Annotated in this window: 109 protein-coding genes and 2 pseudogenes (1 of these 111 only partly in view); 77 read left to right on the top strand and 34 right to left on the bottom strand. The window is 68.1% G+C overall.

The window, feature by feature from the left end:
• Positions 1-312, top strand: partial view of a hypothetical protein gene (locus ASF80_RS16265; protein ID WP_056313014.1) — the 3' portion only. The gene continues 147 nt to the left of window position 1, outside the view; 312 of the gene's 459 nt are visible here — the last part of the coding sequence; its start codon lies off the left edge, out of view; its stop codon occupies positions 310-312.
• A 27-nt stretch (positions 313-339) separates the two neighbouring features.
• On the opposite strand, the gene ASF80_RS16260 is transcribed toward ASF80_RS16265, so the two are convergent.
• From ASF80_RS16260 to ASF80_RS16235, 6 genes are all read right to left on the bottom strand, one after another.
• Positions 340-1,062: a glutamine amidotransferase-related protein gene (locus ASF80_RS16260; RefSeq protein WP_056313012.1), complete on the bottom strand. Its 723-nt coding sequence runs from the start codon at positions 1,060-1,062 to the stop codon at positions 340-342.
• Between the two features lie 88 nt (positions 1,063-1,150).
• Positions 1,151-1,891 carry a LysR substrate-binding domain-containing protein gene (locus ASF80_RS16255; protein ID WP_056313666.1) on the bottom strand — a complete coding sequence of 247 codons (741 nt, stop codon included), beginning with the start codon at positions 1,889-1,891 and terminating at the stop codon, positions 1,151-1,153.
• A gap of 81 nt (positions 1,892-1,972) precedes the next feature.
• Positions 1,973-2,380, bottom strand: a complete 408-nt coding sequence (locus ASF80_RS16250; RefSeq protein WP_056313010.1) for a DapH/DapD/GlmU-related protein — start codon at positions 2,378-2,380, stop codon at positions 1,973-1,975.
• A gap of 104 nt (positions 2,381-2,484) precedes the next feature.
• On the bottom strand, positions 2,485-3,258 hold the full coding sequence (locus ASF80_RS16245) for a DNA-formamidopyrimidine glycosylase family protein (protein ID WP_056313007.1): 774 nt from the start codon (positions 3,256-3,258) through the stop codon (positions 2,485-2,487).
• Positions 3,258-4,139 carry an EI24 domain-containing protein gene (locus ASF80_RS19530; protein WP_268776038.1) on the bottom strand — a complete coding sequence of 294 codons (882 nt, stop codon included), beginning with the start codon at positions 4,137-4,139 and terminating at the stop codon, positions 3,258-3,260. The genes ASF80_RS16245 and ASF80_RS19530 overlap by 1 nt, the downstream gene beginning before the upstream one ends.
• Before the next feature lie 34 nt (positions 4,140-4,173).
• Positions 4,174-8,796, bottom strand: a complete 4,623-nt coding sequence (locus tag ASF80_RS16235) for an ATP-dependent helicase (RefSeq protein ID WP_056313005.1) — start codon at positions 8,794-8,796, stop codon at positions 4,174-4,176.
• 69 nt (positions 8,797-8,865) lie between these two features.
• Between ASF80_RS16235 and ASF80_RS16230 the strand changes: the two genes are divergently transcribed.
• From ASF80_RS16230 to ASF80_RS16215, 4 genes are all read left to right on the top strand, one after another.
• Positions 8,866-9,276 carry a DUF6157 family protein gene (locus tag ASF80_RS16230; protein ID WP_056313003.1) on the top strand — a complete coding sequence of 137 codons (411 nt, stop codon included), beginning with the start codon at positions 8,866-8,868 and terminating at the stop codon, positions 9,274-9,276.
• A 154-nt stretch (positions 9,277-9,430) separates the two neighbouring features.
• Entirely contained in the window at positions 9,431-10,186 is a 756-nt protein-coding gene (locus ASF80_RS16225; protein WP_157521105.1) for a DUF998 domain-containing protein, read from the top strand.
• A gap of 26 nt (positions 10,187-10,212) precedes the next feature.
• Positions 10,213-11,484 (top strand): sensor histidine kinase, encoded by a 1,272-nt coding sequence (locus ASF80_RS16220; RefSeq protein WP_056313002.1) that lies wholly within the window; start codon positions 10,213-10,215, stop codon positions 11,482-11,484.
• Positions 11,481-12,140 carry a response regulator gene (locus tag ASF80_RS16215; protein WP_056313001.1) on the top strand — a complete coding sequence of 220 codons (660 nt, stop codon included), beginning with the start codon at positions 11,481-11,483 and terminating at the stop codon, positions 12,138-12,140. The genes ASF80_RS16220 and ASF80_RS16215 overlap by 4 nt, the downstream gene beginning before the upstream one ends.
• Before the next feature lie 10 nt (positions 12,141-12,150).
• Here ASF80_RS16215 and ASF80_RS16210 read toward each other — a convergent pair whose 3' ends face one another.
• Positions 12,151-13,857 carry an ABC-F family ATP-binding cassette domain-containing protein gene (locus ASF80_RS16210; protein ID WP_056312999.1) on the bottom strand — a complete coding sequence of 569 codons (1,707 nt, stop codon included), beginning with the start codon at positions 13,855-13,857 and terminating at the stop codon, positions 12,151-12,153.
• Between the two features lie 347 nt (positions 13,858-14,204).
• Positions 14,205-14,870: an alpha/beta hydrolase gene (locus tag ASF80_RS16205; protein ID WP_056312997.1), complete on the bottom strand. Its 666-nt coding sequence runs from the start codon at positions 14,868-14,870 to the stop codon at positions 14,205-14,207.
• 105 nt (positions 14,871-14,975) lie between these two features.
• On the opposite strand from ASF80_RS16205, the gene ASF80_RS16200 reads away from it, so the two are divergent.
• Positions 14,976-15,578, top strand: a complete 603-nt coding sequence (locus ASF80_RS16200; protein WP_056312995.1) for a DUF4916 domain-containing protein — start codon at positions 14,976-14,978, stop codon at positions 15,576-15,578.
• A gap of 89 nt (positions 15,579-15,667) precedes the next feature.
• Here ASF80_RS16200 and ASF80_RS16195 read toward each other — a convergent pair whose 3' ends face one another.
• Positions 15,668-16,735 (bottom strand): threonine aldolase family protein, encoded by a 1,068-nt coding sequence (locus ASF80_RS16195; RefSeq protein WP_056312993.1) that lies wholly within the window; start codon positions 16,733-16,735, stop codon positions 15,668-15,670.
• A 150-nt stretch (positions 16,736-16,885) separates the two neighbouring features.
• Here ASF80_RS16195 and ASF80_RS16190 point away from each other — a divergent pair, with 150 nt between their 5' ends.
• The gene (locus ASF80_RS16190) at positions 16,886-18,376 is read left to right on the top strand and encodes an MFS transporter (RefSeq protein WP_056312991.1); all 1,491 of its coding nucleotides are present in this window, start codon (positions 16,886-16,888) and stop codon (positions 18,374-18,376) included.
• 79 nt (positions 18,377-18,455) lie between these two features.
• Here ASF80_RS16190 and ASF80_RS16185 read toward each other — a convergent pair whose 3' ends face one another.
• The gene (locus ASF80_RS16185) at positions 18,456-19,097 is read right to left on the bottom strand and encodes an SDR family NAD(P)-dependent oxidoreductase (RefSeq protein WP_056312989.1); all 642 of its coding nucleotides are present in this window, start codon (positions 19,095-19,097) and stop codon (positions 18,456-18,458) included.
• Between the two features lie 111 nt (positions 19,098-19,208).
• Complete coding sequence (locus ASF80_RS16180) at positions 19,209-20,648, bottom strand: DUF6421 family protein (protein WP_056312986.1); 1,440 nt, start codon at positions 20,646-20,648, stop codon at positions 19,209-19,211.
• Between the two features lie 72 nt (positions 20,649-20,720).
• Here ASF80_RS16180 and ASF80_RS16175 point away from each other — a divergent pair, with 72 nt between their 5' ends.
• From ASF80_RS16175 to ASF80_RS16160, 4 genes are all read left to right on the top strand, one after another.
• Positions 20,721-21,191: an Lrp/AsnC family transcriptional regulator gene (locus ASF80_RS16175; protein ID WP_056312984.1), complete on the top strand. Its 471-nt coding sequence runs from the start codon at positions 20,721-20,723 to the stop codon at positions 21,189-21,191.
• A 95-nt stretch (positions 21,192-21,286) separates the two neighbouring features.
• Positions 21,287-21,577, top strand: coding sequence for a DUF4287 domain-containing protein (locus ASF80_RS16170; RefSeq protein WP_056312982.1), 291 nt, complete (start codon positions 21,287-21,289; stop codon positions 21,575-21,577).
• Positions 21,578-21,622: 45 nt separating this feature from the next.
• Positions 21,623-22,270 (top strand): dihydrofolate reductase family protein, encoded by a 648-nt coding sequence (locus ASF80_RS16165; protein ID WP_200934832.1) that lies wholly within the window; start codon positions 21,623-21,625, stop codon positions 22,268-22,270.
• Between the two features lie 74 nt (positions 22,271-22,344).
• Positions 22,345-23,322 carry a 1,4-dihydroxy-2-naphthoate polyprenyltransferase gene (locus ASF80_RS16160; RefSeq protein WP_056312978.1) on the top strand — a complete coding sequence of 326 codons (978 nt, stop codon included), beginning with the start codon at positions 22,345-22,347 and terminating at the stop codon, positions 23,320-23,322.
• 1 nt (position 23,323) lies between these two features.
• Here the strand turns inward: ASF80_RS16160 and ASF80_RS16155 are convergent, their stop codons facing one another.
• Positions 23,324-23,632: a DUF4229 domain-containing protein gene (locus ASF80_RS16155; protein ID WP_056312976.1), complete on the bottom strand. Its 309-nt coding sequence runs from the start codon at positions 23,630-23,632 to the stop codon at positions 23,324-23,326.
• Positions 23,633-23,669: 37 nt separating this feature from the next.
• Positions 23,670-24,581: a hypothetical protein gene (locus tag ASF80_RS16150; protein ID WP_056312974.1), complete on the bottom strand. Its 912-nt coding sequence runs from the start codon at positions 24,579-24,581 to the stop codon at positions 23,670-23,672.
• A 155-nt stretch (positions 24,582-24,736) separates the two neighbouring features.
• Here ASF80_RS16150 and ASF80_RS16145 point away from each other — a divergent pair, with 155 nt between their 5' ends.
• The 5 genes from ASF80_RS16145 to ASF80_RS16125 all read left to right on the top strand — a co-directional run bounded on the left by ASF80_RS16145 (position 24,737) and on the right by ASF80_RS16125 (position 30,773).
• Positions 24,737-25,717 (top strand): glycosyltransferase family 2 protein, encoded by a 981-nt coding sequence (locus tag ASF80_RS16145; protein ID WP_200934821.1) that lies wholly within the window; start codon positions 24,737-24,739, stop codon positions 25,715-25,717.
• Positions 25,714-27,072, top strand: coding sequence for a polysialyltransferase family glycosyltransferase (locus ASF80_RS16140; protein ID WP_056312970.1), 1,359 nt, complete (start codon positions 25,714-25,716; stop codon positions 27,070-27,072). The genes ASF80_RS16145 and ASF80_RS16140 overlap by 4 nt, the downstream gene beginning before the upstream one ends.
• 11 nt (positions 27,073-27,083) lie before the next feature.
• On the top strand, positions 27,084-28,313 hold the full coding sequence (locus tag ASF80_RS16135) for an acylneuraminate cytidylyltransferase (RefSeq protein WP_082488467.1): 1,230 nt from the start codon (positions 27,084-27,086) through the stop codon (positions 28,311-28,313).
• Between the two features lie 85 nt (positions 28,314-28,398).
• On the top strand, positions 28,399-29,271 hold the full coding sequence (locus tag ASF80_RS16130; RefSeq protein ID WP_056312969.1) for an N-acetylneuraminate synthase family protein: 873 nt from the start codon (positions 28,399-28,401) through the stop codon (positions 29,269-29,271).
• An 86-nt stretch (positions 29,272-29,357) separates the two neighbouring features.
• Positions 29,358-30,773 (top strand): DUF6716 putative glycosyltransferase, encoded by a 1,416-nt coding sequence (locus ASF80_RS16125; RefSeq protein ID WP_056312967.1) that lies wholly within the window; start codon positions 29,358-29,360, stop codon positions 30,771-30,773.
• A 9-nt stretch (positions 30,774-30,782) separates the two neighbouring features.
• Here ASF80_RS16125 and ASF80_RS16120 read toward each other — a convergent pair whose 3' ends face one another.
• Positions 30,783-31,385: a TetR/AcrR family transcriptional regulator gene (locus ASF80_RS16120; protein WP_056312965.1), complete on the bottom strand. Its 603-nt coding sequence runs from the start codon at positions 31,383-31,385 to the stop codon at positions 30,783-30,785.
• A 121-nt stretch (positions 31,386-31,506) separates the two neighbouring features.
• On the opposite strand from ASF80_RS16120, the gene ASF80_RS16115 reads away from it, so the two are divergent.
• Positions 31,507-32,220, top strand: coding sequence for an SDR family oxidoreductase (locus tag ASF80_RS16115; RefSeq protein ID WP_056312963.1), 714 nt, complete (start codon positions 31,507-31,509; stop codon positions 32,218-32,220).
• 31 nt (positions 32,221-32,251) lie between these two features.
• Positions 32,252-33,250: an NADP-dependent oxidoreductase gene (locus ASF80_RS16110; RefSeq protein WP_056312961.1), complete on the top strand. Its 999-nt coding sequence runs from the start codon at positions 32,252-32,254 to the stop codon at positions 33,248-33,250.
• A 15-nt stretch (positions 33,251-33,265) separates the two neighbouring features.
• On the opposite strand, the gene ASF80_RS16105 is transcribed toward ASF80_RS16110, so the two are convergent.
• Positions 33,266-34,201, bottom strand: a complete 936-nt coding sequence (locus tag ASF80_RS16105; protein WP_157521104.1) for a hypothetical protein — start codon at positions 34,199-34,201, stop codon at positions 33,266-33,268.
• A 135-nt stretch (positions 34,202-34,336) separates the two neighbouring features.
• Between ASF80_RS16105 and ASF80_RS18970 the strand changes: the two are divergent.
• Positions 34,337-34,412 (top strand): annotated as a pseudogene (locus ASF80_RS18970).
• Positions 34,413-34,924: 512 nt separating this feature from the next.
• On the opposite strand, the gene ASF80_RS18805 reads toward ASF80_RS18970, so the two are convergent.
• The 10 genes from ASF80_RS18805 to ASF80_RS16045 all read right to left on the bottom strand — a co-directional run bounded on the left by ASF80_RS18805 (position 34,925) and on the right by ASF80_RS16045 (position 50,020).
• Positions 34,925-39,022 carry a helix-turn-helix domain-containing protein gene (locus tag ASF80_RS18805; RefSeq protein WP_162239140.1) on the bottom strand — a complete coding sequence of 1,366 codons (4,098 nt, stop codon included), beginning with the start codon at positions 39,020-39,022 and terminating at the stop codon, positions 34,925-34,927.
• 335 nt (positions 39,023-39,357) lie between these two features.
• Complete coding sequence (locus ASF80_RS16085) at positions 39,358-40,551, bottom strand: low temperature requirement protein A (RefSeq protein ID WP_056312950.1); 1,194 nt, start codon at positions 40,549-40,551, stop codon at positions 39,358-39,360.
• A 74-nt stretch (positions 40,552-40,625) separates the two neighbouring features.
• A complete protein-coding gene (locus ASF80_RS16080) occupies positions 40,626-42,380 on the bottom strand; it encodes an ABC transporter ATP-binding protein (protein ID WP_056312949.1) in 1,755 nt (584 codons plus the stop codon).
• A complete protein-coding gene (locus ASF80_RS16075) occupies positions 42,373-44,016 on the bottom strand; it encodes an ABC transporter transmembrane domain-containing protein (protein ID WP_056312946.1) in 1,644 nt (547 codons plus the stop codon). Before ASF80_RS16075 ends, ASF80_RS16080 begins: the two co-directional genes overlap by 8 nt.
• Positions 44,013-44,801: an ABC transporter ATP-binding protein gene (locus ASF80_RS16070; protein ID WP_056312944.1), complete on the bottom strand. Its 789-nt coding sequence runs from the start codon at positions 44,799-44,801 to the stop codon at positions 44,013-44,015. The genes ASF80_RS16075 and ASF80_RS16070 overlap by 4 nt, the downstream gene beginning before the upstream one ends.
• A gap of 11 nt (positions 44,802-44,812) precedes the next feature.
• On the bottom strand, positions 44,813-45,916 hold the full coding sequence (locus ASF80_RS16065) for a FecCD family ABC transporter permease (protein WP_082488418.1): 1,104 nt from the start codon (positions 45,914-45,916) through the stop codon (positions 44,813-44,815).
• Complete coding sequence (locus ASF80_RS16060; protein WP_056313660.1) at positions 45,913-46,986, bottom strand: FecCD family ABC transporter permease; 1,074 nt, start codon at positions 46,984-46,986, stop codon at positions 45,913-45,915. Before ASF80_RS16060 ends, ASF80_RS16065 begins: the two co-directional genes overlap by 4 nt.
• An 8-nt stretch (positions 46,987-46,994) precedes the next feature.
• The gene (locus ASF80_RS16055; RefSeq protein WP_056312942.1) at positions 46,995-48,062 is read right to left on the bottom strand and encodes an ABC transporter substrate-binding protein; all 1,068 of its coding nucleotides are present in this window, start codon (positions 48,060-48,062) and stop codon (positions 46,995-46,997) included.
• Positions 48,063-48,227: 165 nt separating this feature from the next.
• Positions 48,228-49,070, bottom strand: coding sequence for a helix-turn-helix transcriptional regulator (locus ASF80_RS16050; RefSeq protein WP_056313657.1), 843 nt, complete (start codon positions 49,068-49,070; stop codon positions 48,228-48,230).
• Positions 49,067-50,020: a LacI family DNA-binding transcriptional regulator gene (locus ASF80_RS16045; RefSeq protein ID WP_082488417.1), complete on the bottom strand. Its 954-nt coding sequence runs from the start codon at positions 50,018-50,020 to the stop codon at positions 49,067-49,069. The genes ASF80_RS16050 and ASF80_RS16045 overlap by 4 nt, the downstream gene beginning before the upstream one ends.
• A 78-nt stretch (positions 50,021-50,098) precedes the next feature.
• On the opposite strand from ASF80_RS16045, the gene ASF80_RS16040 reads away from it, so the two are divergent.
• Together ASF80_RS16040 and ASF80_RS16035 are read left to right on the top strand one after the other, a co-directional pair.
• Positions 50,099-51,118: a zinc-dependent alcohol dehydrogenase gene (locus tag ASF80_RS16040; protein ID WP_056312938.1), complete on the top strand. Its 1,020-nt coding sequence runs from the start codon at positions 50,099-50,101 to the stop codon at positions 51,116-51,118.
• 20 nt (positions 51,119-51,138) lie between these two features.
• Complete coding sequence (locus tag ASF80_RS16035) at positions 51,139-51,687, top strand: isochorismatase family protein (RefSeq protein WP_056312936.1); 549 nt, start codon at positions 51,139-51,141, stop codon at positions 51,685-51,687.
• A gap of 12 nt (positions 51,688-51,699) precedes the next feature.
• Here the strand turns inward: ASF80_RS16035 and ASF80_RS16030 are convergent, their stop codons facing one another.
• On the bottom strand, positions 51,700-52,314 hold the full coding sequence (locus tag ASF80_RS16030) for a TetR/AcrR family transcriptional regulator (RefSeq protein WP_056312934.1): 615 nt from the start codon (positions 52,312-52,314) through the stop codon (positions 51,700-51,702).
• A 70-nt stretch (positions 52,315-52,384) separates the two neighbouring features.
• Here ASF80_RS16030 and ASF80_RS16025 point away from each other — a divergent pair, with 70 nt between their 5' ends.
• A complete protein-coding gene (locus ASF80_RS16025) occupies positions 52,385-53,671 on the top strand; it encodes an MFS transporter (RefSeq protein ID WP_235560023.1) in 1,287 nt (428 codons plus the stop codon).
• Positions 53,672-53,695: 24 nt separating this feature from the next.
• Positions 53,696-54,136, top strand: coding sequence for an alternative ribosome rescue aminoacyl-tRNA hydrolase ArfB (arfB, locus tag ASF80_RS16020; RefSeq protein WP_056312929.1), 441 nt, complete (start codon positions 53,696-53,698; stop codon positions 54,134-54,136).
• Positions 54,137-54,161: 25 nt separating this feature from the next.
• On the opposite strand, the gene ASF80_RS16015 is transcribed toward arfB, so the two are convergent.
• The 3 genes from ASF80_RS16015 to ASF80_RS16005 form a co-directional block, all read right to left on the bottom strand.
• Positions 54,162-55,109: a DUF1214 domain-containing protein gene (locus ASF80_RS16015; protein ID WP_056312927.1), complete on the bottom strand. Its 948-nt coding sequence runs from the start codon at positions 55,107-55,109 to the stop codon at positions 54,162-54,164.
• Positions 55,110-55,204: 95 nt separating this feature from the next.
• Positions 55,205-57,280: a bifunctional lysylphosphatidylglycerol flippase/synthetase MprF gene (locus ASF80_RS16010; RefSeq protein WP_056312925.1), complete on the bottom strand. Its 2,076-nt coding sequence runs from the start codon at positions 57,278-57,280 to the stop codon at positions 55,205-55,207.
• Positions 57,281-57,284: 4 nt separating this feature from the next.
• The gene (locus tag ASF80_RS16005; protein WP_157521103.1) at positions 57,285-58,037 is read right to left on the bottom strand and encodes a hypothetical protein; all 753 of its coding nucleotides are present in this window, start codon (positions 58,035-58,037) and stop codon (positions 57,285-57,287) included.
• Positions 58,038-58,138: 101 nt separating this feature from the next.
• On the opposite strand from ASF80_RS16005, the gene ASF80_RS16000 reads away from it, so the two are divergent.
• The gene (locus ASF80_RS16000; protein WP_082488415.1) at positions 58,139-59,191 is read left to right on the top strand and encodes a PQQ-dependent sugar dehydrogenase; all 1,053 of its coding nucleotides are present in this window, start codon (positions 58,139-58,141) and stop codon (positions 59,189-59,191) included.
• A 13-nt stretch (positions 59,192-59,204) separates the two neighbouring features.
• Here ASF80_RS16000 and ASF80_RS15995 read toward each other — a convergent pair whose 3' ends face one another.
• Together ASF80_RS15995 and ASF80_RS15990 are read right to left on the bottom strand one after the other, a co-directional pair.
• A complete protein-coding gene (locus ASF80_RS15995; protein ID WP_056312923.1) occupies positions 59,205-59,873 on the bottom strand; it encodes a DsbA family protein in 669 nt (222 codons plus the stop codon).
• Between the two features lie 81 nt (positions 59,874-59,954).
• Positions 59,955-60,371 (bottom strand): hypothetical protein, encoded by a 417-nt coding sequence (locus ASF80_RS15990; RefSeq protein ID WP_235560022.1) that lies wholly within the window; start codon positions 60,369-60,371, stop codon positions 59,955-59,957.
• 100 nt (positions 60,372-60,471) lie between these two features.
• Here ASF80_RS15990 and ASF80_RS15985 point away from each other — a divergent pair, with 100 nt between their 5' ends.
• Genes ASF80_RS15985 through ASF80_RS15975 form a run of 3 tightly spaced genes read left to right on the top strand, consistent with a single transcriptional unit; the run spans position 60,472 to position 63,373 of the window.
• Positions 60,472-60,825 carry a PLDc N-terminal domain-containing protein gene (locus tag ASF80_RS15985; RefSeq protein WP_056312922.1) on the top strand — a complete coding sequence of 118 codons (354 nt, stop codon included), beginning with the start codon at positions 60,472-60,474 and terminating at the stop codon, positions 60,823-60,825.
• A gap of 14 nt (positions 60,826-60,839) precedes the next feature.
• Positions 60,840-62,486: a 2-succinyl-5-enolpyruvyl-6-hydroxy-3-cyclohexene-1-carboxylic-acid synthase gene (gene menD, locus ASF80_RS15980; RefSeq protein WP_056313649.1), complete on the top strand. Its 1,647-nt coding sequence runs from the start codon at positions 60,840-60,842 to the stop codon at positions 62,484-62,486.
• A gap of 44 nt (positions 62,487-62,530) precedes the next feature.
• Positions 62,531-63,373, top strand: a complete 843-nt coding sequence (locus tag ASF80_RS15975) for a polyphosphate kinase 2 family protein (protein ID WP_056312920.1) — start codon at positions 62,531-62,533, stop codon at positions 63,371-63,373.
• Positions 63,374-63,388: 15 nt separating this feature from the next.
• On the opposite strand, the gene ASF80_RS15970 is transcribed toward ASF80_RS15975, so the two are convergent.
• The gene (locus ASF80_RS15970; RefSeq protein WP_056312918.1) at positions 63,389-64,642 is read right to left on the bottom strand and encodes an isochorismate synthase MenF; all 1,254 of its coding nucleotides are present in this window, start codon (positions 64,640-64,642) and stop codon (positions 63,389-63,391) included.
• 59 nt (positions 64,643-64,701) lie between these two features.
• Here ASF80_RS15970 and ASF80_RS15965 point away from each other — a divergent pair, with 59 nt between their 5' ends.
• The 6 genes from ASF80_RS15965 to ASF80_RS15940 all read left to right on the top strand — a co-directional run bounded on the left by ASF80_RS15965 (position 64,702) and on the right by ASF80_RS15940 (position 70,680).
• Positions 64,702-65,265: a hypothetical protein gene (locus ASF80_RS15965; protein WP_056312916.1), complete on the top strand. Its 564-nt coding sequence runs from the start codon at positions 64,702-64,704 to the stop codon at positions 65,263-65,265.
• 56 nt (positions 65,266-65,321) lie between these two features.
• Entirely contained in the window at positions 65,322-65,981 is a 660-nt protein-coding gene (locus ASF80_RS15960) for a ubiquinone/menaquinone biosynthesis methyltransferase (RefSeq protein WP_235560052.1), read from the top strand.
• Between the two features lie 45 nt (positions 65,982-66,026).
• Positions 66,027-67,088 (top strand): polyprenyl synthetase family protein, encoded by a 1,062-nt coding sequence (locus ASF80_RS15955; protein WP_056312913.1) that lies wholly within the window; start codon positions 66,027-66,029, stop codon positions 67,086-67,088.
• Between the two features lie 58 nt (positions 67,089-67,146).
• Positions 67,147-68,541 carry an FAD-dependent oxidoreductase gene (locus tag ASF80_RS15950; RefSeq protein ID WP_056312910.1) on the top strand — a complete coding sequence of 465 codons (1,395 nt, stop codon included), beginning with the start codon at positions 67,147-67,149 and terminating at the stop codon, positions 68,539-68,541.
• Positions 68,542-68,603: 62 nt separating this feature from the next.
• On the top strand, positions 68,604-69,644 hold the full coding sequence (locus ASF80_RS15945; protein ID WP_056312908.1) for a hypothetical protein: 1,041 nt from the start codon (positions 68,604-68,606) through the stop codon (positions 69,642-69,644).
• A gap of 28 nt (positions 69,645-69,672) precedes the next feature.
• Positions 69,673-70,680 (top strand): alpha/beta hydrolase, encoded by a 1,008-nt coding sequence (locus tag ASF80_RS15940; protein ID WP_056312906.1) that lies wholly within the window; start codon positions 69,673-69,675, stop codon positions 70,678-70,680.
• 31 nt (positions 70,681-70,711) lie between these two features.
• On the opposite strand, the gene ASF80_RS15935 is transcribed toward ASF80_RS15940, so the two are convergent.
• Complete coding sequence (locus ASF80_RS15935; RefSeq protein ID WP_056312903.1) at positions 70,712-71,347, bottom strand: GntR family transcriptional regulator; 636 nt, start codon at positions 71,345-71,347, stop codon at positions 70,712-70,714.
• 434 nt (positions 71,348-71,781) lie between these two features.
• Positions 71,782-72,270, bottom strand: coding sequence for a YajQ family cyclic di-GMP-binding protein (locus tag ASF80_RS15930; protein ID WP_056312901.1), 489 nt, complete (start codon positions 72,268-72,270; stop codon positions 71,782-71,784).
• Positions 72,271-72,456: 186 nt separating this feature from the next.
• On the opposite strand from ASF80_RS15930, the gene ASF80_RS15925 reads away from it, so the two are divergent.
• The 44 genes and pseudogenes from ASF80_RS15925 to rpsK all read left to right on the top strand — a co-directional run.
• A complete protein-coding gene (locus ASF80_RS15925; protein WP_056312899.1) occupies positions 72,457-73,668 on the top strand; it encodes an extracellular solute-binding protein in 1,212 nt (403 codons plus the stop codon).
• A 66-nt stretch (positions 73,669-73,734) separates the two neighbouring features.
• On the top strand, positions 73,735-75,339 hold the full coding sequence (malF, locus tag ASF80_RS15920) for a maltose ABC transporter permease MalF (protein WP_056312897.1): 1,605 nt from the start codon (positions 73,735-73,737) through the stop codon (positions 75,337-75,339).
• A gap of 1 nt (position 75,340) precedes the next feature.
• On the top strand, positions 75,341-76,264 hold the full coding sequence (locus ASF80_RS15915; protein ID WP_056312895.1) for a sugar ABC transporter permease: 924 nt from the start codon (positions 75,341-75,343) through the stop codon (positions 76,262-76,264).
• Between the two features lie 62 nt (positions 76,265-76,326).
• Positions 76,327-76,479: a hypothetical protein gene (locus ASF80_RS19140; RefSeq protein ID WP_164481752.1), complete on the top strand. Its 153-nt coding sequence runs from the start codon at positions 76,327-76,329 to the stop codon at positions 76,477-76,479.
• Between the two features lie 133 nt (positions 76,480-76,612).
• Positions 76,613-77,635, top strand: a complete 1,023-nt coding sequence (locus ASF80_RS15910; protein ID WP_056312893.1) for a hypothetical protein — start codon at positions 76,613-76,615, stop codon at positions 77,633-77,635.
• Positions 77,636-77,643: 8 nt separating this feature from the next.
• A complete protein-coding gene (locus ASF80_RS15905) occupies positions 77,644-78,135 on the top strand; it encodes a hypothetical protein (RefSeq protein ID WP_235560020.1) in 492 nt (163 codons plus the stop codon).
• Between the two features lie 59 nt (positions 78,136-78,194).
• Positions 78,195-78,842, top strand: coding sequence for a hypothetical protein (locus ASF80_RS15900; protein ID WP_056312891.1), 648 nt, complete (start codon positions 78,195-78,197; stop codon positions 78,840-78,842).
• 132 nt (positions 78,843-78,974) lie between these two features.
• On the top strand, positions 78,975-79,451 hold the full coding sequence (locus ASF80_RS15895; protein ID WP_056312890.1) for a DUF2975 domain-containing protein: 477 nt from the start codon (positions 78,975-78,977) through the stop codon (positions 79,449-79,451).
• The gene (locus ASF80_RS15890) at positions 79,451-79,672 is read left to right on the top strand and encodes a helix-turn-helix domain-containing protein (protein WP_056312887.1); all 222 of its coding nucleotides are present in this window, start codon (positions 79,451-79,453) and stop codon (positions 79,670-79,672) included. The genes ASF80_RS15895 and ASF80_RS15890 overlap by 1 nt, the downstream gene beginning before the upstream one ends.
• On the top strand, positions 79,669-83,451 hold the full coding sequence (locus ASF80_RS15885) for an SCO7613 C-terminal domain-containing membrane protein (RefSeq protein ID WP_056312885.1): 3,783 nt from the start codon (positions 79,669-79,671) through the stop codon (positions 83,449-83,451). The genes ASF80_RS15890 and ASF80_RS15885 overlap by 4 nt, the downstream gene beginning before the upstream one ends.
• Positions 83,452-83,672: 221 nt before the next feature.
• Complete coding sequence (gene rpsL / locus ASF80_RS15880) at positions 83,673-84,041, top strand: 30S ribosomal protein S12 (RefSeq protein ID WP_056312883.1); 369 nt, start codon at positions 83,673-83,675, stop codon at positions 84,039-84,041.
• Between the two features lie 5 nt (positions 84,042-84,046).
• Positions 84,047-84,517: a 30S ribosomal protein S7 gene (rpsG, locus tag ASF80_RS15875; protein ID WP_056312881.1), complete on the top strand. Its 471-nt coding sequence runs from the start codon at positions 84,047-84,049 to the stop codon at positions 84,515-84,517.
• Between the two features lie 85 nt (positions 84,518-84,602).
• Positions 84,603-86,720, top strand: coding sequence for an elongation factor G (gene fusA / locus ASF80_RS15870; RefSeq protein WP_056312879.1), 2,118 nt, complete (start codon positions 84,603-84,605; stop codon positions 86,718-86,720).
• Between the two features lie 148 nt (positions 86,721-86,868).
• On the top strand, positions 86,869-88,059 hold the full coding sequence (gene tuf, locus ASF80_RS15865; protein WP_056312877.1) for an elongation factor Tu: 1,191 nt from the start codon (positions 86,869-86,871) through the stop codon (positions 88,057-88,059).
• A 291-nt stretch (positions 88,060-88,350) separates the two neighbouring features.
• Complete coding sequence (locus ASF80_RS15860; protein ID WP_056312876.1) at positions 88,351-97,467, top strand: isopeptide-forming domain-containing fimbrial protein; 9,117 nt, start codon at positions 88,351-88,353, stop codon at positions 97,465-97,467.
• A gap of 125 nt (positions 97,468-97,592) precedes the next feature.
• A complete protein-coding gene (locus ASF80_RS15855) occupies positions 97,593-97,805 on the top strand; it encodes a hypothetical protein (protein ID WP_056312873.1) in 213 nt (70 codons plus the stop codon).
• Between the two features lie 862 nt (positions 97,806-98,667).
• Positions 98,668-98,976, top strand: a complete 309-nt coding sequence (gene rpsJ / locus ASF80_RS15850; RefSeq protein ID WP_017201594.1) for a 30S ribosomal protein S10 — start codon at positions 98,668-98,670, stop codon at positions 98,974-98,976.
• Between the two features lie 8 nt (positions 98,977-98,984).
• Positions 98,985-99,644 carry a 50S ribosomal protein L3 gene (gene rplC / locus ASF80_RS15845; RefSeq protein ID WP_056312872.1) on the top strand — a complete coding sequence of 220 codons (660 nt, stop codon included), beginning with the start codon at positions 98,985-98,987 and terminating at the stop codon, positions 99,642-99,644.
• A 2-nt stretch (positions 99,645-99,646) separates the two neighbouring features.
• Positions 99,647-100,309 carry a 50S ribosomal protein L4 gene (rplD, locus tag ASF80_RS15840; protein ID WP_045253843.1) on the top strand — a complete coding sequence of 221 codons (663 nt, stop codon included), beginning with the start codon at positions 99,647-99,649 and terminating at the stop codon, positions 100,307-100,309.
• The gene (gene rplW / locus ASF80_RS15835; RefSeq protein ID WP_017829206.1) at positions 100,306-100,629 is read left to right on the top strand and encodes a 50S ribosomal protein L23; all 324 of its coding nucleotides are present in this window, start codon (positions 100,306-100,308) and stop codon (positions 100,627-100,629) included. The genes rplD and rplW overlap by 4 nt, the downstream gene beginning before the upstream one ends.
• A gap of 20 nt (positions 100,630-100,649) precedes the next feature.
• Complete coding sequence (rplB, locus tag ASF80_RS15830; protein ID WP_045253842.1) at positions 100,650-101,489, top strand: 50S ribosomal protein L2; 840 nt, start codon at positions 100,650-100,652, stop codon at positions 101,487-101,489.
• 12 nt (positions 101,490-101,501) lie between these two features.
• A complete protein-coding gene (rpsS, locus tag ASF80_RS15825; RefSeq protein ID WP_017829205.1) occupies positions 101,502-101,783 on the top strand; it encodes a 30S ribosomal protein S19 in 282 nt (93 codons plus the stop codon).
• Between the two features lie 25 nt (positions 101,784-101,808).
• On the top strand, positions 101,809-102,207 hold the full coding sequence (rplV, locus tag ASF80_RS15820) for a 50S ribosomal protein L22 (RefSeq protein ID WP_053097482.1): 399 nt from the start codon (positions 101,809-101,811) through the stop codon (positions 102,205-102,207).
• A complete protein-coding gene (rpsC, locus tag ASF80_RS15815) occupies positions 102,207-102,962 on the top strand; it encodes a 30S ribosomal protein S3 (RefSeq protein WP_017201587.1) in 756 nt (251 codons plus the stop codon). Before rplV ends, rpsC begins: the two co-directional genes overlap by 1 nt.
• On the top strand, positions 102,962-103,381 hold the full coding sequence (rplP, locus tag ASF80_RS15810; RefSeq protein WP_056312870.1) for a 50S ribosomal protein L16: 420 nt from the start codon (positions 102,962-102,964) through the stop codon (positions 103,379-103,381). The genes rpsC and rplP overlap by 1 nt, the downstream gene beginning before the upstream one ends.
• Positions 103,381-103,698, top strand: a complete 318-nt coding sequence (gene rpmC, locus ASF80_RS19465; protein ID WP_017829202.1) for a 50S ribosomal protein L29 — start codon at positions 103,381-103,383, stop codon at positions 103,696-103,698. Before rplP ends, rpmC begins: the two co-directional genes overlap by 1 nt.
• Positions 103,698-104,015 carry a 30S ribosomal protein S17 gene (gene rpsQ, locus ASF80_RS15800; protein WP_042538763.1) on the top strand — a complete coding sequence of 106 codons (318 nt, stop codon included), beginning with the start codon at positions 103,698-103,700 and terminating at the stop codon, positions 104,013-104,015. Before rpmC ends, rpsQ begins: the two co-directional genes overlap by 1 nt.
• Complete coding sequence (gene rplN / locus ASF80_RS15795; protein ID WP_053097479.1) at positions 104,012-104,380, top strand: 50S ribosomal protein L14; 369 nt, start codon at positions 104,012-104,014, stop codon at positions 104,378-104,380. The genes rpsQ and rplN overlap by 4 nt, the downstream gene beginning before the upstream one ends.
• A gap of 3 nt (positions 104,381-104,383) precedes the next feature.
• Positions 104,384-104,743, top strand: a complete 360-nt coding sequence (rplX, locus tag ASF80_RS15790; protein WP_056312869.1) for a 50S ribosomal protein L24 — start codon at positions 104,384-104,386, stop codon at positions 104,741-104,743.
• Positions 104,743-105,333: a 50S ribosomal protein L5 gene (rplE, locus tag ASF80_RS15785; protein ID WP_056312866.1), complete on the top strand. Its 591-nt coding sequence runs from the start codon at positions 104,743-104,745 to the stop codon at positions 105,331-105,333. The genes rplX and rplE overlap by 1 nt, the downstream gene beginning before the upstream one ends.
• Before the next feature lie 120 nt (positions 105,334-105,453).
• The gene (gene rpsH, locus ASF80_RS15780) at positions 105,454-105,852 is read left to right on the top strand and encodes a 30S ribosomal protein S8 (protein WP_045253835.1); all 399 of its coding nucleotides are present in this window, start codon (positions 105,454-105,456) and stop codon (positions 105,850-105,852) included.
• A 6-nt stretch (positions 105,853-105,858) separates the two neighbouring features.
• The gene (gene rplF / locus ASF80_RS15775; RefSeq protein ID WP_056312865.1) at positions 105,859-106,395 is read left to right on the top strand and encodes a 50S ribosomal protein L6; all 537 of its coding nucleotides are present in this window, start codon (positions 105,859-105,861) and stop codon (positions 106,393-106,395) included.
• Positions 106,396-106,397: 2 nt separating this feature from the next.
• Entirely contained in the window at positions 106,398-106,757 is a 360-nt protein-coding gene (rplR, locus tag ASF80_RS15770) for a 50S ribosomal protein L18 (protein ID WP_029260926.1), read from the top strand.
• Positions 106,754-107,452 (top strand): 30S ribosomal protein S5, encoded by a 699-nt coding sequence (rpsE, locus tag ASF80_RS15765; RefSeq protein ID WP_056312863.1) that lies wholly within the window; start codon positions 106,754-106,756, stop codon positions 107,450-107,452. Before rplR ends, rpsE begins: the two co-directional genes overlap by 4 nt.
• Positions 107,452-107,637 carry a 50S ribosomal protein L30 gene (gene rpmD, locus ASF80_RS15760; RefSeq protein ID WP_042538783.1) on the top strand — a complete coding sequence of 62 codons (186 nt, stop codon included), beginning with the start codon at positions 107,452-107,454 and terminating at the stop codon, positions 107,635-107,637. The genes rpsE and rpmD overlap by 1 nt, the downstream gene beginning before the upstream one ends.
• Positions 107,637-108,263: a 50S ribosomal protein L15 gene (gene rplO, locus ASF80_RS15755; RefSeq protein ID WP_082478091.1), complete on the top strand. Its 627-nt coding sequence runs from the start codon at positions 107,637-107,639 to the stop codon at positions 108,261-108,263. The genes rpmD and rplO overlap by 1 nt, the downstream gene beginning before the upstream one ends.
• A 102-nt stretch (positions 108,264-108,365) precedes the next feature.
• A complete protein-coding gene (gene secY, locus ASF80_RS15750; protein WP_056312861.1) occupies positions 108,366-109,688 on the top strand; it encodes a preprotein translocase subunit SecY in 1,323 nt (440 codons plus the stop codon).
• Entirely contained in the window at positions 109,685-110,281 is a 597-nt protein-coding gene (locus ASF80_RS15745) for an adenylate kinase (protein ID WP_056312860.1), read from the top strand. Before secY ends, ASF80_RS15745 begins: the two co-directional genes overlap by 4 nt.
• A 10-nt stretch (positions 110,282-110,291) precedes the next feature.
• Positions 110,292-111,140: a type I methionyl aminopeptidase gene (map, locus tag ASF80_RS15740; RefSeq protein WP_056312858.1), complete on the top strand. Its 849-nt coding sequence runs from the start codon at positions 110,292-110,294 to the stop codon at positions 111,138-111,140.
• A 156-nt stretch (positions 111,141-111,296) separates the two neighbouring features.
• Entirely contained in the window at positions 111,297-111,956 is a 660-nt protein-coding gene (locus ASF80_RS15735; RefSeq protein WP_056312856.1) for a DsbA family protein, read from the top strand.
• Between the two features lie 180 nt (positions 111,957-112,136).
• Positions 112,137-112,358 carry a translation initiation factor IF-1 gene (gene infA / locus ASF80_RS15730; RefSeq protein ID WP_017201569.1) on the top strand — a complete coding sequence of 74 codons (222 nt, stop codon included), beginning with the start codon at positions 112,137-112,139 and terminating at the stop codon, positions 112,356-112,358.
• 64 nt (positions 112,359-112,422) lie between these two features.
• Positions 112,423-112,539 carry a 50S ribosomal protein L36 gene (rpmJ, locus tag ASF80_RS15725; RefSeq protein ID WP_033106073.1) on the top strand — a complete coding sequence of 39 codons (117 nt, stop codon included), beginning with the start codon at positions 112,423-112,425 and terminating at the stop codon, positions 112,537-112,539.
• 155 nt (positions 112,540-112,694) lie between these two features.
• Positions 112,695-113,069 (top strand): 30S ribosomal protein S13, encoded by a 375-nt coding sequence (gene rpsM / locus ASF80_RS15720; protein WP_056312854.1) that lies wholly within the window; start codon positions 112,695-112,697, stop codon positions 113,067-113,069.
• Positions 113,070-113,101: 32 nt separating this feature from the next.
• A pseudogene (rpsK, locus tag ASF80_RS15715) lies at positions 113,102-113,445 on the top strand (30S ribosomal protein S11); the annotation flags it as partial.

The following is a 113,445-nucleotide window of genomic DNA, read 5'->3' as shown; positions in this document are numbered from 1 at the left end:
CTCACCGAGACCCATGCGCTCGCGACGGCCGAGGTGCTGCGCGCCGCCGACCCCGGTCGGCGCGGGTACACGGCGGAGTCCGCACGCGAGCGCGCCGCGCGGCGGGCACTCGCGCTGCGCGGAGGCTTCGGTGAGGGCGAGGTCGCGCACATCGGGTGGACGGTGATCGACGTGGATGCCGTCGACGCGGGCGGCGAATCCGGGCCCCTGAAGCTGATCGAGGGCGTGCCGTCGGTGCACTGGAGCACCGCAGGCGGATGGATGCCGTTGGAGGCATACCTGCGCGAGCGGGTGGAGTTGCTGCGCGGCTAGGCCGCGTCCAGGTCGTGAGGCGCCGGGCTAGGCCGTGGCGAACGTCTGCGCGAACCGGCGCAGGAGCGCTGCGCCCTCGGTGACGGATGCCGAGAGCACCTGCCCCTGCACGAGGTCGAACTCGTCGGGGTCGAAGTAGCCGGTGGTGCGGTAGAACGTCATGCGGTCGGCGAAGTCGCGCGGCGTGGGTTCGGGGTGGAACTGCGCCGTGTAGAGGTGTGTCCCCACGCGGTACGCCTGCACGGGGCAGGTGGCGTTCGTGGCGAGCAGCACGGCACCCTCGGGTACGGCGGCAGCGCTCTCCTTGTGTGCCGTGAAGACGGTGAGCGCGGGGGAGCTCGGCCCGAAGACCGGATCGGCGGCGCCCGCAGCGGTCGTCGAGATCACGGTGGCGCTCGCGGACTCGGGGGTTTCGGAGGTGACCTCACCGCCGAGCATCCGCGTCACGACGCCGATGCTGAAGCAGGTGAAGAACGCCGCGATCTCGCCGGCGATCGACCGGCGGGCGATCTGCTCGAGGTCGGCCTCGACCCGCAGCTGCACCGGGGACTTGTGCTCGTCGCTCACGTTGAAGGGCGAGCCGCCGACCACGACGCCGCTGTAGCGCGCGAGGCGTGCAGGATCGAGGCGCTCGGTGAGCAGATCGAGGCGGTCGACGACGTCGACGCCGAGCGCCCGTCGGAACGAGGCGTGCTCGGCATCCGCCGCCCCGAGTTCGGGGCGCACACAGACATAGAGAAGCGAGACCACCACGAGAGTCTAACGACGACGCGACGGGGTCGATGTCGACGGCGTCACGGAGCCGTCACGGTGTCGTGCCGGTGTCGACCCCGCATCGTCACCGAGAAGAGTTCGTGGTGCGGCCGCGGACGATCCCGATGAAGGCCTCGACGTCGGGGGTCGTGTGCTCGCGACGCCAGGCGAGTGCCACGGTCGACACGGGCCCGTCGACGAGCGGGCGTTGACCCACATCCTTGCGATGATGCAGCCGGGCCAGCGACATCGGGACGATCACGACGCCCGTGCCGGCTGCCGCGGTCACGATGGCGTCGGCCACCGGAAGAGGTGCGAAGGTCGGTGCGACGGCGCCGGGGATGTCGAGAGGACCGAGCGGATCGTCGATCGGGGTCATCACGATCTCGCCGGCGAGATCCGCGATGGTCAGCTCGTCAGCTGCGAGCAGGTGCGACTCGATGGACGCCACGACGACGGGCACCTCGTCGTACAGGGTGATCAGGTGCAGCGAGTCGTCCTCGAGAGGCAGACGCACGATCGCGGCGTCGAGGTCACGGATGGCCTCGGACTGGGTTGCGACCTCGATCGGCTCGAGCTCGAGCGGGACGTGCGGCATCCGGCGCTTCCACGCGTCGATCCACTTGCCCGGCGTGGCCCCCGGCACGACGCCGAGACGGAACGTGCGGGGCTCCTCGGGTGCGGCCTCGGGGGCATCGAAGACCACCTTGGCGGTCTTCTTCGGCGGCTTGGGAGGCGGGAACCGCTGCGCCGGTGCTGCCCTGTTGCGGCGCACGGGCGAACCCTTGCCGGCGCGTCCAGCCGGTCGTCGTCCCTGAGTCGCCATGTTCACCAGGGTACCCGCCGGATGCGGCGCGCCAGATGTCGGCGTCACGGCGGGCATGGGTGGTCGGCGACGCCGGCGGGGTCAGGCTGCGAGCCAGAGCCCCTTCTGGTTGGTGGCGACGGTCAGGCCGGCCGCCACCGTCTCGTCGTCGCCGATGCGCGCGCCGCGGACGATGCGTGCTCCGGCTCCGACCTCGGTGCGGACGCCGATGTGCGCGCCGTCACCGACGGCGGCACCCTGCCCGATGTGTGCGTGCGCGTCGACGTGCGCACCCTCGCCGATCACGGCATCCGGTTCGATCCAGGCGCCGCGGGCGATGGTCGCCCCTGCGCCGATGCGCGCGCCGGGTTCGATGTACGCGCCCGCTTCGATGTGCGCCTTCGGATGGACCTTCGCGCCATGCGCGACGAGACCGCGGCCGTTCGCGTGCTTGCGGTACCGCAGCGTCGCGCCCTGGTCGTTCTCGATGTCGACGTAGTTCTTGCCCACGATTCCTCCCCGTGTTCCGGAGTTCTCCGGATATATCAATAACCACAGGACCCCCGGATTCATTCCCGAGCATGGATGCGGGTCTTCCCGAGCATGGATTCGGGTCAGCGCTGGCACACAGGGCACCAGAAAGTGATGCGTTCGCGGGTCGGATCCGCGCCCTGCTCACCGCGGCGGATGACGGTTCCGCACCGCCTGCAGGGGCGCCCGGCACGGCCGTAGACCCACGTCCCCTGGCCGGGGCGGTCGACCCCTGTGAAGGTGCGATGCCGGCGGTCCCGATTGGTGCGGATCGTGCGCACGCCGAGGTCGAGGAGGGCCGCGACGTCTACCTCTGGGGTGGGCGTCGTCGGCAGGATTCCGCGGAGGAACAGGAGCTCCGCCGCGTATTCGTTGCCGAAGCCGGCCACGTTCCGCTGATCGAGCAGGGCGACGTGGATGCTGCGCTCGTCACCGCCCAGGCGTCGCGCCGCCTCGGCAGCATCCCAGTCCGGACCGAGCGGGTCAGGACCCAGATATCCGACGAGGTCGTCTTCGTCGCGGGTCGGTACGACCTCGATCTCGGCGAGGTCGATGCCCACGGCCTCGCGCTCGGCTGTTCCGACGATCGCCCGCACCTTGAACGCCGGATGCCGCCACTTCTCGCCTGCGCGGTAGACGAGCCACGCGCCGTCCATGCGCAGATGGGAATGCAGGGTGCTGTCGCCGATGCGCAGCAGCAGGTGCTTGCCCCGCGCGATCGACGAGACGATCGGCTGCCCGGTCAGATCGAGAGTCGCGAAGCGGGGGACGCGCAGGTCGAAGCGGCTGACCTCGCCGCCGACCAGGGCCTCGTCGAGACGTCTGGCCGCGCGGAAGACGGTGTCGCCCTCGGGCATCAGACGCGTCCTGGCCCAGGAGGCGGCGGAGCCGCCTGCGGCGGGAGAAGCGGTGCGGGGGGTGTGACGGATGCGGGAGGCGGGGGGAGCGGCGCCGAACGGGAGCCCGGCGCGGGAGGCGGGGGAGTCGTGTATCCGACCGCCTGCAGGGGCGTGCGCTGCAGCATGGTGCGGGCGAGCGTCGTCGCTCCGGCCACGGCGGCCGGCATGACCGCCACCGCGCCGCCGGGGATCAGGAAGCACAGCTGCGTCGCGACGCCGAACCCGAGCACCCGCGCCCTGCTGCCGCGGAACAGCGTCGCGCGGTCGGCAGGGGTGAGGTCGCGCGCGTCGAAGGCGCGGCTCGTGAGCTCGCGCGCCAGCATCCGCCCGGAGAGCACGACGCCCGTCACCGCCGCGAGGAATCCGCCGACGAGGGGGACGAGCCCGAGGAGCAGCACGAAGAGCGCGATCAGGATGCCGAGGACCACCAGCCGTAGGCCTTCGCCCACCGCCATCCAGAAGCCGCCGCCGTCCGTGGCGGGGGCGTCGCCGAGATCCGTCTCGACGGCTCGCCAGATGCGCTGATAGAACGGGTCGCCGATCGCCAGGGCGAGGGCACTGAACACGGCGCTCGTGAGCGCGAGCGCCGCGACGAAGACGACGATGCCGACGGCCGCCCGGAGTGCGGAGCGCCAGGCGGGGATCCACCCGTCGGCGAACGGTGTCAGTGCGTCGGCGATCGTGGGGAGCGAGAAGGCGAGAGGCACGAGCGCCGTGAGCAGCACGGCACCGGCGATGACGCCGGGTACGAGGCCCAGTGCCATGAGGCCCGGACGGCGACGCCAGGTGCCGAAGCCGCGCAGCAGAGTGCGGATGCCGTCGAAGAACTCCCGGATCATGCGTCCAGCCTAGGAGCAGCGGTCACGGGCACCGTCAGATCGCCTTGCGGAGCGTGTAGCCGCGCGGGGTCGCGACGAACCCGGCCTCCTGCAGCGCCAGCGCGAGATCGGTGCCGTAGACGCCCTCGCCGTTGACCTTCTCGACCGTGAGGGTGTCGAGGCGTCGTGCACGGGCGGTCGCGGCCAGGTCCGTCGCCGCGGCGCGAAGCACCTCGGTGTCGTCGGTGAAGCACAGCACCGTGCGTCCGCCGCGTTCGAGATAGAGCACGAGGGATCCGTCGACGAGTACGACCAGGCCGCCGGCCTTCCGCCCCGGACGGTGCGACACGTCGTCGCGCTTGGGCCATCCGAGCGCTGCGCCGTAGGGGTTGGCGGGGTCGGTCGCGGCGAGCGTGACGGCCTTGCGGGGCGGCGGGTCGGCGAGGCCCGCGAACGTGCGAAGTCGGTCGACGGTGGCGGATGCCGCGAACTGCGCCGCCCCGAGTCGTTCGATCACATAGCCGCGGCGGCAGTGCCCCGCCTCCTCGAAACCGGCGAGCACGCGGTAGGTCTGGGCGAAGCCGCCGGGCACGCCCTCGGCCTGCACGGCGCCACGCGTGACGACGCCGTAGCGGTCGAGGAGCAGACCGGCGGTGACGGTGGCTCGGCGAGCAGCATCCGTCTCGACGGAGGGGAGCAGCGACCAGCGTCCGCCGATCGAGGACGGGCGCGGTGCCGTTCGGGCGAGCGACATACCCCGGTAGGCGCGCGTGCGCGGGGCCCGCCGCGTGACCCGATGCGCCTGCGAGCCTCCCGCGAGCAGCGACCGGATCGGGGCGAACGTGTCGTTCGTCACGCGTCCTGCCCAGGTGAGCGCCCACAGCGCTTCGAGGACGGACTGCTCGTTCTCGGCAGCGACCATGTCTTTGAGCTGCGCCGCGAAGTAGGCGCCACCGGCCTCGAGCGCCGCGAGCACTCGCGCCTCGAGAGAGTCGGCGGCGATCTCGTCGTCGGGTTCGGGGAGGGTGAAGGGCGCGATATCGGCGGGGTGCAGCGACACCCAGCCGTCGCGACCGGGCAGCGTGCCGTGGCCCGACCAGATGACCTCTCCTGCGGCGGTCAGCTCATCGAGCAGCGCGGGGGAGTAATCGCGCACGCGTGACGGCAGGACCAGGGACTCCCAGGCGCTTGCGGGGATCGGGACACCGGCGAACTGCTCGATCACGGTGAGCACGCCGTCGAGCCCTTCCAAGGGGCGCCCCAGGTGCTGCCAGTCGGGGAGGAAACGCGCATACGCCTCGGGTGAGACGGGCTCGACGCTGCCGCGGATCGCGGCGAGCGACCGCATCCGCAGACGGCGCAGCACCTCGGTGTCGCACCATTCGGTCTCGTTGCCGGAGCCCGAAGCCTCGGGAAGGAAGTAGCCGCTGGTGAGGCGGCCCGAGTGCTCGAGTCGTTGCAGAGTGTGGCGCGCGACGGCGGCGCCGAGCCCGAAGCGCGCAGCGACGGCATCCGTCGTGAACGGGCCGTGCGTGCGGGCGTAGCGCGCGACCAGGTCGCCGAGCGGGTCGGCGAGAGGTTCGAGGAACGCGACCGGGATGCCGGTGGGCAGCGCCGCGCCGAGCGCATCGCGCAGACGGCCGGCGTCTTCGATCGCGGCGACCCTGGTGGTGCCGGCGACCGTGACCGGGATCGCGCGTCGTGCGGCGATCAGCGCGTCGAGATGCTCGGAACCCGAACCCGTCTCGGGGTCGAGACGTGCGTCGATCTCGGCTGCGTCCATGGGGCCGAGCATCCGCAGCAGGTCGGCGACGCCCTCGAGACCGCGTGCCCGGCGCTCGGGGTCGAGCCGTTGCGCCTCGCGCTCGAACTGGGCGATGACGTCGGGGTCGAGGAGCTCGCGCAGCTCGACCGTGCCGAGCAGCTCTCCGAGAAGCGCGGGGTCGACCGACAGCGCGGCGGCACGGCGCTCGGCGAGCGGCGAATCGCCCTCGTACATGAACGCGCCCACGTAGCCGAACAGCAGGTCGCGTGCATAGGGCGAGGGCTGCGACGGCTGGGTCTCGATCAGTCGGATGCGGCGGTCGGCGATGGACACCGCGAGCTTGCGGAGCGACGGGAGGTCGTAGACGTCCTGCAGCACCTCGCGGAGCGTCTCGAGGATCACCGGGAAGGTCGGATGCCGGCGGGCCACCTCGAGCAGCTGCGCCGAACGTTGGCGCTGCTGCCAGAGCGGTGTACGACGGTTGGGGTTCGTGCGCGGCATCAGCAGCGCGCGGGCGGCGCACTCGCGGAAGCGGGAGGCGAACAGCGCGGATCCGCCGACCTCCTGCGTGACCAGCTGTTCGAGCTCGTCGGGGTCGAACACGAACAGCTCGGCGCCGGGCGGCTCGGCCTCGGCATCCGGGATGCGGACGATGATGCCGTCGTCGCTCGCCACGGCCGACCCCTCGACTCCGAGGCGTTCGCGGATGCGCGCGTTGATCGCCAGCGCCCACGGGGCGTGCACCTTCATGCCGTATGGGGAATGCAGGATGACCCGCCAGTCGCCGACCTCGTCGTGGCCGCGCTCGACCGTGAGGGTGCGGTCGGTCGGCAGCGTGCCCGTCGCCTCGCGCTGCTCGGTCAGGTGCGCCATGAGGTTCATCCGCGCCTGCTCGTCGAGTCCTGCCTCGATCAGCCGCTGCGCCGCCTTCTCAGGCGTCGCCGCCGACACCTCGCGCGAGAACCTGCCGAGGGCTTCTCCGAGCTCGAACGGACGGCCGATTCCGTCGCCGTGCCAGAACGGCACTTTGCCCGGCTGCCCGTAGGCGGGGATGACGTTGACCCTGTCGTGCGTGATCTCGGCGATGCGCCAGCTCGTCGTGCCGAGGGTGAAGACGTCGCCGACCCGCGACTCGTAGACCATCTCCTCGTCGAGCTCGCCGACGCGGGCGCCGGTCGATTCGCCGGCCACGAACACCCCGAACAGTCCGCGATCGGGGATCGTGCCACCGCTCGTCACGGCGATGCGCTGTGCGCCGGGGCGTCCGGTGAGCGTGCCCGCATCTCTGTCCCACACGAGACGAGGGCGCAGCTCGGCGAACTCATCGGAGGGGAAGCGCCCCGCGAGCAGGTCGAGGGTCGCTTCGTACGCCGACCGGGGGAGGGACTGGAAGGGTGCGGAGCGCCGCACGGTCTCGAACCACTCCTCGACGCCGATCTCGCCGAGGGCGCTGGCCGCGACGGTCTGTTGGGCGAGGATGTCGAGCGGATTGCGAGGCACCTGGATCGCCTCGATCTTGCCCGCCAGCATCCGCTCGGTGACGATCGCGGTGTGCAGCACGTCGCCGCGGTGCTTGGGGAAGAGCGCCGCGCGGCTGATCTCGCCGACCTGGTGGCCCGCTCGTCCGACGCGCTGCAGTCCGGATGCCGCAGACGGCGGGGCCTCGACCTGGATCACCAGATCGACCGCACCCATGTCGATGCCGAGCTCGAGACTGCTCGTCGCGACGACGCAGCGCAGCACGCCGGATTTGAGTTCCTCCTCGACCAGGGCGCGCTGCTCCTTCGACACCGAGCCGTGGTGGGCCTTGGCGAGCACGGGGTCGGCACCGGCCGTGGCGCCGGCCTGGGCCATCATGGCCGCAGGCACCGAGGCCTCGGGAAGCGCGACGCCGATGCGCTCGGAGTAGATCTCGTTCAGTCGTCCGGTGAGACGCTCGGCGAGGCGGCGCGAGTTCGAGAACACGATGGTCGACTTGTTCTGGAGGATGCGATCGACGATCGCCTCCTCCACGTGCGGCCAGACGGACCCCGTGACCTCCGTGTACTCGGCGTCGGCGGCATCGCCGGCATCCTTCGGTGCGCCGGGAGGCGGCGGCGGGTTCGTCATGTCGTCCATCGGCACCACGACGCCGAGCTCGAACGTCTTCGATGCGGGCGGTGCGACGATCTCGACAGGGGCGGCACCGCCGAGGAAGCGTGCGACCTCATCGATCGGGCGGACCGTCGCCGACAGCCCGATGCGCTGTGCGGCGGCTTCGTGGCCGTGCGAGCGGCGCAGTGCGTCGAGTCGTTCGAGACTCACCGCGAGGTGGGCCCCTCGTTTGGTCGCGGCGACCGCGTGCACCTCGTCGATGATGACCGTGTGCACGTCACGCAGTGTCTCGCCCGCGCGGCTCGTGAGCATCAGGTAGAGCGACTCGGGGGTCGTGATGAGGATGTCGGGAGGATCGGCCACGAGCTTGCGGCGATCGCTCGAGGTCGTGTCTCCCGAGCGCACGCCGACCGTCACCGCCGGGGCCTCGACGCCGAGACGCCGCGCGGACTGCCCGATGCCGATGAGAGGCGACCGCAGGTTGCGCTCGACATCGACGCCGAGTGCCTTCAACGGCGAGATGTAGAGGATGCGGGTGCGGGAGCCGTCTTTCTCGCGGTCGGTCTTCCGATCCTTCTTCCCTGCGGGTTCGTTCTTCCCTGCGCGCTCGATGCTCGCCGTGCGCTCGCGGAAGACGCTGTCGATGGCCCAGAGGAACGCCGAGAGGGTCTTGCCCGACCCCGTGGGGGCGACGACGAGCGCGTGCTTGCCTGCCGAGATGGCGTTCCACGCACCGGCCTGGGCCGGCGTGGGTGCGGGAAAGGCACCCCGGAACCAGTCTTGCGTGGCAGGGGTGAAGCGGTCGAGCACGTCGCTCATCCCTCAATCATCACCCGAGCCACCGACATCGGCGTCGCCATTGTCGGAGGGCGAGGGCATGCTGTAGGCATGGCAGCGCACACCACCAACTACGTGAGCACCTTCATCGAGGTCGCAGAGGACTGCCCCGTCGATCACGCCGAAGAGCCGCCGACGGGCGAGAAGCCGACGATCGCGGCCCTCCACTATCGATTGATCGCCGAGCAGCCGTATACGCACACCTCCGACGACGTGATCTTCACGACCCACGCGCTGCGCAACGGACTCGATCCCGATGACGCGGCAGCCCGAGAGACGTTCTTCTCGAAGGGTCAGCCGTGCCTGCGCTCGTCACCGCTCGGCAAGCGCTACGGCTGGGGCATCGCCCACGACGGCGAAGGGCGGGTCGCACTCGTGCCTCGCGACTCCGAGGACTACGCACTGCTCGCCGCCGACCCCGCGATCGCGCACACTCGGGCGATGAGGAGCCGGCGCGCCTGAGTTCAGACCGCCGCGAGCGACGGTTGTCGCCGGACGCACGAGGAGACCGGCCGACGACCATGCCCTGAGGGGGTCATCCTCAAGTACGACACCGCCCGGAAGGGGGTATCCCAGGCCGACGCGGTGAGTGGGGGCGCGATTTTAGCGTCGCAGTATGTCCTCCACCGATACCTCCAGCCGCTCCGTCCCGTCCACTTTCGTCGTCACCCGAGCGGCCGCCGCGATCGTCGGCAGCGTACTCGTCGGAGTGGCCCTCGGGCTCATCTGGCTCGCCCGTCTGAGCACCGACAGGACTCTGTACGTGAGCGGCCTCGGAGCGGACGGGGAACCCACCGCCGGTGCATTCGAGATCGCGCTGATACTGCTCGCCGTCGGCGGGTTCGCCGTCGCATGGGCGGCTCGCGGACTCCGCTCGACCATCCCGGTGCTCAGCCTGTGGACGCCGGCCCTCTCCATCGCGATCGCCTCGTCGCTGTTCCTCCTCGCCTCCCAGGTGCCGTGCACCTCGGGGTGCCCGCTGCCGGTGGGAGACACCTTCACCTGGCAGGATCTCGTGCACACCACGGCCGCGGTGCTCGCGTTCGCGCTCGCCGCAGTGGCGATGCTCCAGGCGTCCTTCATCGACGGTCGCCCGGTGCTGCGCAGGCTGTCGCTCGGGGCAGGCATCTCCACGGCCGTGATCGCCGGGGCGGGCGGCATCCTCTCGCTGCTCCAGTTCCGCACCGACGTCGGAAGCATTCTCGAGCTCGTCGCCACGACGATCGGGATGGGCTGGCTCATGATCCTCGGATTCGCGACCGCGCATGCGGTCGGACTCGATGCCGCCGACATGTCGACACGCCCTCTCGCGGCGCAGACCGAGGCGATCGGCGCACACGTGGATGAGCGCTCGCTCGTCTCGATGCACTGATCCGGTGGGGTGCGTAGAGTCGTTGCATGGCAGAGTCACCGTCGGGCTCGGAGGCGACCGCCGCCCTCCCACGGCCCGCAGGAGCGGTCCGCCGCTTCTGGAACGGGCATCCCTGGCTCGTCGACTCCGTGGTGGCCGGTGTCTATCTGATCCTCGCGATGTTCGCGGCGGTGCTCACGCCCCTGTCGTCGGGTGTCTGGACACCGAGCGTCGACGTCGTGTTCCCGGCGGCAGCCGCGATCGTCGGCAGCGCCTCGCTGATGTTCCGGCGCCGCCACCCCTGGGCCGCAGTGGCGGTCTTCGGGGCGATCGCGGTCGTCTCGATCATCCTCGGCGTCGTCGCGGAACCCCTGGGGGCGGCGCTCGCGCTCTACGCGGTCTTCGTCTACCGATCGAGTCGCAGCGGCTGGATCGCCTTCAGCATCCTGACGCTCGTCGTCGCACTGCTCGTGCCGTTCGTGGATGGGCTGCTGCGCGACCGTCCTGCCTTCCCGTTCGGTCCGATCGACCTCATCTCCTTCGTCTTCCTGTTGATCGCGGCGTTGATGGGGATCACCGTGGGTGACCGGCGACGGTACATCGGGGCGATCGTCGATCGCGCGAATCAGCTCGCCCGTGAGCGCGATCAGCAGGCGCGGCTCGCGACACTCGCCGAGCGGGCCCGCATCACCCGCGAGATCCACGACGTCGTCGCGCACAGCCTGTCCGTGATGGTGTCGTTGGCGGACGGGGCCGGGGCGCTCGTGGAGAAGGATCCGCAGCGCTCCCGGAGCGCGATCGGCGAGATCGGCGACGTCGGGAGGCAATCCCTCGGAGAGATGCGTCAGCTTCTCGGCGCACTCGGAGATGATCCGCAGCCGGGGGAGGAGACCGATCCGCTCCGTCCGAATCCGGGCCTGCAGGAGATCCCGGCACTGGTCGAGACCTTCCGTTCGGCAGGGCTGCCGGTGTCCGTGCGCACGCTCGGGTCTCCTCCCGTCTCGCCCGCGCTCCAGAACGCGATCCACCGGATCGTGCAGGAGGCGCTCACCAATGCCCTCCGCTATGCGAGAGAGCCGCGCGAGGTCGTCGTCACCCTGGACTTCGCCGGATCCGACGTGGTGATCGACGTGACCGACGACGGGCAGCCCGGCCCCGCAGCGGTGTCGGTCGGTTCCGGCCGAGGGCTCATCGGCATCCGCGAGAGGGTGCGGCTCTACGAGGGCACGGTCGACACGGGGGCGATGCCGGGCGGCGGCTGGCGTGTGCGTGCCGTGATCCCCGAGCAGGGTGGACCCGAACAAGAGGAGCAGCGATGAACCCGCAGCCCATCCGAGTGCTGATCGTCGACGACCACGAGCTGATCCGACGCGGCATGCGCATGGTGTTCGACGCCGAATCCGAGATGCAGGTCGTCGGAGAGGCGGCTTCTGGCGCGGAAGCCGTGCATCTCGCGGCCGAACTGACTCCCGATGTGATCCTGATGGACATCCGGATGCCCGAGATGGACGGCATCGAGGCGACGCGACGCATCGTCCGCAGCTCTCCCGGCAGCCGGGTTCTGGTGCTCACGACATTCGATCTCGACGAGTACGCGTTCGGAAGCCTGCGCGCGGGAGCGAGCGGATTCCTGCTCAAGAACACGCCTCCGGCTCAACTGATGACCGCGATCCGCTCGATAGCCGCGGGGGATGCACTCGTCTCTCCGCGCGTCACCAGAGCGATGCTGGATCTCTTCGCCGCCCAGCTGCCCCGGGAGACGGAGCCGGACGACGAGCGGGTGAGCGTCCTGACCGATCGCGAGCAGGACGTCCTGCTCGCGATCGCGAAAGGGCTCAGTAACGCCGAGATCGGAGAGGCCCTCTTCGTGTCGGAATCGACGGTGAAGACCCACGTCGGCCGCATCCTGCACAAGCTCGATCTGCGCGACCGCGTGCAGGCGGTGATCTTCGCCTACGAGGCGGGGCTGGTCTGAGCCTCGCTCCTCACCCCGCATTCCTCAGTGCGCCCTCGCCGTCGACCTCGAGTGTGAGGTCCAGATCGAGCCTGGCGAGGAACGCGTCGTCGTGACTCACGACGAGCACCGCCCCGCGGTAGGCGCGCAACGCCTCGACGAGCTGATCCACGGTGTCGATGTCGAGGTTGTTCGTCGGCTCGTCGAGCACCACGAGATGCGGTGCCGGATCAGACAGCAGCAGTTTCGCCAGTGCCACCCGGAAGCGCTCGCCGCCGGACAGCGCGGCGACCGGCCTCTCGGCGGTGGCCCCTCTGATCAGGAACCTCGCCAGTCGGTTGCGCAGCTCCTTCTCGGGCACCTGAGGTGCGGCATCCGCGATGTTCTCGAACACCGACCGGTTCTCGTCGAGCCCGTCGACGCGCTGCGGCAGGTAGCCGATGCGATCGGTGAGAGCCGTCGCCGTCAGCTCCGGTCGTTCCGTGCTGGTCGACGGCTGTTCCGGATTCAGCAGGGATTCCTCGAGAGCACCCTCCGCGCCGCCATGCGGGCGGATCGGCGGCATCCGTGCTGAATCGTGAACGCCGCCGGCATCCGCCACGAGCCGTTCGAGCAACGTCGTCTTGCCCGCGCCGTTGCGCCCGATCAGCGCGACACGATCCGGGCCCTGGATGATCCACGACCGCTCGCCGTCGCCGATCGTGGCGATGCGACGACTGCGGGACACCTGCGGATCGGGCAGTTCGATCTTCATCGACGCGTCGGATCGCAGGCGTCGCCCGGCCTCGTCGAGAGCGGTGCGAGCGGCATCCTCCTTCGCGCCGACCTCTGTGCGGAGCTTTCCTGCCGACACCTCGGCCGCCATCTTGCGGCCGTGGGCGATGATCTTCGGCACCCGCTTCTCGATCTCGGCCTTCTTCGCCGTGCGCGAGCGGTGAGCGAGCTTCACCTCCGCCTCGATGCGCTGACGCTTCTCTTTGCGGAACTCCTGCTTCGCGGTGACCTCGGCCTGTCTCGCCGCCTCCTGCTCGGCATCCAACCAGGCCCGCCATTCGGAGTACGGTCCGCCGAAGACGCTCAGTGTCTGGGCGTAGAGCTCGGCGGTGTCATCCATGAGCTCGAGCAGTGTCAGATCATGGCTGACCACGATGAGCGTGCCCTTCCAGGACCTCACCATCGTCGCCAGCTTCGCGCGGGCGTCACGGTCGAGGTTGTTGGTCGGCTCGTCGAGCAGGGTGATCGGCGCGCGCCGAAGACGGATGCCCGCGATCGCGACGAGCACCGCCTCGCCGCCGGACAGTTCGCCGACCCTGCGGTCGAGGAACTCGGGGGCGAGGCCCGCTTCGGCCAGGGACATCTCGGCTCGTGCCTCGATGTCCCAGTCGTCGCCGACCGCATCGAAGTGCGCCTGATCGACATCGCCGGCGCCGATCGCCCTGACGGCGTCCAGGGGCACGGCGACTCCGAGGAGATCGGCGACCCTGCGATCGACGTCGAGCGTGAGCTGCTGCGGCAGATAGGCGACCTCGCCGGTCGCCGCGAGCACCCCCGAGGTCGGGGTAAGCTCGCCCGCCATCAGCCGCAGCAGCGTGGACTTGCCTGCACCGTTGCGGCCGACGAGTCCGGTGCGACCCGTGCCGAAGGATCCGGACACGGCGTCGAGCGCGGGGGTGCCGTCGGGCCAGGTGAACGTGAGACGGTCGAGAGTGACCGCGGAGTGAAGAGTGGGGACTGACATGGTGTCTCCTGTCGAGTGCGAGGGTGCACTGACACCGGTCGCCCGGGGCCCCGTCTGAGCGGGGATGCCGTCGCGAAGGACGGGGGCGATGGTCTGCCGTGGAGTCGGCGATCGTCGGGTCAGCGCGCGGAATAATGAGCGCGGAGGCGACGGATCAGATCAAAGGACTTCCAGACACGGCGGACAGGACTCCACGACGATACCCGGGCGTGTCGGGGTTTCGCAACCCCGGGGCGTGTCGTGGTTCTGATCGCTCCGAGGTGCAGCTCAGGTCTTCGCTTCGCGGCTCAGCTCTTTGCTTTGCGGCTCAGCTCTTCGCTTCGCGGCTCAGCTCTTTGCTTTGCGGCTCAGTTCTTTGCTTTGCGGCTCAGCCACTTCGTGAGGAAGGCGTGCACGTCGCCGAGCTCGTCTTCGGAGATGCTGTGCGTGAGGCCGGTGTAGACGCGCCCCGACAGCTCGGAGTGCGTGGGCAGCCACTGTGCGGTGTGCACGACTCGGGCCTCGGGGATCACCTGGTCGTTCGTGCCCCGACCCCAGAACACATGGGGTTTCCGCTCGGTCAGGGACTCGTCGTTCGGCAGCTCTCCTGAGGCGACGTATCCGCTGAGTGCCACGACGGTGTCGACCCGTTCGGGGGCGAGGCGCATGGCCTGGAGGGCGACGGCAGCGCCCTGCGAGAAGCCGAGGAGAGCCACGGCCGGTGCAGCGTGCGCGGCCTCGTCGAGCCAGTGCAGGAACGCCTCGGCGGCAGCGGTCACCGAGTCCGAGCTGCGTCCGTCGAGTCCCTCGATCGCGTACCAGGATCGGCCGGGCATCGGCCACGGGGGTGAGAGAGGGGCGGCGACGGATGCCACGGCGACGCCGTCCGGCAGATACGGCGTCAGCCCGAAGAGGTCGTGCTCGTCGGCTCCATAGCCGTGCAGCAGCACCAGCAGCGGCATCCCTGCCCGATCCGCGGTGGACCAGCGGGTGAGGGTGCCGTCGATCGTCAGTTCTTCGCTCACCTGCACCATCCTGCCAGCGGGGGCGGACACGCGCCCGGTCGGCCGGAGAATCGTATGCCGGTGAGGGATGTCAAGTCAGTGTCGGGTCGAAGGTGCGGCTGGTAGAAAGGACACATGGCCGTCCGCACACCTGATCCCGACCCCGAGCCCGACGACGGGATCGAGGGCTTCGGCGCCGCTCAGCCCCCTGCTCGAGACACGAACCCGGGCTGGCTGAGCGAGTTCGAGCTCGAAGAAGCGCGTCGTCACCTGCCGATGCTCTACGTCGAGGCGATCCCGGTGCGCACCGACGGATCGGGGCAGGTGACCGAGATCGGCATCCTGCTGCGCTCCACCCCGATGGGCGAGATGACTCGCACGATCGTGTCGGGGCGCGTGCGCTTCGGCGAGACGATCCGTGACGCGCTGTTCCGCCACGTCGAGAACGACCTGGGACCCATGGCGTTCCCGCTGCTGCCGCCGCAGCCGCTGCCGTTCACAGTCGCCGAGTACTTCCCGATCCCCGGCGTCAGCGCCTACCACGACGACCGGCAGCACGCCGTCTCACTCGCGTTCGTGGTGCCGGTGACGGGCACGTGCGAGCCGCGTCAGGACGCGCTCGAGGTCACCTGGTTCTCGGCGGAGGCCGCAGGGTCTGACGCGGTGGCCGCCGAGATGGAGGGCGGGCGCGGCACGCTCATCCGTCTGGCGCTGGCCAACCTCGGGCTGCTGCGTTAGCCGCCGGCCCACCGCATACGCGAGAGACCCACCGTCACGACTGCTGACGGTGGGTCTCTTCGTGTGTCGCGGGCGCCGCGACCGGATTCTCAGCGCGAGGTGAGACGCGCGAGCTCGGCGACGAACTCGTCGACGTCGGACTCCTCGGTGTCGAACCCGCACATCCAGCGGACCTCGTTGCGAGCGGCATCCCAGTCGTAGAAACGGAACGACTCGCGCAGCTGGTCGGCGACTCCCGCGGGCAGCTGCGCGAAGACGCCGTTCGCCTGGGTCGGCTGCGTGAACGAGACGCCGTTGATCGCGCCGTCGGCGATGCCGGTCTCGATGGTGCCGCGCAGACGCTGGGCCATCGCGTTCGCGTGCCGGGCGTTGCGCAGCCACAGGTCGCCCTCGAGCAGCGCGATCAGCTGTGCCGACACGAAGCGCATCTTCGACGACAGCTGCATGTTGAACTTGCGCGAGTACTGCAGGCCGTTCGATGCCTCGGGGTTCAGCACCACGATGGCCTCGCCGAGCATGGCGCCGTTCTTGGTGCCTCCGAAGCTCAGCACGTCGACGCCGGCGTCGCGGGTGAACGCGCGCAGCGGCACGTCGAGGGCGGCTGCCGCGTTCGAGATCCGCGCTCCGTCGAGGTGCAGGGTCATGCCGCGCTCGTGCGCGTGGTCGGCCAGTGCACGGATCTCGTCGACCGAGTACAGGGTGCCGAGCTCGGTCGACTGCGTGATCGAGACCACGAGCGGCTGCGCGCGGTGCTCGTCGCCCCAGCCCCAGGCCTCGCGGTCGACGAGCTCGGGGGTGAGTTTGCCGTCGTCGGTCGGCACGGCGAGGATCTTGAAGCCGCCGATCTTCTCGGGGGCACCGCCCTCGTCGACGTTGATGTGCGCGGAGGATGCCGCGACCACGGCGCCCCACCGGGGCAGCATCGACTGCAGGCCGGTGACGTTGGCACCGGTGCCGTTGAACACCGGGAACGCCTGGACGCCGTCGCCGAAGTGCGCGCGGAAGACCTCCTGCAGGCGCTCGGTGTAGGCATCCTCGCCGTATGCGACCTGATGGCCGCCGTTCGCCGCCGCGATGGCCGCGAGGACCTCGGGGTGGACGCCGGAATAGTTATCGCTGGCGAAGCCCCGGACCGCGGGGTCATGCTGAATAGTCACCGGACAAGCCTACGGGGGCAATGCGGTCCCGATCTGCGGAGCGCGTCCGATCTGCGGACTGCTCCGCCCGTGTCGTCCGCAGTTCGGGGCCGAGTCCGCGGATCGGGACTGCCCTACCGAATGTCGGATGCTCCGCCTACCCTCGAACTCATGGAGCGCACCGCAGCGAAGACCGCCTTCGCGAACGTCCTCGTCAACACGCTCATCGCGAACGTGACGACGAGCTTCCTGTGGTTCGCCCTCACGTTCTGGGTCTACATCGAGACGCAATCGGTGCTCGCGACCGGTGTCATCGGCGGCGCGTACATGCTGTTCATCGCCTTCTTCGCGATGATCTTCGGCACGATCGTCGACCGCAACCGCAAGCACACGGTGATGCTGCTCTCGAGCGTCATCTCGGCCGCCGCGTTCCTGGTCGCCGGAGTGCTCTACGTCTGGCAGCCCGAGGCGGCGCTGCTCGACCTCGGCGGCCCGTGGTTCTGGGTGTTCTCGGCCGTCATCCTGTTCGGCGGCGTCATCGAGCAGCTGCGCAACATCGCGCTCTCGACCACCGTCACCCTTCTCGTGCCCGAAGACCGCCGTGCCAACGCCAACGGCCTCGTCGGCACCGTGCAGGGCCTCGCGTTCCTCGTGACGAGCGTGTTCTCCGGCCTGTCGATCGGGTTCCTCGGCATGGGGTGGACGCTCGCGATCGCCATCGGCGCCATGGTGCTCACATTCGTGCACCTGCTCTTCATCCGCATCCCCGAGGGTGCCCCGAAGCCCGACCCCGATGCCACGAGCGCGCTCGACTTCCGCGGCAGCGTGAAGGCCATCCGGCTCGCGCCGGGGCTCTTCGCGCTCATCATCTTCTCGACCTTCAACAACCTCATCGGCGGCGTCTACATGGCGCTGATGGATCCCTACGGCCTCACCCTGTTCGATGCCCAGATGTGGGGCTTCGCGCTCGCCTTCGCCTCGACGGGCTTCCTGATCGGCGGCGGCCTGGTCGCGAAGTTCGGCCTCGGCGCCAAACCCATGCGCACGCTGCTGCTCGTCGTGATCGCGATGGGGCTTCTCGGGTCGGTGTTCATGCTGCGCGAGTGGTGGCCGCTGTATGTGATCGGCATGTGGATCTACATGGCGCTCGTTCCCCCTGTCGAGGCAGCCGAGCAGACGATCATCCAGAAGGTCGTCCGCTACGACCGACAGGGCCGGGTGTTCGGAGTGGCCGCCGCGATGGAGGCCGCGGCCGCACCGATCACGGCGTTCCTGATCGCGCCGATCGCCGAGTTCCTGATCATCCCGTACATGAGGACCGACGCCGGTCAGCGGCAGTGGGAGTGGCTGCTCGGCGAGGGAGAGGCCAGGGGCATCGCCCTGATCTGCCTGTTCGCCGGAATCATCATGGTGATCGCGGGAACACTGGCGTTCTTCACCAAGTCCTACCGCAAGCTCACACAGCTCTACGCGAATGCGCCGGAGCAGGATCCGAACGGTGAGGATGCAGGCGAGACGGATCCCACGGAACCGGACGAGGATGCGGAGGCGGGCGCCGACGCGGACTCCGATGCCGATGCGCACGACGACGACGGGCGGCTCGTGGAGTCGCCGCCGCCGGTGCGCGGTCTGCCGCCCGAGATCCCGGAGGCGCGACGCTGACCGAGCGTTGACGCTGACCGGGCGTTGACGCTGACCGGGCGTTGACGCTGACCGGTGCTGTCGGTCGTGCCCGAGGGGTTCAGTCGAGCGTGATGATCTGGTCGTTGAGGGCGGCAGCGTCGTCGTCCCACAGTGCCAGGACCCGCGGCACGAGGGAGGCCGGATCGAGAGCCTTCGCACGGAAGACGACGGATGCCGCGCGCAGCGGCTCCCCGGCGTCCCGTGCGGCCTTCGCGAAGCCCTGCGCGACCGCGCGGGTCCACGCCTCGCTCGCCGCTTTCACCGCCGCATAGTTCGCGCCACCCGCGAGAGGGCGACCGACCGCGGTCGACGACACGATCGTGAATCGGCCGGCATCCGAGGCGCGCAGCGCGCTGTCGAACGCCCGGCTGGTCGCTCTGACCGCTTCGAGGGCGGGAAGGAGGGCGGCGAAGTCGGCATCGGTCTGCCCAGCGAGCCCTCCGCCGCCGCGCCATCCGCCGACCAGGGGAATCACGGCGTCGACGGCGCCCAGCCGCGCGGCCAGATCCGTCATCGAGTCGAGGGAGGTGGCATCCGCCACCTCGACCTCGGCGCCGATCGCTCGCAGCGGTTCCAGCCGTTCGGCGGACCGGCCGGTCGCCACCAGCCGAGCGCCCGCCTCGATGAGGGCGCGTGCGAGGGCGAGGCCGGAGTCGCTGGTGGCTCCGGCGAGGACGATCGTGCGATCCGTGACGGTCATGTGCTCAACTCTCGTGAAGAAACAGTTCTGCGGCCACCCCGGGCAGGAATGGCCGCAGACGCTGCGTCCGGTCGCACCACACGACCGGACCCCAGAAATGCGCGATTCGAGTCAGTCGTCGGTGCCCCGGATGCCGACGGTCGACTCGATGACCGTCTTCATCTTCTTGTCGAGGGTCTCGAAGAACATCGACAGCGGGAACTCGTCGTCCATCACGGCATCCGTGTACCCCTTCGGCGCGCCGGCGAGGATCTCGTCGGGCAGGCCCCGGGCCCACTGCGATGCCGGGTGCGGTGTCAGCGTTCCGCGCACGAGCTCGAACGCGGCGAGCCAGTGAGCGACCTTGGGGCGGTCGATCGAGTGCCAGTACAGGTCGTCGATCGCATCGCCCAGGGCCACGACGGCATCCGGCACGTTGTCCCAGTCGAATGCGAGAGCGGTGTCGGTCCAGTGCAGCACTCCACGCTGGTGCAGCCAGGCGAACAGCAGCTGTCCGCCGACGGCGTCGTAGTTGCGCGTGCGGGTGCCGGTGATCGAGAAACGGAAGATCCGGTCGAAGATCACCGCGTACTGCACGAGGTGCGCATAGTCATGCATCTCCTGCTCGGTCTCGGTGAGCTCCTCACCCGCGGCGATACGGGCCGCGAGGGCGCGCTCGATGTTCACCGACTCGCGGAACGCCGTCATGTCGCAGCGCATCTCCTCGAGCGAGTAGAGGAAGAACGGCATCCGCTGCTTGATCATGAACGGGTCGAAGGGCAGGTCGCCGCGCATGTGGGTGCGATCGTGGATGATGTCCCACATGACGAAGGTCTTCTCGGCCACCTGCTGGTCGTCGAGCATCGCGCTCGCGCGCTCCGGCAGGTCGAGGTTGGTGATCGCGGCGGCGGCACGGGTGACCCGGCGGTAGCGGGCGGCCTCGCGGTCCTGGAAGATCGCGCCCCACGTGAACGACGGGATCTCGCGCATCGCGACGGTCTCGGGGAACAGCACGGCCGAGTTGGTGTCGTAGCCGGGCGTGAAGTCGACCAGGCGCAGCGAGACGAACAGCTTGTTGCCGTAGTCGCCGGCCTCGAGGGCGGCGATGAACTCCGGCCAGATCGTCTCGACGATGAGCGCCTCGACGAGTCGGTCGCTCGAGCCGTTCTGCGTGTACATCGGGAAGACGACCAGATGACGGATGCCGTCGACACGGTGCTGCTGCGGCTGGAAGGCCATGAGCGAATCGAGGAAGTCCGGCACGCCGAAGCCCTCTGAGACCCAGCGGTCGAAGTCGACCACTGAGGCGGCGAGGTACTCGGCGTCGTGCGGGAAGGCGGGGGCGAGAGCGCGAATGCCGGCGGTGATCGCGGCGACGAGCTCACGGGCGGCGGCGTGGTGCGCGGCATCCGGGATGGAGCCGTCCTTGATCTGCATCTCGCGGATCGCGATGGCGGCGTCCTTGAGCTGCGCCCAGGCGGCGCTCTGCTCGGCGATCGATGCGTCCTCGACGACCTCGGGTTCGCCGACGATGGCCTGAACAGCGGTGCTGTGGGCGGAAATGATGGACATCGGGACCTCCGATCGGAGAGTTTGACGGAAAGATTCCGGCATATACGGAATCCTGACGATAATCTTACATCCATGGATGATTCTGTCGACCGCGCGATCTTGGCCGCGATCTCTCGAGACGGCCGGGCGACTCTGTCTCAGCTGTCGGACGCCGTGGGCCTGTCGGTATCGGCTGTGCAGTCGCGACTCCGTCGCCTCGAGACCCGCGGGGTCATCACCGGATACCGGGCGATCCTCGACCCCGAGCTCGTCGGCACCCCTCTCTCGGCGTTCATCGAGATCACCCCTCTCGACCCCGCCCAACCCGACAACGCCCCTGAGCTTCTCGAGCACCTCGACGCGATCGAGGCGTGCCACTCGATCGCCGGCGACGCGAGCTACATGCTGTTCGTGCGGGTCGCCTCGCCCCGTGCGCTCGAAGAGCTCGTCCGCGACATCCGCCTGGCCGCGAACGTGAGCACCCGCACCACGGTCGTGCTGCAGACCTACTACGAGCACCGGCCGATCATCGCCGTCGCACCGGAGCCGTCCGTCGAGTCCTGATCGCACTCTGGATGAACGGCGTCGCGCGGGCCATACTGTGACAGATCTCTCGTCGCAGAGGGTCCCACCGCCAACGCACACTCCCAGGAGCATCCATGTCCTTCCAGGCATACCTCGACAAGGTCGAGACCCAGACCGGCCTCACCCCTCGGCAGTTCATCGAGCTCGCCAAGGAGCAGGGGTTCGACGAGACCACGAAGTCGACGGTGGTGCTCAACTGGCTCAAGGAGGAGTACAGCCTCGGACACGGCCACGCGCAGGCGATGGTGCACGTGATCCTCAAAGGACCGAAGATCAGCGACAAGCACGTCGGCAAGGGCGGCGCGCACGGCGATGCGTCCGACACCCTCTGGCTCGACGGCAAAGACAGCAACCCGAACGCCTGACCCGAACACCTGATCGCATCACCCGGCAGCTGTAGAAGAGAGAGCATCATGGCAGTCCGCGTCGACCTCAACGTCTCCCTCGACGGATTCGCGACCACCACCGATCAGACACCCGAGAAGCCGTTCGGGGACGACTGGCCGCGTCTGGTCGCGGCGTATGCCGCCACGCGCACATTCCGCACCCGTGTGCTGGGCGACGACTCGGGTGCCGGCACGACGGGGGTCGACGAGAAGTACGCCCACGCGTACTTCGAAGGCATCGGCGCTGAGATCATGGGAGCGGGCATGTTCGGGCTGCACCAGAATCCGGATGACCCGGAGTGGCGTGGCTGGTGGGGTGACGAGCCGCCCTTCCATGTGCCGGTCTTCGTTCTCACGCACACTCGCCGCGACTCGATCGAGTTCGCGAACGGCACGGTCTTCCACTTCGTCGATGCGGCGCCGGAAGAGATCCTGCCGCGCGCGATCGAGGCGGCCGGCAGCGACGACGTGCGCATCGGCGGAGGCATCGACGTCGTGAGGCAGTTCCTGCGTGCGGGGCTGGTCGACCGGGTGCACCTCGCCGTCGCACCGCTCGTGCTGGGCAGTGGCGAGCGCATCTGGGACGGCCTCCGGGGCATCGAGAACGGCTACGACGTCGCGTCGGAGGTCGCCGAGTCCGGCGTCACGCATCTGACCTTCCGCCGCGACTGACAGCCGCGACCGCACAGGCGTTCATCGGGCGGATCGCACAGGCGTCCATCGGGCGCCCCAGTAGGATTCCCTGCGTGGCAGCATCCTCGAAGCGCAAGAAGAATCAGACCCGTGTGAGCGGCAACCCCGCGAAGCGGGCGAGTGGCAACCCGGCCCAGCGACCCGTCATCGAGGCGGGACCCGTCACGGTCGGCGACTGGATCGGCGCCGCCCGAGTGCGCACGCTTCCGCTCGCGATCGCGCCGGTCGTCATCGGCACCGGTGCCGCGCGCAGCACGGGTCCGGAGTTCCACTGGGTCATCGCCCTCGCGTGCCTCGCGGTCGCGGTGCTGCTGCAGATCGGTGTCAACTTCGCGAACGACTACAGCGACGGCATCCGCGGCACGGATGCCGTGCGCGTCGGCCCCGCCCGTCTCACGGCGTCCGGCCGAGTGAAGCCCCGCACCGTGCTCGTCATCGCGCTCGTGTTCTTCGCCCTCGCCGCGGCGGTCGGCGTCGCGATCGTCATCCGCACGGAGCAGTGGTGGATGCTGGCGATCGGCGCGGCCTGCATCATCGCCGCCTGGTTCTACACCGGGGGCAAGCGCCCCTACGGCTACAACGCTCTCGGCGAGGTCTTCGTCTTCATCTTCTTCGGGCTGGTCGCGACGCTGGGCACCACCTGGGTGCAGGCCTTCGAGTTGCCGCAGCAGGCCTGGCTCGGAGCCATCGCCGCAGGTCTGTTCGCCTGTGCCGTGCTGCTCGCCAACAACCTGCGCGACATCGACCAGGACCGTGTGGTCGGCAAGCGCACCCTGACGGTCCTGATCGGCAAGCGTGCGACGCAGGTGCTGTTCACGCTGTTCGTGCTGGCGCCCTTCGGCATCCTGGCGTTCATCGCGCTGCTGTACCCGATCGCCTGGATCGGATTGCTGGCGCTGCTCTCGGGGCTCCCGGCGATCCTGATCGTCTGGACATACCGTCAGGCGAAGGAACTGGTCATAGCGCTGGCGCTGACCTCGCTGACCGCGCTGCTCTACGCCGGCGCGTTCTTCTGGGCCCTCGCCGGCTGAGTCAGTCTTCGCGGCGGGTGACGGTGTCGCCAGCTGCGGACCCGTCGATCGCCTCGTCTTCGGCATCCGCGTCGGCCTGCTCGGCCTCGCTGCGTCCGCCCCGACGCTCGACCAGCCGCGCCGATGCGTCGGTCAGCGGTGCGCGCAGGAAGAGCATCGAGATGCTGACGCCGATGAGGGCGGCGAAGATCGCGGCCAGCCACCAGAACTCGCGGAAGATCGGGAAGAAGAACCACAGGATCGCGAGCGGCACGAGGAATGCCAGCAGTCGGAGCACGGTGTAGACGAGGAAAGGTGCGCGGTTCTTCACCCGGACAGTCTACGTTCGCGACCTGAGGCGTCTGCTGTCAGCCGTCCGAGCGCTGTCCGTCGCCGAGGCCGAGCGAGGCGAACGGGATGCCCCGCACCACTCGACGCCACGGATGCTCACCGAGCGACCACAGCAGCTTCGCGTCAAGATCGAGGGCGAGGTCTTCGCATCCGACCGGGAGAGGCACCCGGTCGCGCACAAGGGCGTCGCGGTCGCCGGTCCACAGGATGCCTGGATGCATGCGGTCGGATTGCGAGACGAAGTGCCGGTCGCCCCAGCGCACTGCGCCCTGCATGTGGCGGATGCCGGGGGTGAAGCGGCCCTCCTCGTGGAAGCCCTCGTCGTCGGACTCCGGGATGGAGAACTCCGCGACGCGCCCCTGGTCGTCCTTCGTGTACTCGCCGATCAGGACGCGGCGGAGCGGTGTGCCGTCGTCATCGAACACGCGACCGAGGTACGAGCAGCGGATGTCGACGGGATGCACGCGGGTGCGCACCGCGACGAGTGCGGTGGCGCGCACGCCCCGACCACCGGCACCCGCGAGGCGTCGTGCGTCGGTGCCTCGGACGCGGCGGATGCGGGCGAGGTCGAACTCCCAGATGCCCTTGCCGGTCGCGGCGACGAAGAGGCGGTCGTCGAACCAGGCAAGGCCGCCGGCATGGATCCGCGCGGGCTGCAGCTCGCCGTCCTCTTCGATCGCGAGCAGCACGTCGAGGTGGCGTGACCGGTCGAGGTCGACGAAAGCGACCCGCGAGGCCAGGTGGTGCCCGTCGAGCTGCTGACGGAACCAGCTCACGGCGAGCGTGCGCCGGCCGTGCCACAGTCCGAGGTCGATGCCCTGCGGGTACCAGCGGCGCGTCCACGTGCGCGCGCTCAGCCAGCGCAGGTCCACGGTGCCGCGACGCTTCTGCCGCACCGGGCGCCATGTCGTTCCGAACGGCCAGAGCATTGACCCATCGTCGCCGATCGCCGACCGAGGCGCGAATCCGCCGTGCCCGCGCTCAGCGGACGCATCGGGCCGCGTCACCGCCCGTTCACCCTCAGGTCCCCGATCGGCAACGATCGCCTGCGACCATGCCGAGACCGTCGACCCGGGGGAGTTCCGTGCGCACACCGCTCGTCACCGTCATCCTGCCCGCCAAGGACGCGGGCGCGTACATCGGCACGACACTCGAGACGCTGACCCGCCAGTTCGACGATCCGGCGGCGCTCAAGCTCGTCGCGATCGACGACGGATCCCGAGACGACACCGGCACGCTGATGCGGCGCTACGCCGAGCGCTTCCCGCACTCGACGGTCATCGAGAATCCGCAGCCCCTGGGGCTCGCGAACGCTCGCAATCAGGGACTCGCGCACGTCGAGGGCGATGCCTTCTGCTTCCTCGACGGAGACGACTGGATGCAGCCGCAGCGGCTCGACGTGCTGACGCGTCGCCTGCGCGACCTGGACTGCGACTTCCTGCGCACGGATCACGTGACCGTGAAGGCCGGTGTGCGCACGCTCGCGCCGGCCCCGTATCCGTGGCGCGAGCGAGTGGGCTCGCCGCGTGAGGCGATCCTGCCCGAGAACGAGCCGACCATGGTCGACTACCCCTTCGCGTGGGCGGGCCTCCTGCACCGCCGGCTGATCGACGAGGGTCTCGCCGCGTTCACCCCCGGACTCTTCACCGCCGAGGACCGCCCATGGATCTGGCGCCTGCACCTGCGGGCCCGCTCTTTCGCGGTGGTCGATGCCCCCGCTCTGCTCTATCGCCGAGGGGTGTCGACCTCGCTCACGCAGGTGCGCGATCGGCGGCAGCTCGACTTCGTCCGCGCCATGGATGAGGTGCTCGACATCGCGGCAGCGGATGCCGAGGCCGACCGCTTCCTGCCGAAGGCGGTGTGGACCGTGCTGGCGCTGAGTTCGCGGCACCTCGTGCGGGCGCGGCGGATGACGCCGTCGCTGCGCGCGGAGATGCGCGCGGGCATCCGCGGACTGCTCGCACGGTTGCCCGAGACCGAATCTGCAGCGGTGCTGGCGCGACTCGACGGCCCGCGGCGGCGCGTGCTCGCCCCGTTGCTGCGCACGGTCGGTCGTGCCGCATGACCCAGCTCTTCGCGCTGCACAGCGCCTACGGGCTCGCGACGGCCGCGGCCGCGCTCGACGAGGGACTCCTCGGAGAACACGGCGAGCGCATCCTCGTGCCGTTCGTGTCGTCGCGGGTTCCGGAGACGTCGGTGGGCATCCTCGCCGACCCCGCGCTCTCGAGTCTTCGGGATCGGTTCGACCGGGTCGAGGATCTGAGCGCGCTGCTCGGTCCGCTGCATCCGAGCTCATGGAAGCCGGCGGCCGCCGACATGCCGCTGCTACGCAGGTTGTTCAGCCGCACCTGGAGCCTCGACGGCGACGACCTCGAGGTGCTGGTGCAGAGCCCGCAGGTCGCCCCCGCTCGCACCCTGATGATGCTGTTCCCGCACGCCCGGCTCACGATCATCGGCGACGGGCTGATGACCTACTCGCCGATGCGGGTGCGCCTGCCGCACACGGTGACCGCCCGGATCGGCCGCGTCGTGCACGCCGACGTCGTGCCGGGGGTGACGCCGCTGGTCGGTTCTCCCACCGCGACGCCGGTGCCGGTCTCTCCTCTGCTCTTCCGCGCGGTGCTCGCCGAGACGGCAACGGGTGTGGATGACACGAACGGTCTCGTCAGCACGCTCAAGGGAGAGCCGACCGTGCTCGTCCTCGGCCAGTACCTGTCGGCACTCGGGCTCGTGAGCGAGAGCGAGGAAGTGGCGCTGCAGGTGCGCATGATCGACCGGGCCGCGGAGCTCGGGCCCGCGCACATCGTCTTCAAGCCGCATCCTGCCGCGCCACCTCGGCTGAGCGACGCGCTGCGCGATCGGGCGGCGGTGCGCGGGGCCGTCTTCCACGAATACCGGGGCGCGCTCGCCGCTGAGATGCTGGCCGAGCGGATCGACGCGCGCGCCGTCGTCGCCGGATTCTCGACTGCTCTGCCCACGGTGCAGGCGGTGTTCGGCACGGAGATCGAGGCAGTCGGTGCCGACACCGTGGTCTCTCGGCTGGCCCCGTATGAGAACAGCAATCGCGTTCCCGCGACGATCGTCGATGCGCTCACCCGGCGGGACTCGCGATTTCGGGAGCCCGAGCGGATGCAGCTGCTGATCGACGCGGTCGGCTACGCGATGCAGCCGGTCGTCGCCGGACACCTGCGGGCGCGCGCGGAGGAGCTGCTGACGAGCATCCGTCCCTCCGATCGCGACAGGTACTTCGCTTCTGAGCGGCTGTCGGAGCTGCGTCTGCCGGGGGCGCCGCCGGAGACCGCGGTGCGCCGTGCGCTGCGTCCGGCCGGCGGAATCGGTCGAGTCGAACAGGCACGGCTGACGGCGCTCGGCGCGCGGCGACGGATCGGGCGCGCGTGGCGCGCACTCAGGGGACGGTGAGGTTGACGACCATGAACACGAACACGGACGAGAACCACGAGGGCGAGAACCACGAGGGTGAGAACCACGACCATGTCGCACCCCGGGTGGTCGCGATCATCCCGGCGCGGGGTGGCTCGAAGGGCGTGCCTCGCAAGAACGTGCGACGGGTCGGCGGCGTACCGCTGATCGAGCGGGCCGTGCGCAGTGCGCAGGCAGCCGAGGGCGTCGACCTGGTGGTCGTCTCGACCGACGACGACGAGATCGCCGCGGTGAGCGCGGCTGCGGGGGCGCGGGTCGTGCGGCGGCCCGCCGGGATATCCGGTGACACCGCGTCATCCGAGAGCGCGATCCTGCACGCGCTCGACGAACTCGACAGGTCGGGTGACGGGGCCGACGTGGTGGCCTTCCTGCAGGCGACGTCGCCGTTCATCCCCAGTGGCGTGCTCGCGGATGCCGTGCGCGAGGTGCGCGCAGGCAGCGCGGACAGTGTGTTCTCGGCGCACGAGACGTACGGGTTCCTGTGGGCGCGCACCGACGCGGAGCAGACGGATGCCGGGGCGGCCGTGGCGCTGAACCACGACGCGACCCACCGGCCGCGGCGCCAGGACCGCGAGCCGCACTTCCTCGAGACGGGCGCGTTCTACGTGTTCCGGGCCGACGGCTTCCGCGAGGCGAAGCATCGCTTCTTCGGACGCATCCGCATCGCCGAGGTGCCCGAGTGGACGGCCATCGAGATCGACGACGAACAGCAGCTGCGGATCGCGCGGGCGCTCGCCGCCCTGCACGAGACACCCGAGCGGATTCCGGTGCGGGCGATCGTGACCGACTTCGACGGGGTGCACACCGACGACACCGCGAGCGTCGATGCCGACGGCGTCGAACGCGTGCGGGTCAGCCGGGAGGACGGCATGGGGGTCTCGCTGCTGCGCCGGGCCGGCATCCCGATGCTCATCCTCTCGACCGAGGTGAACCCGGTCGTGCGCGCGCGGGCCGAGAAGCTCCGTGTGCCGGTGCTGCACGGTATCGACGACAAGGAGTCGGCTCTGCGCGGGTGGGCGGAGGAGAACGGCATCCCGCTCGCCGAGATCGCGTATCTCGGCAACGACGTCAACGACCTGCCGGCGCTGCGCATCGTCGGCTGGCCCATCGCCGTCGCGAACGCGCATCCGCTCGTCCTCGAAGCTGCCCGCGTCGTGCTGGGCCGAACCGGCGGGCACGGGGCCGTGCGCGAGCTGATCGAACGGGTGTTGCCGGCCTGACCGACTCCGGTAACCCTCCTGTCGCACGCAGTTCACCCCCGGCGCGTACTCAGGGGAGAAGGCCATTTCGACGACCGGAGGAACCATGACTGTCAGCATCGGCTCACGCGTGATCGGCGGCGGTCACCCCGCCTATCTCATCGCGGAGATCGGCCTCAACCACAACGGCGACGTCGACATCGCCAAGCGTCTGATCGACGTCGCCGCCAAGGCGGGTGCCGACGCCGTGAAGTTCCAGAAGCGCACGCCCGAGATCTCGACCCCCGAGCACATGCGCGACGTGCCGCGCGAGACGCCGTGGGGCACCATGAGCTACCTCGACTACCGCCGTCGCGTCGAGTTCGGCCGCGACGAGTACATCGCGATCGGCGACCACGCCACGATGCTCGGCCTCGACTGGTTCGCCTCGCCGTGGGACGTGCCCAGCGTCGACTTCCTCGAGGACCTCAACGTCGTGGCGCACAAGGTCGCCTCGGCGAGCCTCACCGACACCGAGCTGCTGGTCGCACTGCGCGAGACGGGCAAGCCGATCATCCTCTCGACGGGGATGTCGACGATCGAGCAGATCGACCGAGCTCTCACCACTCTCGGCACCGACCGGGTCGTGCTCATGCACGCCACGTCGACGTATCCGCTCGAGCCCGAAGAGGCCAACCTCCGGGCGATCGCCACGCTGCGCGACCGCTACCCCGGGGTGCCCGTCGGCTACTCGGGGCATGAGCGCGGCCTGCAGATCTCGCTCGCGGCCGTCGCGATCGGCGCCGTCGCGGTCGAGCGCCACATCACCCTCGACCGCACGATGTGGGGCTCCGATCACGCGGCCTCGCTCGAGCCGACCGGCCTCGAGCACCTCGTGCGCGACATCCGCGTGATCGAGATGGCCCTCGGCGACGGGGTCAAGCGCGTGTTCGACAGCGAGCGCGCGCCGATGGCGAAGCTGCGTCGCGTCTCCGCCTGAGTGGATCGGGCATGAGCGGATCGGGCATGAGTGGATCAGGCATGAGTGGATCAGGCATGAGCGGATCGGGCGTGAGTGGATCGGGGATGAGCGGATCGGGCGCACTGCGGGTCGTCGCGATCGCGGACGCCGACTCGTTCGTGAAGTGGTCGGCGTCGCTGCTCGGCAGCGTGCCCGGCATCCGTCCGCACCTGCTGCTCGTGCAGACTCCGCTGACCGCGAGTGTCGAGCAGCAGCGCACGGCGCTGACCGGCACCGGGATGCTGCCGGAGAACGTCACCCGGGTGAGTTTCGCGCAGGCCGCGGGCTGGCTCGAGGGACAGCATCCTGATGTCGTGCTGCTCGCAGGCCGAGGCCCGTTCGTGCGGCTCATGGGCAGGGTGATCGACGGTCTCACCCGTCGCCCGGTCGTCGTGGCGGGGCTCCCCGGCATGGCGATCCCGGCCCAGCGCGGAGCCCTGGAGTATCGCCGCCACGCCGATCTGCTCGTCGTGCACTCGCATCGGGAGGAGCGAGCGTTCGCTGAACTCGGACGCCGGATCGGGGTGCAGGTGCCGACGGCGCTCGCGACCCTGCCGTTCGCGCGGTCGCGATCCCGGATGCTCGCGCATGACCGGGCGCGCGTGCTCGTCTCGGACTCCGCAGGCCCGACGGGAGCTCTCGTGGCCGAGCGACCCCGGTCGCCGGAACAGGTGCCGCAGTCGGAGCTGCGTCCGGTGCGGATGCCCGCCACCGACATCGTGTTCGCGGCGCAGGCGCTGGTGCCGGTCGGTCGCGATGAGCGCGCGGAGATCGCGGCGACCCTCGTGCGGGCGGCCGAGGCCGACCCCCATCGCCGAGTCGTGGTGAAGCTGCGTTCACGGCCGGGGGAGTCCGAGACCCACCTCGAACGCGATCCGTACCTCGATCTGCTGCCGCCACGGCTGCCCGACAACCTCGTGGTCTCGTACGGCTCGATGGCCCGGGCGCTGTCGACGGCTGCGGGGCTCGTGACCGTGAGCTCGACCGCAGCTGTCGAGGCGGTGGCCCTCGGCGTGCCGGTGATCGCGCTCGACTCGTTCGGGGTGAGCAAGAGCCTGCTGAACACGGTGTTCGTCGGCAGCGGTCTGCTCGGCGGGCGCAGCGAGGTCGTGGCGGGGCGCTTCCGGCATCCGCATCCCGACTGGTTGCGCGACAACTACTTCCATCCCTCGGTCGAGTCGACCTGGTGGGAGCACGTCGAGCAGCTCGTCGCGCTGCGCCGGGCCGGCGCGCTGCCTGCCAGGCAGGTGCCGGCCGCGCGGGGAGGAGCGATGCACGAGGCGTGGCACCGCGCGAGCGTGCTGGGGTCGGAGGATCACACTCTCACCGGTGCGGCTGCACTGGCGATCGGGGCCCCCGCGACGAAGGCGATATCCGCACTGCGTCGCGGACGGGCACCGGTCGACGGCGGCACCTGGGCGGATGCGTCGACCGATTTCACGCTCGAGCCGAACCCGTTCCACGATTCGATCAGGCGCTGAGCGCCGGTCTCATCGATCGAGCAGTGTCGCGACCTGGGTCCTGACATCGTCGGCGATCTCGTCGATGCTCGCTTCGGCGTTGACGCTCGCCGCCATCGTGACGAACATCGCGGCCGAGACGATCCGGGCGAGTGTCGAGGCGCGGTGCTCGTCGATCAGCGGATCGCGGCTCAGGATGCCGGTCAGCGCCGTCTCGGTCTCGCCGACGATGCGCAGAGCCTCGGCGTGATGCGAGTCGGCCGGGTTGCCGAACACCATCTCGCGGAGGTAGGTGCGGCCGTTCTCGACCTGCACCCGATTGCACTCGATGATCGGGCGGAGAAGGGCCATGGTCGCGTCGAGTGTGTCGTCCGTCGCTGCGGCCGCCGTGCGTCCGCTCTCCAGCGCCACGGCGTAGTGCGCGTTCTGCACGAGCAGAAGCAGTTCGCCCTTGGTCTTGGCGTAGAGGAAGAGCGTCCCTGTGCCGACATCCGCCTTCTCGGCGATCTGCTGGGTCGTGACGTCATCGATGCCGTGGGCGGTGAAGAGCTCGGCTGCGGCCGCCGTGATCCTCTCGAGTTTCTGCTGCTTGTTCCGCTCGCGGCGCCCGAGAGGTGCGGCCTGGTTCGACATGCGGAATCCCCTCGGAATAGAAACTGAGTACAGTCGGTTATGACTGGAGTCGCTTGTGCATGCGCTCAGCGATCATCCCTCATTGTCGCAAGAAGAAGTCGCAAAGAAGAAAGAGCGGTCCATGCCTTCACTCAACGGAGCTGTCGTCCTCGTCACCGGCGCGAACGGAGGTATCGGCACCCAGTTCGTGCACCAGGCGCTCGAACGCGGAGCGGCGAAGGTCTACGCCAGCGCGCGCACACCGCGCGAGTGGGATGACGCACGGGTCGTGCCTCTGACGCTCGACGTCACCGATGCGCAGTCCATCCGCGACGCCGTGGAGGTGGCATCCGACGTGACCGTGCTGATCAACAACGCCGGCGCCTCGGTGCCGACGGCGGGGATCCTCACGCACACGGACGACGAGATCCGCCGCAACGTCGAGACCAACTTCCTCGGCCCGCTGTTCCTGACGCGGGCGTACGCCCCGCTGTTGTCGGGTCGCGACGGAGCCACGGTCATCGACATCCACTCCGCTCTCGCGTGGTTCGCGGTCGGTGGCATCTACAGCGCCACGAAGGCGGCGCTGTGGTCGGCGACCAACTCGCTGCGTCTCGAGCTGGCACCCGCGGGAGTGCACGTCGTCGGCGTGCACGTCGGCTACGTCGACACGGCGATGGCCGAGCACGTCTCCGACCCCAAGACCGACCCGGCCGACCTCGTGCGGGCGATCCTCGACGCGACCGAACGGGGCGAGTACGAGGTGCTCGCGGATGAGATCTCGGTGCAGCTCAAGGCGGGGCTCAGTGCGCCGCTCGACGCCGTCTATCCTCAGCTGCGCACCTCGGCCGTCTGACCGGACTGGCGAGAGAACAGAGGGATCGACGATGCGCGCATTCGTGCTCACGAAGTACAAGCAGCCGCTCGAGTTGAGGGAGACCGCTGAACCCGAGGTCGGTGACCGAGACGTCCTGGTCCGGGTGGAGGCCGTCGGCCTCAACCAGCTCGACGAGAAGATCCGCCTGGGGGAGTTCGCGCAGATCCTCCCGTACTCGCTGCCGGTCGTGCTCGGCAACGACGTCGCCGGCACCGTGATCCGCGTCGGCGGACTCGTCGAGTCGTTCCGACCCGGGGATCGGGTGTTCGCCCGACCCGACGAGCGCCGCATGGGGGCGTTCGCCGAGCGCATCGCCGTCGCCGAGTCGGACCTCGCTCTCGCCCCGACGCGCATCACGGCGGCCGAGGCCGCATCCCTGCCGCTCGTGGCGCTCACGGCCTGGCAGGCGCTGGTCGAGCGGGGCCGGGTCGAGCCCGGTCAGAAGGTCCTGATCCACGCGGGTGCAGGCGGCGTCGGCTCGATCGCGATCCAGCTCGCGAAGCATCTCGGAGCCACCGTCGCGACGACAGCGAGCGCAGCCAACGCCGATTTCGTCCGCCACCTGGGCGCCGATGTCGTGGTCGACTACCGCGCCGAAGACTTCGCAGAGGTGCTCTCGGACTACGACCTCGTGCTCGACAGCCTCGGCGGGGAGAATCTCGAGAGATCGCTGCGGGTGCTGAAGCCGGGCGGTCTCGCGATCGGGATCTCGGGGCCTCCCGACCCCGCGTTCGCGAAGCGCAAGCAGGTGAACGCCGTGGTGCGGCTCGCGATCGCCGCGCTGAGTCGAAAGATCAGGCGCCAGGCGAAGCGCCTCGGCGTCACCTACGAGTTCCTCTTCATGCGGGCCGACGGTCAGCAGCTGAGCAGCCTCGCGGCGCTGGTGGATGACGGGGTGCTCACGCCCGTCGTCTCGAAGACCTACCCGTTCGAGCAGGTTCCGGCGGCGCTCGCCGATCTCGCATCCGGCGGTGGTCGAGGCAAGATCGTCGCCACGATCGAGGTGTGAGTGAGGCGCCCAGGCTCACGCGGGTAGCGACCGGCGCGCGACGATCGACGGTGGGTTCGGGTCGTCCCACCGCTGGAGCGTCTGCACGCACCAGAACGTGGCGAACAGGATCAGGGCGACGGCCTCGCCGATGAGCACGACCGGGGTCTCGCCGAACGCCTGGCGGAAGAGCAGAGCCACGACGAGCAGCAGGAGGTCGACGACCAGCAGCCCCGCGATCCAGCGGTAGATCGATCGTTGGCGAGGAGTGGGCGGGGTCTCGCCGGGCTCTAGCGGGCCGCCCGCGTAGAGGATCGGCACCGCGGCGAACACGCCGAAGAACAGCAGGGTCACCGCGAAGTGGATGCTGGCCACAGGCCAGAAGTTGAACGGGAAGTTCTCATTGAGCGCGGGCCAGAAGGCGAGGGCGACGACGACCGCGGCGGTGACGAGCGCGATGATCGACACGAGCCGGGCTGAGCGATTCGGCGTGCGGGTGCGGTGGCGGATCACCGCCATCGTGATGACCACCGCCACGACCACCACGGCGTAGACGGCGATGCCCGCCTTGGCAGTGCCGATGTCCTCCGCCGGAATGCACTCCACCATGATCGGGCAGGGAATGTGACCGACCGCACGGGTGTCGGCGAGACCGGTCGGCACGATCGCGATGAGTGGCGCGAACACCGCGCACACATCGAGGAGGGTCGTCGCGCGGCTCCGCCCGGAGAGGGCGAGGAGCACCACGGATGCCGCGAGCAGCGCTCCGACGAAGATGTCGCGCCCGGCGGTGTAGAACGTATGGCTGATCGAGGCCAGCGGGTGCCAACCGAAGATGAGCGGCTCCCAGGTCACGACGATGCTCTGCACCACGACGCTGACGATCAGCGTGAAGACTATGAGCACCAGGGAGAGACGCAGGTAGCGGTGAGTCTTCTGGGGAGTCGTCGCGAGGGAGTCTGCGGCTGCCATGAGGCGAACGTACACCGCCGGCTGCACGGAATCGGATGACGCGGCGTGACGACACTCGTCATCGTCGGACTCACTTTGTCAATCCCTGCAACGATGCTGGTCATCGAGATCACGGCGAGGTAACGTCGTTCCCATCGCGGCGATCCGGGCGGTCCCGGGCCTCAGCTCATATCTGACGGCGTTGCGGGTTCGACTCCCGCCGTCGCGTCCACTTGCGAAGGGCCGCTATCCCCGCTGCCGACTGGGATCGCGGCTATAGGCTTTCTCGGCAAAGCGTGTTTTGCCCACATTTTGCCCACACTCTTCGGGCGCTCCACGCGCACGCAAGGCCGGACGAAAGACAATTCGGCGCCCGAACACCCCGCTCGCGTCTGTCGACCGATACCGTGAGCGGCGTGTGGAGTGTGCATGCAACCTCGTGGGATCGTGCTTGGTGCCGAGCGAGCCGCTGGGAGCGACGATCGCGTCTCGAAGCTCTACTTTTGGGGCGACCGACTCGGACCGATCAGTCTGCGAGAGTGGGAGCTCCCTCGGACCACGCTCGAGCGGCTCGAGGGCGTCATCGGTGAAGAGGAGGAGTGGCTAGTCGTCAATTTACGGACGGAACGGTTGCTGTCTCGAGATGTGTTCGAGGAAGGTCGAGCTCAGGTGGCCGTGGAACGGCAGCCTCATGGCGTGTTGTCGATGTCTGTGCGTTGTTGTGCCGTGGGGATGAGCTAGCGATCACCATTTGCGCGGTCCAAGGACGGTGCGGTCATCCGCGCGCTCTTCGAGGAGACGTCGCGATGCACCGGCAGCGACATCGGAGTAGAACTTGTGGGGAGCTGAGCCAACCGGGAACTCCGAAGCGATCCGCTTCGCGTCGTCGCGGAGCGAGACCTCCGCGGGATCATCCTCGCCGATCGCTCGACTCCTCATGCCGTAGATCGCCGAACCGTGAAGACCCGCTCGGATGCGTTTCGCCCAGTCGTCCGGGTAGGACTCGATCTCAGCCAGCACAGCGGTGACGAAAGGGACGTTGGCCCGAAGAAATCCGTGCCCTGCCTTGCCAAGCAACCCCGCAGCCAGTGATATCTGAGATTCGTCACGTGACGAGATCAGCCGCCGAAGGATCTCGAGCACCTCGGCATCGAAGGCGCCGACCACGAGTTCGAACAGATCCTGCCCGTAGAACGAGCGCCGCCAATCATCCGGCTTGGCCAACCATTCGACGAGTTCCGATAGGACTGCTGGGAAGTCGGCGCTCGCTCGGAAGTTTAGGCCGGCAACCGGGCCGTGGGGAATCGGCTCGTACCGCTCGGAGGACTCCCTTGGGTTCTCGATTCGCCGCAACCACAACCGAAGAACGCTGAACGGATCGATCGCGAGCTGGCGAGCGAGTAGCTGCTCGATGCTGTAGTCGGACACGTTCGGTGCCGCGGCGAGTCCGTCAAGGACCTTGCCCCGCTGAGCATCCGAGAGCGTCTCCCACGAGATGACTCGGTCATCCGTCAGTACCGCGGCAATCTCGGCCGCAAGCCGGGAGTCATTCTCCATGCCGGTGGTCATGATGATCTCGATCGCAAGGTCGCGGTCCGCGATGTTGAACCACCTCATAGCCCCCACAAGAGCCCGCTCAACGCTCGAGTGCTCTGTACTGCGCAGCCGCCTTACTACCAATGTCCGGCTCTGGCCCAGTGGCTCCCCTTGGAGTCGGAGGACGCCGCTAGCGACGACGAGCGCTCCCTCCTCTCCCGTGTCCATCGCACGGTTCGCGGAGTTTACGGCTGCGGGCTCATCGACCGCGAAAAGTACCGCCAAGGCAACGGCTTGGGCAGCTCGGCCGACCGCGTCTAACGATTCGTCCTCGAGGAGGCGCCGCGCCGCACCAGGTCGGATCTCGAACAGATTTGCCGCGAGTTGGTCCGGGAAGATGAATCGACCCATCGCCATTTCCTCATCTCGGACAATCGACAGGAGGTGGTCGACGGCCTCGTCATCCGGCAAGCCCTCCCAGTGTGCGATCACCTTCGACACGATCCGAGCGTGCTCGCGCTGGGCGGCTTCATAGTTGAACCGATCATTGGCAGTAGCGTCATCGTCGTCGATCGCCCAGCCCCCGCGGACCATGCGCGTGACGAGGAGATCGAGGTCATCAACGAGGCGCGCTCGCATCTCTCTTGCAAGGGCCTGGCGGTCACCCTCGCCATAGTGCGCGTACCACCCGAGCGCTCGATATGCCGAGAGGCGAACTGACGGTGGCCGCTCGTCAGACGCCATCAAGTCACCGAGACGCAGCGCCACTGCTCGAAACTCGTCAGTGACAGGATCAGCTCTGTCTCCTGTACGCAGGGCTTCTTCGAGTAGGTCGATCGCCGACATGGCGACGGGCGGCGGCCCAGAGAAGGCGAGTTCGTTCGCGGCGTCGACTACGGCACGACGAACGGGCTCGGTCACGTCGAGATTGATCGGCCTGCGCGAGAACTCGATCGACAACCCACGCGATCGCGTCACGGTGATTTCGTCAGCAAGCGAGGCCTTCAGCAAGCCCACTAGTTGTGCGGCCTCGGAGTCCGATTCCGTCTCGGCGATCCACTTGACGACGACCTGCACATACTCGAGATGAACGGCGACTGGTGCCCCGTTGGCATAGTCCCCGAGTTCGCGTAGAAGGCGGGTTGCGTGTTCTGGATTCTGGTTCTCCGGTCGAGCATCATCCTTGCCAATGAGCCGTAGCAGGTCCATGCAGCGCTCGAGGTACTCGGAGTTATACGCAGCGTTGCGGATCAGCTTTGCGAGCGAGCGATTGCAGTCCTCGGAAGTTGTGAACGCCGAGTGGCCGAATAGCGCTCCGAGTTCGCTCGGCTCATCGGGCTTGGGGTCTGCAATAACGGCAGCCGCGAGCTGTAGTGCGCGTTCAGGGTAGATCGCCGCAACGTCCTCGACGCCAGCGACCAGGCTCATCCGAGCCGTGTTGCCAGCCGTGCGGGTCGCGACTTCGAGAGCTCCCCACAGAACATCTGCGAGCTGTGATTCCCCCGCACTACGCCGACGCCAGTCGACGATGCTGACATTGCGGATCGCATTCGTGAGAGCCGTGCCCCGCGCGCCGCCAGCCAGTGCAGCGGCGAATCGCCTGTCCCTTCCGCCGCTCCCAACAAGCGCTCGCTCGAGTACAGCTTCACCCAGCATGTCTGGGACCACGCGAACAGTCGCTGCACGACGAAGCACGACTCCGAGATCCTCCAGATCGTCCACACAGTCGAGAATTTCGGCTTCCCCGATACCTGTGATCGATAGGAGCGCACTGAGGGTCTCTGCTTGATCGAGGTTCGCCGGCTGAAGGGCGGCTAAAGCGTCGAGGACTATCCTGCGGGATTCTTTTCCCGCGCCGCGGACCACGACGTCTGCGAAATGAGTGAGCAGCTCCTGTCGAAGCTCGTAGCTGGAGCCGATCGAGTTCGCGCTGACGTGTCCGTTACGAAGCAGATGAGCACCGATCACGATAAGGAGCGGGCAGTCGTAGCCCACTCGACCCAGCCGCTCCACGACGTCTGCCGATGCCTCAGCTCCGAGTGCGCGACGCGCGAGCCGTTCGGCATGCTCGAGATCGAGATCTCCGACCTCGATCTTTACGTTCGCTGCGTCTTGTTCTGTCATGCGAAGACGGGCAAGCAGGTCGGGAAAAGTTCGCGGACGGGCGGCCATGACAATTGTCGCGTCTGGTCGCGCGACGCGGATTCCCGTTACCAGTTCTGACACTCGGCTGTCGAGATCACCAGCGTCATCCATCACAATGACAGGATCTCCGACGGGAAGTAGCTCGAAGGCTGGGGCAGCCAATGCCTCGCCAGATGCGTATCGGACCACTCGATTCGGCTCCGTTCGACCTAGCTCACTTAGAAGTCGAGACTTGCCGATGCCACCGCGTCCCACGACGAACGCGACCGGGGCACCTTGCGAAAGCAGCTCATGCAACTGGTCGAGCTCATTGTCGCGACCCGTGAGATCAAAGTTGCGGTCGTAACCGAGCCGCCCGGCGAGCGTCGTATCGAACTCGGACACCTGACGCCACGGTGATGGTGCACTGATTCCCAGAAACGGTTCCCGAAGGCCAGGGAAGTATGCATCGACCAGCGTGAGCTTGACATCATCGCTCAGGCCGCGCACTCTGCTCGACAGATCCTCGCCGTCCCACATCACCCAATCCGGGTTCTTGGCCACTTCCAGCCTTGCGCGCGGCGTCGCCACGCTTCGACTTAGTGCGATCACACCCTTATCGACGTGAGCCGTGGGGAGAACCGCCCGTATAGCGGCACTGACCTGACTCGGTCCAAAAGTCTCGTGACGCTTGCATTGGATTCCAATTCGCTCACCCTCACCGTCGACGATGACGTCGACACCGAACTGCTTGAAACCCGTCGATCCGTTACGGGTTGCCTCGCGGCGAGGGAACATCGCTCGCGCAAGGTCACGGCAGAAGGCCTCGAATGCTTCGTCGCTTAGAGCATCGAACGGAAGTGTTAGCAGCCTCGGCCTACCACCCTCCAGCGCTCGATGCTGTTCGTAGTCGCCGAGATCCCGGAGTTCGTCAACCTCCAGGCCAAGGAGCGTCGCCAGCGCAGGCAATTGCTTGACACGTGGGCGCGAAGTTCCTAGTTCCCAAGCGCTCACGGCTTGTTGGCCGACCTCGAGCGCCCGAGCGACGTCGGCTTGCTCGAGACCGTGCGCTCCGCGTGCTACCCGAAGAACGGGTCCGAGCTTGTCATATCGCATGTTGCGATAGTACACGCATTTAATACGTGCACGCAGTTTATAGGTGCGAAAATTGGTACCGTTCATTCGGCCCTCGCTCGCGACCATTTCGCACAGCGCCATCAGGGCGTGCGGCGGTGTGCCCCGGTGTCGAAGTAATGGTGGCAGTTCCCTCGAGGCCGACCGCGGTCGGCCAACAACACCGCACAGCTCCGAACCACCCTCTTCCCGGCATCCAAACTTGCCCACATCTTGCCCACACACTTTCGCGAACCCGACCCCCGATCGACGTGACCGGCGAGCATCGACGAAGCCTCGATATCCGCGAAATTACGCGGTTTTCGTGGCCATTCGTCGTTAACGCCGAAGTTCAGTTCGATTCCCGCCGTCGCGTCCACTCTGTCCTGGTTCTGAATGCCCGGTCAGCCCCCTGAGCGGCGATCGCGACGCAGACGCTCGACAGTCTCGCCCGCGGCGACACCGACGAGCACGAGCGCAGCCGTGATCGACAGCGTGAGAGCGTTGACGATGAAGCCCGCGAACCCGACACCCGCGAGCAGAGCGAGTGCCACCAGACCGAAGAGCTGAGCCCGGGCCCAGCGCCCCTCGAGCACTCGGCGGAACAGCACGGTACCGGTGAGGAAGAGGATCGGTGCGCCGACGATCACCACCGTGGCGGCGGGGCCGCGCTGGTCGGGAAGCGTGAGCGTCTCCTTGTCGCCCACGCTCATCAGAACGATGCCGGCGATGATCGGAAGATGCACCCAGGTGTAGACGGTGCGGGCGAGCCGTGCCGGTTCGTTCGACGCCTCGATCGCCTCGGCGCCGATGCGTTCGCCGTGATCGAAGTAGATCCACCAGGTCGCCGCTGCCGCGACGAACGCCGTCATCATCGCAGCGATGGATGCGACGGACGACTCCTTGTCGACGAACGCGAAGCCGGTCACCAGCAGGCCTTCACCGAGCGCGATGAGCACGAACAGCGACGTGCGCTCGGCGATGTGCGGACCGGAGAGGTCCCACGAGCTCAGCCGGACCTTCCCCCGTCCGGGAACCGGAAAACCGAGCACAGTGCCCAGCAGTTCGAGTGCCAGTGCCGCGGCCCACAACGGCAGCTGCCACCCGAGGGGCATCAGCGCGCCAGCGATCCACAGGGCGCCACCGGCGACCGTCCAGCACAGGATGAGCGAGAAGTCGCGGGCCACCCGCCGGTCGTGGCGGGCTGTCGCCCACACGATGAAGGCCGTGCGTCCGACCTGGAAGACGACATAGGCGATCGCGAACGCCCACGCGCGCTCGCCGAACGCCTCGGCGATCGAGACGCTCATCACGAGCGCCACCAGGGCGAGGGCGATCACCGCGCCGCGCACGGGAAGCTTCACGGGGTCGAGCCAATTGGTCACCCAGGTGGTCGACACCCACGCCCACCAGAGTGCGCACACCATGATGACCCCCTCGAGGGCACCGAGAGGCGTCTGGTTCTCGTAGAGGTAGGCGGACAGTTGAGTCAACGCGAGGACGAAGAGGAGGTCGAAGAACAGTTCGACATACGTCACTCGATCCGCGCGCGGAGAGTCCGTGGGGCGCAGCACGTCGCGGGCCATCCCGAATGCCATGGGACCATCCTGGCATCGCCGATCGAGACCGGACGCACTCGTTCAGAAACGGGTGCGTCCGCGGGGTGGAACGGTCACCGGAACTCGGCGGTCGAGCTCTGGGCGAGCCAGAAGCTGCGGTACAGCCCGTCGGTCGCGAGCAGTTCGTCGTGCGTCCCTCGCTGAGTCGCGCGACCGTCGGCGAAGACGACGATCTGCTCGGCGGTCGACACGGGCTCCAGCCGATGTGCGATCAGCACGGTCGTGCGGCCCTGACGCAGCACTCTGATCGCGGCCTCGACGGCGTCGCGGTGGTGGAGCCCGACATCGGCCGTCGCCTCGTCGAGGATCACCACGGCTGGGTCGGCGAGCAGCGCCCTGGCGATGGCGAGCTGCTGGATCCGGCCTTCGTCGAGCGGGGCAGCCTGCGCGACGGTCGCGAGGGACTCCGCGGCCCACTCCGCCCCCACCGCGATCAGAGCGGCGATCATCTCGTCGTCGCTCGCGTCGGGTGCCGCGAGACGCAGGTTGTCGGCGATCGAGCCGCGGAACTGATGGAGCTCCTGCGACACGTAGTAGGGAGTCGCCACCGCGGGGGCGAAGCGGACGCTTCCGGATGCCGTCGGGTGGTGCCCTGCGATGACTCTGGCGAGGGTGCTCTTGCCCGACCCCGATGACCCGACGAGGGCTGTGGTCGTGCCGGGCTGCACCCTCAGCGTGACGCCGTCGATGCCCCGGTCGGTCGTCGGATAGCGGAAGCCGACATCCTGCAGCTCCACCGCGACCGGCGTGTGCCCGCCGACAGGATGAGCCTCACCGACAGGGCGAGCGGCGGCGGACGTCGCCGTGTCCTTCTGCGGCGCGAGGTCGATCACGCCGACGAGCCGCGCGAGTCCGATCGCCGCCCTCTGGATATCGTCCAGACCGAAGATCAGCTGGCCGACCGGATCGAACAGGCGGTGGAAGACGAGAGCGGCGGTCGTGACCATTCCCACGGTGATCGCGCCGTTCGCGTGCAGCAGGAATCCGGTGGCGAGTATCGCACCGAGGCCGACGAGCTCTCCGCCGTTGATCCAGCGGAACAGTCGATTGCGCACCCGGACGCCCTCGATCTGCATCCTGATCGAGTCCTCCGCCCGCGCCGTGACCCTCGCGAGCGCGTGGTGCTGCTCGTTGAGTGCCGTGAGGGTCTCGATGCCCTCGACGGCTTCGAGCACAGCCTGGCTGCGTGCGGCCTCGCGCACCCGCACCTCGCGGAACACGACCCGGGAGCGTCGGAGGAACGCGCGGGTCCCGAGCACGTAGAACGGCACGGAGAGGACGCCCGCGAGTGCGAGCCAGGGGTCGAGGGCCGTCAGCGCGACGATCGACACCCCGATCGCGAAGCCCGCGGACAGCAGAACCGGCACGACGTTGCCGCCGGCCTCGGCGACCGCATCGACGTCGCCGGTGACACGCGAGAGCAGATCCGCCGTCTCTCCGTCATCGACCGTGCTCACCGGCAGCCGCATCGCCGAGGCGAACACGTCTTCGCGCAGATCGGCGAGCACGTCCTGCACGAGCCCGGTCAGCACGCGGGCCGCCCACAGCATCACCACTGCCGCCCCGATGGCGCCGGCGCCGGCGCCGAGGACCCACCCCGCGATCACGGCAAGACCCGCATCGGTCGATACGGCGTCGACGATCCGGCCCAGGCACGCGGGCAGCACGATGCCCAGAGCGGATGCCCCGAGGAACAGCACCGCCACGCCGACGGTGCGTCCGCGGTGGCGGCGCAGCAGCATCCCGATGACGATGCGCACGCGAGTGCCCGTCGCGATCGGCAGCAGAGGAGTCGGAGTGTCAGTCATGGCGGTCGTCCGATCCCTCTGGCGCCAGGTCGATCACGCGGTCGCACGCCCCGAGAAGCGTGGGGGAGCTGCTGATCACGATCGTCGTCCTGTCGCGCCGGGCGAGAGCGCGCGCGATGTGCGCCTCTGTGATGGCATCCACCGCCGAGGTCGGCTCGTCGAGCACCAGGAGCTCGGCCTCGGCGTGCAGGGCTCGGGCGATGCCGATCCGCTGCCGCTGTCCGCCCGAGAGACGCCTGCCGGCCTCGCCGACCTGCGCATCCCATCCGCCGACCTCGCTGATCGTGTCGTGCAGAGCCGCCACGTCGACGAGTTCCGACCGCGCAGATCCCGCGCCGGGTCCGCCCACGGCCTCGCGCATCGTTCCGGTCGTGATCGTGTGGCGGTGCGGCAGGGCGACGACCCGGCGGCGGTATTCCGCGGCATCCAGCTCGCTCACGTCGTGCAGAGATCCGTCGATCGCGATCGAGACCTGGCCGCGATCGGGTGGTGTCCGAAGCCCCAGCAGTCGCGAGAGCGCGCGCGCCTCGTCGCTGTCGGACGGGCGGATGCCGAGCAGCTCGCCGCGGCGCACGTCGATGTGCATCGGTCCCTCGAGGCCGAGACGGAAGGTCAGTGCGACGTCGTCGGCGACTCGGCGAGAACGATCGAACGACCGCGCCGCGGGTGCGTCGAGCAGGTCGTCGGCGTTGATCATCTCGGCCAAGCGCTTCGCGGAGGCGAGCTTGTGGATCCAGTTCGAGGGGAACGACCCGGCGTACGCGAGCGATCCGCTGAGGAACTGGGCGAGACCGAGAACCGTCACGAGTTCGCCGATGGTGATCTGCCCTTCTGCGGCGAACCACGCCGAGAGCCCGGCCAGCACGGTGGTCGCCACGGCGGCGAGAGCCGAGCTCACCGCCTCGTACACGGCGAGAGAGCGCCCGGCGGTCGTCGCGGCGATGCGGCTGGCATCGCTGGCGGCGACGTAGCGTCGCACCGCCTCTTCGCGCGCGCCGATGCCGACGAGCACCCGGAATCCCGACATGAAGTCGGCGGCGACAGCGCCCGCCTCGGTCGCCGCGTGCTGCTCGGCGGCGCCTCGGCGTTCCAGGGGACGCGAGACGACCCTCATCACCCACATCATCACGACGGTCGAGGCGAACACGACCAGCGTCGCGATCGGCGAGATCACCAGCATTGCGAGAGCCGTGCCGGCGATCGCCGCGATCGTCGCGCACTGCTGGGCGACGGACCATGCCACGCCCGCGACGCGATAGGTGTCGGAGGTCACATACGTGAGGGCTTCTCCCGGGGTGGTCGCGCGCCGAGAGAGGCGAGGGCGCAGCATCCGCGACAGCGTGAGGTGGCGCAGCGCCTGCTCGCCGTAGCCGTAGACGCCCACCATCAGTCGTGACGCCGCCTGGTAGCTCGCCGTCAGCAGGAGGAAGGTGCCAACCAGGATGCCGATCCAGAGGGCGAGCGCGGCCGCGTCCGACGGGAGCACGGCGCGGTCGATCGTCGCGCCGATGATCACCGGGATCGCGGCCTCGGCGAGCGAATGCACGATCAGGAGTGCCGTCGCCGCCGTCAGGGTGAGCCCACGACCCTGCGATGTGAGGGCCAGCGCGAAGAGCCGGCGCGGGGTGGTGATCACGGTTTCCGCCGACCGAGCGGCAGCACGAGCGGGGTGCCGGATACGGGATCGGTGATCACCCGGCACGGCAGGTCGTACACGGACTCGACGAGCTCGGCCGTGATGATCTCGCGCGGGTCGCCCTGGGCCACGATCTCGCCGTCGCGCATCGCCACGAGATGGGTGGCATAGCGGGCGGCGTGGTTGAGGTCGTGCAGCACGGCGACCAGGGTCGTTCCGTTTCGATGAAGGTCGGCGAACAGCTCCATCAGGTCGATCTGGTGGGCGATGTCGAGGAACGTCGTCGGCTCGTCGAGCAGCAGATGCTTGGTCTGCTGCGCGAGCGCCATCGCGACCCAGACCCGCTGACGCTGACCACCGGAGAGCTCGTCCACCAGGCGACGAGAGAGGTCGGTCACCCCGGTGGCGGCCATCGCCTCGGATACCGCACGTTCGTCGGCACTGCTCCAGGTGCGCATCGCGCTCTGATGAGGGAACCGTCCCCGGCCGACCAGGTCGGCGACCGTGATGCCGTCTGGGGCGATCGACGACTGGGGGAGGAGCCCGAGCCGCTTCGCCGCCTCCTTCGGCTTGAATGTGCGCAGTTCCGCCCCGTCGAGGAGCACGGCCCCGGTCGTCGGGCGCAGCAGACGGGCGAAGCCGCGCAGCAGCGTCGACTTGCCGCACGCGTTGGGTCCGATGATGATCGTGAACGAGTCATCCGGAACCTCCAGCGACAGCCCCGAGACGATGGGGGTGTCTCCGTAGCTCAGGGTGATGTCGCGGGCCAGCAGCGAGGTGGTCATCGATGTTCCTTTCAGGCGCGACGCGCGTACTGGGCGGCGAGCAGCCAGGCGAGATAGAGCCCGCCGACCGACACGGTCACGACGCCTACCGGCACGGCGACGAGCTGGGCGACAGCATCCGACACGACGACGAGTGCCGCGCCCGTGAGCATCACCGGCGCGGTGCCCATGGGTGTGTTCGAGCGGGTGAGCCGCTGCGAGATCTGCGGGGCGGCGAGGGCGATGAACGAGATCGGCCCGGCAGCGGCTGTGACCAGCGCGACCAGAGCCACACCGAACACCATCGCGGCGAGTCTCGTGCGGCCGGGGCTGATGCCGAGAGCGGTCGCCGCGTCGTCGCCCATCTCGAGCACGGGAAGGGTGCGGTTCAGGGGCAGGGAGGCGAGGGTCACGACCGCGAAGACGACCGCGGCGGGAATCAGCTGGTCGAACCCGAGGGATGCGAGCGAGCCCGCGCCCCAGGTCGCCGCCATCATGGCCTTCTCGACGCTGACCGAGATCAGGATCCATGAGGTGAGCGACCCGAGCCCCGCCGAGACGCCGATGCCCACGATGATCAGCCGGAACGACGACAGCGTGTTCTTGTGCGCGAGCACGTAGACGAGCAGGGCGGTGATCAGCCCGCCGACGAGGGCGCCGACCGCCTTGAACATGTAGGTGTTCAGTTCGAGGACGACCATCATCAGCGTCACGCCGAACTGAGCGCCGACGCCGAAGCCGATGATGTCGGGGGAGCCGAGCGGGTTGCGGGTGAGCGACTGGAAGATGCCGCCCGCCAGCGCGAGGGCCGCGCCGCAGAGCACCGCGAACAGCACGCGCGGCAGCCGCCACTCGAAGACGACCTGGCGGATGTCGGGGTCGGATGACGGGTCGAAGATCGCACGGAGGACGGACGGGAAGTCGACCTCATAGGCGCCGATCGTCATCGACGCCAGACCGGCCGCGATGATCACGACGACGAGCACCGCGCACACCAGCACCGAGCGCACCGGGACGAGCGCGGCGATGCGGGCGGTCTCGATGCGGAACAGGCGGCGACCGTGATCGACGGGGGTGAAGTCGGAGCCTCGCTCTGCCGCGGTCAACTGGTCGAGGGGATGCTGGTCGATGCTCACAGTCCGCTCACCCGCTTGCGACGCACGAGGATGATCAGGATCGGCGCTCCGAGCAGCGCCGTGACGATGCCGACGCGGAGTTCGCCGCTGGGCAGCACGATGCGACCGAGGATGTCGGCCAGCAGCAGGAAGGCCGGGCCGATGATCATCGAGTACGTGAGCACCCAGCGCTGATCGGGACCGGTGAACCAGCGCACGACGTGCGGGATCATCAGGCCGACGAAGGCGATGGGACCGGCTGCGGCGACGCTCGTGCCGGCGAGGATCGTGACGGCGATGATGACCATCACTCGGGTCACGCGCACGCGGGCCCCGAGTGCCTGCGCCAGGTCGTCGCCGAGGGCGAGCGCGTTGAGAGAGCGGGCGCACAGCAGGGCGATGAGCAGCCCGCCGGCGATGAGCGGTGCGGCCCAGGCGAGCTGGTCGAGCGTGCGGCCGCCGATGGATCCGACTCCCCAGAAGCGCATGACCTGCAGTGTGCCGAGGTCGCGCAGCACGATCGCGGTGGTGAAGCCGGTGAACGCCGCCCCGAGCGCGACGCCGGCGAGGGTCAGCTTCATCGGCGTCGCACCCGAGCGTCCGAACGAGCCGAGGACGTACACGAGAACGGTGAGGACGAAGGCGCCGAGCAGCGCGAAGGGCACGTAGGCGCCGGGGGTGGTCAGGCCGAGGATCCCCACCGCGAACGTCACGGCGAACGACGCTCCGGCGTTCACGCCGAGGATGCCGGGGTCGGCCAGGGGATTGCGGGTGAACGCCTGGATCAGTCCGCCGCAGACGGCGAGCGCCGCGCCCACGACGATGCCGAGCAGCGTGCGCGGGACGCGCAGCTCCATCACCATCAGGTGCAGAGGGTTCGCGTCGTCGTAGGCGAAGACCGCGTTCAGAACCGTCACCGGGTCGATCGCGCGATTGCCGATGGCGAGCGAGGCGATGGCGACGGCGGCCAGCACGATGGTCGCTGCGGCCAGCCCAGCCACCAGCGTCCCGTTGCGGCGCGGGGAGTCGTCTGCACGACTCCCCGCGCCCGTGATCGAGACGTCCGTGCCGTCTTCCGTCGCCAGGGACATCTCTCGGATCACTCGCCGGCGATCGTCGGCTCGCCCTGCAGCGCGGCTGCGAGGTCGTCGACGTAGGTCGGCAGGATGTACTTCAGCGAGAGCACGGTGGGAGCGCTGATCGCGGAGGCCTGGGCGTCGTCGGCGTAGATCACGTACGAGCCCGCCTCGATCGGCTCCCAGCGGGAGACGACCTTGTTCTCGACGGTGTACTCGCCCTCGTCGACGCTGCTGCCCCATGCTGCGAACAGGTCGGCCTGCACGTCGTAGAGCTTCTCGAGGCTGACTCCGGTGTACCAGTTGTCGCCCTCGGCGCTCGCCAGGAAGCTGTCCATGGCCGAGGTCGAGGTGAATCCGAGGGCCTCGGTGATGCGCACGCGCGGGTCGTACTCGAGGTAGACGCCGAGGTCCGTGCCGCCCTCGTTCAGGGTCAGGCCCCAGACGAAGCTCTTGTCGTCGAACTCGGGGTGCTCGTCGGCGAGCGAGGTGATCATCTCCTCGGTCTCGGTGATCAGCTCCTCGGCCTTCTCGTCCTCGGACATCGCCTTGCCGATCGTGCGGGTCATGTCCTCCCACGTGCTCGGGTCCCACGCGCGCTCGATGTAGGGCACGGTCGGGGCGATCTCGGTCAGACGCTCGTACTCGACGTCGGTGATCCCCGAGTAGAGGCTCAGGATGAGGTCGGGCTTGAGCGCCTTGATCGCCTCGTAGTTGGGACCGTCATCCGTGAACGGGATGATCTCGGGGGTCTCGCCGTACTCCTCGGTGACGAAGTCCTCGAACCAGGGCTGGTATCCGCTCTCATCTGCGCCCCAGACCTCTTCCATGCCGACCGGGTTCGTGCCGAGGGCGGCGACGATGTCCGATGTCATCCAGCCGAGCGTGACGATGCGCTGCGGCTTCTCGGGAATGACCGTCTCGCCGTGGGCGTGCTCGATGACCACGCTGTCGGCGGAGGCTGCGGTCGAGGCCGAGTCGGCGGACTCGCCGGATGCCGAACACCCCGCGAGCGTGAGGGCGGCGGCCAGTGCGGCCGCGACGAGCGCGGCACCACGGCGGGTCTTCGGGCGCGCAGAAGCGTGCGTCATGATTCTCCTTCAGGGAAAGGGGGGAGGGTATGCCGCGTCAACGCGGCGCGAGGTTAGGTAAGCATGTCCTAACAGATCGATGCTAGAACGCGGATGAGGGCGCGAGTGTCGTCAGGCGGACGACTTGTGTCGATGAATCGACATCATGCCGTCATCCCGGGAGCGTCACCGCCAGTAGAGCTGGTGCGCGGAGTCGGCCTGCACGCGCGCGACGTGCTGCCTCGGGGTGAGGCCGAAGCGCTCTTTGAACGCTGCCGAGAACGCGCTCGTCGTGGAGTATCCGCATCGGTGGGCGGCGGCGCCGATGGGGGTGCCGTCGACGATCAGTCGGGCAGCCAGCGTCATCCGCACCCCGGTGCGCCACCGGGCGAAGGTCATGCCGACGTCGTTCTGGAAGATGCGCAGCACCGTGCGCTCATGCAGTCCGTGCGCGAGGAACAGCTGCCGCGCGCTGCGCGGGTCGCCGGGGTCGGCGAGCACGGCCTGCACCAGTGGGCGTACGCGCTCATCGGCCGGCAACGGCACCTCGCCCCATCCGTCCGCGGCCTCGGCGGACCGATGCTGCAGCATCTCGATGAGCACGGATTGGATGCGCACTCGAAGCTCGGTCGGCATGTCGTTGATGCCGAGATGCAGCAGCATCTCCTGCACGGCTCGCGGGACGAGCACCTGTGTCACGTCGTCGATCGGAGTGATCAGCGACGAGTCGGCGATGTAGGTGTAGCACCCTGTCGAGCCGCGTTCGTGGCGCGCCGTGTGCGCAGTGTGCGCGGGGATCCACACTCCCTGCCCCGGAGCGAGGCGCCACATCGACTCCTGCAGCTGCACCCAGACCGTCCCGCGGTAGCACCACGCGAGCATGGCATCGGGGTGCGAGTGCGGCGGTGCGAGCGGACGGGTGTCGGTGTCCTCGCCGGTGACGACGCCGGTGCCCATCAGGTACGGCTCGCGGATCGTCGACGGATGCACGGGGCTCGCGTCCCAGTCGTCCTGCCGGTAGGAGTTCACGTCGTGCTCTGCGGGGCCGAGCTGCTCGACCCGCGTTCGACGACCCACGAGTGCGGTACCGGAGCATGCGGATCCGTGATGCCGAGGATGCCGCGTGCGGCTCGACGTCCGTAGTCGACCGCCTCGATGCGCACCGTGGTGAGTCCGGGGGTGGTGTGCTGCCCCCACCCGGCGTCGTCGAAGCCGATGACCGACAGATCGTGCGGAACGCGGATGCCGAGGCTGTGCGCTGCGCGCAGGACGCGTGCAGCCGAGTCGTCGTCGAAGCCTGCGATACCGGTGACGCCCCGGGAGATCGCCGCTTTCAGGGCGTCTGTGCCGGCATCCGGATCCTCGGGCATCGCGATCGTCGCTGGCGGGGCGATGTCGAGCGCCCGAGCGGACTCTCGGAGATGGCGTTCCCGGAGGCCGATCATCGCAGATATGCCGACGGTCTCGGCGGGGCGGGCGAAGGCGATGCGCGAGTGGCCGAAGCCCACCAAATGGCCCGCCTGCGTGAGCGTGTGCGAGGCGAGGCCGTCGATCCATCCGCCGTCGAGGCCGTCGCTCTCGGCGCCGGCGTAGATCGCGCCGAGGTCGATGACGGCTCGAGGCGAGATCGCATCGATCGTGCGGGCGAGGGCGTCGCCGGTCGCTCGGAGCACGGCGACGGAATGGTCGCGGCTCGAGAGCTCGATGTCGAGGCCGTCGAGAAAGGACTCGAGAGCGGTGCCCCGGGGGAGTCCGCCGGTGGCGACGACGACCGTGCGAGTCGTGCCCTCTCGCAGGGCGCGGGCGAGCGTGGTCGGATACCCGAGCTCCTGCGCCGCGCTGCGGACACGATCGCGAGTGCCGAGGGGGATCGTCTGGCCCGCGGTGTCGTTGAGCACGAAGCTCACCGTGGTCGCCGACACCCCGCTCACTCGGGCGATGTCCCGAATGGTCGGTGTCTTGCGAGAACTCCCAGCCACGGAGACAGCTTAGAGTCACTAATGTTGTTTAGTGACAGCGCAAGACTGCGTCGGCCGATGCAACCGAGGGAGAACGGCATGAAGTCAGTGGTGATCACAGGTCCCGGAACCACCGAGGTGCTCGAGGTCGAGCAGCCCACGGCGGGTCCCCGCGACGTGCTGGTGAGGATGAAGGCCTGCGGCATCTGCGGGTCGGACCACATGTACACGATGTACGGCGGCATCCCGCCCCGTCAGGGGGCCACTCCGCTGGGGCACGAGCCCGCGGGTGAGGTCATCGAGGTCGGCGCCGAGGTGGGCGATGCGCACGTCGGCGACCACGTGGTGATCAACGTCATGGCGACGGTCGACGGTCTGCTCGGCAGCGGCGGCGCACAGGGCGGATTCAGCGACGTCATCGTCCTGAAGGACGCTCGGGCCGGGGTGCAGTTCCGCGTCATCCCCGAGGAGATCCCGTGGGAGGTGGCGGCGCTGAACGAACCCATGGCCGTCGCGAGGCACGCGACCAACCGCACGGCATCGAAGCCCGGCGACAAGGTCGTCGTGTTCGGGGCCGGCCCGATCGGCCTCGGCGCGGTGCTCGGCTTCAAGGCGCGCGGCGCCGGCCACGTCGTGGTCGTCGACATCGTGCCCAACCGTCTCGAGAAGGCGCTGCTGATCGGCGCCGATGCGGTGATCAATTCGGCGGAAGAAGATGTCTTCGCCCGCCTGGTCGAGCTGCACGGTGCCGCCGCGCCGGTCGTCGGCGTGCGAGGTGAGCGGCCGGATTCGGATGTCTACCTGGATGCCGCCGGTGCGCCCGCGGTGATCGCCACGGCGACGTCGGCGGCCAAACAGGGGGCGACCCTCGGAATCGTCGCCGTGCACAAGAAGCCGGTCGAGATCGACTTCGGAGCTCTGCTCACGACCGAGCTCACCCTCGTGCTCTCGATGGGGTACCCGACCGAGATCTTCGAGGTCACCGACGACATCATCGCGAACTGGCGCAAGTACGAACTGATCATCAGCGATCGCATCCCCTTCGCGCGGGTGCAGGAGGCCCTCGCGCTGGCGGCGACTCCGGGTGCGGCCGAGAAGGTTATCGTCACGTTCCCGTGACGACAGGGAAAGAGAAGCGGATGCCGAACATCGAACTCCCGTCATCGACGGCGCTGGTCGTCGTCGATGTGCAGGCGGGAACCCTTCCGAATGCGAGAGCGGTCAGCGCCGAGAGCCTCGTGTCGCGCGTGGGCAGCCTGGTGGAGGCCTTCCGTGCCTCCGGTCGCCCGATCGCCTTCGTCGTCTCGACCGGTACCGCGCCGGGTGTCACCGAGTACGGACCCGGAGGAAGAGTGTGGCCGGAGGGCTTCGCTGAGCTCGCGCCCGGGATCCAGAGTCGTCCCGAGGAGGCCGTGCAGCGGCGGGCCGGGTGGAGCGCGTTCGCGGGCACGTCCCTCGCGGAAGAACTCGCTGCGAAGGCGATCACCGACATCGTGATCGTGGGCCTCGCGACGACCTTCGGGGTCGAGTCGACCGCACGTTCTGCCGCCGATCTGGGGTTCTCGGTGGTGGTGGTCTCCGATGCCGTCTCCGACCCTGACCCCTCCGGTCACGAGCGCTCGCTGACCCGTGTGTTCCCTGCGCTCGGGAGGGTGCGGACGACGTCGGAGGTTCTCGCCGCTCTCTGAGACCCTTCGGACTCAGTCCTGCGACTCCGCGAGGGCCGCCTCGACCGGAGCCCAGCCGTTCTCGAGCACGGCGAAGCCGGCGTCGAGGATCCCGAGCTGGTCCTCGTGCTCGTTGACGAGCAGCTGCATCTGCAGGACGAAACGGGAGTAGACGCGGATCTCGGCCGTCGGCTCGGGGAGTCCGAGCTCGTCGGCGATCGCGTCCGCCAGAGCATCCTCGTGCCGCAGCCACATCTTCGCGGCGTACTCGCTCAATGCCGGCGTCTCGTTGAGGAACGCGAGGAAGATCCGGGTCACGTCGTTGCCGTGCTCGTCGATGTTCGCGCCGACCTCAGCAGTGTAGAAGTCGCGGATCGCCCGGTTGATCGTGACGCCCTCAGCGCGGTCGCGGACGGCCGAGACGAGTCGATCGCGCTGCTCGTCGTCCTCATCGAACACGAGCGCCTCCTTCTGGGGGAAGTGCGCGAACACGGTGGTGGGGGAGACATCGGCAGCATCGGCGACCTCGCGGATGCTGACGTTGTCGAAGCCGCGCTCGAGGAACATCATCGTCGCCACATCGGAGATGTTCTTGCGGGTCGCGGCCTTCTTGCGTTCGCGGCGTCCGAGCGGCTCAGAGTTCGTCATCCCTCCACGATATCGCGAACTCGATACAAAACTGGCTTGACAACAAAACTGGTATTGATACAGTTTCGGAGTGACTTCACTTACGAACCCGCCTGCGCGCAGCGAGAAGCGCGCCTGGATCATGCTCATCGTGCTGACGATGCTCACCGTCATCGGCATGACCGTCGTCCTCCCCGTCCTGCCCTTCGTCGTGCTGCAATACGTGTCGCACGAAGGCGATCTCGCGATCTGGGTCGGTGTGCTCGAAGCGATCAACGGCCTCTGCGCCTTCCTGGTCGCTCCCTTCCTCGGCCGTCTCTCCGACCGCTTCGGTCGCCGACCCGTCATCATCGGTGCCGCGTTCGGTGCCGCTTTCGCCATGACGCTGTTCGGCATCGGCGGAGCGATCTGGGTGCTCGTCCTCGCCCGCGTCATCCAGGGCCTCACCGCGGGAGACATGCCCGCCCTCTTCGCCTATCTCGCCGACATCACCCCGCCCGAGAAGCGCGCTCAGCGGTTCGGACTGCTCGGCGCCCTGTCGGGAATCGGCATGATGATCGGCCCGGCGATCGGCGGTCTCCTCGCAGCCGTCAGCCTGCAACTCCCGGTCTTCCTCACCGCAGCGGTCGGGCTGATCATCGCGATCCTCAGCATCTTCCTGCTCCCCGAGAGCCTGAAGCCCGAGAACCGCATCCCGCGCATCGCCGTGCGCGATCTGCAGCCGTTCGCCGTCTTCAAGGACGCCTTCAGCCGCAAGGAGCTCCGGGGCCTCATGATCGGCTTCGGTCTGCTCGCGCTGCCGTTCGGGTTCTTCGTCAACAACTTCAGCGTTCTCGCCCTGGACTCGATCCAGTGGGGTCCCACCCAGATCGGTCTTCTCACGGCCGCCGTCGGCATCATCGACATCATCATCCAGGGTGTGCTGCTCGGAATCTTGCTGCCTCGTATCGGAGAGCGCGGCGTCATCGTGAGCGGCATCGTCGCGCAGACGATCGGCCTGATCGGCCTCGCGGTCGTCGCCTCGATCTTCGCGCAGCCGTGGGTGTTCATCGTCGGTGCGCTTCTGCTCGCCGCAGGTCAGGGCGCCTCGCAGGCCGCGATGGACGGAGCCATGTCGAACGCGGTCGGCGACGACGAGCAGGGCTGGCTCGGCGGGGCGACCCAGTCGCTCGCCGCGGCGATGAACACCGTCGCACCGCTGATCGCCGGCGCCCTCTACGTCACCGTCAGTCACGCGGCTCCCTATTGGCTGGGTGCGGCCATCATGGTCGTCGCCGCGATCGTCGTCGGCCGCGCGCACATCGCGAACACCGCGAAGCGCGGGTCCCTCGGCGAGGATGCCGTCGTGCCGACGGAACTCGCACGCGCCGACAACTGACCGGACGGGAGGGATGATGGATGCATGCCGTCATCCCACCGTCCGGGGCTCCGGGTCTCGTCAAGTCTGACGATCCCCGAGTCCGAGCTGTCGTGGCGCTTCTCGCGCTCGTCGGGGCCGGGTGGGCAGGGCGTGAACACGGCGGATTCCCGAGTGGAGCTCGTGTGGGATGCCGCGAACAGCACCACATTGACGCCGTATCAGCGCGACCGCATCGTCGACCGCCTGAGCGGTCGTCTCGTGAACGGGGTGCTCACGATCGCCGCATCGGAGCACCGCGCCCAGTTGCGCAACCGTGACGCCGCACGTGAACGACTCGTGGCGCTGGTCGCCGAGGCGCTGCGCCCGCCGGCCCCGCAGCGTCGGGCGACCAAGCCCAGCCGCGGATCGAAGGAGCGGCGGCTGACCGCCAAGAAGCGGCGCACCGACGTCAAGAAGATGCGCAAGCCACCGCGCGACGGCTGAGGAGGTCGAGCCGGCACCCGCCGCGTCAGGATGCCCGAAGGCTCGGGAACGACCACGTGCCGTCGAGGACCTCGGGTCGCGGGCGGTAGAGGCGAACCAGGTAGTTCCACCCTTCAGGGAGAGGGAGCGCGTTAGGAAGGGCGAGATCGCCGCCGAAGCGGATCGTGATCGAGCCCTCGGCGTCCCGCGCTCCGGTCACGCTGTTGACGCTGTACGCCCCCTGCTCGTTCGCCGCGAAATACCCGTCGCCGTCGTACAGCGACACCGACCAGAAGCCGTCGACGGGCACATCGCCGACGTGCAGCGTGTACTCGCCGAAAGGCAGGCGCGGGTCGACGTTGATGTAGTACGCCTCGTTCTCCGGTAGTCCGCCCCAGCCGGCCGCGGTGGCGAGGAGGTGGCGGATCGGATCGACGTCCTCGGCCCGGCCGAAGCAGCGTTCGAATCCGCCGAGCCCTTTCGCCAGCGTCAGGATCGCCGCGCGAGTCTCGGCGAAGCTCTCCTCGTCGTAGACCGGGGCGGGGAACTCGCCGCCTGCGACCGACGTCAACGCGAACCGGTCCTGCAGTGCGTTCACCACGGCGACGTCGTCAGCATCCTCGGAATCCACCAGCACGCGCACCGCTGCGAGGACGTGATCGGATCCGAGGTCCTGGGCCGTCAGCTCGTGAGTGCCGGGGTCGTGGAGCACGCGGTTGACGCAGTGATCCTCGTTCACGAGCATCACCGAGACGTACCTGTCGCCGACATCGGGGATCGTGATGGTCGCGCCGCGCGAGACGTCGATGATCGCGGCGCTGTACAGAGTGTCACGATTCATTCTGATCACGGTCTGCCGGTCGATCGGGGTGGGCACGCGATAGTGGTTCCATCGATTCGACCCGCCGGCGGCGGAGGCGATCGCATCGAACATGCGAGCGCTCTCGATACGGGCGAAGTTCGCGATAGTGACGGGCGCAGGAGTGTCGGTCATCGTGGTTCCTTCCTCGACGGTGCCTTCATCCTGGCGGCGAGCTCCGGAAGGCGCACCCGAGCTCACCCTTGGCGGGTGAGCGCGCATGACCGGGATCAGTCCTTGCTGCCTCGGACCAGTTCGAGCCCCGCACCCGCGAACTGCCGCAGCGTCGCATCCGGCAGGAACGCCCGGGTCAGAGCCGTGCCGATCGCCGCGAGGTCGGCCTCGTCGCGGAACAGCAGGTACATGGTCTCGTAGCGCGGGTGGAACTTCTGCTTGAAGCGGTGCAGCGATCCGAACCCGTAGACGGGCTCGAGCGCCTCGGCGAGGCGGTCGCTCAGCGCGGCGATCATGCCGGCATCCGGCGGGTAGTCGTGAGCGAGGGGTGCTCCCGACAGCGACATGATCTCGGCGCCCTCCTCCGAGAACTGCCGGGCGGATGACCCGATCAGGTACTCCATGACCGGGGCGAAGCCGCCCTCCCGCCGACGCATGAGGTCGAGCGTCCACCCGCGCACGGTGCCGTCGTCGCCGTAGACGGGAAGCCACGACAGGAAACCGTCGACGTCGCCGTTCGGAGCCAGTGCCAGAGCGAGACGCACCTCCGGATCCTCTGCCTCCTCGAGCGTTCCGAGCGTGAAGCGCATCTCTGGGAGGTCCTTGTCGCCGACCCACGCCTCGGAGATCGCCCGCAGCTGCTGCTGCACGCCCCACGACTCCGCCTTCAGGTGCGTCATCCTGAATGTCATCTCGTCACGACCCGCGCGGTTCAGCGAGGTCCGCACCGAGTTCCAGCGCTTGCCCGTGAACTCGAGCCCCGGCAGGTCGACGATCGTGTCGTCCGCGACGACGATGCTCCGCCACGTCGACGGCACGGCCTGGCGGGTGGCATCGTCCGCGCTGAAGAAGCACGGCACGAGACCTGCATTCTCCGCCGTGCGGATGAAGTCCGTCACGGCGTCTGCACGAGCATCCGCGGGGCCGATCGGATCCGCGAGTGCGAGCGCGACGCCGGCCCGCCGCTGATACGCCACGATCCCCGCGGCGCTGCGCGCGTAGCTGTTGCCCTCCCACGTCGTCATCCACGACAGGGTGCCGCCGCCGTGCGCGCGCAGCTCGGCCTTCACCTCGTCGACCGAGGGTGCGGGCTGGATGCCGAGGAGGGACTTCCGCTTCGCTCGGAACGCCCGACGCACGGCGATCAGGTAGACGAGCAGGATCAGCCAGAGGAAGCCGTTCGCGAGAGCGAGTTCGGTCTCGCCGTCCCAGCGCAGATCGATGTCGGCCTGCGAGAAGACGGTGATCAGGATGAGGACGAGCGCTCCGATCAGGATGTTGAAGAGGCCGAGCAGGATCACGAGCACCCACGACCAGCGCCGCCCCCGCAGAAGCCCGTTCACGAGCACGACGATGACGACGAGGTCGATCGCCAGATCGATGAAGCCACCGGATGCGGGTTCCGTCGGACCGAACGGGCCGTCGGTCGCCACCAGGGTCGTGATGATCTCGACCGCGCCCAGCACCAGCAGAGCGACGACGGCGATGAGGCGCTGCTCGCGCACGGTGGTCCGCTGCACGCGAAGGGTGCGGTCGGCGAACAGGATGAGCAGCACCGCGAGCAGGTGCTCGAGGTCGGCGAGTGCGCCCCAGAACAGCATCGCGATGAAGACGAACCCGAGCAGGATGAGCCAGCCGCGCACCCGCCACGGCGGGCGGAACAGTCCGACCGCGGCGGCGATGCACGCCATGGTTCCCCCGGAGGCGCCGACGTCGAGCGCCTGGGCCTGGGCATCGGCCCACGCCCACGGCAGCTGCGACGCGAAGGCCAGCACCAGCGCGGTCGCGAACATCGCGAAGAGCTGTCCGACCCAGTAGTAGGCGAGGGCGACTCGGGAACCCCGCCGGAACTCGAGATACGCCATGCCCCAGAATCCCGAGATCGTGAAGAGATAGACCCAGGGCGCGTTGACGAAGAAGGTGCCGGTGAGGGGCGTCCACCACTTGCCGTCGAGGAAGTTCGGCAGGCCGTAGGCGACGTCCGCGAACAGGTCGGTCTTCTCGAACGGACTCCACAGCCCCTGCCACACCACTCCGACGGCCAGGATCAGCGCGACCATCGTGAGGGTCGCCGGTATCCGCCGCAGAACTGCGACAGCGGGACGCGATGTGGGGGTGCTCGCCTCGGTCATGCGCTCAGCGTAGCGAGCGCGGGTCGCTCTCCGGGGTCGGCCGACGGGCGACGTAGTGACCCCAGGCCCAGCGGAACCCCACGCCGCCGAAGATCATGAACCCGGCGGCGAAGAGAAGACCGGCGACGACCCCGCATCCGATCGCCCAGCCGAAGGAGCCCCCGCCGGCGATGATCGCCGAGCCCACCAGCATCCCCACCACGCATGCATTCACCACGATCAGCAGCATGACCGAGCTGCCGAGCAGGATGCTGACGCGCCGCGGCCGGAGGAACGAGTAGGTCCGCTTCATGCCCGGCTGGTCGTCGTAGGGCGAGGCGAGGAACACGTCGGCCACGGCCGGATCGATGTCGACGTAGGCGCCGCGGATGCGGTTCATCGCGACGACGTACATCATGTCCTCCTCCGAGACGTTCATCACCCGCGCCTGCGTCATGAAGCCGATGAGCGACAGAAACGCGAGGATGGCGAGCGAGGCTCCGCCGAACCAGCCGCCGAAGTCCGATGCCTGGCCGAGGAGCCCGATCGTCACGAGGCCGGCCGACACCAGCGTCAGGAAGATCGTGATCCGAGTGAGGACCTCGCTCTGGGCGGTGCTGCGGGCGGCGAGCAGGCCCCAATGCTCGGTGGCGAGCAGCTGCGCACGACGGCCCAGCACCGCATCCGATTCGCTCGTCGGCGGCGCGACCTCGTCATCGGATGCCGGTGCCTGCCCCTCGCCGGGCACGGGCTGCTCCAGGGAAGAGCCCTCGCTCATATCCGTATTGTGCTCCTGCATCCGGGCCGCCGATACGGGTTCTGACCGCGGTTCCGAGGTCGAGGCTGTCGCTCGGTGCCGATACCGCGTTGGATGGAAGCATGCCTGCGAAATCCACACTCCGCACATCGGTCGCTTTCGTCGCGGCATCCGCGGTCGCTCTGGTCGTCGCATCGTGCTCGGCCGAGCCGACCTCGGTCTCGCCACCGGCGACCGACTCGTTCGTCGACGGGCTCGACGCGCCCTGGTCGATCGCCTTCCACGACGGCGTCGCGCTGGTGAGTGAGCGAGACAGCGCGCGGGTGCTCGAGATCGCCGACGACGGCGAGACCCGGGAGGTCGCCGTGATCGACGGCGTCGTACCCGCCGGCGAGGGCGGGCTGCTCGGACTCGCGGTGCGCGACGGCGAGCTGTTCACCTACTTCACCGCTCAGGACGAGAACCGTGTCGAGCGGCGCGAGATCACCGGGGAGGCGGGGGATCTCTCGCTCGGCGAGCCGACGACGGTGATCGACGGCATCCCGGCGGCGGGCAACCACAACGGCGGACGTATCGCGTTCGGACCGGACGGGATGCTGTACGTCACGACGGGAGACGCGGGCGACCGCGACAGCGCCCAGGACGTGGATGCCCTGTCGGGAAAGATCCTGCGACTCACGTCAGAGGGAGACATCCCCGACGACAACCCGTTCGAGGACTCGCCCGTGTTCAGCTACGGGCACCGGAATCCGCAGGGCATCGCCTGGGATGCCGAAGGCACGATGTACGCGAGCGAGTTCGGTCAGGACACCTGGGACGAGCTCAACGTGATCGAACCGGGCGGCAACTACGGGTGGCCCGAGGTCGAGGGGATCGCCGACGACGACGACTTCACCGACCCCGTGCAGCAGTGGTCGCCCGACGACGCGAGCCCGAGCGGCATCGCGGTCACCGGATCCGACATCCTCATCGCCAACCTGCGCGGTGAGCGCCTGCGCGTCGTGCCGCTCGACGATCTGACGACCGGCACCGAGCGGTTCGTGGGCGAGCTGGGCCGCCTGCGCGACGTGGTCACAGGGCCAGACGGCACGCCCTGGGTCCTCACGAACAACACCGACGGACGCGGCAGTCCCCGGCCCGGGGACGACCGCATCCTGCGCCTCGACAGCGACTGATCCCGAGACCGGCTCAGCCGTTCACGGCTCTCTCGTTCACCGCCTTCTCGATGGCGGCCTCGAGGTCGCCCCAGGCCTGAAGCGCGACGGGCTCGCCGTCGATGAAGAAGCTGGGGGTGCTGCGCACGCCGAGCTTCTCACCGTCGCTCTTGTCGGCCTGCACCCGCGCGAGCGTGGCGGGGTCGGCGACGGCCGCGTCGTAGGCCGCCATGTCGAGTCCGAGGTCTGCGGCGAATCCGCGGAAGACCTCGGGCGTCTCCTGAGGCTGCTCGCCCCACTGCGACTGCGTCTCGAACAGGCGGTGGTACATGTCCTCGAAACGGTCCTGTTGCGCCGCGGCCTCTGCAGCGAGTGCGGCCGGGGTGGAGTTGATGTGCCCCGGCAGCGGGAAGTACCGCACGACGTACGTGATGTCGCCGGCGTACTGCTCTCGCAGGTCTTCGACGATCGGGTAGAACGCGCCGCACGCCTCGCACTCGAAGTCGAGGAACTCCACGACGGTGACGGCATCCGCGCCTCCTTCGTCGAGAACGTGGGAGTCGGTGCGCACGGTCTGCAGCTTCTCGCCTTCAGGGGGAGCCGGCTCCTCGGCGCGCTGCGACATGGCGTAGACGATGCCGACGATCGCAAGGACGATGGCGACAGCGATGGCGATCAGGGTCGCCTTGACAGGGGTCTTCATGGGGTTCTCCGACGGGTGATATCAGGCAGGGGTGAGGATGCCGCGGCGCGGCCGGAGTCGCCGAGGATCGGCGTGCCTGATTCAGGTGCGGGAGAGCGAGAGCTGGGTGAGCGTGAGCGCGGGGACGTGCAGGCGAGGGCCGGCGCGTGTGGGAGCTGAGGTCAGGAACCCGCGGCTCCTCACGAGAAGGCGTGCGGCGCGACCGACGCGCAGGAACAGAAGCACGAGCAGGATGCAGCACAGTGCGGCGACCGCGGTCGTTCCGGTGTCGGACGACACCGCGTCCACGACCGTGGCTCCGCTGTCGTGGTGGTCGGATGCGGATGCCGCCGAGATCCCCGGTGCGAGACACAGGGTCGTATGCGCGTCGGCCTTGCCGTGAGACGTCGACCACGCGCCGATGACCAGCAGCAGGGCGAGGCCGAGGGCGAGACCGATCCGGACGATCAGCATCCGCTCGGCGCCGTGCGGTCGCAGGCGCATCGACGGGGTGGGCATGATCCGCGCAGTCTAACAATCGGGTGTCGGAACGCGATCCGAGCCCTCGTCATGCCGCTGCGGCCGATCCACCTCCCGTTCACCCGCCTACACTGGAGGGGTGGCGAGACTGTTGATCGTAGGCGGGTTCCTGGCAGCCATCTTCTGGGTGTACAGCATCGTCGACTGCGCCGTCCAGCCGCCGACCCGGCACCGTGGCGTGCGCAAGGCGATCTGGATCGTCATCGTCATCCTCATCCCGGTCATCGGCGGGATCCTGTGGTTCACGATCGGCCGCCGCCGTGCGAACGATAACGGCGGAGAGATCCGCATCATCGCTCCCGACGACGACCCCCAGTTCCTCCGCAGCATCAGCAAGAGCGAGCAGGATGCCCGCATCCGCCGCCTCGAAGAGGAGCTCGCGCGGCTCGAGGACGAGACCGACGACGGCCCCGCGCCGGACCCGCGTCCGTGACGGCATCGCCGGCGATGGATGCTGCGGCGTCCCTGATCGCCGACCTCATCGCCCACGGAGTGCGCGATCTGGTGCTCTCGCCCGGCTCCCGCTCCCAAGCCCTCGCGCTCGCCGCGGTGCACGCCGCGAACCAGGGGCACCTGCGCGTGCACGTGCGCATCGACGAGCGCGTCGCGGGCTTCACCGCCCTCGGCCTCTCGCGTGAGACCGGAGTTCCCACGCCGGTGCTCTGCACCTCGGGCACCGCCGCCGCGAACCTGCTGCCCGCCGCGATGGAGGCCTTCCATTCGGGTGTGCCGCTGCTGCTGCTGACCGCCGATCGTCCGCCAGAGCTCCGCGGCGTCGGCGCGAACCAGGCGACGATCCAGCCCGGCCTGTTCGGCGCATGGGTGCGCGAGCAGATCGACGCCCCCGTTCCCGGTGACGGCGACTGGTCGGGTCTCGCAGAGCGCGCCGTCACGGTGGCGCTGGGGGCGGACGCCGCGCACGGCCTGCCCGGAGTCGCCGGCCCCGTGCACCTGAACCTGCCCTCTCGCGAACCGCTCTCGGGCGAGATCCCCGCTCTCGAGATCGCCCCCGGCGACGCACCGAGGGCTCGTGTCGCCGAGTCTCTCGTTCTCGATCGCGGGCCGCGGACAGTCGTGATCGCCGGTGCGGACGCGGGAGCGGACGCCGAGGAGATCGCCCACGCAGGATCGTGGCCGCTGATCGCCGAGATCGTCAGCGGCGCCCGCTTCGGTCGTCAGATCGTGCACGGCTACCGCGCGCTGTTGAGCGCCGACGACCTCGGCGGGCGCATCGAGCGGGCGGTCGTGCTCGGGCATCCGACGCTCAGCCGCGAGGTGACCCGGCTGCTGTCGCGCGCCGATGTCGACGTGATCGCGGTCCGCCGCGGCGGCGAGGCGCTGAACCTCAACGGACGCACGACGCCCGCGGCATCGGTCTCGGTCGCGGCCGGAACCGCAGATCGCGAATGGCTCGGCGCCTGGCTCACGGCATCCGCAGCTCACACCGTCGACCTCAGCGAGCGAGCGCCCGACCAGGACGGACTCGCCTCCAGCGATTTCACCGCTCGTCGCGATGCCGTGAAGGCCGAGCTCGAGGCCGTGCGCCGACCTCTCGATCGCGCGCTGCTCGCCGACGCCGTCTGGCGGGCGACCTGGCCGCATGACCGCCTCGTGTTCGGCTCGTCTCGGCTGGTCCGGGTCGCCGATGCGGTGCTCGGTGGCAAGAAGGTGCCGGTGCATGCCAACCGCGGACTCGCGGGGATCGACGGCACCATCGCCACGGCCACCGGCATCGCCCTCGCCAGCCAGGCGGGCGGGGCTCCCGGCGTCACTCGGGTGCTGCTGGGCGACCTCGCGTTCCTCCATGATGTGGGAGCGCTGCTCCTGCCGCCCGACGAGGACGAGCCCCGGCTGCAGGTCATCGTCGGCAACGACGGCGGAGGCACGATCTTCGACGGGCTCGAGGTGGCTTCGACCGCTGATCGCGCCGACCTCGACCGCGCCTTCTACACGCCTCACACCGTGCGACTCGAGAAACTCGCCCTCGCGTACGGATGGGAGTACCAGCGCGTGACCACGCGCACGGCTCTCGACCAGGTGCTCACCACCCCCGCAGGCGGACGCCAGCTGATCGAGGTTCCGCTCACCCGCTGACCTGTTCTCCTCGCGGCGCGAGTGGGCAGTGGCAGGATGAACGCATGACAGCGCATGAGTGGGCCAAGACCCTGCAGATCGGTGACGGATTCCGTCTCGCGGACGTCGATCCCGAGAGCACTCCCGGCTATCACGGGGCCAAGGTCGATGGTGCGCGTGATCTCGCGGCGGGCCTGCACGAACTCAATCAGCTGCAGGAGCGACTGTTCGCCGAGAGCCGGGTGGGCGTCGCAAAGGACTCGGTGCTGCTGATCCTGCAGGCCATGGACTCGGCAGGCAAGGGCGGCATCGTGCGTCACGTCGTCGGCGGTGTCGACCCGCAGGGGGTGGCGCTCTCGGCGTTCAAGGCGCCGACCGATGAAGAGCTCGCCCACGACTTCCTCTGGCGCGTCACGCCGCGTCTGCCCGAACCGGGGTTCATCGGGGTCTTCGACCGCTCGCACTATGAAGACGTGCTGATCGGTCGGGTGCGCTCACTGGCTCCCGCCGACGAGATCGAGCGTCGTTACGACGCGATCAACGCGTTCGAGGCCGAGGCCGCGGCATCGGGCATCCGCATCATCAAGGTCATGCTGCACATCTCGCCCGACGAGCAGAAGGCGCGCCTGATGGAGCGCCTGGAGCGTCCGGACAAGTACTGGAAGTACAACCCGGGCGACGTCGACGAGCGGCTGCTGTGGGACGACTACATGGCCGCGTACCAGACCGTGTTCGAGCGCACCTCGACGAGCGCGGCGCCGTGGCATGTGATCCCTGCCGACCGCAAGTGGTTCGCCCGCCTCGCGGTGCAGGAGCTGCTGCTCGACGCGCTGCAGGGCATCGACCCCCAGTGGCCGGAGGCGACCTTCGACGTCGAGTCCGAGAAGAAGCGCCTCGCCGCGAGCTGAGCGCGGTGCTGAGAATCAGGCGAGCGCGTCGACCAGCGGGCGGAACTTGACCCGGGTCTCGAGCATCTCGGACTCGGGGTCCGACCCCGTGACGATGCCGGCGCCCGCGTACGCGGTGACGGCGATGTCGGTCGCGGCGGGAGAGAACTGCGCGCACCGCAGCGCGATCGCCCATTCGCCGTTGCCTGCGGCATCCACCCATCCGACCGGACCCGCATAGCGACCTCGGTCGAACGGCTCGAGCTCGCGGATCGCCGCGATCGCCGCAGAGGTCGGGGTGCCCGCGACGGCGGCGGTGGGATGTAGGGCGCCCACGAGGTCGAGCGATGAGCCCCCGTCGGCGAGCTCTCCCTCGACATCGGTCGCCAGATGGAACAGGTTCGGCAGCTTCAGCAGGAAGGGCTGCTCGCTCGCGGCGAGCACCCGGGTGTGCGGACGAAGAGAGGCGAGCACGCTCTGCACGGCGTACTCGTGCTCGTCGAGATCCTTCATGCTGGACGCCAGATGAGCGGATGCCACGGTGTCGGCGTCCGCGTCGGCTCCGCGTCCGATGGTGCCGGCCAGCACGCGCGCGGTCACGGTGCGCTGCTGCACGGTGACGAGGGTCTCGGGGCTCGCGCCGATCAGCCCGTCGACGGCGAAAGCCCACGTGTCGGGGTATCCGGTCGACAGCGCCCGCACGAGGCGACGCAGATCGGAACCGGCCGGGATGCTGCCGGTGAGGTCGCGCGCGAGCACGACCTTGCTGAGCTCGCCGTCCGCGATGCGACCGAGGGCCTGCCGCACGGAATCCTGATAGCCCTGCGGACTCTGGGCGCCGGGGCCGACCGTGCCTGCCCAGTGCGGTCCGTACTCGCGTGTCGCGGCGTCGTCTGCCGTCGCGGTGGAGGAAGAGAAGCGGATGCGGGTGAGCCAGGTGCGTCCGCTGTGACGGCCGATCACGAGTGACGGGACGATCAGCACGCTGTCGGCCGCGGAGTCCTCGTCGAAGGTCAGCGCCCCGAAGGCGACCAGGCCCGAGCCGGGGAGCCCGAGTTCGTCGCCGACCTCGGCATCCTGCGCGAGTTCTCGCCAGGCGTCGGCGATCGCGGCGGAACGCAGCGGCGCTGTGCCTGCCGGCACGCGGATGGTCTCGACGACTCCGTCGCCCACGGCGACGATCCCGTCACCACGGCGCAGCCACGCGAGGGGACGCGCCGGGTCGGCGAATGCCAGGAGATCCTCGACCGGATCGATCTCACGGGTCTCCACGACCAGCCTGCTGCTCACCTCTCCAGCCTAGTTCTTCGGTCAGGGGCAAGGTCGGGGGCGCGGCCTACGCTGAAGGCATGAGCGATGTGCGACCCGCCCCCGGCACCGAGATGATCTTCCAGTGGCGCAAGTGGGACGGCTCTCCGCACTGGCGGCACGAGTGCGTGTACCTCGGTGGCGATGAGTGGGGCGACTGGCTCGGGCAGCCCGCCGGCTGGCACAGCGCGCGCCCCGGGGCATCCTTCGTCACGGCCGGTCCGAACGTGACCCTGGTGCCGCGGCAGACCGACTATGCGCTGACGGTCAACCGCGACCACCCCAAGGCCATGCGCATCTACATCGACATCGGATGGGACGTGCGCTGGTCGGATGACCCGCTGCTGGCCGTGGGCATCGACATGGATCTCGACGTCGTGCGCGTCGACGGCGACCGCGGGATCTGGATCGACGACCGCGACGAATGGGAGGAGCACAGCGCGCAGTTCGGGTATCCGGCAGAGATCATGACGAGGCTCGAAGCACTGGCGCTCGACCTCGAGCAGCGCGTGCGCGACCAGACCGCTCCCTTCGACGATGCGACGGGAGATCTCTGGCTCGACCGCCTCGAAGCGCTGCACCTCGCGCCTAGACTGGACTCGTGACCTCGAACGAAGCAAACCGCGCCGATCTCGGCAAGGACCCCGCCCGCGTCAGCGGCATGTTCGACCAGGTCGCCGCGGGCTACGACCGCACGAACACGGCGATGACGGTCGGCAACGACGCGCTCTGGCGTGCGGCCACGACCCGCGCCGTCGCCCCGAAGCCCGGCGAGAAGATCCTCGACCTCGGAGCGGGAACCGCATCGTCGTCGGCATCCCTCGCCCGCAGCGGAGCAGAGGTCGTCGCCGCCGACTTCTCGCCCGGAATGCTCGCCGAGGGGCAGCGCCGTCACGGCAGTATCCGCAATCTCTCGTTCGTGCAGGCGGATGCCACGGATCTGCCGTTCGCCGACGGGGAGTTCGACGCTGTCACGATGTCGTACGCGCTGCGCAACGTGAACGACCCGAAGAAGGCGCTGCGCGAGCTGCTGCGCGTGACCAAGCCCGGCGGTCGCCTCGTGATCAACGAGTTCTCCACGCCTCCCGGTTCCGTGTTCCGCGCGGCGTACCGCTTCTACAACTCGCAGGTGCTGCCCCGCGTGGCCCGCGTCGCCGGCACCAACGGCGACGCCTACGACTACCTGAACGAGTCGATCCGCGACTGGCCCGATCAGAAGAAGCTCGCGGCATGGATCCGCGAAGCCGGCTGGACAGAGGTCGAGTACCGCAACCTGTCGTTCGGCATCGTCGCGCTCCACCGGGCGTTCAAGCCCGCGTGAGCACCGCGCGCGAACCCGTACGTCTGACGAAGGTAGGCTGAGCACGTGACTTCGAGCCGCGTAGCCCCGGGTTCGCGACTGGCGAGCCGTCTCGGTTTCAGCGACCGTGTCTTCATCGGCACCGCTGGGCGTCGCATCGCTCAGGCGATCGAAGACGGCCTCGAGCTGGTCGAGACCGGCCTCGCCGACGACGTGCGCGTCGCCGATCCTCTGGCCGACGCCGCGAGCCGGTATCTCTACGAGGCCGGGGGCAAGCGCATCCGCCCCGTGCTCACGCTGCTCGCCGCCCAGCTCGGCGACGGCAACACCGAGAAGGTGATCGACGTCGCCAAGGCGCTCGAGATCACCCACCTCGGCTCGCTGTACCACGATGACGTCATGGACGGCGCCGACCGCCGCCGCGGTGTGCCCGCTGCACAGACCGTGTGGGGCAACAACATCGCCATCCTCACCGGCGACATCCTGTTCTCGCGTGCGAGCCAGCTGATGTCGCGCCTGGGGGAGCGGGCCATCCGCCTGCAGGCCGACACGTTCGAGCGGCTCGTCCTCGGTCAGATGCACGAGACGATCGGCGCCCAGCCCGACGACGACCCCATCGAGTTCTACATCCAGGTGCTCGCGGACAAGACCGGCTCCCTGATCGCCGCGGCGACCCAGGGTGGTGTGATCTTCTCGAACGCCCCGTCGGAGTACGAAGAGCCGCTGCGCGTGTACGGCGAGAAGATCGGCGTCGCCTTCCAGCTGCTCGACGACGTGATCGACCTGTCGGCGAAGCCCGAGGACACCGGCAAGGTGCCGGGCACCGATCTGCGGGCCGGGGTGCCGACCATGCCCTACCTGCTGCTGAAGGCCGAGTCCGATGAGGCCTCGATCGACCTCGCAGCTCGCATCGACGACGGGGTCGCCCGCATCGCCGAGGGTGAGGACCCTGCGATCCTCGACGGACCGCTCACCGAGCTCCGCGACCACGTCGGCACTCAGAAGACTCTCGCGCTCGCGCATTCCTGGACCCAGGATGCGATCGACGCGCTCGCCCCGCTTCCGCGAGGCACCGTGCGCGAGGCGCTCACCCGTTTCGCAGAGACCCTCGTCGAACGCTCCAGCTGACCGCATGGCGGCTTCGGGCCGCGTGCATCGGGCGTGACGGCATACGAAAGGACCCCTTATGACCAAGCTCAGACTGGCCATCGTCGGAGCGGGCCCCGCCGGCATCTATGCCGCCGACATCCTGCTGAAGGCCGAGCGCAAGTTCGACGTCTCGATCGACCTCTTCGAACAGCTTCCCGCGCCCTACGGGCTGGTCCGCTACGGCGTCGCGCCCGACCACCCGCGCATCAAGGGCATCATCAACGCCCTGCGCGATGTGCTCGACCGCGGTGACATCCGCCTCTTCGGCAACGTCCGCTTCGGTGAGGACATCACCCTCGAGGATCTGAAGAAGCACTACAACGCGGTGATCTTCGCCACCGGCGCGATCCGCGACACCACGCTCGACATCCCCGGCATCGACGCGGTCGGCGCCTACGGCGCAGCGGACTACGTGAGCTGGTTCGACGGTCACCCCGACGTGCCGCGCGAGTGGCCGCTGGATGCCGCATCCGTAGGCGTGCTGGGCAACGGCAACGTCGCCCTCGACGTCGCGCGGATGCTGGCGAAGCACGCCGAGGACCTGCTCGTGACCGAGGTTCCCGACAACGTCTACGAGGGTCTGAAGGCGAGCGAGGTCACCGACGTCCACGTGTTCGGTCGCCGCGGCCCCGCACAGGTGAAGTTCACCCCTCTCGAGCTGCGTGAGCTCGGCGAGCTGCGCGATGTCGACATGGTCGTCTACGACGAGGACTTCGACTACGACGAGGCGTCGAAGGATGCCGTGGCCAGCAACAAGCAGGTCATGGTCATCGACCGCGTCCTGCAGTCGTGGCGCAAGCGCCCGTCGGTCAATGACGCCAGAGGCGATGCCGACACCGAGGGTGGCACCGCATCGCGTCGTCTGCACCTGCATTTCTGGGCCCGCCCGGTCGAGGTGCGAAAAGACGAGGCCGGCCGCGTCGCCGCTCTCGTCTACGAGCGCACGAAGCCCGACGGACAGGGCGGGGCTGTGGGCACCGGCGAGATGCGCGAGGTGCCGCTGCAGTCGCTGTACCGCGCGATCGGCTACTTCGGCTCCCCGCTTCCCGGTGTGCCGTTCGACAAGAAGCACGGCGTGATCCCGAACCGTGAGGGTCAGGTGCTGGCGAAGGACTCGAACCAGCAGATGACGGGCATCTACGCGACCGGCTGGATCAAGCGCGGACCGGTGGGACTGATCGGTCACACGAAGTCCGACGCCATGGAGACCGTGCGGCACATCATCAACGACCAGGGCTCGTGGTGGCACCCGGAGGACCCCTCGGAAGAGGCGATCCCCGCGCTGCTGCAGGAACGCGGCGTCAAGTGGACCGACCTCGACGGCTGGCACCGTCTCGACGAGCACGAGATCGCCCTCGGTGCGCCGAACGAGCGTGCGCGCGTCAAGGTGGTCCCCCGCGACGAGATGGTGCGCGTCTCCCGCGGCGAGTGACCGTCATCCGATCGTTGTCGCCCTCTCGCGTGTCCGGGCCTCTCGATCCCTAGGCTGGGCGCATGCGACTGCGCTCCTTCCTCGTGCTCGGTACGGCCGCTCTGCTTCTGATCTCCGGATGCACTCCTGAGCCGGCTCCGACCCCGAAGCCGACGGCGTCCCCGTCGGCATCCGTGACTCCGACGCCGACGCCCGACCCGATCGTCGATCCGGAGTCGGCGTTCGACGTGACATGCGACGACGTCGCCGCCGAGATGAGCGCGCTCGTGGGGGAGCCGGAGACGCCTGTCGAACCCGTGCTGTCGGTGGTGTCGACGATGAGCTGGATCCCCGGACCCGGACAGCACCTGTTCCAGCGCGCGGGAGGGATCGCCTGTTCCGCGGGGGCGACTTTCGACCGGAGCTGGGAGGTCGTGCTCGTGCCGGGCGCCGAGGCCGTGATCGCCGGTGCGACCGAGCGGCAGGGCTACTGGGGCGAGCAGGCGCGCTGTGAAGACGGGTCGTGCTCGTTCGAGTTCCCCGACGGCGACGTGCTGCTCACCGCCACCGTGCACGATCCCGGACTCGGGGGTGCGGACACCGCTCGGATGGAAGAGGCGATGCGGCGTCTCGTCGCATCGGCCGCATCGACCGTCCACGAGGTCGAGTACATCGACAGCGAGATCGTCGGCATGCCGTGCGAGCGGTTCATCACCGAGCAGGAGGTGAACACGCTGTTCGGCGTGTCGGATGCGCGGCTCATCACCGAATTCGGAGGGTGGGGCATCCCTGCGGAGGTGTACGAATACGTGAACGGATCGCGGATCTGCTATTTCCGGACTTCGGCGAGCGAATACGAAGGGGCGGCGTACCTGATGCTCACCACGCTCCCGGCGGGGGCATGGGCGTTCGAGAAGCTCGACGGCGCACCGGTCGAGGTCGAGGGAGCGGATGCGGCCAAGGCCAGCTCCGGAGAGTACGGAGAGAACATCCTCGACGTGCGGGTGGGCATCGACTGGCTCCGATTCATGACCTACGACAACGGGGCGGGGGCGGCGGATCCGGCTCCCCTGGCGGCGGTCGCCGTGCGAAACCTCACGGTCGGACACACCGCTCCGCAGTAGTCGGGGAGGGGTCGGCTAGCCTGGCCGCATGCCTGAGTGGACAGCGGACGTGCTCGGTGACGAGTTCGAGCAGCTGACGCTCGAACTCACCGCAGACGACGAGGGGCCCGTCGTCGCCACGCTCGTACGGGCTCTGCCGAGCGAGCAGGCATGGTGGAACCGCCTGCGTGGCAGCCGCCGGCTGCTGGAGGACGTCGACGTGCTGTACGTGCACGGGTGGTCCGACTACTTCTTCCAGAAACGGCTCGCGCGGTTCTGGACGGCGCGGGGCGCACGCTTCTTCGCACTCGACCTGCGCAAGTACGGTCGCAGCCTGCGAGACGGCCAGACGCCCGGCTACATCACCGACCTCGCGACCTATGACGAGGACATCGCGGCGGCTCTCGAGGCGATGGGGCGCGGCGCCGAAGGCACGGCATCCGCTCGTCGTCTCGTGCTGATGGGACACTCCACAGGAGGGCTCACCCTGAGCCTGTGGGCGTCGCGCCACCCGGACACCGCCGCCGCCGTGATCCTGAACAGCCCGTGGTTGGAGTTCCAGGTCGCGTCGGCACGGCCGCTCATCGCGCCGGTGGCGGAGCTGCAGGCACGCTGGGCACCGCGTGAGGTCGCCCCGCAGGTCGACCTCGGTTTCTACACGCGCGCGCAGCAGGAGGTCGCGGATCCCGACGACCCCGTCGAGGTCAACCTCCTCTGGCGACCGGCGCAGACGATGGCCGTGCACGCCGGGTGGTTCCACGCCGTGCTCTCGGGGCACGCCGCGGTCGCAGCCGGCCTGTCGATCGGTGCACCCGTCTGCGTGCTGCTCTCTGCACGCTTCGCGCCCCCCACCCGGTGGTCGGAGGATCTCACCCGAGCAGACTCGGTGCTGGTGGTCGACGACATCGCCCGCGCAGCGCTCAAGCTCGGGCCGTCGGTCACCGTCGAGCGCATCGACGGTGCGCTGCACGACGTCTTCCTCTCTCGCCATGAGGCGAGAGAGGAAGCGTATCGGCGCCTCGACGGGTGGGTCAGAGGGTGGTCGGCAGCGCGCTGATCGCGATCAGGCGCGGCGTCTCATCTTCTGGTCAGACGTAGTGCATCTGCCGGGCGAGACGCTCGGCCTCGTCCGCATCGGCGTTCAGCACTGCGTCCCGGAAGTCCCGATAGACCTGGAGCATGCGCTCCCGGTCGCTCTCGGGGACGCTCCAGCCCCGCAGATTGCGGAACAGTGCCAGGCTCGCGTCGTTGATCAGCACCTGGTGCTGGACGTTGCGGCTGCGCTCGCTGAGAAACGAGAACACCGCCCATCGCGAGTTGGAGATGTGCACATCGTCGTCGAGACCGATGTACATCTCCTCGATGAGAGCCGCGAGGCTCTCTCGTTCCTGTTGTGTCATTCTGGCGACGCCCATACGCGCCGCCATTCCCGCCTGGTATCCGGCGAACTCGAGCGTCTGCTCCACGGTCTCGGGTGTGACCGCGGTGACCTCGGTGTATCTGCTCGGGTACATCGTCACGAGACCGAGGCGCTCGAGGCGCTGTAACGCCTCTCGCACCGGAGTCCGCGACACATGCAGTTCTTCGGCCACATCGACATCGCGAATGCGATGTCCCGGTTCCAACACGCCGTCCACGATCTGCGCGCCGATGTGCTGGAACACCTCCTCTGCCAGAAGCTGCTTGCTTTCTCGGATACTCGTCATCGAGTTGTTGCTGTTCATGGACCGCCCCCAGTTGCTTTCCAGATCCGGGCCCCCCATGATGTGCCCGGACGGCCACTACATCACGAAGTAGATCGCGATGCCAACAATCCACAGGCGCATTTTTCAGCAGGCGCATGGGCACTCGCCGGCAGTGCGTGATCTCGGGATTTGTACAGAAGATTTTCTGTGGCCGGCGAGTGTTCAGAACACTCGCCGGCCACAGACGATGGCGTGCACGGAGCTGACTGCGCCCAGTCCCCACAAGGCGGGAACCGCGATCCGCGAAGCGCGGAACCGTGGTTCGGCAGCGCGTCATGCATCGCCGCATCGTCTGTCGCATCGGGACGCGACTCAGTCCAGTCTCGGGCACCCGCACCCATATATCAGAATGCGATTGGCGGGCACAGCGAAGGGGACGGATGTCGAGCATCCGTCCCCTTCGTCCTCCGGGCTCAGCGGTAGTTGATGAACTGCAGATCGAGGTCGAGATCGGCGCCCTTGAGCAGTGCGATCACCGACTGCAGATCGTCACGGCTCTTGGACTGCACACGCAGCTCGTCACCCTGGATCTGGCTCTTCACGCCCTTCGGGCCCTCGTCGCGGATGAGCTTGTTGATCTTCTTCGCGTTCTCCGACGAGATGCCGTCCTTCATCGAAGAGGTGATGCGGAACTCCTTGCCGCTCGCGAACGGCTCGCCGGACTCGAGGCTCTTGAGCGAGATGCCGCGCTTGATGAGCTTGGTCTGGAAGACGTCGAGAACGGCCTTCGCCCGCTCCTCGGTGCCGGCGATGATCAGGATCTGCTCGCCGCTCCAGGCGATCGATGCGCCGGTGCCCTTGAAGTCGTAGCGCTGCTCGATCTCCTTGCGCGCCTGGTTGAGGGCGTTCTCGGCCTCCTGGTGATCCACTTTCGAGACGATGTCAAAGGAACTGTCAGCCATGAGCAAATTGTATCGATCGTGGTGTTCTCCCGCGTCTTTGGAAGCGTTTCCACAACGATTCATTCGCATGATCCCGGTCACAGCTTGATATCGACGCGGGTCTCCGTTGCGATTCTCACGGATCTCGTTGCATACTGTAAGCGCTTGCAGTCCTGCAGGTCACAGCATTCAGAGAGGCACACACCAATGAAGGTGAACAAGAGGGGCATCGTTGCCGCCGGAGCCATCGCGCTCGTTTCGACTCTTACCCTTGCCGGTTGCTCGACCGGCACCGACGGAGGCGACTCGTCGTCCGACGGCGAGAGCAGCGGCACGCTGACGGTCTGGGTCGACGCCGAGCGCGTCGATGCCCTGCAGAGCGCCGCCGACTCCTACGAGGAGAAGACCGGGGTCAAGGTGGAGCTCGTCGGCAAATCGGTCGACGACATGAAGGACGACTTCATCCAGCAGGTTCCGACCGGCAAGGGCCCTGATGTGGTCATGGGTGCGCACGACTGGCTGGGCGAGCTGTCGACGAACGGCGTCGTGGCGCCCCTCGAGCTCGGCGACTCGTCGTCCGACTACCTCCCCGTCGCCCTCCAGGCGGCGACGTACGACGGCACGGTCTACATGCTCCCGTACGCGGTCGAGAACATCGCCGTGCTGCGCAACGCCGACATGGTCCCCGCAGCCCCCACGAGCTTCGACGACATGGTCGCCAAGGGCACGTTCGTCGTCGAGCAGGGCACCGAGGGCAACCCGTACCACCTGTACCCGTTCCAGACGGCATCCGGTGCCCCGGTGTTCGGCACCGACGACTCCGGCAGCTACGACTCGGCTGACCTGCAGCTCGGTGGCGACGGAGGCTTCGCGTTCGCCGACTGGCTCTCGGCGCAGGGCGCGGCCGGCACGCTGAACACCGACATCGACGGCGAGATCGCCAAGCAGCAGTTCCTCGACGGCACCGCGGCCTTCTGGCTGACCGGTCCGTGGAACGTCGGAGCGGCGACCGAGGCGGGAATCAACGTCGCGATCGATCCGATCCCCAGCCCCACGGGTGAGACCGCCTCGCCGTTCGCCGGCGTGAAGGGCTTCTTCGTGAGCTCCGAGTCCAAGAACAAGGTCGCCGCGAACGACTTCCTCGTCAACTACATCGGCACCGAAGAGGTCCAGCTCGAGCTGTTCAAGGCCGGCAACATCCTCCCCGCGCTGACGGCGGCCGCCGACTCCGCGGCATCCGACCCGATCATCGCCGGCTTCCAGGCCGTCGGTGCCGACGCCGTGCCGATGCCCGCCATCCCGGCGATGGGTGCGGTCTGGGAGTTCTGGGGCGTCGCCGAGGCGGCGATCATCAACGGCTCGGATCCCGCGACGACGTGGCAGAAGCTCGTCGACGACGTGACCGCGGCAATCAAGTAAGACACCCAGCACCATCCCTGCCGGGGCGGACATCGTCCGCCCCGGCAGCTCGACGACGGGGACGAGATGACAGAACTCGCTGAGCCCACGGCTCCACTCACCAAGCGCCAGCGCCAGGCGGCGAAGATCGCCGAGGCCGCATCCGGACCCATCGGCTGGATGCTGCTCAAGATCCTGCTGCTGGCGGTCGTCGACGCGATCGCCCTCTATGCGGCATTCGTGCTCTTCGGCCAGCAGGAGTGGCTGGTGCTCGGCCTCGTCGTCGCCGTCACCGTGCTGGTCAACTACATCTACTTCTCGCGCAAGCGGGTGGCGGCGAAGTACCTGACGCCCGGGATCATCTTCCTGATCATCTTCCAGGTGTTCACGCTGCTGTACACGGGGTACATCGGATTCACGAACTACGGCACCGGTCACAACGGCACGAAGGATCAGGCGATCTCCTCGCTCCTCGCCTCCGCCCAGGAGCGAGTCGAGGATTCCGCCACCTACCCGGTGACGGTCGTCGAGCAGCTCGGCACCTACGGTCTCCTCGTGACCGACCCCGATTCCGGTGACGCCCTGCTCGGCACGGCCCAGCAGCCGCTGCAGGAGGTCGATGCCGACTTCGAGGGCGGCCAGGCTGTGGCCGTCGATGGGTGGACGACGCTCCCGCTCGCGAAGGTCTTCACGCTGTCCGAGCAGCTCGAGAAGCTCTCGGTGCCGTTCAGCGACGACCCGAACGACGGCAGCCTGCGCGCCCCCGACGGGCAGAAGGGCTATCTGTACGTCTCCACCCTCGAGTACGACGCGGATGCCGACACCATCACCGACACCACGACCGGTGCGGTCTACACCGATACCGGCGAGGGGGCGTTCACCGCCGAGGACGGCGAGGCGCTGCTGCCCGGCTGGCAGACCACGGTCGGCTTCGACAACTTCGTGCGGGCTGTCGCCGACGACTCCATCCGCGGCCCTCTGATCTCGGTGACGATCTGGACGTTCGTGTTCGCCCTGCTGTCGGTCGCGACCACGTTCTTCCTCGGGTTGCTGCTCGCCCTGGTCTTCAACAACACGCGGATGCGGTTCCGCAACGGCTATCGGATCATCCTGATCCTCCCGTACGCGTTCCCCGCCTTCCTCTCGGCGCTCGTCTGGGCCGGGATGATGAACGAGAGCTTCGGATTCATCAACCAGGTGATCTTCGGGGGAGCGGACATCCCGTGGCTCACCGATCCGACCCTCGCGAAGGTGTCGGTGCTCCTGGTCAACCTGTGGCTCGGCTTCCCGTACATGTTCCTCGTCTGCATGGGCGCACTGCAGGGCATCCCCGAGGACGTCAACGAGGCGGCGGTGATGGACGGTGCGAACCCGTGGCAGGTCTTCCGTCGCATCAAGCTGCCGCTGCTGCTCGTGACCGTGGCTCCGCTGCTGATCTCGTCGTTCGCGTTCAACTTCAACAATTTCAACCTGATCTACATGCTGACCAAGGGCGGACCGCGGTTCGACGACGTGAGCATCCCGGTCGGGCACACCGACATCCTGATCTCGATGGTCTACAAGGTGGCGTTCACGGGACAGACCCGCGACTACGGCCTCGCATCCGCGTTCACGATCCTGATCTTCATCGTGGTCGCGACGATCTCGATCATCAGCTTCCGCAAGACCAAGGCCCTCGAGGAGCTGAACTGACATGAGCACCACGGACACCCGCGCCGCCGCCCCCGTCACGGTCGAGCGGAACCTCGGCCCCCGTCGCCGCTCCTTCGGCGGCTGGTTCGCCGACACCGGATGGCGACACGTCGTCGCCATCGTCGTCAGCGCGTTCGCGCTGTTCCCCCTGCTGTACGTCGTCTCGGCATCGCTGAACCCGCGCGGAACGCTGACGGGCTCCAATCAGCTGTTCTCCGCGTTCGGATTCGACAGCTACGTGCGCATCCTCAGCGATCCGCAGAATCCCTACGGACTGTGGTTCCTGAACACCCTGGTCATCGCCGTCGTCACCGGCGCCGTGACCGTCTTCATCGGCGCTCTCGCGGCATATGCCTTCTCGCGCATGCGCTTCGCGGGCCGTCGCATCGGGCTCGTCACGATCGTCGTCGTGCAGATGTTCCCGCAGCTGCTCGCCGTGGTCGCGATCTTCCTGCTCATGTCGACGCTGGGGGACTGGTTCCCCGCGATCGGACTCAACACGCACACCGGTCTGATCCTCGTGTACCTCGGCGGCGCTCTCGGTGTGAACACCTATCTGATGTACGGCTTCTTCAACACGCTGCCGATGGAGCTCGACGAGGCCGCTCGCATCGACGGCGCAGGTCACGCACGCATCTTCTTCACGATGATCCTGCCGCTGGTCGCGCCGATCCTCGCAGTCGTCGCGCTGCTGTCGTTCATCGGCACGGTCAACGAGTACGTGATCGCGAGCGTCATGCTCGTCGACGTAGAGCAGCAGACGCTGGTCGTCGGACTCACCAAGCTCGTGGCCAACCCGCGCTACGCGGACTGGTCGGCATTTTCGGCGGGAGCTGTGATGGCCGCCATCCCGGTGATGATCCTCTTCCTGTTCCTGCAGCGCTACATCGTGGGTGGGCTCACGGCGGGCGCCACGAAGGGCTGATCCGCGCGTGCTCCTCGGCGTTGCGACACGGCGGTCGCCGCCACCGGTCGTAGCGTGGAAGCATGGCACGGGTCGCGGGGCGCAACGTGGCGATCAGCTGGATCGCCGGAGTGCTGTGCACCGGTGTCGTGGGAGCTCTGATCTGGTTCGCCATCCCGATCATGCCCGCGATGGCCTCCTTCGTCGGAGACACTCTTCGATCCACGCTGCCCTGACTCGCAGGACCCACCGGGGATGCAGGGAGATCCGCGCGGACACGGGCTGGGCGACACGTCGGCACGCCTCCGTCAGCGGGCGCGGGGGCGGCGGTAACCTCGCAGAGCACACTTCCGATGAGAGGCGCACCCCATGAGTGACCCCGAGGTTCCACAGCCCGAGCGGCCGAAGGACGTCAACGACGTCGTCGACAGCGCGAACGCTGGACTCGACGCCGCCGCCGCAGCGGGTGCAGGTGTCTCCGGCACGCCCGCCGACACCACTGACGCCGCCGGCGAGAAGCCCGCGGCGACGACGACACCCGCCGTCGACCCTGACCTCGCCGCGTTCGAAGCGGCCGAGAACGAGCACCCCGGCACCTTCGCGACGCCGGAGCTGAACGACCCCAAATACCTGGACGACGACAAGGGCGCCACCACGACGTCCTGGAACAGCGATGCCGACGCCACCGCGGCCTACACGCCGCCCGTCGCGCACGAGCAGTCGGCTCTGGCCGGTGCCGCGTACTCCTCGGTCGATGACACCGAGACGCGCATCGTCCCGTCGGAGCCCGCGGTCGCCGAGCCCATCATCGCCCCGCCCCTGCAGCAGCAGCCGATCTTCGTGCAGGCTCCCGAGCCTCCCCGTGAGCGCGGCAACCGCGGCACGGCGGGTGCCATCGGCCTGCTCGCCACCGTCGCCTTCGCGATCCTGTACCTCGGTGCCACGCTCGGTCTCGGCGCTTTCGCCGGCGACGTCACGGGCGAGAACATCGCCGAGTCGGCGCTCGCGCCGCTCACCACGTGGGGCTATTGGGTTCCCGTCGTGGTGTTCTTCCTGGGCTTCTGGCTGCTCGGCGCATTCATCAACCGGGGTCGCTGGGGCCTCTGGGTCGTCTTCGGCATCATCGTCGGTCTGATCGCCTACGGCGGTCACATCCTCGGTGCGCTGTTCGAGGCGCCGTTCTGGCTGCTCAGCGCGCGCGAGGGCAACGAGCTCGTCGGCGCGCAGCTCTTCCACCCCCTCGCGATCGCCGCGTTCGTGTTCGCTCGCGAGCTGACGATCTGGTTCGGTGCGTGGGTCGCCCGCAGCGGAGCCCGCAAGACCGAGCTGAACGCCGAGGCGCAGCGCGAGTACGAGCGCACGCTCGAGGCCGGCCCGACGCTGTCGAGGTAGTCACGAACATGTCATCGCCGAACCCCCGTGGACCCGAGTCCGCGGGGGTTTCGGCCGTCTTGGCGCTGGTGCTCGCGGCGATCAGCTTCTTCGCCCTCGCCGTCTTCGGACTCGGTGCGGTGAGCGTGGCGACAGACAGCGACATCATCTCGGTCCCCGGTCTCGGTCAGGTACCCGGGGCTGCGGGCATGCTGGTCGCCGTGGTCGTCTTCGCCCTGACCCTCTGGTTCGCCCTGCGGCGATCGCACCCGTCTTTCCTCGCCGTTCCGGGCATCGCGCTTGCGACGGCGCTGGCGCACCTGCTCGCCGTATGGATCGGTGTGGCGACGGCGCGAGGCGATCTCATCGTCGCGACGGCCGTCGCCGGCGATCTCGTGACAGGGGGGCCGAGCGCGGTGCTCGTCCTCGCCGCCGCGATCGCGGCCTGGGGCGGCATCGCGCTTCGGCGCACGCGTGCCCAGCATCCGCAGTGGCCCTGGGAGCGCGAAGACGAGGAGTGACGCCCCGCCGTCATGCGGAAATCGCCGTGTGCACCCCGGGTGCGCCGTACGCTCTAGGTGTGGAGCGCTCGTTGGAGACGCAGGTCGACCAGGCCGTCGAGGCCTGGCTGCGCTGGGTGCCTCGGTGGGAGCCGGCCACCCATCGAGGAAGAGTCGCGCCCTGTCGCCGCTGTCTCGGCTCGCCCATCCTGTCGGCGGCGGGCATCGGCTCGAACACGCCGCACGGCGTGCAGCACGGACTCTCGACGCGGATAAAGACCATCGTCGACCACGCCGTTGCCGAGTACACGGCCAGGAACCTGCCGATGCTGCAGCGCGAGCTCGACCAGCAGGCCGCACGCAACCGGGCACGCAGCTACCGGCCCGCCGACGGGCTCGACCCCGAGTTCGACGGTCTGCCGCTGGACCCGGAGCCGATTCCCGGGGCGCCGTTCCTGTTCACGATCGCCGGCATGGCCGACGACGCGACGGCGGAGCTCCCGCCCCTCCCGCCGCTGAGTGACGAGGCGAAGGTGGCGCTGCGGCAGGAGGTGGCGCTCGCCGACGAGTACGCCAACATGGTGGGTCGCGAGATCTGCAGCATCCTGCTCCGACACCGCATCTACATCCAGGCCGCGATCTCGCAGCATGTCGAGCCGCAGATCGAGGCGCTGCTGGCTGAGCTCACCGACTCGCTCGACTCGCCGTTCGATCCCGACGTGCCGTAGGTCCGCAGCCCCCGACGGCGGTCGCCTCGCTGCCTGCATATCCGCTGAGAGGTCGATGGGGGAGTGGCGACGTCGCACGCCGATAGGTATCGTTTTTCGATAGATACCCATTGGCGATCGATAGGGCCATTCATGCATCCTCGTGTCTCCCGCGTTCTCAAGGCGCTGATCATCGTCCTGCTCGGACTGCTGCTGGCCAGCCAGACCCTGGTCATCCCCGAGGTCGCGCGCATCACTGCGATCCGCAATCCCGACGTCGCGCAGCTCGAGATCCCGGGGATCATCGGTGCCGTCGTCTTCATCGGCCTCATCGAGGTGACGCTGGTGTGCATCTGGTTCCTGCTGTCCCTCGTGCAGGAGGGGCGCATCTTCCGGGTCGAGGCGTTCCGCTACGTCGACATCATCCTCGGTGCTCTGATCGCCGCGGGCGCGATCATCCTCGTCTCCTACATCGTGATCGTCGCCAGTCGCGCGGTGTCCTTGTCGTTGTCGCTGCTGGCCGTCCTGGGGATCGTCGTGAGCGCCGCACTCGCGCTGCTCCTCGTGGTGCTGCGGGGCCTCCTGCGCAAGGCGCTCGAGCTCGAGCAGGACATGTCGGAGGTCGTCTGATGCCGATCGTCATCGACCTCGACGTGCAGCTCGCCATCAAGAAGATGAGCGTGCAGGACTTCGCGGACGCCATCGGGATCACGCCCGCGAACGTCGCCGTGCTCAAGAACGGCAGGGCCAAAGCGGTGCGTTTCACGACCCTCGAGGCGATCTGCCGCGTGCTCGAGTGCCAGCCGGGAGACATCCTGCGCTGGGTCCCCGAATCCGAGGAGCGGTCATGACCACGACATCTGTGACGCCGTCAATCCCGTCGACCCCGGGCCCGCACTCGACGACCTGGGGTGAGGTGCTCGCCCTGCAGCTCCTCGACCACACCAGTTGCCCGGTGTGTCGCGGGATGCTGGACGGCGGATGCTGCGCGCGCTGCGGCTCCGACCTGCGTGGCGCCATCGGCACCGAGGTCTGGGAGGCATCGCTGGCGGCCGCCGCGGCACTTCGCGCTCGCGACGAGACGCTCACCCGCGTCCCGCTCGTCCCCGTGCCAGCCGTATCGTCATCCGCGTCGGCAGGTGCTTCGGCATCCGCCTCCGTGTCCGTCGCCATGCCGGAGAGGGCGCAGCCCGCGGCGTCGGCCGAGTCGCAGCCGCCCCCGCCCCCGCCCCCGCCGGCGGCAGGCGGCGGGGAGAAGACCCCGGCGTCGCCGCAGAGCAGTGCGACGCTCCAGTCGGTCCTCGCGACCGCCGGTGCCGGCCTGTTCGCCGTCGCCGCGATCGTCTTCACCTACTTCAACCCCGACCTCGCCGATCGTGCCCTGCGGAGTGTGATCGTCTGGCTCATCACCCTGTTGTTCCTCGGTGGAGCCTGGTTGCTCTCCCGGCGCGGCCTGCGCTTCTCGGCCGAAGCGGTCGGCGGCCTCGGGCTGGTGTTCGCGGGGCTCGACGTGCATGCCGTCGCACAGCTCGCCGCGCCCGGGGTCGACCCCTGGCTCACGGCCGCGGTCGCCTGCGCCGTCGCCTCGATCGTGATGCTCGGTGCCGGCACGCAACGCGGCATCAGGGTCTGGCAGTGGACGGCGACGGTCACGCTGGCGCTCACCCCCGCGATGCTGGGAGCGGCGGGAGCGACCTCGCTCGCGGGCGTGGCGGGCGCGATAGGCGTCGCCCTCGCCGGAGCGGCGATCATCGAGTTCCTCCGTCCGCCGAACGTCGAGCGCGTCACCCTCGTGGCGGTGCAGCTGATCGCGACTGCGAGCGCACTCGTGCTCGTGTGGCGGATCGACCTGGGGAGCGAGACCGCGTCACTGTTCGCCATGAGCGGGATGCTCGCCCTGATCGCAGTGCACGCCGTGATCGCGGCTCGGCGGATGCTCGGTCCTCTCTGGGCCTACGTCGCCGGTGCGGCAGGCTCGGCGGCGATCGTGCTCGTCGTGTACGCCGTCCCCGGCATCCGGGAGCTCTCGATCTCGTGGTACTTCGCGATCATCCCCGCGGCGGCCGCCGTCGCGCTCGTGCTGATCGGCGCGGTGGTGCCCCTGCCTGCGCGGGTGCCGCGCGGACAGGTCGCCGGGGGAGCGCTGTCGGTACTCGCCGTGCCGGCCCTCGCTCTGCTCGCCGACGCCGTGATCACCGGCGCGACCACCGTCACCGGCTTCCTCCGGCAGAGCGACGGTGTCGATGCATCCGGCCTCGCGGGGTGGGGTACCCCCGCCGGACTCGTGGCCGTCTCTGTCGGACTCGCGGTCTTCGGCCGCCTCGCCCGCGATCGGGACGGCATCCGCACACTCTCCGTCCCCGCCGCGCGGGTGTCCCTCGTGTCCGGTGCGCTCGTGGTGCTCGTTCTCGGCTGCGGCGGTCTGCTGGTGCTCCCTGCGGCGATCGCCGTCCTCACGGGTGCCGTCGTCGCGGTCGCAGTGGTGATGGCCCGGATGCCGGAGCGCACGGCGGGCAGAGGCATCGTCCCGCTCCTGCTCATCGGCGCGTATCTCGCGCTCGTGGCCTCGGTGATCGTCGCCTGGCGCGACGCATCCGCCGTCCCTCTCGCGGGCATCGCGACGCTGATCGCGCTGGGCGCCCTCGCCGCCGTACGTCCGGCCCGACTGCGCTTCCTCTCGGTCGGCGCGGGCTTCGCCTATGGGCTGATCCTCGTCGCGACGGCACTGGCCGAGGGCGGGGTCGGCAGCATCGCGCAGCTCTGCCTGACGGCATCCGCGGGTCTGCTCGTCGCGATCTCGGCCACGTATCTTCCGCGCATCGGAGCGAGGTCGTGGCAGGCGATCCTCGTCGTCTCCGCGGTGCCCTTCGGCATCGGAGTCCTGCAGGTCGTCGAGGAGCGCAGCGGCTGGACCGCGCTCTCCACCGGGCTGATGTTCGTCCTCGCCCTGACGCTGCTGCTCACGCGCCGGCCAGGACTCACGAGACTCGTGCGCACGGCGGCGGCGGGGATGCTCGTGCCGACTCTCGCGGTCGTCGTGGTCTGCCTCGGGGCCCAGCTGCTCGCCTCGAGCGGGTCGCCGGTCGCCCTCCCGATCGTCGCGGTGCTCGTCGCCCTCGCTCTCGCGTCGTCCTCCTCGGTCCGTGGAGCGCTCGTGGCGCGAGGACACGCCCCGGCGACGGCCGACGCCGCGCGCGTCGCGATCGAATCGTCGGCCCTGCTCACCGGGCTCATCGCCACCGGCCTCGCGGTCGGTCGCGAGGCGGCGGGACTCGGCACCGCGCTGATCGTCCTCCTCGTGATCGGGCTCGGCGGCGTCGCTGCCGCGCTGTTCGCCGGTCGCCGCTACGCCTGGGCCGTCGCGGGCGCGTCGTTCACCGGGGCGCTGTGGTGTGTCTGGGGGATCGCCGGTGTCGACCTCCTCGAGGCCTATCTGCTCCCGCCGTCCCTCGGTGCCGCGCTCGTGGCCGTGCTCGTCACGGTCCGCGGCGGTCGGGCGACCGCGCTGTTCGGCGCGGGCCTGCTCGTCGCGATCGGGCCGATCCTCGCCCTCGTCGCCCTAATCGAACCCGATGCTGTCGGTCAGACGGGAGTCTCGTGGCGAGTCGGAGGACTCCTCGCCGGTGCCTGGGTGCTGCTCGCCCTCGACGCTCTGGTCCGTCGCGCCCAGCCAGGATCGAGGCTGCACCGCCTCCGCGAGCTGCGCATCCCGACCCTCATCGCCGCGGGGCTCGCGGCAGTCGTCGGACCTCTCCAGGGCATCCGCATCGGACTCGGCTGGGACTTCGGGCAGCTGCAGGGACTCGGCCTCTTCGTCGCCTGCCTCGGCGTGAGCGCGGTGGGCGCTCTGGTGCTCGCACTCACCGCCCGTGCGCTCCGCGCTTCGGCGGGCGTCGACTCTGCGCTGCGGAGAACACGTTGGCTGGGGGCTCCCGCCGCGCTCGCCCTCGCCGCCGGCACCTGGACCGCGATCGAGCGGGACTGGTTCTCGATCTGGCCGATGTGGATGCTGATGCTCGGCTACCTGATCGCGACGGTCGCGACCGCACGCAGGGTGAGCGTGCGGGCGACGACCGCCCCGCCCGTGTGGTTCCTCTTCGCCATCGCGTTCGTCACCGCCGTCGTGGCGTGGAGCCCGCGTGATCTGCGAGTCGAGTGGTTCTCGCTGCCGCTGGGCGCGTTCCTGCTGGTCGCCGGCGCGCTCGCCATGCGGCGGACCGACGGTGAGAGCATGGGAGAGCGCGGCACGCTGAACAGCTGGCCCGCACGGTGGACCGGCTCCTGGGCGCTGCTCGCGCCGGGGATCGTCACGATGATGATCGCGTCGATCGTCTCGACTTTCACGGATCCGCTCACCTGGCGGGCGATCCTGGTGATGGTGCTCGCTCTGGCGGCGATCCTCATCGGCTCGCGCAACCGCCTCGCCGCCCCGTTCCTGCTCGGCCTCATCGTGCTTCCGATCGAGAACGTCTTCGTCTTCTCGGTGCAGATCGGCCGCGGCATCGAGTCGATGCCGTGGTGGATCACGCTCGCGGTGATGGGAGCCGTGCTCCTCATCATCGCGGTGACCGCAGAGCGTCGCACGGGGGAGGGCGGCGGCGTCGCCGCGCGGATGCGGGATCTGCGCTGACGTCCGGCGTGGACACCGACGCTCATTTGACCGTCACGTTACGCGGCATTACACTTGATCAGGTGTGTGCACGTCTCGACGTGTGCGCTGGGCGTCGGCACCATGCCGGTCCGCCCCCACGGCATACCCACCACCACAAAGGCCCGTCGATTCCGGCGTGCCGGTGGGTCATGAGGTGAAACCCATCACGCTGTCACCGTGCAGCACTATGAGGAGAGAACGTGCCAACCATTCAGCAGTTGGTTCGCAAGGGTCGCTCGCCGAAGGTCACCAAGACCAAGACGCCTGCCCTGAAGTCGAACCCGCAGCAGGCCGGGGTCTGCACCCGCGTCTACACCACCACCCCGAAGAAGCCGAACTCGGCGATGCGCAAGGTCGCCCGTGTGAAGCTCCGCAACGGCTCCGAGGTGACCGCCTACATCCCGGGCGAGGGTCACAACCTCCAGGAGCACTCGCTGGTGCTCGTCCGCGGCGGTCGTGTCAAGGACCTCCCCGGTGTTCGTTACAAGATCGTCCGTGGCGCCCTGGACACCCAGGCCGTCAAGAACCGTAAGCAGGCTCGCAGCCGCTACGGCGCGAAGAAGGGCTGAGTCCAATGCCTCGTAAGGGTCCCGCCCCGAAGCGTCCCGTCGTCAACGACCCGGTATACGGCGCTCCTATCGTCAGCCAGCTGGTCAACAAGATCCTGGTCGACGGCAAGAAGTCGCTCGCCGAGTCGATCGTCTACACCGCCCTCAAGGGCGTCGAGGCGAAGAACGGTCAGGATGCCGTCGCCACTCTGAAGAAGGCGCTCGACAACGTGCGCCCCACTCTCGAGGTCAAGAGCCGCCGTGTCGGTGGCTCGACCTACCAGGTTCCGATCGAGGTCAAGCCGCACCGCGCGAACACCCTCGCGCTGCGCTGGCTCGTCAGCTACGCCAAGGGTCGTCGTGAGAAGACGATGACCGAGCGTCTCCAGAACGAGATCCTCGACGCGTCGAACGGTCTCGGTGCAGCGGTCAAGCGCCGTGAGGACACGCACAAGATGGCCGAGTCGAACCGCGCGTTCGCTCACTACCGCTGGTAAACAGCTTCGCCCGCCCCCGATCACACATCGGGGGCGGGCACCCCCCTCTTCGCAGTACGACTGCACAAAAGATAAGGACACTCCTGTGGCACAAGACGTGCTCACCGACCTGAGCAAGGTTCGGAACATCGGCATCATGGCTCACATCGATGCTGGCAAGACCACCACGACCGAGCGCATCCTGTTCTACACGGGCGTCAACCACAAGCTCGGCGAGACCCACGACGGTGCATCGACCACCGACTGGATGGAGCAGGAGAAGGAGCGCGGCATCACGATCACGTCTGCCGCCGTGACCTGCTACTGGAACAAGAACCAGATCAACATCATCGACACCCCCGGTCACGTGGACTTCACGGTCGAGGTGGAGCGTTCGCTCCGCGTCCTCGACGGTGCCGTCGCCGTCTTCGACGGCAAGGAGGGCGTCGAGCCCCAGTCCGAGACCGTGTGGCGTCAGGCCGACAAGTACAACGTCCCCCGCATCTGCTTCGTCAACAAGATGGACAAGCTCGGCGCGGACTTCTACTTCACCGTCGACACCATCATCAACCGTCTCGGCGCCAAGCCGCTGGTCATCCAGCTGCCCATCGGTGCGGAGAACGACTTCATCGGCGTCATCGACCTCGTCGAGATGCGTGCGCTCGTCTGGGCGGGTGACTCCAAGGGTGACGTCACCATGGGCGCCTCCTACGAGATCCAGGAGATCCCGGCCGACCTCAAGGACAAGGCCGACGAGTACCGTCAGCAGCTCCTCGAGACCGTCGCCGAGACCGACGACGCTCTGCTCGAGAAGTTCTTCGGTGGCGAAGAGCTGACCGTCGCCGAGATCAAGGGTGCGATCCGCAAGCTCACCGTGGCTTCCGAGATCTACCCGGTCCTCTGTGGTTCCGCGTTCAAGAACCGCGGCGTGCAGCCGATGCTCGATGCAGTCGTCGACTACCTCCCGAACCCGCTCGACGTGGGCTCGATCGAGGCGCACGACCCCAAGGACTACGACACGATCATCGAGCGTCACCCCGACGCGAAGGACCCGTTCGCGGCCCTCGCGTTCAAGGTCGCGGTGCACCCGTTCTTCGGTCGCCTCACCTACGTGCGCGTCTACTCGGGTCAGCTCGACTCCGGTGCTGCGGTCATCAACTCGACCAAGGGCAAGAAGGAGCGCATCGGGAAGATCTTCCAGATGCACGCCAACAAGGAGATCCCGGTCCCCTCGGTCACCGCGGGAAACATCTACGCGGTCATCGGTCTGAAGGACACCACCACCGGTGACACCCTCACCGACCCGGCTTCGCCGGTCGTCCTCGAGTCGATGACGTTCCCCGAGCCCGTCATCGAGGTCGCGATCGAGCCGAAGACCAAGGCCGACCAGGAGAAGCTGGGTGTCGCCATCCAGAAGCTCGCTGAGGAGGACCCGACCTTCCGCACGGAGCTCAACCCCGAGACCGGTCAGACGACCATCAAGGGCATGGGTGAGCTGCACCTCGACATCCTCGTCGATCGCATGAAGCGCGAGTTCAACGTCGAGGCCAACGTCGGAAAGCCCCAGGTGGCGTACCGCGAGACGATCCGCAAGAACGTCGAGAAGCACGACTACACGCACAAGAAGCAGACCGGTGGATCGGGTCAGTTCGCGAAGATCCAGTTCAACATCGAGCCGCTCGACCTCGACGACGAGAAGACGTACGAGTTCGTCAACGCGGTCACCGGTGGTCGCATCCCGCGCGAGTACATCGGCTCGATCGATGCCGGCTTCCAGGACGCGATGAACGTCGGCGTGCTCGCCGGCTACCCGATCGTCGGCGTCAAGGCGACGATCGTCGATGGTGCGGCTCACGACGTCGACTCCTCGGAGATGGCGTTCAAGATCGCAGGATCGATGGGTATGAAGGAAGCCCTTCGTCGGGCGAGCCCGGCACTCCTCGAGCCGCTCATGGCGGTCGAGGTGCGTACTCCCGAGGAGTACATGGGCGACGTCATCGGTGACCTGAACTCGCGTCGCGGCCAGATCCAGTCGATGGAGGACGCCGCAGGCGTCAAGGTCGTCCGTGCACACGTCCCGCTGTCCGAGATGTTCGGATACATCGGCGACCTGCGCTCGAAGACCTCGGGTCGCGCCGTCTACTCGATGGAGTTCAACAGCTACGCTGAGGTTCCCCGCGCTGTGGCGGACGAGATCGTCCAGAAGCACCAGGGCGGCGAGTAACAACTTCCTGGGAGTCGAGTTCCGGCTCGGCTCCCAGGTCCCCTACAACTTCACATTCCCTCTCTACTAAACTGAGATTCACACCCGTAGAGAACCGGTCGCAAACCAGTGCCCGGCACCCTCTACATGACGTCCTGAGGAGGACCCAGTGGCTAAGGCCAAGTTCGAGCGGACCAAGCCGCACGTCAACATCGGAACCATCGGTCACGTTGACCACGGCAAGACCACGCTCTCCGCAGCGATCTCGAAGGTGCTTGCTGACAAGTTCCCGTCTGACACCAACGTGCAGCGCGACTTCGCTTCCATCGACTCGGCGCCGGAAGAGCGCCAGCGTGGAATCACCATCAACATCTCGCACATCGAGTACGAGACCCCGAAGCGCCACTACGCGCACGTTGACGCACCCGGCCACGCCGACTACGTCAAGAACATGATCACCGGTGCTGCTCAGATGGACGGCGCGATCCTCGTGGTCGCCGCCACCGACGGCCCGATGGCTCAGACCCGTGAGCACGTTCTGCTCGCCAAGCAGGTCGGCGTTCCGTACCTGCTCGTCGCGCTGAACAAGGCCGACATGGTCGACGACGAGGAGATCCTGGAGCTCGTCGAGCTCGAGGTCTCCGAGCTGCTCGCATCGCAGGGCTTCGCCGAGGACGCTCCTGTCGTCCGCGTCTCCGCTCTGAAGGCACTCGAGGGTGACGAGAAGTGGACCCAGTCCATCCTCGACCTCATGGAGGCCGTCGACGCGAACGTCCCCGACCCCGTGCGCGACAAGGACAAGCCGTTCCTGATGCCCGTCGAGGACGTCTTCACGATCACCGGTCGTGGAACCGTCGTCACCGGCCGCGCCGAGCGTGGCACGCTGGCCATCAACTCCGAGGTCGAGATCGTCGGACTGCGTCCGACCGTCAAGACCACGGTCACGGGTATCGAGATGTTCCACAAGCAGCTCGACGAGGCATGGGCCGGCGAGAACTGTGGTCTCCTGCTCCGTGGCACGAAGCGTGAGGACGTCGAGCGCGGTCAGGTCATCGTCAAGCCGGGTTCGGTCACGCCGCACACCGACTTCGCGGGCACCGCGTACATCCTGTCCAAGGACGAGGGTGGGCGTCACAACCCCTTCTACACGAACTACCGCCCGCAGTTCTACTTCCGCACCACCGACGTCACCGGCGTCATCACGCTGCCCGAGGGCACCGAGATGGTCATGCCCGGCGACACCACCGACGTGACGGTCGAGCTGATCCAGCCGATCGCCATGGAAGAGGGCCTCGGCTTCGCCATCCGTGAGGGTGGACGCACCGTCGGCGCCGGTACGGTCACGAAGATCATCAAGTAAGCATCTGCTTCCTGACAACAGGGGTCGGACCTTCGGGTCCGGCCCCTTTTGTCGTACCCCCGAAGCGCCACGCCGGTTTATGTCATTGAATATAACGCGAAGTGTCATATATCGTTGTGAGTGCTGCGTTCCGCGCAGTACGCACGCTCGTGCCCGAGGTCAAGGTCGGTCACGACACCGCTGATGCTCGGAGAGCCCCGAAGCCCTCCTGAGCCGTATGGCGGTGCGCGTGCGGATAGGGGAGTGCCTGCACACCGGGGAGTGGCGTGCAGGGTTAAGGGGAGTTTCAGCATGCGTTCGACCCTGCGTCGAAAGAACATTCAGCGCGCCCGGAGACTGACGGCGATCACCGCCGTCGTCTCCCTGATCGCCGGGGCACTCGCCCTCGGGGTCACGGCGCAGACGGCATCCGCCGCTCTGTGGGCGCCCACCATCTCGGCGCAGAACGTCGATCCGGCCTCGGCCGGCAAAGACTTCGTGCTGGCAGGGGAGAACGTCGGATTCGACGTCGACGTCACCAACAGCGGTGGGGGAGCGCAGTTCAACCTGAGCCTCGTCGCGGCCGTTCCCGCCTCCGTCACCCTGGTCTCGGGCGGCAGCTTCGGCACGCCGACGGTGTACGCGGAAGGCGACGTCCTGCCGAACCGCTCGCGCACGGCATCCGATGCCTCCTGCGAGTCGCTCGGCCTCGTGAACGCGCCCGGCCAGCCGCTTCTGTGCGCTGTGCCCGCAGGTCAACAGGTCTGGGTGTGGTCGAACGTCAACGACCTCCCGCAGGGCGGCACTGTCTCGTCGCGCGTCACGATCGCGCCGAACGGCGACGAGTACCCCGTCGGCAGCGAGGTCGGCTTCTCGATCCGCGCCTACACGAGCGACGACCCCGCGCGTCTCCCCACCTTCGACGGATCACCCAGCGTCTCGCGCACCACCGCGCACACGTCGGGCGCTGCCCTCGCGATTGATGACGTTCCGGTGCGCGCGCTGCGCATCGTCAAGACCGAGCCGAGTGCCGAGACCGAACTCCTGCGCGGCGCTCACCGCAGCATCACGACCTACACGCTCGACGTCGAGAACACGACCCGGGGCGCGACGACGGGTGCCTCGGTCACCGACTACCTCCCCGCGGGCCTCGAGTACCTGGGTCTCGCGACCGGCGACAACTCCGCGGATGCCGAGTACGACGGCTCCGGCACCCTCGCCGGCGGCGTCACGGCCGGCGAGACGGTCGACACGGTGTCGTTCTCCGCATCCGAAGCCGCGGCGCTGGGTCTTCCCGGTGCGGGCGTCTACACGAAGGTCACCTGGTCCCTCGGCGACCTCGCCCCCGGCGCGAAGGCTCAGATCCGCTATCACGCCGCCGTCCCGCTGTTCGCGAACGCGCTCTGGCCCGAGGGCGCGGCGCCGTCGCCCGCCGGCGGTGCGCAGGCCGCGAACCTCGACAACAACACCGGTGCCTCCACGCGCCACGGCGGGGTCAGCGACCCCACGGACGCGCAGACCTTCCGGAACGTCGCCGCAGTCGCCGGCACCTATCAGGGGCCGGTGCTGAACGACGACGAGAAGCTCCGCGCCGCGCACGACGACGATGACGAGATCATCGAGGCCGTCGACGTCCGCGTCCTGAAGGGCGTGGACGACGGCAAGGCCTTCACCACCGGATCCCTCGCCACCTACTCGGTGCAGGTCGACGTCAGCGAGTACGTCGACGCACGCGGGATCGTCCTCACGGATGTCATCGCTAACGGTCTCTGCCCCGCGTTCCCCGGCTCGCCGGACGGCGTCTCGCTCATGATCGGCGACCTCGAGGTCTCGCAGCAGACGTGGAACGCCGAAGTCCCCGGCGACGCCTGCAACTTCCCGACCGAGGCGAGCGGCGCGGTGCTCTCGCCCGAGCTGCACCTCGCATCCATCCGCTACACGCCGACCGACGGAACCTTCACCGTCGTCTTCGCGGTCGACGACCTCGACGCCGGCGAGTCGTTCACGGCTCAGTACTCCGTCATGCAGCGCCCGAACTACACCGGTGCGGCCGGTGGCACCAGCTCGGGTGACAGCTTCCTCAACCACGTGACGGTGACCGCTCAGACCGAGCCGATCGCGGCGATCGCGAACGACCCCGCGCTCAGCGACCGCGTCGGCGGCACCCGTCATGTGAAGGACGACTCGTCCGCTCTCATCACGTCGAACTTCACCGACCTCAGCAAGACCGTGCTCGAGCGTGGCACGTCGTTCGAGGACGCGACCGACGCCGACTGGGTGACGGTGGCGACGCAGCCGTTCTCGCCCGGCGACGACGTCTGGTACCGCCTGATCGTGCCCTTCGCCGACGGCATCGACACCCGCAACCCGATCCTCACCGACTATCTGCCCGAGGGCGTCGCGGTGCGGGAGATCCTCTACGGCTACCAGGGCATCACCGGTTTCGCCGACGTGACCGACCCGGTCGCCTACGGCACCGGCTCCTTCCCGACGGCGTACATTCCGAACACGGCACCGACCGGCACCTCGCTCACCTGGGAGTTCGGAGCGCGCAACCGCGGCACCAGCAGCGACCGGTTCGTGCCCGCAGGCAGCACCATGACCGTCTACGTGCGCGGCGAGGTGCAGTCCCAGTCCGCATCGCGCGACGAGGTCGACAGCCCCGCGAACCAGGCGAAGTACCAGCAGGTCAACGTCGACGGCGTGCTCTCGTTCCTCCGCAAGGAGGCGACGATCGACCTCGACTGGGGTTCGACGCTGACCAAGGGCATCCGCTCGGTGAACGACGAGGTGATCGGCGCGGACTTCGGTTCTCGCGTGCCCACTCGTCAGGTCGTGCAGAACGACGAGGTCGAGTACCGCATCGACGTGCGGGCTCCGCAGAACGGCACCACCGACTACGTCGTGTGGGACGTCCTGCCCGCAGGGGTGAAGAAGGCCGATGTGGCCTCGTTCACCTCCGCGCTCTACGACGGAGGCACCGAGACGGCGACCAGCCCGACCGACCTCGACGTGTCCGTGTACGACTCCGGTGAGACTCTGCCGGACGGCATCTCGCTCAGCAGCGCCTCCACCGGACGCTCTGTCGTGGTCTGGAAGGTCGGGGCCTCGATCGCCGGCTCCACCCCCGCGACGGATGCCGCGCCCGAGGTCGTCCGCGGCCTCACGCTCGGATACACGCTCACGGTTCCCTCCGGCATCCCCGGTGGTGGCGATGCCGCGCAGCCGACCCAGAGCTACACGAACTCGGCCGGGATCGTCAGCTACGGCATCGAGAACACCGGGTCGAAGATCACGACCGTGGTCCCGCAGAGCGACGCGGGTGGCCAGCAGCTGACCACGCGCACGACTGCCGACGGCGAGGTCTCGGCATCGGATGTCGACACCGTCGGCACCGCCGAGGTGCACCTGCCCGATGTCGCGATCGCGAAGAGGCTCGTCTCGACCGAGGTCGCACCCGTCGCGGACGCCGCAGCCGGGGTCACCGACCTCGGCGACGGCAATCGCAACACGGCGGCGCAGATCGTGCAGGGCGAGTACGCGACCTTCGAGTACTCGGCGACGATCCCGGCGCACACCACCGTCAATGGTGCCGTGCTGTCCGACGGCGGTGCGCTCGCCCTGCGTAACGGCAGCGTGACCTACCAGTACGTCGCCGGAAGCGCGAAGTACCTCGGCCCCACGGGGGCGCAGCTCACGATCGGCACCGGCACGGGCGACTTCCGCGCGGCCGAGACCGCGGGGGCGGCGCACGGCGTGCTGACGTTCCCCGACACGTACACGAACGGCACCGCCTCGGCGCAGACGTTCCGCGTGCAGATCACGCTGTGGGTGAAGGATCGGGATGCCTCGGCCGCGAACAACGGCGCCGTGAACGTGCCGCCCGGCGCGATGAAGAACACCGCGAGCCTGGGCTTCCTCGACCCGAACACAGACGGAGCCACGCGCCTCACGCGCACGGCCTCCGCAGAGGTGCAGTTCGTCGAGCCCGTTCCGACGCTGACGAAGAAGGCGTCGTCCGCGACCGTCTCGGCCAGCGGCACGGTGACGTACACGCTCACGGCGAGCAATGCGGCGAACAGCCCGGCTCTCTACGACGTCGTGATCCTCGACTGCGTGCCGGCCGAGATCACACCGAGCGCTCTGGCGCCTTCGGCGGGCACCGCCCGCATCCTCGCCGACACGTGTGCGATCGGCACGGGTGACGCGATCCAGCGCGGATCGGGAACCGGCACGCTCATCGAGTGGACCATCCCCGCACTCCGCGGCGCGGGTGCGGCTCCGACCCTCACGTACCTCGGCACCGTCGAGGCTCTGGCCGGCGGTGGCTCGCAGTTCACCAACCGCGCCGAGCTCACGGGTCGCACGCTGCCGCTCGCAGTGGGCGCCGACAGCGACACGTCCGACCGCAGCGGCACCTACACCGCCAAGGCGAACGCCACCGTGCGGATGCCTGACGCAACGATCGACAAGTCGGTCAGCACGGCGTCGGCACCGGTCGGCGACACGGTCACCTACACCGTGAAGACCACGCTTCCGACGAGCACCAACTTCTACGACGTGACCCTGACCGACACGCTTCCCGCAGGCGTCGACTTCGTGGCGGCGGGCACGCACACCGAGACCGCGCAGTGGGCCGGAGCACCGGATGCTCCCGAGATCGGGCAGCCGACGGTGAACGGTCGCGTCCTGTCGTGGAAGATCAGCCAGGACGACATCATCGCCTGGGACCAGACCCGCACCATCACGGTGACCTACCAGGCGCGCATCACGACGGCGGTGACCGCCGCGTCGCTCGTCAACAACGCCACGTTCACGTGGGGCCGGGTCAACGGTTCCACGACCGATCGCACCTCGCAGAGCGACACCGCGACCGTCGGCGTCCTGAACCCGAACGTCACGATCGCCAAGGCGGTCAAGACGACCGGCGCGGCGGACAGCACGTACGGCGCGGCCTCCGCGGGCGGACCCGACCAGTCGTTCACGTACCGCGTGCGCGTCTCCAACGCGACCGGCGCGGGCACATCGCCCGCGTACGGCGTCGTCGTGACCGACACCGTGGGCGCAGGCATCCGCATCGACACCACACAGACGATGCTCGACGGGGCGACGTTCTCGGATGCGGACGCGCTGCGCGCCGGCAAGGGCGGAACGATCACCTGGACCCTCCCCGGGCCGCTCAGCAACATCGCGGGTTCCAACACGTACGACCTCGTCTACCGGGGAACGTTCGTGGAGGCCGCAGCACTCGGCACGGGCGCGCTGGGCAACCAGGTCGCCGTCACCCGCTACGAGTCCGCGACGACGGACGGCTGGGTCTACACGCCGGGCACCGCATCGCGCCCAGGCGGCGGCGCGAACCCGACCACGAACACCACGGGTGCCGCGGCCATCACGCCGCGCTTCCCGCAGGTGGCACTGAGCAAGCGCGTCACGGCAGGCTCCGAAGCATTCGTCGGCGAGACCTTCTCGTGGACGCTGCAGGCTCGGAACACCGGGACGGGCTCGGCTCAGACGCTCACCCTCACCGACACGCTCCCGGCGAACTGGCAGTACGACGCGACCGTCGTGCCGCGTCTCACCGTCGGCACGCAGGCAGCCGTCGATCTCGGGGCGCCCGTCATCGGTGTCCAGAACGGACGCGAGACCGTGACCTGGACGATCGGATCCGCGACCGGTCAGGCGCTCCTGCCCGGCACGGCGTCGGGTGCGACGGATGCTCAGCGCACACTGCTCGTGACCTTCTCGGCCACGCCGCACCCCGGTGCCGTGACCGATCCGGGCGCAGGGCTCTCGATCGACCACCGCAACACCGTCACGGGTGCCGCGACGGACGCGACCGGAGCCACGCGCAACGCGGGCGGCGCGTACGTCGGAGCGGATGCCACGGCCGACGCGCACATCGCGCGCGCCGACCTGAAGGTCGTCAAGGCGGCCATCGGCGGCGACGCCCAGGGTGCGTGGACCGCCGGCGACGCCGCGCGCTCCGGATACACGCAGCCGCAGTGGCGCATCACGGTCACGAACCAGGGGCCGGATGCGGCGAGCGGACCGTTCGTCGTCACGGATGAGTCCGTGCTCCCGGCAGGCGTCACGAACGGAGCCTTCACGGCGCGGTACTACTCCACGGCATCCGACACGACCGGTGTCGCGCTCGCGCTGACGGGCTCCGGAACCGCATCCGACCCGTTCGTGGTGGGAGACCGCGCGCGCACCCTCGCCGCCGCAGGTACCGACCGCATCGTCCTCGTGGCGAACGTGTCGATCCAGGCGCCGGCCACGGGCACCGCGACGAACACGGCCGGTGTCACCGGCCGCACGTTCGAGCGCCCGGCCGACATCACGAAGGACAACACCGCAGCAGCCTCGAAGCCGATCTCGAGCGCGGCGGACCTCGCCGTCACGAAGTCGGTGAACACAGCCGAGGTCACCGCTGGTCGTTCGCTCACCTGGAGCATCAAGGTGCGCAACAACGGTCCTTCGGTCGCCGTCTCCACCGACGCCGACCCGATCACGGTGACCGACACGATCCCCTCGGGGATCGGCGAGGTGCGCGATCCGTCCGCCGGCCTGACGTCCTGGACGGTCACGGCATCGGACGGGTGGCCGGCCGCCGCGGGCGACACCATCACCTGGACCTTCGTCGGAGAGCAGATGCCGGTGGGTCCTGCGCAGGACCTGTCGCTCACCGGAACCGTCGATTCGTCGTGGACCGGGGGAGCCATCCGCAACGCGGCATCCGTCGAGCCCGGTGCGACGACCGATCCGGTCCCCGGCAACAACACCGGCGAGGTCACGGTCACCCCTGGCGATGACACGACTCTCGCCGTCACCAAGACGCGCGTCGTGCTCGACGACGGCGACTGGAAGGATGCCTCCCAGCTCGGGGCCGCCCTGCCGGACGTCGTCGCGGGCGAGACCGTCAGCTACCGGGTCGTCGTGACGAACAACGGACCGGCGGATGCTCGGGACGTGCGTATCGTCGATGAGGTCCCGTCGATGCTCTCCTACTCCTCGGTGCAGGACGAGAACGGCACCTGGACCCGCACGGCGGGACCGGCCGCGAACGACACGTTCGCGGTGGCGGGCACCGTGCCGGCAGCGACCGGGAAGAACACGCGGTCGTTCATCGTGACGTACGCGGTGGACTCGACGCTCGCTCCGGGCTCCGAGGTGGAGAACTGGGTGCAGGCCGAGGCGACCAACTCGACGAACACCCCGCGCGACGGCGACACCACCGCATCCGACCGGGTGGCCGACCTCTCGATCGTGAAGGTGGCGCTCGACGCGGACGGTGCTCCGGTCGGAGCGGATGCTCCCGAGGTGACCGCGGGCACGCAGACGCGCTTCCTGCTGACCGTCACGAACAACGGTCCGAGCATCTCGAGTGCGCCGATCGACATCGCCGACCGCCTGCCGGCCGGGATGACGTACGTCTCGTCGACCATCGACGTCGCAGGGTCCGGCGCGGTCGCGGCCGACGCGACAGTGACTGACGGCGGCCGCTCGATCGCCTGGTCGGCGCTGGCCGAGGGGGAGACCCTGGCATCGGGTGCGACGGTGGTGATCGAGGTCACTGCAGCGGTCGCCGCGGACGTGCGTCCGCAGCGACTCGTCAACGCCGCCGACGTGACGGGCCCGGAGGACTTCGATCCGACGAACAACCACAGCGAGGTCGCGGTCGAGATCGTCACGCTCGCCGAGCTCTCGATCACGAAGACCGTCGCCGACGGCCCGTGGATCGCGGGTACCGAGGTCGAGTACACGCTGACGGTGCGCAACGACGGCCCTTCGGTGGCCGACGCGTTCGTGACCGACGTGCTTCCGGAGGGACTCAGCGCGGTCTCGATCGCCGGTGAGGGCTGGACGTGCGACGACGCGAGCGAGAGCTGCTCCCAGGCGGGGCACCCGCTGGGCGACAGCACCATCACCGTGGTCGCTCTCGTCGCGTCGAACGTCCCGACGGGGACGCAGCTGACGAACACGGCGACGCTGTCGTGGTCGGACAGCCGCTCGGACTCGCCGCACGAGGACGTCGACACGGCGGTGATCGACGTCACGACCGACGCCGATCTGCAGCTGATCAAGACGGCGATCGACAGCGAGGGCGCGGAGATCTCCTCCGCGGTGGCGGGCGAGAGCATCCGCTACCGCGTGGAGGTCGCCAACCTCGGTGCCAGCGACGCGGTCGGTCCCGTCACGGTCGTCGACCGTCTTCCCGCAGGCGTGAGCTTCACGTCACTCGCGGGCGACGCCTCGGCGGCGTGGGCGGCCGCAGTCGACGAGGCGGACCCGCAGAGCGTGACGTTCACGCTTCTGCCCGGTGACGCGGGGCTCGTCGAGGGCGCCACGACGCCCGTGATCGAATTCGATGCGCTGATCGACCCGACCGTGGTGCACGGATCGACGCTGACGAACACCGCGACGGTGTCCTCCGGCACGCCGGACTCGAACAACGACAATGACACCGACACGGCCTCCGTGGCAGTGGATCGGGAGGTCGACCTCGCCATCACCAAGACGCATGATGCGGATGCCGTGCGCATCGGCGACCTGCTTCCGTTCACCCTCGAGGTGCGCAACAGCGGTCCGTCCGAGGCGACCGGTGTCGTGGTGACCGATCTCGTGCCCGCGGGTCTCGAGGTCACCACTCTCGTGGGCGACGAGGTGGGCGATGACTGGACGATCGACTCGATCGTGCCGGCCGACGCCGAGGATCCTCTCGCCGGAACCCTGGTGACCGCGCGCTACGCGCTGCCGCTCGTGCCGGGCGAGACCGCGGCCCCGCTCGTCGTGACGACGCGGGTGCTGGTCTCGGCGTACTCGGAGGTCATCAACGTCGCGGATGTCACGGCGACCGAGATCACCGATGGGCACCCCGACCGCACGCCCGACGACAACCGCGCGTCCGACGTGGTGACAGTGCCTGGCCTCGCCGCGCTCGTGGTCACCAAGACGGCCGTCGGTGGCTTCCAGGTCGGCAAGGTCGGCGTCTACGAGATCGTCGTGCGCAACGACGGCCCGACCGCGGACCCTGGCCCCGTCACCATCACGGATGCGCTGCCCGCAGGACTCGCGTTCGACGGCTCGCCCGATCAGGGTGTGCGGGTGGACGGCCGGGTCGTGACGTGGACGCTCGAGGACGGTCTCGCCCTCGACGAGGAGGTCACTCTCACCCTGCGCGTGCGCATCGGCGAGCAGGCGTACCCGTCGGTGACCAACGCCGTCGTGGTGGATTCGCCGACCGAGCAGACCGATGAGGCGCAGCTCGTCGACGACGCGACAGTCGATGTGAAGGCGGCCGACCCGCTCGCGACGACCGGAGCCGAGACGGCCTGGAGCCTGATCGCGATGGCGCTGCTGATGCTCATCTCCGGAGGGCTGTTCCTCGCGTACCGCCGTCGACGGGACGCCGTCACCGCCGAGTAGTCGCGACAGGGAGGGGCGGTCTGTATGACCGCCCCTTTCGCGTCTCTTCCGCCCAGGCGCCGATCCGGGCAGAATGAACGTGCGTCGGGGATCCGCCGCATCCGATCGCATACAAGGGGGCCCGCATGGGTATCGAGGACACCGTCAACAAGGGCAAGGATCTGTACGAGCAGAACAAGGACAAGATCGCCGAGGCCGTCAAGAGCGAGCAGGCCGAGGACATCAGCGACAAGGTCCTCGACGGCGTCGCCGACTTCGCGAAGAAGCTCGCTCCGGGTGCCGCGGACAAGATCGACGAGATCCGCGACAGCGCCGACAAGGCCGTCGGCAACGAGTGACAGCTCGCCATTGAGACCGAGAGCGGCGGCTCCCTGAGGGGAGTCGCCGCTCTTGTGCGTCCGGAACCAAGTATTCCGGGTGGCGGTATCGCGTTTCAGCGGCCTGTTCCCGTAGAATGATTCTCGATCGCCTGGGGAACTTGCGATCAGGGATGTCGAAGGGGTTCGACTTCCCGAATTCACGCGGTTCGCCGCGTCAAACTGGGGAATACGATTTTGGGGATCATCGTGCGACGCGCGCACTCTGTGCGCTCTGACGTCTTCCCGCCCGCGCGGCGGTCGCTTCGCCGCGCCCTCGGTCGAGGATCCCGGCGTCCCTTCACGCCGGTCTCCTCGCGTTCGGTGTGCCCCCTCGCACTGAACGCCCTCCCCAAGCGGGGCGAGGCATGGGGATGCCTCGCCCCGCTCTCCTCAGCGCGCTGAGGGGTCGTCGGCGGCGTCGATCAGAGGCGCCGATCCGACGGCTGGGGTGTGCCCTCAGGAGATGCACAGCCGGCGCGACACGCCCGGGTTTGCGCAAGTGAAATCGGCCGTGGCAGAATAGACAGGTTCGACATTCCGGCGCGCTCAGCGTTGCTGGATCACCATCACGGCAGTGCATAGGCGGCGCAGGCGCGCAGGGACCTAGGCCGCGGGTGGCAGAACGATCCCGACATCTTCATCACGAGGGCTTCGCCGTGCGCGGCGGAGGTCGGACATCCGCTCGTCGAGAGACGTGCGGGATGACAGCAGAACAGTGGTGCAGCAGATCGACTCGCGAGAGCCGTTCGAGTGCCGAGGCGCGAACAGCGCCGACGTGCGTCCAATGCCCCTGGGTCACCCGGCCCAGGTCGGTAAGACGCTTAAAGAGAGAGAGCAGACAATGGCGGGACAGAAGATCCGCATTCGCCTGAAGTCGTATGACCACGAGGTCATCGACACGTCCGCACGCAAGATCGTCGACACGGTGACCCGCGCGGGCGCCACGGTCGTCGGCCCCGTGCCCCTTCCGACCGAGAAGAACGTCGTGTGCGTCATCCGGTCGCCGCACAAGTACAAGGACAGCCGCGAGCACTTCGAGATGCGCACCCACAAGCGTCTGATCGACATCGTCGACCCGACGCCCAAGGCTGTCGACTCGCTGATGCGTCTCGACCTTCCTGCCGATGTCAACATCGAGATCAAGCTCTGAGGTCGGACATGGTTGACATCAACTCCAAGATTTCCAAGGGCATGCTGGGCACGAAGCTCGGTATGACCCAGGTCTGGAACGAGAGCGGCAAGCTCGTTCCCGTCACCGTCATCGAGCTCGCCTCGAACGTGGTCACGCAGATCCGTACCCCCGAGAAGGACGGCTACAACGCCGTGCAGATCGCGTACGGCCAGATCGACCCGCGCAAGGTGAACAAGCCGCTGACCGCTCACTTCGAGGCTGCAGGCGTCACGCCGCGTCGTCACGTCACCGAGATCCGCACCGCGGATGCCGGCGACTACTCGCTGGGCCAGGAGCTCACGGTCGACGGCACCTTCGAAGCAGGCCAGCTCGTCGACGTCGTCGGCACGAGCAAGGGCAAGGGCTTCGCCGGTGTCATGAAGCGTCACAACTTCAAGGGCGTCTCGGCTTCGCACGGTTCGCACCGCAACCACCGCAAGCCCGGCTCGATCGGCGCATCGTCGACCCCGAGCCGCGTCTTCAAGGGCATGCGCATGGCCGGCCGTATGGGTGGCGAGCGCGTGACCGTCCTCAACCTCACGGTGCACGCCGTCGACATCGAGAAGGGTCTGCTGCTCGTCAAGGGCGCCGTCCCCGGTGCTCGTGGCCGCATCGTCTACGTCCGCAACGCAGTGAAGGGTGCCTGATCATGGCTGACTCCACTCTCGCGCTTGACGTCCTCAAGGCAGACGGCAAGAAGGCTGGCTCGATCGAGCTTCCCGCCGAACTGTTCGACGCCAAGACGAACATCCCGCTCATCCACCAGGTCGTCGTCGCGCAGCTCGCGGCGGCTCGCCAGGGAACCCACTCGACCAAGCGTCGCGGTGAGGTCTCGGGTGCCGGCCGCAAGCCCTTCAAGCAGAAGGGCACGGGTAACGCTCGTCAGGGCTCCATCCGCGCGCCGCACATGACCGGTGGTGGAATCGTGCACGGCCCCAAGCCGCGCGATTACTCGCAGCGCACCCCCAAGAAGATGATCGCCGCTGCCCTCCGTGGTGCACTGAGCGACCGCTTCCGCGGTGACCGCATCCACGCCATCGAGTCGTTCGGCATCGACGGCACGCCTTCGACCAAGACCGCGGTGAACTTCCTCACCAACGTCGTCTCGTCGAAGAACGTGCTCGTCGTCATCGAGCGCAACGACGACGTGACGCTGAAGAGCATCCGCAACCTGTCGAACCTGCACGTGCTGACGTTCGACCAGCTCAACGCATACGACGTGCTCGTCTCCGACGACATCGTCTTCACCCAGGCCGCGCTCGAGGGCTTCATCGCCTCCAAGTCCGGCGCCAACCAGGAGGTCTCCGCATGAGCGAGCAGGCATCTGTTCTCCAGACGGCCCTGAACAAGGACCCGCGCGACATCATCCTGAAGCCGGTCGTGTCCGAGAAGAGCTACGGTCTCATCGACGAGGGTAAGTACACCTTCCTCGTGGACCCGCGCGCTTCGAAGACCGAGATCAAGCTCGCCATCGAGAAGATCTTCGGCGTCAAGGTCGCTGGGGTCAACACCCTCAACCGCGTCGGCAAGGCTCGTCGCACCCGCTTCGGCACGGGCAAGCGCAAGGACACCAAGCGCGCCATCGTGACCCTGAAGTCGGGCACCATCGACATCTTCACGGCAATCGGCTGATCCGGGGGATAAGGACAATCATGGCTATTCGCAAGTACAAGCCCACGACCCCGGGCCGTCGCGGCTCGTCGGTGGCTGACTTCGCCGAGATCACCCGATCGACGCCGGAGAAGTCGCTGCTGCGCCCGCTCTCGAAGACCGGTGGTCGCAACAACCAGGGCCGTATCACGACCCGTCACATCGGTGGTGGCCACAAGCGCCAGTACCGCGTCATCGACTTCCGTCGCAATGACAAGGACGGCGTGGACGCCAAGGTCGCTCACATCGAGTACGACCCCAACCGCACGGCACGCATCGCGCTGCTGCACTACTTCGACGGCGAGAAGCGCTACATCCTCGCGCCGGCGAAGCTCAAGCAGGGCGACGTCATCGAGTCGGGTGCAGGTGCCGACATCAAGCCGGGCAACAACCTCCCGCTGAAGAACATCCCGACGGGTACCGTCATCCACGCGATCGAGCTCCGTCCCGGTGGCGGCGCGAAGATGGCACGTTCGGCCGGTGCATCCGTCCGTCTCGTCGCCAAGGATGGCAACTTCGCTCAGCTGCGTCTGCCCTCGGGCGAGATCCGCAACGTCGATGCGCGCTGCCGCGCGACCATCGGCGAGGTCGGAAACGCCGAGCAGTCGAACATCAACTGGGGTAAGGCCGGCCGCATGCGCTGGAAGGGCGTCCGCCCGACCGTGCGTGGTGTCGCGATGAACCCGGTCGACCACCCGCACGGTGGTGGTGAGGGCAAGACGTCCGGTGGACGTCACCCCGTCTCCCCGTGGGGCCAGGCTGAGGGTCGCACCCGTCACGCCAACAAGGAAAGCGACAAGTACATCGTGCGTCGTCGTAACGCCGGCAAGAAGCGTAAGTAGGAGTAAGAGAAGATGCCTCGCAGTCTTAAGAAGGGCCCCTTCGTCGACGATCACCTGCTTCGCAAGGTGGTCGTGCAGAACGAAGCCGGCACCAAGAACGTCATCAAGACCTGGTCCCGCCGGTCCATGATCATCCCGGCCATGCTGGGTCACACGATCGCGGTCCACGACGGTCGCAAGCACATCCCTGTGTTTGTGTCCGAGACCATGGTCGGCCACAAACTGGGCGAGTTCGCGCCCACCCGCACCTTCCGCGGCCACGAGAAGGACGACAAGAAGGGCCGCCGCCGCTGACGCGGTGGCGATAGAGGAGAGAGAAATGGTGGAGTCCATCGCACGCGTGCGACACATCCGCGTGACCCCTCAGAAGGCTCGTCGTGTCGTCGCGCTCATCAAGGGCAAGCAGGCCCAGGAGGCTCTGGCGATCCTGAAGTTCGCACAGCAGAGCGCCAGTGAGCCGATCTACAAGCTTGTCGCGTCGGCCATGGCCAACGCGCAGGTCAAGGCGGATCGTGACGGCGAGTACCTCGACGAGCAGGACCTGTACGTGGCTAACGCCTACGTAGACGAGGGCACGACGCTCAAGCGTTTCCAGCCCCGTGCACAGGGTCGCGCTTTCCAGATCAAGAAGCGCACGAGCCACATCACGGTCGTGCTCTCGACGCCTGAGGCAGCTCCGGCTGCGGCAAGCGACAGCAACAAGAAGGCGAGCAAGTAATGGGACAGAAAGTAAACCCGTACGGCTTCCGCCTCGGCATCACGACTGACCATGTGTCGCGTTGGTTCTCGGACTCGACGAAGCCGGGTCAGCGTTACGCCGACTACGTCGCCGAGGACATCAAGATCCGCAACCTGCTGAAGACGCAGCTCGACCGCGCCGGTGTCTCGAACATCGAGATCGAGCGCACCCGTGACCGCGTCCGCGTCGACATCCACACCGCCCGTCCGGGCATCGTGATCGGTCGTCGTGGAGCAGAGGCCGAGCGCATCCGCGGCGACCTCGAGAAGCTCTCGGGCAAGCAGATCCAGCTGAACATCCTCGAGGTCAAGAACCCCGAGGCCGACGCTCAGCTCGTCGCACAGGGCATCGCCGAGCAGCTCTCTGCTCGCGTGGCGTTCCGTCGTGCGATGCGCAAGGGTCTCCAGGGCGCGCAGCGCGCTGGCGCCAAGGGCATCCGCATCCAGGTCTCCGGCCGCCTCGGCGGCGCCGAGATGAGCCGTTCGGAGTTCTACCGCGAGGGTCGTGTGCCGCTGCACACGCTGCGCGCGAACATCGACTACGGCTTCTACGAGGCGAAGACCACCTTCGGCCGCATCGGCGTGAAGGTCTGGATCTACAAGGGCGACCTGACGGCGAAGGAGCTCGCTCGCGAGCAGGCCAACGCACCCAAGGCTCGTCGTGATGACCGTGGTGGCGACCGTCGTCGCGCACCGCGCAACGAGGCACCCGTCGCAGAAGGAGCGTCTGCCTGATGCTTATTCCCCGTAAGGTCAAGTTCCGTAAGCAGCACCACCCCGGCCGTAGCGGCCAGGCGACCGGTGGCACGAAGGTCTCCTTCGGCGAGTACGGCATCCAGGCGCTCACGCCTGCTTATGTGACGAACCGTCAGATCGAGTCCGCTCGTATCGCGGTCACGCGTCACATCAAGCGTGGCGGAAAGGTGTGGATCAACATCTACCCTGACCGTCCGCTCACCAAGAAGCCTGCTGAGACCCGCATGGGTTCCGGTAAGGGTTCCCCCGAGTGGTGGGTCGCCAACGTCAAGCCGGGTCGCGTCCTCTTCGAGGTCTCCGGTGTGAGCGAAGAACTCGCTCGCGAGGCACTGACCCGAGCAATTCACAAGCTGCCTCTCAAGGCACGCATCATCAAGCGCGAGGAGGGCGACGCGTAATGGCGATCGGCACCAAGGAGCTCGCTCCGGCAGAGCTCGACACGTTCGAAGACCAGCGCCTCGTTGAGGAGCTGCGTAAGGCCAAGGAGGAGCTGTTCAACCTCCGTTTCCAGTCGGCCACCGGCCAGCTGGAGAGCCACGGCCGCATCCGCGCCGTCAAGCGCGACATCGCGCGCCTGTACACCGTGATCCGCGAGCGCGAGCTGGGCATCCGTGCGACGCCCGCTCCCGTCGAGGCTCCGGCCAAGAAGGCGACCAAGTCGAAGGCGAAGAAGGCGGACTCCGCCGACGACGCCGTGAAGGAAGAGGCTGAGTGATGGCCACCAAGAAGGAAGCCGCCGTCGAGGCTGAGCACGCCGCACACGATGTCCGCGATGCGGATGCCCGTGGGTACCGCAAGTCGCGTCGTGGCTACGTCATCAGCGACAAGATGGACAAGACCATCGTGGTCGAGGTCGAGGACCGCGTGAAGCACCCGCTTTACGGCAAGGTCATCCGCCGCACCTCGAAGGTCAAGGCGCACGATGAGGCGAACTCCGCCGGCATCGGCGACCTCGTCCTGATCAACGAGACCCGCCCGCTCAGCGCCACGAAGCGCTGGCGTCTGGTGGAGATTCTGGAGAAGGCCAAGTGATCCAGCAGGAATCCCGCCTCAAGGTCGCCGACAACACCGGCGCGAAGGAGCTGCTCACCATCCGTGTGCTCGGCGGCTCGCGTCGTCGTTACGCCGGTCTGGGTGACACGATCGTCGCGACCGTCAAGGACGCGATCCCGGGCGGAAACGTCAAGAAGGGCGATGTGGTCAAGGCCGTCATCGTCCGCACGGTCAAGTCCACGCGCCGTCCCGACGGTTCGTACATCAAGTTCGACGAGAACGCCGCCGTGATCCTGAAGAACGACGGGGAGCCCCGCGGCACCCGTATCTTCGGACCGGTCGGTCGCGAGCTTCGTGACAAGAAGTTCATGAAGATCGTCTCGCTGGCGCCGGAGGTTATTTAAGTCATGGCGAAGATCAAGAAGGGTGACCTGGTTCAGGTCATCACCGGAGCGACGCAGGAGCGTGGCGGAGATCGCGGCAAGCAGGGCAAGGTCCTCGAGATCCTGGCCGACAAGAACCGCGTCATCGTCGAAGGCGTGAACTACGTCACCAAGCACACGCGTGTCGGTCAGACGCAGCGTGGCACCAAGACGGGCGGCCTCGAGACTGTCGAGGCCTCCATCCACATCTCGAACGTCGCACTCGTCGACCCCTCGACCAAGAAGCCGACCAAGGTCGGCCACCGGGTCGAGGAGCAGACCAAGGACGGCGTCAAGCGCACCGTCCGTGTGCGGTACGCGAAGAAGTCAGGTAAGGACCTCTGATGGCAACCACCGACGCTGCGGTGGCTGGCAAGATCCAGCCCCGCCTGAAGGCGAAGTACAAGGCCGAGATCCAGCAGAAGATGCAGGATGAGTTCGGCTACACCAACGTGATGCAGATCCCCGGTCTGGTCAAGGTCGTCGTGAACACCGGTGTCGGTGAAGCGGCCCGTGACAGCAAGGTGATCGACGGCGCGATCGACGATCTCACCAAGATCACCGGTCAGAAGCCGCTCGTCACGAAGGCACGCAAGTCGATCGCGCAGTTCAAGCTGCGCGAGGGCCAGGCCATCGGCGCACACGTCACCCTCCGTGGCGACCGTGCGTGGGAGTTCCTGGACCGCCTCGTCTCGCTCGCGCTGCCCCGCATCCGCGACTTCCGCGGTCTGTCGGCCAAGCAGTTCGACGGCAACGGCAACTACACCTTCGGTCTCCAGGAGCAGAGCGTGTTCCACGAGATCGATCAGGACAAGATCGACCGCGTTCGCGGTTTCGACATCACTGTCGTCACCACCGCGAAGACGGACGACGAAGGTCGCGCACTTCTGCGTCACCTCGGCTTCCCCTTCCGTACGGAAGACGCCAAGGCGTAAGCGGTTTCGGGCGGGGCGCACAGCGCCCCGCCCGATCCCGTACAATTGAAGATTGCGTGTCATCGCAGGCCGTCTGTCGTGTAACGGCAGCCGGAACCTCATGAACAAAGGAAAACAACAATGACAATGACAGACCCGGTCGCAGATCTGCTGACCCGTCTGCGTAACGCGAACTCGGCGCACCACGATTCCGTGACCCTGCCGTCGAGCAAGCTCAAGACGCACATCGCCGAGATCCTCCAGCAGGAGGGCTACATCGCTGGATGGGAGACGACTGACGCTCGCGTCGGCTCGAACCTCACCCTTCAGCTGAAGTACGGCCCCAACCGCGAGCGTTCGATCGCGGGCATCAAGCGCGTGTCGAAGCCCGGCCTCCGCGTGTACGCGAAGTCCACCGAGCTCCCCAGGGTCCTCGGCGGCCTCGGCGTGGCCATCCTGTCCACCTCCTCCGGTCTTCTCACCGACCGTCAGGCAGAGCAGAAGGGCGTGGGCGGAGAAGTTCTCGCCTACGTGTGGTAATCGAAAATGTCGCGTATTGGACGACTTCCCATCGACGTTCCCGCGGGCGTGACCATCTCGGTCGACGGCCGTCAGGTCGCGGTGAAGGGCCCCAAGGGTGAGCTCACCCTGACGGTCGCAAAGCCCATCGAGGTCGCGGTCGAGGAGAACCAGGTTCTCGTCACCCGCCCCGACGACGAGCGCGAGTCCCGGTCGCTTCACGGCCTGACCCGCACGCTCATCAACAACAACATCATCGGCGTGACCCAGGGCTACACCAAGGGTCTCGAGGTTGTCGGAACCGGTTACCGCGTCGCTCAGAAGGGCAGCTCGGTCGAGTTCGCCCTGGGCTTCTCGCACCCGGTCCTCATCGACCCGCCCGCCGGTATCACGCTGACGGTCGAGGGCAACAACAAGCTCACGGTCAGTGGTATCGACAAGCAGGCTGTCGGCGAGGCAGCTGCGAACATCCGCAAGATCCGCAAGCCCGAGCCGTACAAGGGCAAGGGTGTGCGCTACGCCGGCGAGATCGTGCGTCGCAAGGCCGGAAAGAGTGGTAAGTAACCATGGCTCTCAAGTCAAAGTCTGACGCCCGCGCGCGTCGTCACGCCCGCCTTCGCAAGAAGGTCGTCGGCACCGAGGTGCGTCCGCGCCTCGTCGTCAACCGTTCGGCTCGCCACGTCTTCGTGCAGCTTGTCGACGACAGCAAGGGTCACACCGTCGCGTCGGCTTCGACGCTCGAGACCGACCTGCGCTCGCTCGAGGGTGACAAGACCGCCAAGGCCCGCAAGGTCGGCGAGCTTCTCGCCGAGCGCGCGAAGGCTGCCGGCGTTTCCGAGGCAGTGTTCGACCGTGGCGGCAACCGCTACGCAGGTCGTGTCGCCGCCATCGCCGACGGCGCCCGCGAAGGGGGTCTGGCACTGTGAGTGACAACAAGGAGAACGAAGTGACCGAAGCGGCAGCTGCCACTTCCGAGACTGCCGCCGGCACCACGCAGGCAGAGCCGTCTCAGCGCGACAACCGCCGCGGCGGTGGTCGTGGTGACCGCAACCAGGGTGGCCGTGACCGCAACTCCCGCGACCGTGGGGACAACCAGTTCCTCGAGCGCGTGGTCACCATCAACCGCGTCTCGAAGGTCGTGAAGGGTGGTCGTCGCTTCAGCTTCACCGCTCTCGTGGTCGTCGGTGACGGCAACGGTCTGGTGGGCGTCGGCTACGGCAAGGCCCGCGAGGTCCCTCTGGCGATCTCGAAGGGTGTCGAAGAGGCCAAGCGCAACTTCTTCCGCGTTCCGCGCGTCGGAAGCACCATCCCGCACCCCGTGCAGGGTGAGGCCGCAGCAGGCGTCGTCCTGCTCCGTCCGGCCGCTGCCGGTACCGGTGTCATCGCCGGTGGTCCCGTCCGCGCCGTGCTCGAGTGCGCCGGTATCCACGACGTGCTGTCGAAGTCGCTCGGCTCGTCGAACACGATCAACATCGTGCACGCGACGGTGGCGGCTCTGAAGCAGCTCGAGGAGCCCCGTGCGGTCGCCGCGCGTCGTGGCCTCGAGTTCGATCAGGTCGCACCCGCGCGTCTCGTCCGTGCGGAGGCTGACGCCATCGCCGCACAGAAGGTAGGTGCCTGATGGCTGCGCGCCTGAAGGTCACGCAGGTCAAGTCCAAGGTGAGCGAGAAGCAGAACCAGCGTGACACGCTGCGCAGCCTCGGTCTGAAGCGCATCGGTGACAGCACCGTTCGCCCCGACGACGCGCAGACGCGCGGTTACGTCAAGACCGTCGCCCACCTCGTCAAGGTTGAGGAGATCGACTAATGGCTGAGAAGAACGAAGCCGTCGAGGCCGAGAAGGCCCCGAAGAAGGCTGCCGCTCCCAAGGCCGCAGCTGAGAAGAAGCCCGCCGCCAAGAAGGCACCGGCGAAGGCGACTGAGGCCAAGGCCGACGCCGTCAAGAAGCCGGCTGCCAAGAAGGCTGCGCCGAAGAAGGATGCTCCGGCATCCCGCCCCGGCGTGCTCAAGGTGCACCACCTGCGTCCGGTCCCCGGATCCAACACCGCGAAGACCCGTGTCGGTCGCGGTGAGGGCTCCAAGGGCAAGACCGCGGGTCGCGGTACCAAGGGTACGAAGGCTCGCAACACCGTTCGCGTCGGCTTCGAGGGTGGGCAGATGCCTCTGCACATGCGCACCCCGAAGCTGCGCGGGTTCAAGAACCCGTTCCGCGTGGAGTACCAGGTCGTGAACCTGGAGAAGCTCGCGGAGCTGTACCCCAAGGGTGGCGACGTCACCATCAGCGACCTGGTCGCCAAGGGTGCCGTTCGCAAGAACGAAAAGGTCAAGGTTCTCGGAAACGGCGACATCGCCGTGAAGCTCACCGTCGCGGTCGACAAGGTCTCGGGCTCTGCCGAGCAGAAGATCGTGGCGGCCGGCGGATCCGTCAAGTAACCACTTCATAAGAGGGGTCGGAGATTCTCCGGCCCCTCTTATGGGTTAGCCTGTTCTTTCAGCCGTCCCTCAGGGATCGGCAACCTTTTCAGGAGGACGTCCTTGTTTAGCGCCATCGCGCGGATCTTCCGCACGCCCGACCTGCGTCGGAAGATCGGTTTCACCCTCGCCATCGTCGCCATCTACCGGCTTGGCTCGAATGTCCCTGCTCCGTTCGTGAACTTCCCGAACGTCGAGGAGTGCCTCGCTCAGAACTCAGGCACGGAGGGACTCCTCGGGCTCGTCAACCTCTTCTCCGGTGGCGCGCTCCTCCAGCTCTCGATCTTCGCGCTCGGCGTCATGCCGTACATCACCGCGACGATCATCACCCAGCTCCTCCGGGTCGTCATCCCTCACTTCGAGGCGCTGCACAAGGAGGGTCAGGCCGGTCAGGCACGACTCACCCAGTACACCCGCTACCTGACGATCGCGCTGGCACTGCTGCAGTCGACGACCCTCGTCACGGTCGCCCGCAGCGGACAGCTCTTCGGCACGACCGACGTCGCCGCCTGCCAGAACCTCCTCACGAACGATGTGTGGTGGGCGCAGCTGCTCATCATCATGGCGATGACCGCCGGTACCGGCCTCATCATGTGGTTCGCCGAGCTCGTCACCGAGCGCGGCATCGGCAACGGCATGTCGCTGCTGATCTTCACGTCGATCGCCGCGACCTTCCCCGGCGCCATGTGGCTCATCTGGGAGAGCAAGGGCTTCGAGGTCTTCCTCCTGGTGCTGCTGGTCGGAATCATCGTCATGGGCCTCGTCGTGTTCGTCGAGCAGTCTCAGCGACGCATCCCGGTGCAGTACGCCAAGCGCATGGTCGGACGCCGCACGTATGGCGGCACGAACACCTACATCCCGATCAAGGTGAACATGGCGGGTGTGATCCCCGTGATCTTCGCCTCGTCGCTGCTGTACATCCCGGCACTGATCGCGCAGTTCAACACCCCGCAGGACGGCTCCGAGCCCGCCGCGTGGGTCACATGGATCAGCGCGAACTTCACCACGGGAAACCACCCGGTCTACATGGCCGCGTACTTCCTGCTGATCATCGGGTTCACCTACTTCTACGTCGCGATCACGTTCAACCCTGTCGAGGTCGCCGACAACATGAAGAAGTACGGCGGGTTCATCCCCGGCATCCGTGCCGGTCGTCCGACCGCCGAGTACCTCGACTACGTGCTCACGCGCATCACGCTTCCCGGCTCGATCTACCTCGGCCTGATCGCGCTGATCCCGCTGATCGCTCTCGCCACCGTCGGCGCCAACCAGAACTTCCCGTTCGGTGGTGCATCGATCCTCATCATCGTGGGTGTCGGTCTCGAGACGGTCAAGCAGATCGATGCGCAGCTGCAGCAGCGTCACTACGAAGGGCTCCTCCGATGACTCGATCAGCTCGTCTCCTCATCGTCGGGCCGCAGGGATCCGGCAAGGGCACCCAGGGTGTCCGCATCGCCGAGTCCTACGGCATCCCGGTCGTCTCCACCGGCGACATCTTCCGGGCCAACATCAAAGAGGGCACGCCGCTCGGCCAGCAGGTCACGGCGGTCCTCGACCGCGGCGACCTGGTCCCCGACGAGCTGACCAGCGAGATCGTCCGCGATCGCCTGTCGCAGGATGATGCGGCGAATGGCTTCCTGCTCGACGGATACCCCCGTAACTCAGCTCAGGTGGCGCACCTCGACGCGTTCCTGGCGGAGCGCGGCGAGTCCCTCGACGCGGTGATCCTGCTCGACGTTCCTCGCGAGGAGAGCATCGAGCGTCTCAAGCTCCGCGCGGCGGAGCAGGGGCGGTCGGACGACACCGACGAGGCCATCGCGCATCGCCTGGACATCTACGAGCACGAGACGGCTCCGATCCTCGAGGTCTACGGCCCGCGAGGCGTCGTCGACCGCATCGACGGCGTCGGCAGCCTCGACGAGATCACCGAGCGCGTCTTCGCGGCGCTGACCGCACGCGGTCTGCGCCTCGCGGCCTGATCTGCGCACGATGTTCCGCAAGTCGATCTATAAGAGCGCCGCACAGCTGCGCGCGATGGTCGAACCCGGCCTCATCACGGCGGCGGCCCTCGAGGCCGTCCGTCCGCTGATCCGTCCCGGCGTCACGACCCTCGAGCTCGACGCCGAGGCGAACAGGGTGATCCTTGCTCGTGGCGCGGAGTCGAACTTCCAGCTCGTCCGCGGCTACCGCCACACGACCTGCATCTCGGTCAACGAGGAGGTCGTGCACGGCATCCCCGGCGAGCGAGTGCTGCAGGCGGGCGACATCGTCTCGATCGACTGCGGTGCGCAGTACCAGGGCTGGAACGGCGACAGTGCGATCACCGTCGTCGTCCCGGATGACAGTCGCCCCGAGCTGGTCGCCCAGCGCGAGGAGCTCTCCCGGGTGACCGAGGGGTCGATGTGGGCCGGCATCGCCGCCATGGCGTCCGCTTCGCACCTCGGTGACATCGGAGCAGCCATTCAGGGCTACATCGAGGCACAGGGCCCGTCAGCGGTCTCCGGCGAGACCTACGGCATCCTCCGCGAGTACGTGGGTCACGGCATCGGCCGCAAGATGCACGAGGCGCCGAGCGTCTTCAACTACCGCACGCCCGACCCCGGCGCCGACGTCAAGCCGGGGCTCGTGCTCGCCATCGAGCCGATGGTCACAGCCGGCAGTGACGAGACCTTCGTCGAGGATGACGACTGGACGGTCTCGACGGTCGACGGCACCGACGGCTCGCACTGGGAGCACAGCGTCGCCCTGCACGAGGGCGGTATCTGGGTGCTCACTGCGGTCGACGGGGGAGCGGCAGGCCTCGCGCCCTTCGGCGTGACGCCGACGCCGATCGCCTGACCAGGCGGATGCCTGCGGTGACGTCCGTCGCAATGCAGAGCGTCGTCACAACGCGCACATAGGTTTCTCCGGGCAGAATGGGTGTATGGGTGCGCATGCGCCCGCAGACTTCAGGCCGGGTCCACCGTGAGTGGACCTCGACAGAAACGGAAAACCATGGCAGCCGCGAAAGGCAACACCAACTGGTTCGTGATCGGCGTCTCGGCGGCAGTGGTGGTCGTTCTGGCCGTCCTCGCCTTCGTCGTCGTGTTCCTGAACAACCAGGCCACGTCACCCGGCACCGCGCCGCAGAGCTCCATCGTGAACGAGGAGACCGGTGCGATCTCGTTCGGTACGGGTGAGGACGAGATCGACACGTACGTCGACTTCATGTGCCCCGTGTGCGGCCAGTTCGAGGACGCATACGGCGAGCAGCTGCAGGCGGCAGCCGCCGACAACCAGATCACGCTGAACATCCACCCGGTCTCGATCCTCAACCGGTACTCGACGACCGGCCAGTACTCGTCCCTGTCGGCAGGCTCGATGTACTGCGTCGCCGCCGAGGCTCCCGATGCGACACTGGACTACTTCAACCTGCTCTTCACGAACCAGCCGGAGGAGAACTCCGCCGGGCTCAGCGTCGCGGAGCTCAGCGCCCTCGCCGAGCAGGCGGGCGCGGGGGCCGCGGCCGACTGCATCGCTGACGGCACGTACACGAAGTTCGCCGACTCGCAGACGAAGGCCCACGAGATCACCGGAACCCCGACCGTCGAGGTCAACGGCACGCGCATCGACAACAGCGAGATCGCGACCGAGTTCGCCAAGATCCTCGGCTGATCCGCTCGCGTCCACCAACGGGAGTTCCGGTATCCTGCTCAGGTTGCCGGAACTCCCGTTGTCGGATAACATAGATCCTTGGTGCCTTGCGCCTTGATTCGGCGTGTCTGAATCGGCACAGGTATCGCAATCCAACCACCCACCGCAGATCGACCGGTCTGCAGAAGCGTCAGCGAGGCTATGGCTAAGAAAGACGGTGTCATCGAGATCGAGGGCGTGATCTCCGAGGCTCTGCCCAACGCGATGTTCCGCGTTGAGCTCTCCAACGGACACAAGGTCCTGGCAACGATCTCAGGAAAGATGCGGCAGAACTACATCCGCATCATCCCCGAGGACCGCGTCGTCGTGGAGCTCAGCCCCTACGACCTCACCCGCGGCCGTATCGTCTACCGCTACCGCTGATCGGTCGAGAAGTAACGGCCTGCCCCAGCTCGGGGCGGTACGAAGACAGCGAACAGGAAACATCATGAAGGTCAACCCCAGCGTCAAGCCCATGTGCGATCACTGCAAGGTGATTCGTCGCCACGGCCGCGTCATGGTGATCTGCAAGAGCAACCCGCGCCACAAGCAGCGCCAGGGTTGAGTGCCCGTCGGCCACGCCGACGGACTCTTCGGATCTGACTCACAACTCAACACACACAACGGCAGGATCAGATTCCACGCGAGTGGAGGACACCTCGGGACAGAGGCCCGGGCACCGATCCTGCTCCACACCTCTACCAAACACAGGAGAACCGCATGGCACGTCTTGCCGGCGTTGACATCCCGCGCGACAAGCGCGTGGTGATCGCCCTTACCTACATCTACGGCGTCGGCCGTACCCGCTCCGTCGAGATCCTCAAGGCGACGGAGATCGATGAGAGCATCCGCGTGAAGGACCTCAGCGATGACCAGCTGATCGCCCTCCGCGACCACATCGAAGGTACCTACAAGGTGGAGGGTGACCTGCGCCGCGAGGTCGCCGCAGACATCCGCCGCAAGGTCGAGATCGGCTCCTACGAGGGCATCCGCCACCGTCGTGGCCTCCCGGTCCGTGGTCAGCGCACCAAGACCAACGCCCGTACCCGCAAGGGCCCGAAGCGCACCGTCGCAGGCAAGAAGAAGGCCCGCTAAGCGCGGCCCCCAGGGACTAGGAGAACACTTTCATGGCTGCACCCAAGGCCGCCGCGCGCAAGCCGCGCCGCAAGGAAAAGAAGAACATCGCGCTGGGCCATGCCCACATCAAGTCGACGTTCAACAACACCATCGTCTCGATCACCGACCCGTCCGGAGCTGTCATCAGCTGGGCATCGTCGGGTGGCGTGGGCTTCAAGGGCTCGCGCAAGTCGACCCCCTACGCCGCTGGTCTGGCCGCCGAGTCGGCCGCCCGCCAGGCGCAGGAGCACGGCGTCAAGAAGGTCGACGTCTTCGTCAAGGGACCGGGCTCGGGTCGCGAGACCGCGATCCGTTCGCTGACGGCCGCCGGCCTCGAGGTCGGTTCGATCCAGGA

Origin of the sequence: Microbacterium sp. Leaf159 (assembly GCF_001423615.1) — a bacterium.
In the GTDB taxonomy this organism is placed as follows: domain Bacteria; phylum Actinomycetota; class Actinomycetes; order Actinomycetales; family Microbacteriaceae; genus Microbacterium.
Note: the sequence above shows the minus strand (reverse complement) of the source record. Positions and strands in the feature narration are given on the sequence as shown.

What these genes read in the sequence shown, in the direction of transcription:
- ASF80_RS16255 (WP_056313666.1), bottom strand. Translation starts at nt 1,891, where the DNA reads ATGGCGACTCAGGGACGACGACCGGCTGGACGCGCCGGCAAGGGTTCG.
- ASF80_RS16245 (WP_056313007.1), bottom strand. Translation starts at nt 3,258, where the DNA reads ATGCCCGAGGGCGACACCGTCTTCCGCGCGGCCAGACGTCTCGACGAG.
- ASF80_RS19530 (WP_268776038.1), bottom strand. Translation starts at nt 4,139, where the DNA reads ATGATCCGGGAGTTCTTCGACGGCATCCGCACTCTGCTGCGCGGCTTC.
- ASF80_RS16235 (WP_056313005.1), bottom strand. Translation starts at nt 8,796, where the DNA reads ATGAGCGACGTGCTCGACCGCTTCACCCCTGCCACGCAAGACTGGTTC.
- ASF80_RS16230 (WP_056313003.1), top strand. Translation starts at nt 8,866, where the DNA reads ATGGCAGCGCACACCACCAACTACGTGAGCACCTTCATCGAGGTCGCA.
- ASF80_RS16225 (WP_157521105.1), top strand. Translation starts at nt 9,431, where the DNA reads ATGTCCTCCACCGATACCTCCAGCCGCTCCGTCCCGTCCACTTTCGTC.
- ASF80_RS16220 (WP_056313002.1), top strand. Translation starts at nt 10,213, where the DNA reads ATGGCAGAGTCACCGTCGGGCTCGGAGGCGACCGCCGCCCTCCCACGG.
- ASF80_RS16215 (WP_056313001.1), top strand. Translation starts at nt 11,481, where the DNA reads ATGAACCCGCAGCCCATCCGAGTGCTGATCGTCGACGACCACGAGCTG.
- ASF80_RS16210 (WP_056312999.1), bottom strand. Translation starts at nt 13,857, where the DNA reads ATGTCAGTCCCCACTCTTCACTCCGCGGTCACTCTCGACCGTCTCACG.
- ASF80_RS16205 (WP_056312997.1), bottom strand. Translation starts at nt 14,870, where the DNA reads ATGGTGCAGGTGAGCGAAGAACTGACGATCGACGGCACCCTCACCCGC.
- ASF80_RS16200 (WP_056312995.1), top strand. Translation starts at nt 14,976, where the DNA reads ATGGCCGTCCGCACACCTGATCCCGACCCCGAGCCCGACGACGGGATC.
- ASF80_RS16190 (WP_056312991.1), top strand. Translation starts at nt 16,886, where the DNA reads ATGGAGCGCACCGCAGCGAAGACCGCCTTCGCGAACGTCCTCGTCAAC.
- ASF80_RS16185 (WP_056312989.1), bottom strand. Translation starts at nt 19,097, where the DNA reads ATGACCGTCACGGATCGCACGATCGTCCTCGCCGGAGCCACCAGCGAC.
- ASF80_RS16180 (WP_056312986.1), bottom strand. Translation starts at nt 20,648, where the DNA reads ATGTCCATCATTTCCGCCCACAGCACCGCTGTTCAGGCCATCGTCGGC.
- ASF80_RS16175 (WP_056312984.1), top strand. Translation starts at nt 20,721, where the DNA reads ATGGATGATTCTGTCGACCGCGCGATCTTGGCCGCGATCTCTCGAGAC.
- ASF80_RS16170 (WP_056312982.1), top strand. Translation starts at nt 21,287, where the DNA reads ATGTCCTTCCAGGCATACCTCGACAAGGTCGAGACCCAGACCGGCCTC.
- ASF80_RS16150 (WP_056312974.1), bottom strand. Translation starts at nt 24,581, where the DNA reads ATGCTCTGGCCGTTCGGAACGACATGGCGCCCGGTGCGGCAGAAGCGT.
- ASF80_RS16140 (WP_056312970.1), top strand. Translation starts at nt 25,714, where the DNA reads ATGACCCAGCTCTTCGCGCTGCACAGCGCCTACGGGCTCGCGACGGCC.
- ASF80_RS16135 (WP_082488467.1), top strand. Translation starts at nt 27,084, where the DNA reads ATGAACACGAACACGGACGAGAACCACGAGGGCGAGAACCACGAGGGT.
- ASF80_RS16130 (WP_056312969.1), top strand. Translation starts at nt 28,399, where the DNA reads ATGACTGTCAGCATCGGCTCACGCGTGATCGGCGGCGGTCACCCCGCC.
- ASF80_RS16125 (WP_056312967.1), top strand. Translation starts at nt 29,358, where the DNA reads ATGAGCGGATCGGGCGCACTGCGGGTCGTCGCGATCGCGGACGCCGAC.
- ASF80_RS16120 (WP_056312965.1), bottom strand. Translation starts at nt 31,385, where the DNA reads ATGTCGAACCAGGCCGCACCTCTCGGGCGCCGCGAGCGGAACAAGCAG.
- ASF80_RS16115 (WP_056312963.1), top strand. Translation starts at nt 31,507, where the DNA reads ATGCCTTCACTCAACGGAGCTGTCGTCCTCGTCACCGGCGCGAACGGA.
- ASF80_RS16110 (WP_056312961.1), top strand. Translation starts at nt 32,252, where the DNA reads ATGCGCGCATTCGTGCTCACGAAGTACAAGCAGCCGCTCGAGTTGAGG.
- ASF80_RS16105 (WP_157521104.1), bottom strand. Translation starts at nt 34,201, where the DNA reads ATGGCAGCCGCAGACTCCCTCGCGACGACTCCCCAGAAGACTCACCGC.
- ASF80_RS18805 (WP_162239140.1), bottom strand. Translation starts at nt 39,022, where the DNA reads ATGAACGGTACCAATTTTCGCACCTATAAACTGCGTGCACGTATTAAA.
- ASF80_RS16085 (WP_056312950.1), bottom strand. Translation starts at nt 40,551, where the DNA reads ATGGCATTCGGGATGGCCCGCGACGTGCTGCGCCCCACGGACTCTCCG.
- ASF80_RS16080 (WP_056312949.1), bottom strand. Translation starts at nt 42,380, where the DNA reads ATGACTGACACTCCGACTCCTCTGCTGCCGATCGCGACGGGCACTCGC.
- ASF80_RS16070 (WP_056312944.1), bottom strand. Translation starts at nt 44,801, where the DNA reads ATGACCACCTCGCTGCTGGCCCGCGACATCACCCTGAGCTACGGAGAC.
- ASF80_RS16060 (WP_056313660.1), bottom strand. Translation starts at nt 46,986, where the DNA reads ATGTCCCTGGCGACGGAAGACGGCACGGACGTCTCGATCACGGGCGCG.
- ASF80_RS16055 (WP_056312942.1), bottom strand. Translation starts at nt 48,062, where the DNA reads ATGACGCACGCTTCTGCGCGCCCGAAGACCCGCCGTGGTGCCGCGCTC.
- ASF80_RS16040 (WP_056312938.1), top strand. Translation starts at nt 50,099, where the DNA reads ATGAAGTCAGTGGTGATCACAGGTCCCGGAACCACCGAGGTGCTCGAG.
- ASF80_RS16035 (WP_056312936.1), top strand. Translation starts at nt 51,139, where the DNA reads ATGCCGAACATCGAACTCCCGTCATCGACGGCGCTGGTCGTCGTCGAT.
- ASF80_RS16030 (WP_056312934.1), bottom strand. Translation starts at nt 52,314, where the DNA reads ATGACGAACTCTGAGCCGCTCGGACGCCGCGAACGCAAGAAGGCCGCG.
- arfB (WP_056312929.1), top strand. Translation starts at nt 53,696, where the DNA reads ATGCCGTCATCCCACCGTCCGGGGCTCCGGGTCTCGTCAAGTCTGACG.
- ASF80_RS16015 (WP_056312927.1), bottom strand. Translation starts at nt 55,109, where the DNA reads ATGACCGACACTCCTGCGCCCGTCACTATCGCGAACTTCGCCCGTATC.
- ASF80_RS16010 (WP_056312925.1), bottom strand. Translation starts at nt 57,280, where the DNA reads ATGACCGAGGCGAGCACCCCCACATCGCGTCCCGCTGTCGCAGTTCTG.
- ASF80_RS16005 (WP_157521103.1), bottom strand. Translation starts at nt 58,037, where the DNA reads ATGAGCGAGGGCTCTTCCCTGGAGCAGCCCGTGCCCGGCGAGGGGCAG.
- ASF80_RS16000 (WP_082488415.1), top strand. Translation starts at nt 58,139, where the DNA reads ATGCCTGCGAAATCCACACTCCGCACATCGGTCGCTTTCGTCGCGGCA.
- ASF80_RS15995 (WP_056312923.1), bottom strand. Translation starts at nt 59,873, where the DNA reads ATGAAGACCCCTGTCAAGGCGACCCTGATCGCCATCGCTGTCGCCATC.
- ASF80_RS15990 (WP_235560022.1), bottom strand. Translation starts at nt 60,371, where the DNA reads ATGCCCACCCCGTCGATGCGCCTGCGACCGCACGGCGCCGAGCGGATG.
- menD (WP_056313649.1), top strand. Translation starts at nt 60,840, where the DNA reads ATGGATGCTGCGGCGTCCCTGATCGCCGACCTCATCGCCCACGGAGTG.
- ASF80_RS15975 (WP_056312920.1), top strand. Translation starts at nt 62,531, where the DNA reads ATGACAGCGCATGAGTGGGCCAAGACCCTGCAGATCGGTGACGGATTC.
- ASF80_RS15965 (WP_056312916.1), top strand. Translation starts at nt 64,702, where the DNA reads ATGAGCGATGTGCGACCCGCCCCCGGCACCGAGATGATCTTCCAGTGG.
- ASF80_RS15960 (WP_235560052.1), top strand. Translation starts at nt 65,322, where the DNA reads ATGTTCGACCAGGTCGCCGCGGGCTACGACCGCACGAACACGGCGATG.
- ASF80_RS15950 (WP_056312910.1), top strand. Translation starts at nt 67,147, where the DNA reads ATGACCAAGCTCAGACTGGCCATCGTCGGAGCGGGCCCCGCCGGCATC.
- ASF80_RS15945 (WP_056312908.1), top strand. Translation starts at nt 68,604, where the DNA reads ATGCGACTGCGCTCCTTCCTCGTGCTCGGTACGGCCGCTCTGCTTCTG.
- ASF80_RS15940 (WP_056312906.1), top strand. Translation starts at nt 69,673, where the DNA reads ATGCCTGAGTGGACAGCGGACGTGCTCGGTGACGAGTTCGAGCAGCTG.
- ASF80_RS15935 (WP_056312903.1), bottom strand. Translation starts at nt 71,347, where the DNA reads ATGAACAGCAACAACTCGATGACGAGTATCCGAGAAAGCAAGCAGCTT.
- ASF80_RS15930 (WP_056312901.1), bottom strand. Translation starts at nt 72,270, where the DNA reads ATGGCTGACAGTTCCTTTGACATCGTCTCGAAAGTGGATCACCAGGAG.
- ASF80_RS15925 (WP_056312899.1), top strand. Translation starts at nt 72,457, where the DNA reads ATGAAGGTGAACAAGAGGGGCATCGTTGCCGCCGGAGCCATCGCGCTC.
- malF (WP_056312897.1), top strand. Translation starts at nt 73,735, where the DNA reads ATGACAGAACTCGCTGAGCCCACGGCTCCACTCACCAAGCGCCAGCGC.
- ASF80_RS15915 (WP_056312895.1), top strand. Translation starts at nt 75,341, where the DNA reads ATGAGCACCACGGACACCCGCGCCGCCGCCCCCGTCACGGTCGAGCGG.
- ASF80_RS19140 (WP_164481752.1), top strand. Translation starts at nt 76,327, where the DNA reads ATGGCACGGGTCGCGGGGCGCAACGTGGCGATCAGCTGGATCGCCGGA.
- ASF80_RS15910 (WP_056312893.1), top strand. Translation starts at nt 76,613, where the DNA reads ATGAGTGACCCCGAGGTTCCACAGCCCGAGCGGCCGAAGGACGTCAAC.
- ASF80_RS15905 (WP_235560020.1), top strand. Translation starts at nt 77,644, where the DNA reads ATGTCATCGCCGAACCCCCGTGGACCCGAGTCCGCGGGGGTTTCGGCC.
- ASF80_RS15895 (WP_056312890.1), top strand. Translation starts at nt 78,975, where the DNA reads ATGCATCCTCGTGTCTCCCGCGTTCTCAAGGCGCTGATCATCGTCCTG.
- ASF80_RS15890 (WP_056312887.1), top strand. Translation starts at nt 79,451, where the DNA reads ATGCCGATCGTCATCGACCTCGACGTGCAGCTCGCCATCAAGAAGATG.
- ASF80_RS15885 (WP_056312885.1), top strand. Translation starts at nt 79,669, where the DNA reads ATGACCACGACATCTGTGACGCCGTCAATCCCGTCGACCCCGGGCCCG.
- rpsG (WP_056312881.1), top strand. Translation starts at nt 84,047, where the DNA reads ATGCCTCGTAAGGGTCCCGCCCCGAAGCGTCCCGTCGTCAACGACCCG.
- ASF80_RS15860 (WP_056312876.1), top strand. Translation starts at nt 88,351, where the DNA reads ATGCGTTCGACCCTGCGTCGAAAGAACATTCAGCGCGCCCGGAGACTG.
- ASF80_RS15855 (WP_056312873.1), top strand. Translation starts at nt 97,593, where the DNA reads ATGGGTATCGAGGACACCGTCAACAAGGGCAAGGATCTGTACGAGCAG.
- rpsJ (WP_017201594.1), top strand. Translation starts at nt 98,668, where the DNA reads ATGGCGGGACAGAAGATCCGCATTCGCCTGAAGTCGTATGACCACGAG.
- rplC (WP_056312872.1), top strand. Translation starts at nt 98,985, where the DNA reads ATGGTTGACATCAACTCCAAGATTTCCAAGGGCATGCTGGGCACGAAG.
- rplD (WP_045253843.1), top strand. Translation starts at nt 99,647, where the DNA reads ATGGCTGACTCCACTCTCGCGCTTGACGTCCTCAAGGCAGACGGCAAG.
- rplW (WP_017829206.1), top strand. Translation starts at nt 100,306, where the DNA reads ATGAGCGAGCAGGCATCTGTTCTCCAGACGGCCCTGAACAAGGACCCG.
- rplB (WP_045253842.1), top strand. Translation starts at nt 100,650, where the DNA reads ATGGCTATTCGCAAGTACAAGCCCACGACCCCGGGCCGTCGCGGCTCG.
- rpsS (WP_017829205.1), top strand. Translation starts at nt 101,502, where the DNA reads ATGCCTCGCAGTCTTAAGAAGGGCCCCTTCGTCGACGATCACCTGCTT.
- rplV (WP_053097482.1), top strand. Translation starts at nt 101,809, where the DNA reads ATGGTGGAGTCCATCGCACGCGTGCGACACATCCGCGTGACCCCTCAG.
- rpsC (WP_017201587.1), top strand. Translation starts at nt 102,207, where the DNA reads ATGGGACAGAAAGTAAACCCGTACGGCTTCCGCCTCGGCATCACGACT.
- rplP (WP_056312870.1), top strand. Translation starts at nt 102,962, where the DNA reads ATGCTTATTCCCCGTAAGGTCAAGTTCCGTAAGCAGCACCACCCCGGC.
- rpmC (WP_017829202.1), top strand. Translation starts at nt 103,381, where the DNA reads ATGGCGATCGGCACCAAGGAGCTCGCTCCGGCAGAGCTCGACACGTTC.
- rpsQ (WP_042538763.1), top strand. Translation starts at nt 103,698, where the DNA reads ATGGCCACCAAGAAGGAAGCCGCCGTCGAGGCTGAGCACGCCGCACAC.
- rplX (WP_056312869.1), top strand. Translation starts at nt 104,384, where the DNA reads ATGGCGAAGATCAAGAAGGGTGACCTGGTTCAGGTCATCACCGGAGCG.
- rplE (WP_056312866.1), top strand. Translation starts at nt 104,743, where the DNA reads ATGGCAACCACCGACGCTGCGGTGGCTGGCAAGATCCAGCCCCGCCTG.
- rpsH (WP_045253835.1), top strand. Translation starts at nt 105,454, where the DNA reads ATGACAATGACAGACCCGGTCGCAGATCTGCTGACCCGTCTGCGTAAC.
- rplF (WP_056312865.1), top strand. Translation starts at nt 105,859, where the DNA reads ATGTCGCGTATTGGACGACTTCCCATCGACGTTCCCGCGGGCGTGACC.
- rplR (WP_029260926.1), top strand. Translation starts at nt 106,398, where the DNA reads ATGGCTCTCAAGTCAAAGTCTGACGCCCGCGCGCGTCGTCACGCCCGC.
- rpmD (WP_042538783.1), top strand. Translation starts at nt 107,452, where the DNA reads ATGGCTGCGCGCCTGAAGGTCACGCAGGTCAAGTCCAAGGTGAGCGAG.
- rplO (WP_082478091.1), top strand. Translation starts at nt 107,637, where the DNA reads ATGGCTGAGAAGAACGAAGCCGTCGAGGCCGAGAAGGCCCCGAAGAAG.
- ASF80_RS15745 (WP_056312860.1), top strand. Translation starts at nt 109,685, where the DNA reads ATGACTCGATCAGCTCGTCTCCTCATCGTCGGGCCGCAGGGATCCGGC.
- map (WP_056312858.1), top strand. Translation starts at nt 110,292, where the DNA reads ATGTTCCGCAAGTCGATCTATAAGAGCGCCGCACAGCTGCGCGCGATG.
- ASF80_RS15735 (WP_056312856.1), top strand. Translation starts at nt 111,297, where the DNA reads ATGGCAGCCGCGAAAGGCAACACCAACTGGTTCGTGATCGGCGTCTCG.
- infA (WP_017201569.1), top strand. Translation starts at nt 112,137, where the DNA reads ATGGCTAAGAAAGACGGTGTCATCGAGATCGAGGGCGTGATCTCCGAG.
- rpmJ (WP_033106073.1), top strand. Translation starts at nt 112,423, where the DNA reads ATGAAGGTCAACCCCAGCGTCAAGCCCATGTGCGATCACTGCAAGGTG.
- rpsM (WP_056312854.1), top strand. Translation starts at nt 112,695, where the DNA reads ATGGCACGTCTTGCCGGCGTTGACATCCCGCGCGACAAGCGCGTGGTG.